Here is a 114,119-nt window from a genome sequence, read left to right on the forward strand (position 1 = left end):
GAGCCGAGACGCACCGCGTGATCCTAGCGACACGGGAGCCAACTGGTGTGGATTCGCGCAGAGTCGCGCTGGCAGGACTCCGGCGGTGATGTCCCGCCGGCCATGCCCTAGCTGGACTCGGCAGGGGTCTGCTGCACGGCTAGGATTGTTCGGTCGCCGCCCCCCCAGCGATCCTTCCGATGTGACTATCGATGCGATTATCCGCAGCGCACCGCGACGTATCTGGGCGTCACACTATGCGATTTCGAAGCGGCCGTCGGCGACCTGATCGGCTCTGACCTGCACGAACATGTATCGGGAAACGCACTGATACGTCAGGGAAAAGCCGGCCGGTCGTCCATGCGGCACGCCAAGCACTGCGTCATCTGTCAGCATGCGAATGTGAGCGATGAATCAGATGCGGAGCAAATGGTCCGAGACATCATGCTGGGCGCTGAGCGCGGGAAGCTCATAGCCGCTGCCCGCCCGACCTGGCCACAACTGGGTGAGGCCCTCTGGGCCTACCACGACGTCGCCCTGAACACGTTCTACCCGGGCGAGACACGCACTTCGCTCGTGGCCCACCGAGAAAGCCTCGTTGAGCCGCGACACAAAGCGCCGGCCGCTAACGACGCACGAGGGTCGGCCGAACAAGATCTCAATCCCAACAACACCCTGCTCATGCGTATCGCGCATATGTATATCGGCGGGATAGTCAACCATTTGGGTGGATTGGCCGCGCTCGTGGAGAACGAAGTTTCCGCCCGGCCCGCGATTGCATCGGCCCGCGTCATTCTCGATGCCAGTGCGCACTGCTGCCACTTGCTCGAACCCGACATCACAACGGCGGATCGAACGCTCAGAGCCGCCAACATCCAAGTCGACATGCTCCGCGCCGAGCGCAATGACCTCACGCAAGCACCCCCGCTCGTCGAGGACCTCCGCACCGCCGAGCTTCAGAGGATCAACGCCGAGATTTCGGACCTTCACCGCGCTGCAGAAGCAGACGGGTTCACGCGGTTGGTCAGTAAGGGCGGGGACGTGCAGGACTACCTAGAGCCCGGGCGCGTGACGATTGAAGAACTACTCAGCCGTCATGGTGATGACGAGTTCTATCGGAGCGAATGGCGACACGGCTCGTCTGTGGTTCACGTCAAGGAGCGGACCATCATCGAGTTCCTCATCGGATCAGGCGACACAAAGCAGGAGGTGCACGGTCGGGCTTATGCCGCGATGAAACTCATGCCAGCTATCCTCATGGCGACTGAGGCGCTTAGTCACGCCAGCAAGTATCTCGATACCGACGGACGTCAGCTCGGCCGGCTCCGGGACCAGCTCCTGAACTACTGGTCGTTCTCGACAGGGATGCGAGACGAAGAGATAGCGACGAAACTCGGACTGACTCATTGACTTCCCGCGGGCGACTCAATCGCCGCGGTCTGCTGCACGCTAGGTGACACCGGTCTGCGGCACCAGGGAATCAACGTCCTGTCGCTGCTCCCCGCGATCACTCCGATGTGACTATCGATGCGACTATCCGTAGCGCACCACGACGAATGCGGGTGTCGCCCTATGCGATATCGGAGTAGCCGTCGCCAACCGCATCGGCTCTGACCTGCAGTTCTCTCGAGTCGTTGCGGCACACGGTGGGCCCGTGGCGTCTCCACCCTAGGTCGAGCCCGATGACGCCCGAACCACGGTCGCGCCGGCTCAGCGCTGCGCGGCCGCCCGGATGACGAGCTTGCGCACCTCGTCGTACCAGAGCACGACGGAAGCCAGTGCCGTGCAGACGCCCCAGTGGACCAGGTCCAGGGAACCGGTCCCGAACGCGACCTGGAGGAAGGGCACTTCCACGACGGCGAACTGGAGCACGATCCCGAGCCCGATCGCGCCCCACAGCCAGCCGTTCCTGAACAGGCCGTGGAAGGCGCTCGTCGTCTCCGACCGGGCGTTGAGCGCGTTGAACAGCTGGGCGAGGACCAAGGTGGTGAACCCGGCCGTCCGGGCGACCTCGAGCGAGTCGTCCCCCTCGACCAGTCCTCCGGGCAGGAACACGTCGATGGCGAACAACGTCACCAGCGCCATCACCAGACCGACGGTGACGATGCCCCGCCACATGCGGGTGTCGATCGCGCGGTCCTCCGGCCGGCGTGGCCGGCGCGCCATCACGTCGTCGATCTCGGGATCGACGCCCATCGCGAGAGCCGGGCCCGAATCGGTGATGAGGTTGATCCAGAGGATCTGGGTCGCCAGCAGCGGCAGCACGATCGTCTCGTCGCTGGCCTCGTTCAACCCGATGACGCCCGCGAACACGACGCCCAGGAAGACCGTGAGGACCTCGCCCATGTTCGACGAGAGCAGATAGCGCAGGAACTTCTTGATGTCGTCGAAGATCACCCGTCCCTGACGGACCGCCATGACGATCGTGGCGAAGTTGTCGTCGCCCAGGATCATCCGGGCGGCCTCCTTCGTGACCTCGGTGCCGGTCACACCCATGGCCACGCCGATGTCGGCGGACTTGAGGGCGGGCGCGTCGTTGACGCCGTCGCCGGTCATCGCCACGATCTGCCCTTCCGACTGGAGGGTGTCGACGAGCAGGAGCTTGTGCTTCGGGGACACACGGGCGTAGACGGACACCTCGTGGACGTTCTCGCGCAGCGTCCGGTCGTCCACGGTGTCGAGTTCGGTCCCCGTGACGGCGCGGCCGCCCGGCTCGATGATGCCCAGATCCGCCGCGATGCGGATCGCGGTGGTCGGGTGGTCGCCGGTGATCATGATGACGCGGATCCCGGCCCGGTGGGCCTCCGCGATCGCGGTTGCCGCCTCGGCGCGCGGCGGATCGATGATGCCGACCACGCCGAGGTAGACGAGCTCGTGCTCGATCGACGCGTCGACGTCATCGCTCCCGGGCGGCACGTCGTCGGCGACCCGGTAGGCGACGCCGAGCGTCCGGAACGCCTCCGCCGACAACGCCTCGACCTCGGCGAGACGCTCACGCCTCAGCGCGTCCGTGAGTGGCGCCGTGCCCTCGCCGACCTGGTACCGCGCGCAGTGCGCGAGGAGCACGTCGGGCGCGCCCTTGCTGAACACCAGAGACGTCCCGTCGTCGCGCTCGCGGTGCAGCGTGGACATCATCTTGCGGTCTGACGTGAACGGGATCTCGGCCACGCGCTCGAACCGCGAGAGCTGCTCGGCCGTGCCCGGGAGCTTGCGCGCCGCCACGAGGAACGCCGCCTCGGTCGGATCTCCCTGGATGGTCCATTCACCGTCGCGCTCGGTCAGCTGGGCGTTGTTCGCGAGCGATCCGGCGCCCAGGAGGAGTTGGGTCTCCAGGCGCTGCGGCCCGGCCAGGTCCTCTCCCCCGGCCGTCAGCGTCCCGTCGGGGCGGTACCCGACACCCGTGACGTCGGCGCTGCCCGAAGCCGTGACCACCCGCTCGATCGTCATCTCGTTGCGCGTCAGGGTGCCGGTCTTGTCGGTGCAGATCACCGATGCGGATCCGAGTGCCTCGACGGAGTTGAGCTGCTTCACCACCGCGTTGCGTCGTGCCAACCGCTGCACGCCGATCGCCAGAACAACGGAGAGGATCGCCGGCATCCCCTCGGGCACCGCGGCGACCGCCAGTGAGACGCCCAGCAGCAGGACGACGACGAAGTCCGCCGGCTCGGTGACCCCGTCGACCACGACGATCGTGATCATCACGACCAGGGCGATGATGACCACTGCGGTGCCGAGCATCCTGCTGATGTGGGAGACCTCGGTCTGCAGCGGCGTGGGCTCCTCCTCCGTCGCGTCGAGCATCTCGGCGATCGCGCCGACCTCCGTCGACATGCCCACGGCGGTCACGACGGCGCGACCGACCCCCTGCACGACGGCGGTGCCCTTGTGAACCATGTCGTGGCGCTCCGCCAGGGGCGCCGGCGCGGCCAACGTCGCCGCATTCTTGGTGACGGCCTCGCTCTCACCGGTCAGCGACGCCTCCTGGATGCGCAGCGCACTCGCACTCAGCAGCCGGGCGTCGGCGCCGACGGCGTCGCCCTCGTTGAGGACCAGCACGTCGCCGACCACGAGATCGGCCGACGGGACGGTCTTGAGCTCACCGCCGCGCAGCACCGTCGACGTGGCGGCGGTCATGGAGCCGAGCGCAGCCACCGCGTCCTCCGCCCGGGCCTCCTGGGTGTAGCCGAGCACCGCGTTGAGGATCACGACGATCGCGATCACGACAGCATCGACCGGCAGGCCTTCGGCGCCCTCGATCGCCCACGAGACCAGCGAGATGACGACCGCCGCCAGCAGCAGGTAGATCAGTGGATCCTGGAACTGCGCCAGGATCTTGCGCCACGTCGGAACCGCAGGCTTGCCCCGGAGCTCATTGGGGCCGTTCTCCTCGAGCCTGCGCGCGGCCTCAGCGTCGGCGAGTCCGGTCGCCGGGTCGACCTGCAACCGCTCCGCCACCGTCGCCGCGTCGACGCATGACGCGTCCTGGATGTCGTGATCGATCATGTCTCGACCCCATGACCGATCCTCCCCCAGGACCACCTCGGCCGCGACGGCAGCGGCGCAACCCTGCCGTCGGGGGCGGGACGCGGACGCCCGGTGAGCATCATCACTCCCCCGCCCGGAACAAGCCGCCGCGCCCGCGCGTTGGGACCACTGGTGTCCCTCGGGGCACACTCGACTCGCCATTCCCCACCGCGCAGGAGCACAGTGACCACCACCGCCGCCACCTCGGCACCCTCGAGCAACGACCGTTCGGGCCGCCTGATCGCCCTGCTGGTCGGCTCGGCGTTCGTCGTGATCCTCAACGAGACGATCATGAGCGTCGCCCTGCCCGAGCTGATGCGCGAGTTCGACGTCCCGGCGACGACGGCCCAGTGGCTCACGACCGTGTTCCTGCTGACGATGGCCGTGGTCATCCCCATCACCGGGTTCCTGCTGACGCGCTATCCCCTGCGCCGGGTCTTCATGGCCGCGATGATCTCGTTCACGGCCGGCACGTTGCTGGCCGCCGTGGCGCCGACCTTCGCCGTGCTGGTCGCCGCTCGCGCCGTCCAGGCCGTCGGCACCGCGCTGATGATGCCGCTGCTGATCACGACGATCCTCAACCTGGTCCCCGCGGAGCGCCGCGGCCGCATGATGGGCACCGTCTCGATCGTCATCTCGGTGGCCCCCGCCGTCGGGCCCACGATCTCGGGCCTCATCCTCGACCAGCTCGACTGGCGATGGATGTTCTGGCTCGTGCTGCCGATCGCCCTGCTCTCCCTCGGGCTCGGTGCCGCGTGGGTGCGTAACGTCACCGAGCCGGTCGACGTCCCGATCGACGTGCTCTCGGTGGTGTTGTCGGCGCTGGCCTTCGGTGGGCTGATCTACGGACTCAGCAGCATCGGCGCGGCCGCCGCGGGCGAGACCCCCGTCGATCCCTGGATCCCGGTGGCCGTCGGCGCCGTCGCACTCGTCGTCTTCGTCCTGCGCCAGCTCTCGCTCCAGGACCGGGCACTGTTGGACCTGCGCACCTTCGCCCACCGGACCTTCACCATCGCGGCCGGCCTCGTCGCCGTCAGCATGATGGCACTGTTCGGCACCTTGATCCTGCTGCCGATCTACCTGCAGACCGTGCTGGGGCTGTCGACGTTGAAGACCGGCCTCGTGCTGCTGCCCGGTGGCGTGGTCATGGGCCTGCTCGCACCGATCGTGGGTCGCCTGTTCGACCAGTACGGACCGCGGCCCCTCGTCGCGCCCGGCGCCGCCGTCACCTCCGTCGCACTGTGGTCGATGTCGATGTTCGACACGAGCACGACGCAGGGCACCGTCATCGCCGTGCACGTGCTGATGAGCATCGGGCTCGCGCTCATGTTCACGCCGCTGATGACGTCGGCGCTGGGCTCGCTGCCGCATCATCTGTACTCCCACGGCAGCGCGACGGTCTCCACGTTGCAGCAGGTCGCCGGCGCCGCGGGCACGGCGCTGTTCGTCACCGTGATGACGCGTCGGTCCGTCAGTGACCTCGAGTCCGGCGCCACGGTGGTCGACGCGACCGCGGCCGGCGTCCACGCCGCGCTCTTCTACGGCGGGCTGATCTCCGCGGTGGCCGTGCTGGTCGCCCTGCTGGTCAAGGGCCCGAAGTCCGAGACCTCCGTCGTCGTGACCGACGGGACGCAGACCCCCGCGCGTTGACCCGGACCCGTTCCACCGGCGTTCGTGAGGCGCCCGACACACCCGGTCTCACACCGCGGCGATCGAGTTTCGCGTCGCGCGGACTGACGTATGCTCGGGGAACAGTTCGGATCCTTCCCGAGGCCCAGGCGAGCCCGCCGCCGGCTGGAGGGTCCCAGCAGCCACCGCTGTCACACCGCTGAGGACTTTCACCCATGACCGAGTTCGTTCCACAGTTCCGTCCCGACGCCACCGCCGCGCTCACCGAGGCGATGTCGCAACGGATCCTCGTGCTCGACGGCGCCATGGGAACCGCGATCCAGCGAGACCGTCCCGACGAGGCCGGCTACCGCGGTGAGCGGTTCGCCCAGTGGTCCTGCGACGTCCAGGGCAACAACGACCTGCTCACGCTGACGCAGCCCGACATCATCGCCTCGATCCATCGCGAGTATCTCGAGGCCGGCGCCGACATCATCGAGAGCAACACGTTCAACGCGAACGCGATCTCGTTGCGCGACTACGACATGGTCGACCTCGCCTACGAGCTCAACTACACCTCGGCCCAGCTGGCGCGCTCCGCCGCGGACGCGGTCGGCACCCCCGACCGCCCCCGGTACGTCGCCGGCGCCCTCGGTCCGACCACCCGCACCGCGTCCATCTCCCCCGACGTCAACGACCCCGCGGCCCGCAACGTCACCTGGGACGAGCTGGTCGACGCCTACCTCACCGCCGCTCGCGGCCTGGTCGACGGCGGCGCCGACCTACTGATGATCGAGACGATCTTCGACACGCTCAACGCCAAGGCCGCGATCTTCGCGGTCGAGACCCTCTTCGAGGAGACGGGACGTCGCTGGCCGGTCGTCATCTCGGGCACCATCACCGACGCCTCCGGCCGCACGCTCTCGGGCCAGACGGTCGAGGCGTTCTGGAACTCGGTCCGGCACGTCAAGCCGCTGCTCGTGGGCCTGAACTGTGCCCTGGGCGCCGACGAGATGCGCCCCTACATCGCCGAGCTGTCGCGCATCGCCGACTGCCACATCTCCTGCTACCCCAACGCGGGCCTGCCCAACGCCTTCGGCGAGTACGACGAGGCGCCCGACCAGACCGCAGCCACGCTGCACGAGTTCGCCGAGAGTGGCTTCATCAACGTCGTCGGTGGCTGCTGTGGCACCACGCCCGCGCACATCGCCGCCATCGCCGAGACGGTCGAGGGCCTGAACCCGCGCGAGGTGCCCGAGATCGCCCCCGCACTGCGGCTGTCCGGGCTCGAGCCGCTGACGGTCACCGAGGACTCGCTGTTCGTCAACGTCGGCGAGCGGACCAACATCACGGGCTCGGCCCGCTTCCGCAACCTCATCAAGGCCGAGGACTACACCTCCGCCCTCGCGGTGGCCCTGCAGCAGGTCGAGAACGGCGCGCAGGTCATCGACATCAACATGGACGAGGGCATGATCGACGGCGTCGCCGCGATGGACCGGTTCTGCAAGCTGATCGCCGCCGAGCCCGACATCAGCCGCGTGCCCGTCATGGTCGACTCCTCCAAGTTCGAGGTCATCGAGACCGGCCTCAAGGCGATCCAGGGCAAGTGCATCGTCAACTCCATCTCCCTCAAGGAGGGCGAGGAGCGCTTCGTCGAGCACGCGCGGCTGTGCCGCAAGTACGGCGCCGCGATCGTCGTCATGGGCTTCGACGAGGACGGCCAGGCCGACAACCTCGAGCGCCGCCAACAGATCGCCAAGCGCGCCTACCGGATCCTGACCGAGCAGGTCGGCTTCCCCGCCGAGGACATCATCTTCGACCCGAACGTATTCGCCGTCGCCACGGGCATCGAGGAGCACGCCCGCTACGGTCTGGACTTCATCGAGGCCACCGCCTGGATCAAGCAGAACCTGCCCGGCGCGCTCGTCTCGGGTGGCGTCTCGAACGTCTCGTTCTCGTTCCGAGGCAACAACACGGTCCGCGAGGCGATCCACGCCGTCTTCCTGTTCCACGCCATCAAGGCGGGCATGGACATGGGCATCGTCAACGCTGGCGCCCTGGTCCCCTACGACGCCGTCCCGACCGAGCTGCGCGAGCGCATCGAGGACGTCATCCTCAACCGGCGCGAGGACGCCGCCGAGCGCCTGCTCGAGATCGCGTCCGAGTACGCCGGCACCACCGAGAGGACCGAGGCCGCGGCCGAGGAGTGGCGCTCGCTGCCCGTGGGCGAGCGGATCACCCACGCCCTCGTCAAGGGCATCGACGCCCAGGTCGAGGAGGACACCGAGGAGCTGCGCCAGCTGATCTCCGAGCGTGGCGGCAAGCCCATCGAGGTCATCGAGGGCCCGCTGATGGACGGCATGAACGTCGTCGGCGACCGGTTCGGTGCCGGCAAGATGTTCCTGCCCCAGGTGGTCAAGTCGGCGCGGGTCATGAAGAAGGCCGTCGCCTACCTGATCCCGTTCATCGAGGCCGAGAAGTCCCCCGACGACGTCAGAACCTCCAACGGCACGGTCATCATGGCCACCGTCAAGGGCGACGTCCACGACATCGGCAAGAACATCGTCGGCGTCGTGCTGCAGTGCAACAACTACGACGTCATCGACCTCGGCGTCATGGTGCCGGCCCAGAAGATCCTCGACGCGGCGCGTCAGCACAACGCCGACGTCATCGGGCTGTCCGGCCTCATCACCCCGTCGCTGGACGAGATGGAGAACTTCGCCGCCGAGATGGCGCGCCAGGAGTTCGACATCCCGCTGCTGATCGGCGGCGCCACCACTTCGCGAGCCCACACCGCCGTCAAGGTCGACCGCAAGTACCCCGGGCCGGTCGTCTGGGTGAAGGACGCCTCGCGCTCGGTCCCGGTCGTGGCCGCGCTGCTGTCCGACGAGCAGCGGCCGAAGCTCATGGCCGATCTCAAGACCGACTACGACGCGCTGCGTGAGCGCCACGCCGCCCGCGGCGACTCCCGTTCCCTCCTGCCGCTGGAGGCCGCCCGCGCCGACGCCACGGCGATCGACTGGAGCGACTACAAGCCGCCGGTCCCGGCCTCCCCCGGCATCCACGAGTTCGGGCCGTTCCCGCTGGGCGAGCTGCGCGAGTACATCGACTGGCAGCCGTTCTTCAACGCGTGGGAGATGAAGGGCTCGTTCCCCGACATCCTCAACTCGCCCACGCACGGCGATGCCGCGCGCAAGCTGTACGACGACGCGAACGAGATGCTCGACCGCATCATCGCCGAGGACTGGCTGACCGCCCGTGGGGTCGCCGGCCTGTTCCCGGCCGCCCGCGACGGTGACAGCACGATCGTCTTCACCGACGAGTCCCGCACGACCGAGCTGACCCGGTTCCACCACCTGCGCCAGCAGACCGCGCACCGTGAGGGCGTCCCGCACCGCTCCCTGGCCGACTTCGTCGCGCCGGTCGACACGGGCCTGCCCGACTACGTCGGCGCGTTCGCCGTGACGGCCGGACTCGGCAGCACCGAGCGGGTGGCGGCCTTCAAGGCCGAGCTCGACGACTACTCCGCGATCATGGTCGAGGCCCTGGCCGACCGGCTGGCCGAGGCGTTCGCCGAGCGCCTGCACGAACTGGTCCGCACCGACCTGTGGGGCTACGCCCCCGACGAGAAGCTCAGCAACACCGAGCTGATCAAGGAGAAGTACGACGGCATCCGCCCGGCGCCGGGTTACCCCGCGTGCCCGGAGCACACCGAGAAGAGCACGATCTGGTCGTTGCTCGAGGTCGAGGCGCGCACGGGCATCGAGCTGACCGAGTCGATGGCCATGTGGCCGGGCGCCTCCGTCAGCGGCCTGTACTTCTCGCACCCGCAGTCGCAGTACTTCGTCGTCGGCCGGATCGGCCGCGACCAGGTGCAGGACTACGCGGAACGCAAGGGTTGGACGATCGCGGAGGCCGAACGGTGGCTGTCGCCGAACCTCGGTTATCGGACCGAGGATGAGTAGGCTGGCAGGGTGACCGACGCCCAGATCCCCGTCCTGCGGAATCCGTGGATGATCGCCGCGTTCGAGGGCTGGAACGACGCAGCCGACGCGGCCACCAGCACGGTCGACCACCTGCTCGAGGAGTGGGACGCCGAGATCTTCGCCGAGCTCGATCCGGAGGAGTTCTACGACTTCCAGGCGGTCCGCCCGGTCATCGCTCCGTCCGAGAACGGTGTCCGCGACATCGTGTGGCCCACCCCCACGCTGTACTTCGCCCGTCCGCCGCGCCTGGACCGCGACGTCCTACTGCTGCGCGCGGTCGAGCCGAACTACCGCTGGCAGACCTTCTGCGCCTCGGTGGTCGAGATCGCCCAGCGCGCCGGTGTCCAGGAGCTCCTCACGCTCGGGGCCCTGCTGGCGGACAGTCCGCACTCCCGTCCGGTTCCCGTGACCGGCACGACGAACGACCCGGTCATGCTGGAGCGGCTGTCCCTCGAGCAGTCCCGCTACGCCGGCCCCATCGGCATCACGACCGTTCTCGGCGACGTCGCCGCGCGGGCGGGCATGGCGACGGCCGCCATCTGGGCGGCCGTGCCGCACTACGTGGCCGAGCCGCCCTGCTACAAGGCCACGCTCGCGTTGCTCGGAGCCGTCGAGGACGCCGTGGGCGTCGGACTGCCCCAGGGGGTCCTGCAGGAGATGTCCGAGGCGTGGCAGCGCGGGGCCGACGAGCTGATGGAACAGGACGAGGACCTGCGCGACTACGTCCAGTCACTCGAGACCGACCGCGACACCGACGACCTGCCCGAGGCCTCGGGCGACGCCATCGCGCGCGAGTTCGAGCGCTACCTGCGTCGGCGCCCCACCGAGGAGACCTGAGGCCCGCAGGCCCGGCGCCGGCGCACCGGGGTCAGAGCGCGATGCCGAGCAGCGCGTCGACCGCCGCGCGCATCTGGGCCGGCGCCTGGGCGTCGTTGCCCGTCGAAGCCGTCCACGCGTCGACCGCCGCCAGCGCGGCGGGCGCGTCGAGGTCGTTCGTCAGAGCGGCCCTGAGCTGATCCACCAGCTCCTGGCCGGACGGTCCGGCCGAGCGATCGGCCGCGGCCCGCCAGCGGGCCAGGCGCGCCTCGGCGACCTCGATCTCGTCGCCGAACCACTCCCAGTCCTCGCGGTAGTGGTGCGCAAGCAACGCCAGCCGGATCGCCATCGGGTCGCAGCCCTCGACACGCAGCTTGGAGACCAGGACGAGGTTGCCCTTGGACTTGCTCATCTTCTCGCCCTCGTAGCCCACCATCCCGGCGTGCACGTACGAGCGGGCGAACGGCTCGCCCGTGGCGCGCTCGGCCTCGGCGGCCGACATCTCGTGGTGCGGGAAGACCAGGTCCGATCCCCCGCCCTGCACGTCGAACGCCGAGCCCAGGTGGTGCAGGGCGATGGCCGAGCACTCGATGTGCCAGCCGGGCCGACCGCGGCCGAGCTCGGTGTCCCAGGCGGGCTCGCCCGGGCGCTCGGCCTGCCAGAGCAGACAGTCGAGGGGATCGCGCTTGCCGGGACGCTGCGGGTCGCCGCCACGCTCGGCGAAGAACTTCAGCATCGCGTCGGTGTCCAGACCGGAGACCTCGCCGAAGCTCGGCGCGGAGCGCACCTCGAAGTACAGGTCGTCGTCGACCCGGTAGACCGCGCCGGTCTTGTCCAGCCGCTGGATCAGATCGATGACGAGCGGGATCGACTCGACGGCGCCGATGTAGTGCTCCGGGGGCAGGACACGCAGTGCGGTCATGTCGTCGCGGAACAGCTGGGTCTCGCGCTCGGCGAGCGCCACCCAGTCCATGCCGGTCGCCGTGGCCCGCTCGAGCAGCGGGTCGTCGACATCGGTCACGTTCTGCGTGTAGTGCACGTCCAGGCCGCGGTCGAGCCAGACCCGCTGCAGCAGGTCGAAGGTCAGGTACGTGTTGGCGTGTCCCATGTGCGTGGCGTCGTACGGCGTGATGCCGCAGACGTAGAGGCGCGCGGCACCCTCGGGGTCGACCGGGACGACCTTCCCGGCGGCGGTGTCGTACACCTGGACGGGTGGTCCGTCACCGAGCCCGGAGTCCGAGAGTCGTGGGATCGGTGGGCGGGACCAACTCTGCATGTCGCCGAGCCTATCGGGAGACCGGAAGCCACAATGGGCAGGTGATGATCGACTGCGCCGTCTACGTCGACGGGGTGCGCCGCGACACCGACCACGACCCCGACGACCTCGCCGAACGGTTGGCCGGCCTGACGGGCAACGACTTCATCTGGGTCGGCATCAACAACCCGACGCACGACGAGATGGAGCGTCTCGGCAAGGCCTTGCGGATGCACCCGTTGGCGGTGGAGGACACGATCGGCGCGCACCAGCGGCCGAAGATCGAGCGGTACAGCGATCACGTGTTCATCTCGATGCGCGCCGTGTCGTACAACGACGACGACATCACCACCAACGAGGTGAACATCTGCCTGGGTGCGCACTACCTGCTGACCGTGCGCCACGGTGGGGCGTCGCTCGTCGACGCGCGGCACCGGGCCGAGGTCTCCCCCGAGCGGCTGAGCCACGGGCCGATCGTCGGGCTGCACGCCGTCGTCGACTCGATCGTGGACCACTACGAGTCGGTCGCCGCCGAGCTCGAGACGGACGTCGGCGAGGTCGAGGCCTCGGTCTTCTCGCCCGACCGCACCGAGGACTCCCGTCGCATCTACCGGCTCAAGCGCGAGACGCTGGAGTTCCGGCACGCCGTCGCACCGCTGCGCGACCCGATGAGCCGCTTCGCGACCGTCGCCGACCCGGAGGCCCTGCGGCCCTACTTCCGCGACATCGCCGACCACCTGCAACGTGCGGTGGACGCCATCGACTCGATCGACAGCCTGCTGTCCAACGCGCTCAACGCCTACCTCGCGCAGCTGAGCGTCCAACAGAACGAGGACATGCGCAAGCTCGCCGCGGGTGCCGCGCTGTTCGCGATCCCGACCGCCGTGGCCGGGGTCTACGGGATGAATTTCGAGCACATGCCCGAGCTCTCGTGGACCTTCGGCTATCCCGCCTGCCTGGCCGCCATGGGTGGCACCTGCTGGTACGTGTACCGCCGCTTCAAGAAGTCCGGCTGGCTCTGAGTGCCCGTCAGCCGGCGACGGCGCCGGTGATGACGCCGGCCCAGAGCAGGCCGAGGACGAGTGCGCCGAGCGCGACGCGGTAGATCACGAACGGCTTGTACGAGTGGTTGCTGACGTACTGCAGCAGCCAGTGGATGACCGCGAGGCCCACGACGAACGCCACGGCGGTTCCGACGATGGTCGGGACCGTGCCGTAGGCGTTCTCACCGCCGGGGATGTCCTTGAGCTTGTAGACACCGGCGCCGACGACGGCGGGGATGGCCAGCAGGAAGGCATAGCGGGTGGCGGCCTGGCGCTCGTAGCCCAGGAACAGGCCCATCGAGATCGTGGCGCCCGACCGGGAGACACCCGGGACGAGGGCGCAGGCCTGGGCCAGACCCAGCAGGATCGCGTCGCGGGACCTGAGGTCGGCGATCGGCTTGGTCTTGCGTCCGAGCCGCTCGGCGAGACCCAGGACCAGGCCCATGCCGATCAGCATCGAGGCGATGAACCACAGGTTCCGGAACTCGCGGTCGATCGCGTCCTCGAGTGCGAGGCCCAGCACGACGATCGGCAGTGAGCCGACGATGATGAACCAGCCCATCCGCCACTCCGGTGCCTGCCGCGCCTCGGCGTTGAACACGCCGCGGACCCAGCCCGAGCCGATGGTCCAGATGTCACGCCAGAAGTAGAGGATGACCGCCAGCTCGGTGCCGATCTGGACGACCGCCGTGTACGCCGCGCCGGGGTCTTCCCAGCCCAGCAATTGCGGCACGATCGCCAGGTGAGCACTGCTGGAGATGGGCAGGAATTCGGTGAGTCCCTGGACGATGCCCAGGATCACGGAGCGCAGCAGATCCACCGTGCGAGCCTACACACGAAGTTCCGAGCCACCGACTAGCCTCGTCGCATGCACGCGCGTCGGCTCGGGGGTTCGGGTCTCCAGGTGTCGCGGCTGGGCCTCGGGACGATGTCCTGGGGTGCGGCCGTCGACGAATACGTCGCTGACGAGCAGTTGCGCGTCTTCCTCGACGCCGGCGGGACCCTGCTCGACACCGCGCCCATCTACGGCGACGGCGGATGCGAGCAGGTCATCGGGTCCCTGCTGGCCAAGCACGGCGTCCGCGACCGGGTCGTCCTGGCCGGCAAGGCCGGCGTGATCCGTCGCGACGGACATGCCGTGGTCGACGGCTCCCTGCGGTCGCTGATGCGCCAACTGGACCAGTCGCTCGCCGATCTCGGCACCGACCACCTCGACCTGTGGCAGATCCACCGCTGGGACGACGCCGTCCCGGTCGACGAGACGATGGCCGCGCTCGATCAGGCGGTGCGCTCGGGCCGGGTCCGTTACGCGGGCATCAGCAACTTCACCGGGTGGCAGACGGTCGCGGCCCAGCACGCGTTCACGCGCCTGGGCGGCGGCGTCCCGCTGGTCAGCACGCAGATCGAGTACTCGTTGGTGCGCCGCGACCCCGAGATCGAGACGATCCCGGCCGCCGAGCACGCCGGCATGAGCGTCCTGGCGTGGTCTCCCCTGGGCCGAGGCGTCCTCACCGGCAAGTACCGCGCCGGTGTACCCGGCGACTCACGCGCCGCCGACGCACGATGGGAGGCGTTCGTGGCGCCGCACCTCACGTCCTCGAAGGCCCGCGTCGTCGATGCGCTCGCGGCCGCCGCCCAGGGTCTGGGCGTCCCGGTCTCCCACGTCGCCCTGGCGTGGCTGCGCGACCGGCCCCAGGTCGGCTCGGCGGTCGTGGGAGCCCGCACCACCGCTCAGCTCCAGGAATCCCTCGAATCGGAGACACTGGAACTGCCGCCCGAGATCCACGCTGCGCTCAGTGATGTGTCAGAAGGAGCACGATGATCGACTACGAGTTCTGGGATGTCTCCATCTCGCGGACGAAGTCGCGGAACGCCGTGTGCCAGTGGCTGACGCAGGCGGCCGAGTTCCAAGGATGGGAACTCGACCGCCTCCGCAAGGATCCGACCGGTCATCGCACGGTGCGGCTGCGGCGCAAGATCATCCGCATGCGCGCGACCGTCTGACCGTCGGTCAGTCGTCCTTCGGCTCGCCTCGCGAGCGTCGCAGCGCCCGGCCTCGGGCGATGTCCTTCTCGGTCTTCTTCTTGGCCTTCTCGATCTGGCGGGTGTCGCGCGGAGGCAACTGGATCTCCTCCTCGGCCGGCAGGCCCGCCTGCAGCTCACGACCGCGCTCCAGCTCGGCATCGAGCTCGGCGCCGAAGAGCAGGGCCAGGTTCGTGATCCACAACCACAGCAGGAACACGATGACGCCGGCCAACGAGCCGTACGTCTTGTTGTAGTTCGAGAAGTTCGAGACGTAGAGCCCGAACAGCGCCGAGGCCACGACCAACACCACGATCGCGACCACCGCACCGAGGCTGATCCAGCGGAACCGCGGCTGCTTCACGTTCGGCGTGACGTAGTAGAGCAGCGCCACGATGAAGACGACGACGATCAGCAGGACCGGCCACTTGGCGATGTTCCACACCGTCACGGCCGTGTCGCCGAGACCGACGGCGTCGCCGACCGCCTGCGCGGCAGGACCGGTCAGGACGAGCCCCAGGGCCACGACCGCGGTCAGCGCCACGAGGACGACCGTCAGCAGCAGCATCACCGGACGCAGCTTCCAGATCGGCCGGCCTTCACCGATCTCGTAGATGCGGTTCATGCCGCGGCTGAACGCGTTCACGTAGCCCGACGCCGACCACAAGGCCGCGACGAGACCGATGATGAGGCCCAGTCCCGAGTTCTGGCTCTGGCCCAGCTCGCGCAGGGTCGGCTCCAGGGTGTCGGCCGCACCGGAGGCGCCGAGGTCACGCAGGATCTGCACGAGCGCGTCGACGGTCTCGTCGCTGCGCCCGACCAGGCCGACGAGCGACAGCACCGCGACCGCGGCCGGGAACAGCGCCAGGATCGAGTAGTACGTCAGCGCCGCGGCGAGGTCGGTGCACTGGTCCTCGGAGAATTCACGCGCCGTCTTGCGCAGCACGTAGAACCACGAGGGCTTGGTGAGCTCCTTCGGGGAGTCCGGGCCGCTGTCCTTGCCAGGTTCAGCCATCAACGCCCCCGCCGCAGCGACCGCAGCACCAGGAACGCCAGGCACAGCGACGTGATGCCGGCGGCCAACGCCAACACCTCCGGTCGCGGCTTGCCGTCCTGGTCGGTCAGGGACTCGCGGGTGGAGTCCTTGAAGTCGTTCAGGGACTCGCGGGTGGAGTCCTTGAAGTCGTTCGCGGAATCCTTGACGCGGCTCTTCACGTCGAACTTGGCGGCGAGTTCGTCGACGGTGTCGGCGAGCTCCTCACGCGTCCGTTCCACCTCGTCACGCAACTCGTGGATGTTCTCGTCACTCATGGCACTCCTCGGGATCAGTGGTCTCGGGCATGTCGGACGGCGTCCACGTCGGCCTTGACGCTGTCCATCGTGCCAGTGGGAACCGGCGGACCGGCTTCCTGCACCCGGCTCTTGCCCAGCAGGGCCGCGATGCCGGCGATGACCAGCAGGACGACCGCGACGATGAGCGCCGCCAACCACGCGTCCATGACCAGCGCCAGAGCCAGGATGATGGCGGCGAGCAGGACACCGACCCCATACAGCGCGAGCAAGCCGCCCACGCCGATGAAGCCGGCCCCGATGCCTGCCTTCTTGGCCCGCCCGGTCACCTCGGCTTGCGCGAGCCGCATCTCGTCACGGACGAGCGTCTTCATCTCGGTTGTCAGTTTGGAGATGAGCTCACCGGTGGTGGCCGACGAGTGATCCGACTGCTCTTGGCTCATTGCCCGGAGACTCCCGTGGAACGGGTGCCGAATTCGGTCGAGCCCGTGCTGGTGCCGGTCGAGCCGGTGCTGGTGCCGGTCGAGCCGGTGCTCGAGCTGCTCGAATCGGTGCTGGACTTGCTCGCACCGGGCACGTGCTCCTGGGCCACGTCCTGGACCTTGTGCGTCGCGTCCTGGACCTTCGGGTTCTTCCAGAGGCTCTGGGCCTTCTCGACGATCTGGTCGTAGCGCTCGCGACCCGAACGGGCCCCGAGGACGTAACCCGCGCCGAGTCCGACGAGGAACTTCAACTTTCCGGCCATGGTGATCCCCTGTGTGTCTCGCGACCGCCCGAATGACGGTCTGTGCCGAGGGGGTACCCAGGTGTCGACCGGGTATGCGCCTCTCAGGCCAGATCGAGGAATTCGTCGAAGACCCGGCAGCCGAACTGGAGCGCGTCGATCGGGACGCGCTCGTCGACGCCGTGGAACAGTGCGGTGAAGTCCAGGTCGGCCGGCAGCCGCAGCGGCACGAAGCCGTACGACCTCATCCCCAGCTTGTGCCACGCCTTGGCGTCGGTCCCCGCGGACATGAGGAACGGCGCCACGTGGGCCTGCGGGTCGTGCTTGAGCAGCGAGACGGTCATCGCGTCGACGAGGTCGCCCTCGAACGGGTACTCCAGCGGGATGTCGAGGTGGTACGGCTCGACCGTGACGGTGTCCCCCGCGATCTGCTGCACGCGGTCGACGAAGCCGTCGTCGTGCCCGGGCAGCGGACGGCCGTCCACGTACGCGACGGCCTCGCCGGGCACGACGTTGTGCTTGTAGCCGCCCTGGACCATCGTCGCGTTGGTCGAGTTGCGCAGGCCCGAGCCGATCATCCGGGCCGCCGGCCCGAAGTGCTCGAAGAGCTCGTCGGGCGTGCCCTCGGCGCCGGTCAGCTCGCGCACCTTGTCCAGCAGGATCCGCATGGAGGGGCCCGGCTCGGACGGCCACTCGTGCTCGCCGAGGTTGACCAGTGCGCGCGCCAGGTGGGTGACGGCGTTGTCCGGGTTGCGCATCGAGCCGTGGCCCGCGGTTCCGGCCGCCTTGAGCCGCAGCCACGCGATGCCCTTCTCACCCGACTCGATCAGGTAGAGGCGCTGTCCCGCGACCTGCGTCGAGAAGCCGCCGACCTCACCGACCGCCTCGGTGCAGCCCTCGAACCACTCGGGATGCTCGGCGACGAGCCAGTGCGCGCCGAGCTGACCTCCGGCCTCCTCGTCGGCCGTGAAGACCAACAGGATCGGGCGGTCGGGGATCCGGCCGGTCCGCTGCCGGTCGCGCACGACGGCGAGCATGATCGCGTCGAAGTCCTTCATGTCCACGGCGCCGCGGCCCACGACGTAGTCGTCGACGATCTCGGCGGCGAACGGGTCGACCGACCAGTCGGCCGCCTGGGCCGGCACGACGTCCAGGTGTCCGTGCACGACCAGTCCCGGGCGGGTGGAGGTCTGGTCGCCCCAGCGAGCGACCACGCTGGCGCGGCCTCGCTCGGACTCGAGGATCGTGGACTCGATGCCGACCTCGGCCAGGCTGGCGGCGACGTACTCCGCCGCGGCGCGCTCACCCGGGCCGGACGAGTCGCCGAAGTTGGACGTGTCGATCCGGATCAGGTCACGGCAGAGGTCGACGACCTCGGTCTCGGCAGCGGACATGCCACCCACCCTAGCCACGGAGCAGACGGCTCAGCACGGACGAGACCATGAGTCCGAGGAGCCGCCGCACGACCGGGTCGAGGAACCCCGGGACGCCGATCACCGAGACCTCTTCGTCCCACGTGACGATCGACCCGGGCCCGTCGGGCTCGACCGTGATCGTGGCGCTCCCCCGGACGACCCGGCCCCGCTTCACCAGGTGGACGCGGCGCGGCGGGTCCCAGTGCGTGACCTCCATCGGGTCGTCGAACCCCAACGGGCCGAGGCCGGTCCGGGCCGCGAACCCGTCCGAGGTGGCCGTGATCGTCGTGAGGGGCACCCGATGCTGCTCCCAGTCCGTCACGCGGGCGAAGGCTGCAGGAGCAGCCAACTGTGATCTACGCCTCACCCGAGTCATCGCCGCCATACTGTCAGCGTAGACTTGAATCCATGTTCAACAAGGGCACGATGCCGTTCACGTCGGTCGCCGACGTCAAGGCCCGCCTCGCCACGGCCGGGTATCTCGCGTCGGACGCCGTCGCCACGACGGTGTTCCTCGCCAGCGAGCTGGGCAAGCCGCTGCTCGTCGAGGGCCCCGCCGGGGTCGGCAAGACCGAGCTCTCGCGGGCCATCGCCCAGGCGTGCAGCGCCGAGCTGGTGCGCCTGCAGTGCTACGAGGGCGTCGACGAGTCCCGCGCGATCTACGAGTGGAACCACGCCAAGCAGCTGCTGCGGATCTCGGCCGGCCAGGACGAGACGTGGAGCGAGGCGAAGTCGGACATCTTCTCCGAGGAGTTCCTGCTCCCCCGCCCGCTGCTGTCGGCGATCCGCAACGACGGCCCCACCGTGCTGCTGATCGACGAGACCGACAAGGCCGACGTCGAGATCGAGGGCCTGCTGCTCGAGGTGCTCGGCGACTTCCAGATCACGATCCCCGAGCTGGGCACGGTGACGGCGACCCAACGGCCCTTCGTCGTGCTGACCTCGAACGCGACGCGCGAGCTGTCCGAGGCGCTGCGCCGCCGCTGCCTGTTCCTGCACATCGAGTTCCCCGACGCCGAGCTCGAGCGCGACATCGTCGCCATGAAGGTGCCCGACCTCGACCAGGCACTGGTCGACTCGGTGATCCGTGTGGTCAACGCGCTGCGTGCCATGCCGCTGCGCAAGGCCCCCTCGGTGTCCGAGACGCTCGACTGGGCCCGCACCCTCGTGGCGCTGGGCGCCGACGCGCTCACCTCCGAGGTCGTCTCCGAGAGCCTCGGTGTCGTGCTGAAGCACCAGGACGACATCGACAAGGCGCGCACGAAGCTGGATCTGGACGCCGTCCTGTCATGAGCGCCCAGGTCGCGACCCGGCTGGTCGAGTTCGTCGAGGCGCTGCGCAACAAGGGCGTCAACGCCGGTCCGAGCGAGACGATCGACGCCGCGGACGTGATGCGCGTCCTGGGTCTCGACGACCGTGAGCTGCTGCGCGAGGGCCTGGCCGCGGCGCTCGTGCGCCGCGGCGGCCAGCGCGACGTGTTCGACCAGACCTTCGACCTGTTCTTCCCGGTCGGCGTCGGCCGCCCCGAGGCCGCCCGCGACGCCGGCGAGGACATGGACGTCGAGCAGATCCGCGAGCTGCTGCTCATGGCGCTGATGGACCGCGACCCGCGCACGCTGGCCCAGATCGCCGAGATCGCGGTGGACGTGCTGGGCGAGGTGGGACAGCCCGGCAGCGAGACCGCCGGCTGGTCCGCCTACCAGACCATCGACCGACTCCAGCCCCAGACGCTGATCGCCGCGGCCCTGGCCATGCGCCCCGGCGGCGGCAGCGGCCAGGGCGGCCAGGGACTGGGCACCCAGTTCACCGACCGGCTGGCCCGCGACGAGGTGCGCCAGGGCGTCGAGGCGTTCCGCGAGATGGTCCAGGCCGAGGCCCGCCGCCGGTCGGCCGAGCTGCGTGGTCGTGAGCTCGTGGCCCGGCACGCCGTGCGGTCGTCGCGTGAGCACGTCGACTTCCTCAGCGCCAACCGCCAGCAGCTGGAGGAGCTGCGCCGGTCGGTGAAGCCGCTCGCCCGCGTGCTGGCGACCCGCCTCTCGGCCCGCCGCCGACGCCGGCGCCGCGGCAAGATCGACATGCGGCGCACCCTGCGACGCGCCATGGGCACCGGCGGCGTGCCGATGCGGCCCGTCTACGAGAAGCCGCGACCGAACCGCCCCGAGCTCGTCCTGCTGTGCGACGTCTCGGGGTCCGTGGCCGGGTTCTCCAACTTCACGATGCTGCTCACCCAGGCCCTCAGCGCCCAGTTCAGCAAGGTGCGGGTCTTCGCCTTCGTCAACGCGATGGCCGAGGTCACCGACATCGTGCGCGACGGCGCCGTCTCCGGCGGCGCGGACATCGAGACGCGCATTCGTGCCGAGGCCCGGATCACGAAGTGGCACACCAGCAGCGACTACGGCGAGGCGCTGCTGGACTTCCGCGAGTTCTTCCTCGACGCGGTCGGACCCCGGACCGCCGTGCTGATCCTCGGCGACGCCCGCAACAACAACCAGAACCCGCGGTTCGACGCGCTCCACGAGATCGCGATGCGGTCCCGGCGGACGTACTGGCTCAACCCCGAGCACCACACCCGGTGGGGCCTGGGCGACTCCGAGGCGCTGGCGTACGCCGAGGTCGTGCCGATGTACGAGTGCGCCAACGTCGATCAGCTGACCCACTTCGTGACACGATTGCTGCCTGTCTGAGCGAAGGAGCGCGATGCGCACCCTGATCCGTCTCGCGGTGGTGGCCGCAGTCGCCCTCGTCCTGGCCGCCTGCGGCGGCTCCGAGGAGGCGCCCGACGCTCCGACGACGCCCACGATCACGCCCGCCCCCTCGCGTGGCGTGCCCGCGGGCGTCAAGGAGAGCATCGACACCCCCGCCGGGGTCGTCGTGGGCGAGGGCGGCCAGATCCACGTGGTCACGTACGGCAGCAGCTCCAACCCCGCGGTCGTCCGGGACGTCAGCGCCGAGGGCCAGACCGTCACGGTCGACGTCGGCGCCGTCCCGGGCCGCGCCGCCACCATGGACTACGTCCCCACCACGTCGACGTTCCCGGTGCCCGAGGGCGTGGACACCGGCGAGCCCATCGTCTTCCGGCTCGGCGAGTTCGGTGCGGTGACGATCAAGTCCTTTGCTCCCGGCGCCCAGGCCTGGATCACGAGGCCCGAGTGAGCACCACGATCAGCGCCGTCCAGGCCGACATCACGACCCTCGAGGTCGATGCCATCGTCAACGCCGCGAACAACGCGATGCGCGGCGGCGGCGGCGTCGACGGGGCGATCCATGCGGCCGGCGGTCCCGCCGTCCTGGCCGACTGCATCGCTCGGTTCCCCGACGGGCTGGCCACGGGCGACGCGGGCTGGACGACCGCCGGCGACCTCCCGGCCCGATGGATCATCCACACGGTCGGACCGAACCGCCACGCGGGCCAGACGGACCCCGATCTGCTCGAGTCCTGCTATCGCCGGTCCCTCGAGGTCGCCGACGAGCTCGGTGCGCGCGAGGTGGCGTTCCCGCTGATCGGGGCCGGCGTCTACGGCTGGTCGAAGGCCGAATCCGTGGCTGCCGCCGTCCGTGCGGTCCACGGCACAGCGACCTCGGTCGAGCGCGTGCTGCTCGTGGGCTACGACGCGGCGGCCCGCGCCGAGATCGAGTCGGCGCTGCGCTGACGGGCGCGGTTGACTGTCCCCATGGCGTCTCGGCTGCTGATCCTCGCGGACACCCATCTGCCCAAGCGGGCGAAAGACCTCCCGGAGCAGGTGTGGGACGAGGTGGACGCCGCTGACGTGGTGATCCACGCCGGCGACTGGGTGTCGGTCGATCACCTGAACGACCTCGAGCAGCGCTCGCGACGCCTCGTCGCGGTGTACGGGAACAACGACCACGGCGAGCTGCGCGAGCGGCTGCCGCTGGTCGCCCGCGCCGAGATCGACGGCGTCCGGTTCGCCGTCGTGCACGAGACGGGCCCGGCGAAGGGCCGCGAGGACCGGTGCAGCGCCGAGTACGGCGACGTCGACGTCCTCGTGTTCGGGCACAGCCACATCCCGTGGGACACGACGGCCGAGAGCGGCCTGCGGCTGCTGAACCCCGGCTCCCCCACCGACCGCCGCCGTCAGCCGTTCTGCACCTACCTGACGGCGATTGCCGACGCGGGTGCCCTGCGGGACGTGACGCTGCACCGACTCCCGCCCCGAACCCCGGCGCCAAGATCTGGCTCCCGCTAGGGTCCGGCACATGACTGAGCGTCCGAGGGCCGTCGTCGCGGGGTGGAACGGATTCATCGGACACCGGCTGGTCGACGACCTCCGGTCACGGGACTACGAGGTCGTACGAGTCGGCCGCGCGGGACCGGACGCGACCTGGTCGGACCCCTCCTCCCTCCGTCGCGCGGTCGACGGAGCCGACCTCGTCGTCAACCTGGCGGGCAAGAGCGTCGGCTGCCGGTACACCGACGCCAACCGCGACGAGATCCTGCGGTCCCGCGTGGCGACCACGCGTCAGCTGCGTGAGGCCATCGAGCAGGCGGGCCACCCGCCACGGCTCTGGATGAACGCCAGCACGGCGACGATCTACCGCTACGCCCTGGACCGTCCGCAGACCGAGTCCGACGGCGAGTTGGGCTCCGGCTTCTCGGTGGACGTGGCGCGGGCGTGGGAGGACGAGTTCTTCGCCGGCGACCTGCCGGGCACCCGCCGCGTCGCCCTGCGGATGGCGATCGTGCTCGGCGGGCCGGCGTCCGACCTGCTGGCCCGCGTGGCGCGGCTCGGACTGGGCGGCCCGCAGTACGACGGGTGGTGGCGCCAGCACCGCCGCTACCGCGGGATCGGCGACCGTCCCTCCGGCGGTCCCGTTCCGATCCACCACTCGCGCGGTCGCCAGAAGTTCTCGTGGATCCACATCGACGACGTGCTCGCCGCCACGCGGTACATCGATGAGCACCCCGGGATCGACGGCCCGGTCAACCTCTCGTCGCCCCGGCCCAGCGACAACCGCACCCTCATGGCCGAGTTGCGCCGGGTCGTGCGGATGCCACTCGGCCTGCCCGCCCCCCGCTGGATGCTCGAACCCGCCCTGTGGGTGCTGCGCAACGAGTCGGAGCTGTTGCTCAAGAGCCGCTGGGTGCTGCCCGAGCGGCTCGAAGCGGCAGGTTTCGACTTCGCCTGGCCCGAGCTGGGACCTGCACTGGACGATGCGGTGCGAAGCCGGAGAAGTCAGCCCGCACGGGCCGTGTAGCCCGCCATCGCAGGCCTTTCGGGGCGTCACGACCGCGTGGATCCCGTGAGATATCTCACGAGGAGGGATTTCTCCGGTTAACGGATATTCACTGGAACCGCAGTGCGATCGTCGCCTCGAGCCGGACGGCTCCCTACACCGTGGGTTCGTGATCGCCTGAATTTCCGACGTAGATTCGCTGTGGCCACAAGGGGCCAGGCCGTGAACACGCTGAACTCGCCGAGGTTCACGGGACCAGTCAAGACGAACACAATCGGCGAGCCGGGGAAACCAGCATTCCGTCGCGACAGCGCGACTTGGGGCTAACCACCACGCGTGGGGCACACCTTCACTGCCAGCCCGACAGGTCTCTCTCCGTAGGCGTTGAAGGAGACTCCCATGCGACACGTCGCACGAATCCTTGCTGCCACGATGGCGGCTTCCGTCCTCGGCGTCGTTGCTCCCGCAACCGCCCATGCCTCGGGCAGCACGACGCCCACCACGACCAGCACGACCAGCACGACCGCCGCTCCCGCACCGACTGCAGCGCAGTTGGCAGCGAAGAAGAAGGCCGCCGAGAAGAAGAAGCGTGCGGCCATCGCGAAGAAGAAGCGCCTGCTGAAGAAGAAGCGGGCGATCATCGCCAAGAAGAAGGCGCTCGCGAAGAAGCGTGCCGCCGCCGCGCGCGGCAAGAAGATCGTCCGCCACGCCGCGAAGTACAAGGGCACGCCCTACCGCTGGGGCGGCACCAGCCCCCGCGGCTTCGACTGCTCCGGGTACGTCCAGTACGTGGTGAAGAAGGCGATCAAGAAGAAGCTCCCCCGCGTTGCGGGTGCCCAGATGAAGAAGGGCAAGAAGGTCTCCAAGAGCAACAAGAAGAAGGGCGACCTGATCGGCTTCTACAGCGGCTCGCGCGTCTACCACATCGGGATCTACGCCGGTGACGGCAAGATCTGGCACTCGCCCCGTCCGGGCAAGTCGGTCAAGAAGGAGAAGATCTGGACCAGCAAGTACAAGGTCCGTCGTCTCTGATCTGACGCATTCGTCGCCGAGGGCGAGCCACCGTCACGGTGGCTCGCCCTTGGTGTCTCTTCGAGTGCTGATGCCTGCTCGTCTGACCGCGGTCAGACGCCGAGGTAGGCCCGCTGCACCCGCGCGTCGTTCTGGAGCTCCTTGGCGCTTCCCGACAGCACGACCCGGCCCTCGGCCAGGACGTAGCCGGAGGTGGCGATCTGCAGGGCCGAGTTGGCGTTCTGCTCCGCGAGCAGCACGCCGATGCCCTCGTTGTTGATCTCGACGATCGTCTCGAAGACCTGCTGGGTGATCAGGGGCGCCAGTCCCATCGACGGCTCGTCGAGGATCAGCATCGACGGGTCCGACATCAACGAGCGGCCGATCGCGACCATCTGCTGCTGGCCGCCCGACAACGACCCGGCCGCCTGCTTGCGCTTCTCACGCAGGACCGGGAACAGGTCGTACGACCGCTCCAACAGCGTCTTGACCCGGGACTTGTCGCCGCGCCGGACGTAGGCGCCCAGCATGAGGTTCTTCTCGACCGACATCCGCGGGAACAGGTGGCGTCCCTCGGGGCAGTGCGCGAGGCCCTTCTTGACGATCGCCGCCGGGCTGCTGCGCGTGATGTCCTCCCCGTTGAACTCGACCGAGCCGCTGTTCGGCCGGAGCACGCCGCTCATCGCCTTGAACAGCGTCGACTTCCCGGACCCGTTCGCACCGAGGATGACCGTCAGCTCGCCGTCGTTGGCGGTGATGTCGATCCCGTGGAGGACGTCGACAGCCTCGTAGCTCGCGTTCAATCCGCTGATCTTGATCATGATCGCGCTCCTGCTTGGTCGTTGTTGGCGCCGAGATAGGCCTCGATGACGAGCGGGTCCTTCTTGATCTGCTCGGGCGACCCGGTCGCGATGCGCTGCCCGTGGTCGAGCACGACGATCTGGTCGGCCAGGTTCATGACCATCGACATCTTGTGCTCGACGAGACACACGGTGATGCCACGCGACACCATCTGGCGGATGAGGTCGCCGAAGGCCTCGGTCTCCTCGTCGTTGGTGCCCGCTGCCGGCTCGTCCAGCAGCAGCAATCGGGGCTCCGTGGCCAGGGCGAGTGCCATCGACACGCGCTTCTGCGCCTCCTGGGGGAGCTTCGACGCCACCTCGTCACACAGGTGCGCCGCCCCGACGAACTCGAGCTCCTCCATCGCCTTGGCCCGACTGGCGCGCTCGTCGCGCCGGTGCCGAGGCGTGTGGAAGACCGCGTCGAGCGCATTGGACTTCGAGCGGACGACGCAGCCGGCCAGCACGTTGTCGAGCACCGTGGAGTCCTCGAACAGCTGCGTCGTCTGGAACGTCCGGGCGATGCCTTCGCGCACCGTGCGGTGCGGCTTCATGCCGGTGATGTCCTTACCTTCGAACGTCACCGTGCCGGAGGTCGGCGTGTAGAACCCCGCCAGGAGGTTGAACAGCGTCGACTTGCCCGCACCGTTCGGACCGATGATCGCCGTGATCTGACCTTCCGGGACATCGATGTCCACGTCCTTGACCGCAGCAATGCCGCCGAACGTCTTGCCGAGACCGCGTACCTGCAGAAGCATCAGTGCACCTCGTCCTTCGTGGTGGAGCCGGCCGGCACGGTGGCGGGCTCGGTGGCCGGCTCGCCGGGCATCGTGGTGGCGCGGCGTTTGAAGCGCGCGGGGACCAGGTCGTTGAGGTACCCGATCATCCCGCGCGGGGCGAAGATGACCAGCAGCACGATGATCGGTCCCAGCACGATGAAGCGATAGGTCTCCAGGTCCTGCAGCATCTCGAACAAGAACGCGACCAGGAGGCTGCCCAGCAGCGGCCCCATGACCGTGCCGAGGCCGCCGATGAGCAGGAACAGCAACATCTCGAACGTGCGGTCGATGCCCGCCGAGTCCGGGCCGATGAAGCCGTTCAACGAGGCGAACAGGCCGCCGGCGAGTCCGGCGATGGTGGCCGACGCGGTGAAGGCCAGCTGCTTGCTGACGGCGACGTTCACGCCGATGGACTTCGCCAGGTCCTCCGAGGTGCGGATGGCCACGAGCGACCGTCCCGCGTTGGAGTGCAGCAGCGCGTGGGTCGTGTACGCGGCGGCGGCCAGGAAGATCAGGACGAAGTAGTACATCGTCGCCGGCTCCGTGAAGTCGATCGGTCCGATGTTCTCGGGGAACTTCACCCCGCTGACGCCCGAGTGCGCGTGCGTCAGCGACTCCCACCGCACGATGACGATGAAGATGAGGAACCCCAGCGCCATCGTGAAGATCGCGAAGTAGGCACCCTGCGTCCGCAGTGCGATGAGCCCCGAGACGTAGCCCAGCACCGTGGTGGCGAGAATCGCGACGAGGAAAGCCGACCAGAACGGCCAGTCACGGTCGGTCGTCAGCAGGCCCACCGTGTAGGCGCCCACGCCGAAGAAGGCACCGTGGGCCAGGGACAGCTGCCCCGTGAGGCCCAGGATGATGTTCAGTCCGTAGGCCGCGATGGCGTAGATGGCGGCCGTCGTCACGACGCGCAGCAGGTACTGCTGCTCGCTGAAGACGACCGGTGCGAGGAGCAGGGCGATCGCGACGAGGGCGACGCCGAGCAGGCGGGGGTTGAGTCGGTCGATCATCGCTGTGCCACCGTTCCGAAGATGCCCGTGGGCTTGATCGCCAGGACGGCGATGAGGATGACGAAGATCGCCGCCTCCCCCGCCGCGACGGAGATGTAGGTCGAGGCCATGACCTCGGCGATGGCGATCGAGAAGCCACCGACGATCGCTCCGGGCAATGAGCCCAGGCCGCCGAGGATGATGATGGCGAACACGGTCAGGCCGAGGGCGTCGCCCATGCCGGGCGAGAGCAGGTTGATCGGGGCGACCAGACCGGCCGCGATGGCGACCAGCGCCAACGAGACCGCGAACGTCACCATCGAGACCATGCTCGGGTTGATGCCCACGAGCGCGGCGCCCGTGCGGTCCTGCTCGATCGCCTCGATGGCCTGCCCGTGCGGCGAGCGCTTGAGGAACCAGGTCAGGAGCAGCAGCACGACGACCGCCGTGACGATGATGATGATGCGCTGCCACGAGACCTGGGCGCCCAGGACGCTCACCTGGCCGCCGACCGGCGACTGCATCCGCAGGAATCCGGTGCCCCAGACCTCCTGGACGAGAGCGACGAGGAAGAACATCACGCCCACCGTCGCGATCATGTGATGGGTGTGTGGCGCATTCCGCAAGGGGTGGAACACGAGTCGCTCGAGCACGACGCCGAGGAAGGCCAGGACCGCTGCGGCGGCCAGGATCGCCACGACATAGGGCATGCCGGCGTCGGTGAGGAAGAAGTACGTGAGGTAGGCGCCGAGCATGTACAGCGCGCCGTGCGCCAGGTTCGGGAAGCCCAGGACGCCGAACACGAGCGTCAGCCCGATGGCGGCGAGACAGTAGATCCCGCCCAGGGCCAGGCCGTTGGCCAACTGCTGGATGAAGAGGGTCATCAGTCACCTTCTGATGGGAGGTCGATGGATCAGGGCGTGGCGGGGCCCCGGCCGCCCGGAGGACGGACGGTGGGGCCCCGCTGGCTCACTCCTGCGGCTGCTCGATCGCGAAGGGCTCGTACTCGCCGTCCGCGTTGCGGTAGGCGGCCTGGAGGCCGTCCGCCTGCAGGTGGCCCTTCGCGCTGACCTTGTTCGGCACGAAGAAGACACCCTCGACCGACTTGACGGCCTCACCCATCGCCTCACGGATGGCCTTCGGGTCGTCGGTCGTACCAGCGATCTTCATGGCCTCGATGAAGATGGGCAGCGCCTGGTAGTTCAGCGCGATGTCGGCGTTGACCGGCTTCTCGGAGGAGTACTTCTCCTTGTAGTCGGCGATGAACTTCTCGGTGCCCTCGAACAGCGGCAGCGGCATGATGCCGACCGAGTTGTTGAGGTTCTTCGGGTCGGTGAACTCCTCGAGCTCCTCGAACTTCGCCTGGTCGATGATCAGGAAGGCGCCCTTGAAGCCCTGCTTGCGCGCCTCCTCGATGAGCAGCGCCGTGGGCTGCGAGGGGCCGCCGACGAGGATCACGTCGGGCTTGCCCGCGAGCGTCTTGGCCACCGGGCCGGCGAAGTCCGAGACGGTGCCGTAGTCGATGTTGTTCTTCGGCAGGACCTCGCCGCCGGAGGCCTCCCACTTCTCGATCGTCGTCTTGGTCCACTCCTGGCCGAACTCGCTGGCCGTGGCCATCAGGCCGAGCTTGGCGTTCTCCTTGGTCTTGACCTTGTCGATGAACGGCTGGACGTAACTGTCGAAGCTCGGGGGGATCATGACCGTGAGGTCGTTCCCGCTCTCGAGGATCGCCGGGTCGGACGAGTAGGCGCCCACGAGGAACTCGGTGCGGCCGGAGTTCAGCTCCTGCGCGGCCTTGATGCCGCCGGCGTGCGGAACGAAGACGACCGAGGCGCCTTCCTTCTCGACGAGGCGCTGGACGTTCGTTCCGGTCGTGCCGGGCTGGTACTGGTCGTCGAGGGACTCGAGCTTGACGGTGTACTTCTTGCCGTCGATCTCGACGCCTTCCTCGTTGACCTCGTCGATGGCCATCTTCAGGCCGTTCTGGACGTTCACGCCGTACTCGGCGGCACCTCCACTGAGTCCGGCCGAGTACCCGATGACGATCGTGCCGTCACCGGAGTCGCTCGAGCCGCCGCACGCGGCGACGGCCGCGAGCATGCCGACGCTGGCGACCGCGGCCGCGGTCCTGAACGTGCGCTGTGACAATCGATGAGTCATTCCAGTCCCCCCATGTGATCTGCTTCATACTGAACGTGAACTCAACTTAAGTGCCCGGCGGGACTCCGTCAATCCGAGAGTGATCCACGACACAGATTTTTTCCGCCATGGGCCCCCGCAGAATCTGGTAGCTCCATTCCGGCTCGTAGGCGAAGTGAGCCACAGTCCGGGAAGGACCGACCAGCGAGCGAACGACCGGACACCACCACGGTGCGCGGCGCCCGCGTCCACCACCTCGAGGACGTCGACGTCACGGTGGCCGTGGACCTCGGCCCCGGAGGAGGCGTGAACGGCGGGCGGATCGTCGCCACCGGCACCGCCGAGCAGGTCGCAGAGAACCCCGACAGCGTCACCGGCCGATACCTCCGAGCGGCGATGTCTTGACCCCAGGCTTCACGACGCGCCATGCTCGCGCATCACCGACCACTCGTTCGGTGCACGAGACAGGATGTCGAGCCCATGACGACACGAGCACTGCGCATCGGCGGACGGGCCGCCCTCGCGGCCGGCCTTCTCGCGGCGGCGGCCGCGGTGACGGTGGCCGTCATCGGGATCCTCGCGTCGGCAGGCAAGGTGACCCACCCCGTGGACCTCGCCTGGGGCCCGTTCTACCTCGAGCACCGGGTGTCGCTGCCCGTCGCGTGGGGCGCGGACGTCTGCCAGTCGGCCGATGTCGGGGACCAGACTTCTCCGAGCGAGTGCCTGAGGTTCTTCGTCCATGACGCGGACGGGTCAGGTGCGCGTGGGCCGGTGCGCGAGCAGGACGCGGATGTCCGCCCTGAATCGGCGACCCTGACGGGAGCGGTGGAACTCACCTCCGCGGGTCGGCCGAGTGCCTTCGTCGCGACGTCGGCGGTGCGCGACGCGATCGGTCTGGCGGTCGTCAGTGCCGCGCTCCTCGTGCTGTGGCGCCTGCTCGCGGGCGCGGCCGGGCCTGTGGCCGAGCGCCGCACCGCACCGCTCGTACGGGCCCTCGGCTGCCTGTTGATCGCCGGGAGCCTCGTCGACGCGGCGCTGGGACTGTTCATCGCCACCCAGCTCCGGTACTCGTACGAGGCCTTCGGACCCGGACCGCTGCTGTCACCGGCCGACGGCCGCGGGTTCGACCTCGGCCAGCTCGCTCTCGGCGGATTGGTCCTGCTCATCGGCGAGCTGTTCCGCCGCGATGCCACCGCCGAGGCCGACGACCGACTGACCGTGTGAAGGCCGACCCGCCAGGGTCAGGACCTCGCAGCCAACGCGTCGGTGAGCATCGAGACGAGGGTCTCGAGCTGGATGTCCGCCGACTCGACGATCTCCTCGTCGGAGCCGTCGAGCGCACGGGCGGCGAGACCGGCCTTGCTGTCGATGAGCTCGACGATCCGGTTCTCGATCGTGCGCGAGGCGATGATCCGCCACGCCGTCACCGGCTCCTCCTGACCGATGCGGTGGACCCGGTCGATGGCCTGGGTCTGTTCCGCGTCGGTCCAGGACAGCTCGGCCAGCACCATGTCGGAGGCGACCTGCAGGTTGACGCCCACGCCGGCCGCAGACAGCGAGCAGACCACGACGGAGACGTCGGGATCGTTGACGAAGGCGTCGATGTTCTTCTGCCGCGCCGACGGCGTCTGGTTGCCGCGGATCGACGAGTACCGGATGCCCCGCTTCTCGAAGGTCTGCTCGGCGACGTCCATGACGTCGACGTGCTTGGCGAAGAAGACGACCTTGCCGACGCTGTGGGCCAGTTGAGCGGCGTAGTCGGCCGCGAGGCCCGCCTTCGCCTGGCCGATGCGCCGCATCATGGCGAAGACGTTCTCCTCCGTCTTCGCGGACTCCTCACGCTCCCACGCCGCGATCCGGCGCACGAGGTCGTGGTCGATGCCCTCGACCGGCACACCGGGCGCACGGGTCTCGAGCGCCGCCTCGTAACGGGCGACCAGCCGCTGCTGGAGCTCGCGCTCGGCCGCGTGGATCGAGCGTCCCGCCTCGTCGTCGAGCTCGACCCGCAGGTCGGCGATGCGGCGGGCGGGGATGTCGGCGGCCACGTCGACCTTGCGCCGGCGCACGATGCCCATGTCGATGACGCGGGCGCGGGCGGCCGAGAAGAACCCGGGGTCGATCGGGGTCAGGCCCGTGTCCTCGAGCGCCTGGAGCAGCTCGGCGCGCGGCTTCTTCTCGTCGATCCACCCCAGGTACTGCCAGATGGCCCGGAAGTCCTCGATCTCGTTGATCAACGGGGTGCCGGTCAACGCCATCAGCAGCGGCCGGGAGGTGCGGGAACGGATGCGCTCGGACAGCTGCAGGACGTGCTGGGAGCGCTGGGACGACTTGTTCTTGATGAAGTGCGCCTCGTCGAGGACCATCCCACGGAAGCCCAGGTCGCCGAGCCAGCCGACGTGCCGGTCGAGCACCTCGTAGTTGACGATGACGATGTCGGCGAATCCGTCGATCGTGTGGCCGTCGCCCTGGATCACGGTGGCCTTGTGCTTCGGGGTCCACATGTTCGCCTCACGCGCCCAGTTGGACTTGACGACGTTCGGGACCACGACCAGCAGCGGATAGGCGTCCGCGGCCTGCGCCGCCAGGAGGGCCTGGGCGGTCTTGCCCAGGCCGGGCTCGTCGGCCAGCAGGAAGGTCCGGTGCCCCTCCGCGGCGGCTGCCACCAGTTGCGCCTGGTGGCGCATCAGCTCTTTACCCTCGGGAAGGGGCACGGAGATCGGCTCGGGCAGGGCCATGCACGCCGGGGAGCTGCTGGACGCCCGCTCGAACGACGACAGCAGCGGTCCGATGAGCTCCCAGTTGGCCAGCCGCCGCCCCTGGGGCTTGCGGGTCTCGGCGGTCTCGAACTGCGGAGCGAGGAACGGGTCGGCCAACCGGCGCGAGATGACCGACTGGGGAACCACCTGACGCGTGGGAGCCGCGGGCGTGGGGTCCTCGTCGACCTCCGCCTCGGGCTCGGCCGGGGACTCGAGGCCCGCGGCGATCAGCATGTCGCGCTTGAGGGCCTTGGAGGCGTCGGACACCTCGGCGTCCTCGGCGAGCAGGGACAGCAAGGAGGTGTCGCGGGTGGCGGTCTTCGCCAGAATGGTGCCGATGCCGTCGAGTCGCTTGAGCTGCTCGGCCCGTTGGGACTCGCTCATCGAGGCCGTCTTGACCCGCGTGCGCTCCTCGCGCGCCAGCAACGCGACGGTCTGGAACTTCGTCCGAACCGTCGGGGTCGCCCGGCCGCGCTGGACGCCCGCCTCGACGTCGCGCACGGCGCGCGCGAGCACCGGGATGATGCCCTCGTTGTCCGTGGCGCGCCCACCCCGCTGGTTCCGCGGGCGTGCCCCGGTGGAGCTTCCCTGACTGCGGCCTCGTCTGGCCAAACTCGTCTCCTCTGACTGGCGCTCTGTCCGTACCGAGACGGCAGCGCACTCGGACCCTGCAAGGCCCGGGCTCGCCGACTTCGCCGACGACGAACGCGTGGCCGCCCTGCGGGCAGCCGCGGACCTGGTGACCAGATGAGGACCGACGACGCGATCCGCGGTCGGCCGACACTCACTGGTGTTCTTTTCCGTCCCCATTCCAGCGCAGTTCTGCTGCGAGCGCGTGGAGACGACGTCCTGACACTCAGAGTTTACCCCGACGAGGGCGCACGGATCGCACAGGACACGAGCGGTCTCGTCCATGGCATGACAGCGTCATCGCGTTCGTCCCGTCGATCACGCTCGGATGCAGGATCGACGACGAGATCCGGCGGATCCAGGAGCGCGGGGATGCGGGGCCCCGAGGCACAGGTGTCGACTGAGTGGCTCGCCGATGGGTACCCCTCAGTCCCAGCTTCGGCGCACGGGGGCGCCGCGGCGCAATGCAGAGGAGTGGTCATGGCTTCAACGAGGAAGACCCAGGGCAACGGTGGTGTCCAGATGACGGACGACAGCCTGCGCGTACGGCAGCTCACGCACTACCAGTTCAGCTGGACCGCGGGCGAGGGTGGCGGGTCCGGTGTCTGGACGCTGCAGCTCGTGCTCGACCAAGGCGCGTGGGAAGAGGTGCTCACGGTCAGCGCCGAGGACGCCGACGCCCTGCAGGACATCCTGACGAACACGAGCAAGGTGTTCTACGACATCGACCGCCGCGTGCTCATGTTCGGGGTCACCAAGACGGGCGACTGACCCGCCCCAGCAACACCATTCGCAACGAGGAGTGCGGCGGCATCGCATGTTCGCGGTGCCGCCCTGCCCCTACCGCCTCCGGCACGATCAGCTGACACGTGACCCGCCCACGGCCCCGTCACGGTCGAGGTCCACGCGGATCGTCAGCAGACTCGTCCCCAGGGCGCGAACGGCTGCGCTGTTCCCGCGGGGAAGGGCGCGCAGTCGTGCCTGAGGATCGTCGTCCGGCAGCACGTGCGCGATGCCGGTGTGCCACCGTCCCCGCATCAGCAGCCGAACCCTCGGCTCGGCCACCAGGTTCTTGACGTACTGCGAACGCAGACCGTGCTCGGAGACCAACCAGAACGAGTCGCCCACCAGTCGCCCACCCACCGGATTGCGGCGGGGCTGTCCGGACGTGCGACCCGTGGTCTCGAGCAGGACGGGTGCTCCTGGGATCCGGCCGGCGATCCGCCTCACGACCGGGTTCGCCACGTACCGCTGGAACACGTTGACGACTGCCTGCTTGCGCCGCTGGCCTGGTACCGACTTCTCGGTCATCGACCGACCTCCACCCTCGTGTTCCGGAACCGTGCCTGCGACCTTGGCGGGCGTCGAGCGCCCGGCGACGCGCGTCGGGTCAGTTTGTCAGAACCGGAGGGCCAACCGGCGACGACCGCGGCGGCCACGAGGAAGTCCGTCGGCTCGACGCCGCCGTTCGGGGTGTAGTCGAGCAGGCCCGTCAGACTGCCGCCCCGGCGACGTGGCCCCGCACATCCCGGGACGACGAGTTCATGCCGTGGCGTGATGATCGTCGCGCCGGCCGGAGGCCACCACGCGACTCTGGGCCTGAGCGACAACACTGAGCCCACGCCACAAAGACAAAACCCCCTCACCGGCGAGAGTGAGAGGGTCTTGCATGTCCGAGGCTACATGCCCGGTCTCGAAGCTCTCGCGGCGGCCGTGACGCCCGGGGCCTGTCTCGGTACTCGTCCGCGACAGGGACGCGGCCGGGGACGTTCCCCCGACCATCTGGGTCGTCTCCACCGTCGACGGGCCCGGAGGTGTGGCTCAGCGCTCCAACGCCGCCCGAAGCTGCGCTCGGGAGGTGATCCCCACCTTCAAGAACACCTTGTTCAGGTGGTACTCGACGGTCCGGGAACTGATGAAGAGCTGCTTCCCGATGGCGGGGTTGGAGTACCCCTCGATGGCGAGCGCGACGACTTGGGACTCACGCTCGGTGAGCGCGCCGAGCGTCTTCGGCGTTCGACGGCGAGCCTGCTCACCCGATGCGCGCAACTCGAGCCAGGCTCGCTTCGCGAACGCGGTGGCACCGGCCGCGTCGAACACCTCGAGCGCTTGTCGCAACGGTGTCCGCGAATCCACCCGCCGCGTCTGCCGACGCAACCATTCCCCGTACAGCAAGTGAGTCCGGGCGAGGTCCAGGCTCATGCCGGACAGCTCCAGCTGCCGCACGGACTCACGGAAGTGCTCCTCCGTCGAGTGGTCCTCGGCGAGGAGGGCCAGACAGCGCTGCTCGATCCCGAGGGCCCAGGCCGATCCGGTCGCGCGGCCGATGGAGCGGATCAGCGCGATCGCCGTCGCTGCCTGCTCGGGGTGGCCGAGCCGCACCGCCGCCTCGACCACCTGGGGCGCGGCCCACGACGAGACGAACGGCTCGTCGGCGTCGAGTGCCCGCTGCGCGTCGCGCAGCGCCGGCTCGTACTGGCCCGAGGCGATGTGGACGAGGGACCGGCCGAGGTCCACGAGGGGCGTCGCGCCCACATCGTCACAGTCCGGGTGGTCACCGCCGGATCCCTGCCAGCTCCGGAGCAGGGTCGGCGTCAACGCGGGCGCAGCCGCGCCGATCCGGTGGGCGAGGTGTGCCGACTCCTCCGTTGCGGCCTCCGCACCGTCCATCTCTCCCCGCCACAGGCGCAGGCAGGCCAGCAGGTCGAGCGCTCGTGGCAGGCCCGCCAACGCACCGGTCTGCCGAGCATGGTCGACAGCTCGCCGGGCGAGCGTCACCCACGCCTTCTCGTCCAGCAGGTCCATGGCGATCCGGGTCGCAAACGGGTGCGCGGCTGATTCATCGGCGCACCACGCGTCGATCGCGCGAGCGAGGGTGACGCGATCGGGCACCGCACCGCTCCCCCACCGAGACGACACGAAACGTGACAAGAAGTTACACCTGTTAAACACTGGGATTCCCCCGGAAGTCCAATCGCGTCCGGCCGACTCCCGGTTGTGCTCATACTTGCGCTATGAGTCAGCAATTGGTCATGGTTCTCGCAATCGCGGTGATGGTCGCCGTCTTCGTCTGGTGGCTGGTGATCTTGCTCGAGGCGCTCCGAGTGCCTCGGGAACGCTGGGAGGTGGCCGGCCAGAGCCAGTTGATCTACGTCCTTCTGATGGTCTTCCTGGGAATCGTCGGGTCGATCGCGTACGTCGCTGTGGCACGGCCACGTCTGCGGGCGGCATCCGTGCCCGCCGCAGGCGTGTGACGGTCGGGGCAACACGAGGGCGTGTGACGGCCGCGGCAACACGAGGGCGACACTGATGCACGAGACTGCCAGGCGAACTTGCGGTTGTAGCGGGTGTGGCGCGAGTCGTGGAAGCGGAACGGCGCGATGCCGGACTCTTTCAGATCGAGACTGAAGGGCTGCCACACGCGCTCGTAGAAGTCGTGGATGGCGAGTCCAGTCGGGGACGTGAACACGATGTCGTCCGCGAGGCGGCCCTCCACGAGGGGTCGTAGGAGCTCGACCAGCGCCGGGGCGATGGTGATGGCGCGGCGTGACTTCGGGGTCTTGGGGTTGCCGAGGTGATTGCCCGCGAATGGCGTGCTTGGGTCGCAGGCCGTGGTAGTTCGCCTTGGTCTTGATGGACCGGTCCCAGCTGATCAGCCAGGCCTTGATGTCCTTCTCTGTGATCGCGTCGATGCGTCGGTTGAAGGATCCGCGTACCGCGGATCTCGGTGCGCGCCAAGACCTTCACCTGCGACAGGTAGCGCTTGCGCTGCCCCGGCGACGGGTCGACAATCTGTCGCACGTACTCCTCGGCCACCTCGGCGAAGTACGGCGGTGGCACGTAGTGGTCGTCGCGCGAGCGGACGAACCCCTGCCCTTGACCCAGCCGTCGGGCCAGTTGCCACCCGCGGCCTCGACCGCCTTCTTGAAGCCTCCGGCGCGAGCGAGGTTCTGCGCGTCGGTGCCGGCGCTGAAGGTTTCGTCTTGGCGGACGCCGGTGCGGCCTCCGCCCATTCGCCATTCGACGCGCACCGAGAGTCCGCCATCGGTTCTGCGTCGCTCCTGAATCCATGCCATGTCGGGCGCTCCTCTGACCCTCGTTAGGTGTCATCGGTGCGCCCTGCGAGGGCCCATGTGCCGCCATGGTGCCGCCATGACCGCAAATGCAAAGTGGCCCCTGCTGCGTTTCCGCAGATCAGGGGCCACTTCGCAGGTGTGTCCGAGGGGGGACTTGAACCCCCATGCCCCTAACAGGGCACTAGCACCTCAAGCTAGCGCGTCTACCAATTCCGCCACCCGGACGAGGTGTTTGTGGTGCAGCACTGAACTCTAGCAAACGCCTTCACGGCCCATGCAGAAGGCCCCGGGTAAGTATGAGTTACCCGGGGCCTTCGCATCGAGAACGCGTGATGAATGCTCTCGGATCCGGTCGCCCGGGCGGATCTCCTCGACACCTGCACCACCAGGAGTCTGCGTCCGGCGCGAGCCGTCTGCGTGAGGTGAATCGGGCTTCCTTCTCGCTCTTCTGGGGAGAAGTGCGTGAGACCTGTCTACGCCTCATGTGACAGCGAACACAAGGGGTTTCGCGCATCATTGCAGGGAAATTCTCGCGTCCACAGGTTCTCCACACCGGACACACGCTTGCGTCCACACACTGTCCACAGCGGTTGTCCACAGCTGTGGATCCAGCACGGTGTGGATTCAGCAGGGCATCACCAGAGTTGCGAGACCGCGTGGATCACCAGGCCGGCCAGACCGCCGACCACCGTGCCGTTGATCCGGATGAACTGCAGGTCCCGCCCGACGTGCAGCTCGATCCGGTCGGAGGTCTCCTTGCCGTCCCACCGCTCGACCGTCGCGGAGATGACCGTCGCGATCTCGCCGCCGTAGTGCTCGACCACGTAGGCCGCCGCATCGCCGGCCCACCCGTCGACCTTCGCCGCGAGGACCGGGTCGGACTTCAGCCGCTCCCCCAGGCCCTCGATCTCCTCGACGATCCGCCGGCGCAGAACGCCGTCCCGGTCGCCCAGCGCCTCGAGCAGACCCCGGCGGAAGGAGTCCCAGAGCCGGACCGTCGTCACCGCGGCCTTCGGCTGGGTCAGCAGCCGCTGCTTCAACCGCTCGGCGCGCTCCATCGTGTCGGCGTCGTGCTGCAGGTCGTGCGCCAGCTCGACCAGCCAGTGGTCCAGCGCGACCCGCGCGTCGTGCCGGGGGTCGTCGCGGATGTCCTCGACCCACGTGAGCACCTCGCGGAACAAGCGGTCCGCGATCATCGTGTTCGCCCAGCGAGGCGCCCACTCCGGCGCCCGCGCGATGATCAGGTCCGTGATGCGGTCCGGGTGGGCCGCGAGCCAACCGTGCAACTCGTCCAGGCCCAGGTCCACCAGGCCGGCGTGCGCCCCCTCGTCGAGGATCTCGGTCAACAGCTGGCCGACGGCAGGGCTGAGCGGCTCCTGCATCATCCGCGGGATGATCAGCTCGGTGATGACCGCCTGGACGTCCTCCTCCTTGACCCGGCCGAGCAGGTCCGAGGTGACGCGGGCGCCCTCGTCGACGATCCGGTGCACGCGCCCCGGGGCAGCGACCCAGGCCCCGACCCGCTCGGCAGGTCCGGCCGCCGCGATGCGGTCGCGGATCACGTCCTCGCGCAGGAAGTTCTCGGACACGAAGTCCTGCAGGCTCGCGGCCAGCTGGTCCTTCTTCTTCGGGATCAGCGCCGTGTGCGGGATCGGCAGACCCATCGGATGCCGGAACAACGCCGTGACCGCGAACCAGTCCGCGATCGCGCCCACCATCGCCGCCTCCGCCGTAGCGTTGACGTACCCCCAGGCGCCGCCGTGGCCGTGTGTCAACGCGAAGACGATCGCGGCGACCACCAACAGCGAGGTGGCCAGGGCGCGCATTCGGCGCAGAGCGGTTCGCCGTGCCTCGTCGTCACCCGACAGGGGCAGCACCGGGCTCATCACTTCGGTCATGGCGCAACCCTAGGAGTCCCCCGCCCCGCTGACACGGTGGAGAGCACGGCCGCCACCTAGAATCGCGCCATGACGTTCAACGAGGGCGCGAACCTCGACACCAGTCAGGTCATCGGTGGCAAGTCCGGCGCGGTGGTCGGCGGTGGCGTCGGCGGCCTGCTGCTGGTGCTGCTGTTCGCCTTCCTCGGTGGCAACCCGCTCGGCGGCGGCTCGTCGTCGGCCTTCGACGTCAACCAGGTCCTGACCGGTGGCAGCAACTCCTCGTCGATCGACGTCACCCAGTGCAAGACCGGCGCCGACGCCAACGAGAACGACGTGTGCCGGATCGTCGGCACCGTCAACAGCACCCAGGACTACTGGACCGACGCCCTGCCGGCCGACGTCAACCGCCAGTACCGCGAGGCCCAGACCGTCATCTACTCCGGCTCCACCCAGTCGGCGTGTGGAACCGCGTCGAACCAGACCGGCCCCTTCTACTGCCCCTCGGACGAGCGGGTCTACATGGACGCGTCCTTCTTCGACCAGCTCAGCAGTCAGTACGGCGCCGACGGCGGCAACCTCGCGCAGATGTACGTCGTCGCCCACGAGTACGGCCACCACGTCCAGAACATCCTCGGCATCCTCGCCAAGGCCCAGGACGGCAAGACCGGCCCGCGCAGCAACGGCGTCCGGGTCGAGCTCATGGCCGACTGCTTCGCCGGCGTGTGGGCCCACCACGCCGCCTCCACCCAGGACGACCAGGGCAACACGCTCATCCAGCCGCTGACGCGCAAGGACATCGACTCGGCCCTGTCCGCCGCGGCGGCCGTCGGCGACGACCACATCCAGGCCGAGCTCGGCGGCGGTCGCGTCAACCAGGACTCCTGGACCCACGGCTCGAGCGAGTCGCGTCAGCGGTGGTTCACGACCGGCTACGAGACCGGCAACCCGAACAGCTGCGACACGTTCGCGACGAACGAGCTGTGATGACATGACCCGGCGCCTGCGCGCCGAGGTCTGGATCGTCCTCGGCCTCTCCCTGGGCCAGTCGGCGGTCTATGCCGTCGTCAGCCTCATCCGCAAGCTGAGTCAAGGTCCGCTGCGCGACTCGACCGCGACCCTCAACCAGTCACGCGACGAGGTCCCGTGGCTCGACCTGACCTACCAGCTGCTGTCGATCGGGTTCGCCCTCGTCCCAGTGGCGCTCGTGCTCTACCTGTTGAGCCTCGACGAGGCTCCCCCGGTGCTCAAGCGCCTCGGCCTCGACGGCAGCCGTCCGCTGCGCGACACCCTCGCCGGCGCCGGCCTGGCCGCCGTGATCGGCATCCCCGGGCTGGGGCTTTACTTCGCCGGCCGCGAGCTGGGGATCACCGCCGAGATCGTCACGAGCCCCGAGAAGCTCTACTGGTGGTCCGTGCTGGTGCTGATCCTGTCGGCGATCCAGAACGCCGTGCTGGAGGAGGTCATCGTCGTCGGCTACCTGATGACCCGGCTGAAGCAGTTCGGCTGGGGCCTGCCTGCGGCAATCGCCGCCTCTGCGGTGCTGCGCGGCAGCTACCACCTCTACCAGGGCTTCGGACCGTTCCTGGGCAACGCCGTGATGGGCGTCGTGTTCGCCTGGTGGTTCCACCGCACCGGTCGCGTCATGCCGCTCGTGATCGCGCACACCATCTTGGACGTCGTGGCCTTCGTCGGGTATGCCCTCTGGGCCGATCAATTGGGCCTGCGGTGATGATGGGAGCGATGAAACTCGAGTTCGATCCCGCTCTGCCGATCACCGCACGTCACGACGAGATCCGTGACGCGCTGCGCGATCACCAGGTCGTGGTCGTGGCCGGCGAGACGGGCTCGGGCAAGACCACGCAGCTGCCCAAGATCGCCGCCGAGCTCGGTCGCACCAAGATCGCTCACACCCAGCCGCGCCGCATCGCGGCCCGGTCGGTCGCCGCCCGCATCGCGCAGGAGTGCGACGTCGAATTGGGTGCCGAGGTCGGCTACGCGGTGCGCTTCGACGACAAGTCCGGTCCCGACACCGTCGTCCGACTCGTCACCGACGGTCTGCTGCTGACCGAGCTGCAGCACGACCGCCGGCTCGAGCGGTACGACACGATCATCATCGACGAGGCCCACGAGCGATCGCTGTCGATCGACTTCCTGCTGGGCTACCTGCGCGAGCTGCTCCCCCGTCGTCCCGAACTGAAGGTCGTCGTCACCTCGGCCACGATCGACGTCGAGCGGTTCGCGGCGCTGTTCTCGACGCCCGAGCGACCCGTCCCGATCATCGAGGTCAGCGGCCGCACCTACCCGGTCGAGGTCCGCTACCGGCCCCTCGACCGTGAGGACGACGTCATCGACGGGATCGTCAGCGCGATCCGCGAGCTGCCCCGCGACGGCGACGTGCTGGTGTTCCTGCCCGGCGAGCGCGACATCCGCGACACCGCCGAGGTGCTCGAGGGTCAGTCCCTCGGCGACGTCGTGCCGCTCTACGGCCGACTGGCCGCGCACGAGCAGCAGCGGGTCTTCCAGACCGGCCCGCGCCGACGCATCGTGCTGGCGACCAACGTCGCCGAGACCTCGATCACCGTGCCGGGCATCCGGTACGTCGTCGATCCCGGGTTGGCGCGCATCTCGCGCTTCAGCGCCCGGCTCAAGGTCCAGCGCCTCCCGATCGAGCGGATCTCGCAGGCCAGTGCCGCGCAGCGTGCCGGCCGGTGTGGCCGCGTCGCCGACGGCATCTGCATCCGCCTGTACGACGAGGAGGACTTCGAGTCCCGTCCGGAGTTCACCGACCCCGAGATCCAGCGCACGAACCTGGCCAGCGTCGTCTTGCAGATGGCATCGCTGGACCTGGGCGACATCAGCGACTTCGGGTTCCTGGACGCCCCCGACCACCGCGCGGTCGCCGACGGCCTCGCGCTTCTGCGCGAGCTGGACGCCCTGGCGCCCCGACGGGACGGCAGTGACCGGCTGACGAAGCTCGGCCGCACGATGTCGCGGCTCCCCCTCGACCCCCGTCACGCCCGCATGGTGCTGGCGGCGGACCGACTCGGGGTCCTGCCCGAGGTCCTGGTCATCGTCGCGGGCCTGTCGATCCAGGACGTCCGCGAACGCCCGCTCGACAAGCAGCAGGCCGCTGACACCCAGCACGCACGCTTCCGCCAGCCCGACTCGGACTTCCTGTCCCTGCTCAAGCTGTGGGAATACCTGCAGGAGCGCCGCGACGAGCTCTCGCACACGAAGTTCCGCCGGATGTGCCACGACGAGTTCCTGCACTACCTGCGCGTGCGCGAGTGGGCTGACGTGAACTCGCAGCTGCGCCGCACGGTGCGCGAGCTGGGACTCAAGCCCGGCAAGGTCCGCAAGGAGCCGGACGCCGATGCGATCCACCGCGCGCTGCTGCACGGTCTGCTGTCCCACGTCGGCCTGCGCGACGCCGAGACCCGCGAGTACCTCGGTGCGCGCGGCGCCCGCTTCACGATCTTCCCGGGCTCCGGCCTGTCCAAGAAGCCCCCGCGATGGATCATGGCCGGCGAACTGGTCGAGACGTCGCGGCTGTTCGCCCGCGACAACGCCCGGATCGATCCGGCCTGGGTCGAGCAGGCTGCGGGCCATCTGCTGAAGCACCAGTACTCAGAGCCGCGGTGGTCGGCGAAGCGCGGAGCCGCCGTGGCGACGCAACGGTCCACGCTCTACGGACTGCCCGTGGTCGTGGACCGCACGGTCATGCTGGCGCAGCACGACGCGCCGCTGGCCCGCGAGCTGTTCATCCGGCACGCACTGGTGGGCGGCGAGTGGCGCACCCACCACAAGTTCTGGCTGCGCAACCAGGACCGGCTGGCCGAGATCGAGAACCTCGAGGAGCGCGTCCGCACACGCGGCATCCGCGTCGACGACGAGACGCTCGTCGACTTCTACGACGCCCGGGTCCCAGCCGACGTCGTGTCGGTGCGTCACTTCGACTCGTGGTGGAAGAAGCAGCCCGACAAGCACCTTCTGGACTTCACCGACGACCTGTTCCGCGCCGACGTCGACGCCGACGCCTTCCCGACCTCGTGGACGTCGCAGAGCACCGACTTCGACGCCGTCTACGACGTCTCGTACCGGTTCGACCCCCAGGCCGCGGACGACGGCATCACGATCACCGTGCCGGTCGACGACCTGCTCACGGTGGATGCCGACGAGTTCGCCTGGGGAGTGCCCGGACGCCGGCTGGAGCTGGTCACCGAGCTCATCCGCGGCCTGCCGAAGGCCGAGCGTCGCCGCTTCGCGCCGGCCGCCCAGTCCGCCGAGCGGGTCCTGCCGGGCCTCGACACGTCGAAGGACCTGCGCACCGAGCTGGGCCGCGCCCTCGACGTGGACCCGTCCCTGATCGACCCGACCTCACTGCCGTCGCACCTGCGCCCGACGTTCCGCGTGGTCGACGGTGAGCGTGAGCTGGCCTCCGGCAAGGACATCGACGCCCTGCGCCGCGAGCTCGAGCCCCGCCTGCGGCGCGACCTGCAGCGCAAGGCGCAGAGCGAGGAGCGCACGGGAATCACCGACTGGGACGTCGGCGACCTCCAGCGCAGCATCACCGCCGGCCAGGTCACCGGATACCCGGCCCTGGTCGACGAGGGCAAGAGCGTCGCGTTGCGGGTGCTGCGCACGCAGGCCGAGCAGCAGGTCGCCATGGTGCGCGGCCAGGCGCGCCTCATCGCGTTGTCGACCGGCTCGCCCGTCGGCACGGTCGGGCGCACGCTCTCGCTGCAGGACAAGCTGCTGCTGGCCACCTCGCCGCAGGGCGACGCCGCGGCGGTCATCGAGGAGTCCTGGCTGACCGCGCTCGACCACCTCGTGGTCCAGCACGGCGGCCCCGTCTGGGACGAGGCCGCCTACCGCCGGCTGCGCGATCTCGTGCGCGCCGACGCCGTGCCACTGACCGAGCGCATCGTGCGCCAGGTGATCAGCGCACTGCAGGCGCTCGGCGACGTGAACCCCGGCACCGACGAGGCGGGCGAGGACGTCCGGGTGCAGGTCTCCTGGCTGATCCACCCGGGCTTCATCCGCGACATGGGCGCCGACCAGATCGGGCGCCTCCCGGTCTACCTGCGCGCCGCGGCGAGGCGCCTGACCTCGACGAAGGACCCGAGCGAGATCTGGGACCTGGAGGCTCGCTTCCACGAGCGCACCAAGGAGCTGCGTCCCTGGCAGCGCCTCACGCCTCCGGTCCGTCGCGTGCGCTGGATGCTGGAGGAGCTGCGGGTCAGCGTCTTCGCGCAGGAGCTGCGGGCCGTCGGGCCGATCTCGGCCCAACGCGTGGCCAAGGCACTCACCGAACTCTGACGTACCGTGGCCAGATGGAGCGTGCGACGAATGCGCAGGACGGCACTCGGATCGCCTTCGACGTGGTTGGGACAGGTGAGCCGATGCTCCTGGTCCACGGCACGGGGATGTCGTCGGCGATGTGGCGGGACGAGGGCTACGTCGAGCCGCTGGCGACCCGTCACCGACTGATCCTCGTCGATCTGCGTGGCCACGGCGACAGCGACAAGCCGCACCACGAGGCCGCCTACACGATGGATCGGCTCTGCGCCGATCTCGTCGCCGTGCTCGACGCGGTCGAGGCCGAACGGGCGCATCTCCTCGGCTACTCCGCCGGGGCGCGGATCGGCTTCAACCTCGCCGCCCGGGACCAGGATCGGCTGATCAGCCTCCTGTTGGGCGGCGGCACTGCCAGGTCCCAGCACGACGAGTTCGACGAGGTCTTCTTCCCCGGCAGCATCGACGTGCTCGACACCGGGGACACGGCCGAGTTCCTGCGCCGCCTGGCCGAGGCGAAGGGGCCCGCGGTCGAGACCGCGGCCCGGGAGTTCCTCGACGCCGACCCGCAGGCGATGGCCGCGTGGTTCCGCGCGTCCAGGGACGCACCCGGGCTCACCGACGAGCAGCTGGCCGGCATCGTCGTGCCGACGCTGCTGTTCGCCGGGTCGCAGGACGCCGCCCGTCTGCGCGACTCACGCGCCGCGCAGCAGGTGATGCCTCACGCCCGGCTCGTCGAGATCGCCGGACGCGATCACATCACCACGCTGGCGGCGACGCACGACGTGGTGTCGAGCGTCGAGGGCTTCCTCGACGAGCTCGACTGAGGTCAGGGGTGCGTGCTCAGCCGACGCCGAGCAGGTCGATCACGAAGACCAGCGTGCGACCCGAGAGACGGTGTCCGCCACCGGCCGGACCGTAGGCCAGCTCCGGCGGGGCGATGAGCTTGCGACGGCCGCCGACCTTCATGCCGGGGATGCCCTGCTGCCAGGCTCCGATGAGCTGCGGCAACGGGAAGCGCGCCGACTGGCCGCGGTCCCAGGAGGAGTCGAACTGCTCGCCGGTCTCGAAGTCCACGCCCACGTAGTGGACGTCGACGACGCCGCCGTTGACCGCTTCGTCGCCCTCGCCGATGGTGATGTCCTCGATGACGAGGTCGGTCGGGGCCGGGCCGGGGGTGAAATCGACTTCAGGCTTTTCACTCATGTCTGCCATCCTTGCACGCATGCGCGCGACCGTCCTTCACTCCCCCGGCGACATCCGACTCGACACCGTTCCCGATCCCGTGATCGAGGCCGACACCGACGCCATCGTGCGCGTCGTGGCTTCGTGCGTGTGCGGTAGCGACCTGTGGCCCTACCGCGGCCTCAACAAGCCCCAGACCGAACCGCACCAGATCGGACACGAGCAGGTGGGCATCGTCGAGAGCGTCGGCACGGACGTCTCCGGCATCGCCGTGGGCGACTTCGTGATCGCTCCCTTCATGTACAGCGACAACACGTGCGTGCACTGCCGCAACGGCGTGCAGACCTCGTGCGTCAACGGTGGCGGCTACGTCGGCTGCCAGGCCGAGCTGGTCCGCGTCCCCCAGGCCGACGGCACCCTCGTCACCGTTCCCGGTGATGTCGACGACGCACTGCTGCCGCACCTGCTCGCGCTGACCGACGTCTTCCCCACGGGCCACCACGCCGCCTTCGGCGCAGGGGTGACCGCCGGATCGACCGTCGCCGTGGTCGGGGACGGCGCCGTCGGCCTCAGTGCCGTCCTGGCGGCCAAGCGGCTCGGGGCCGCGACCGTCGTGGCCATGTCCCGGCACGAGGACCGCCAGCAGCTGGCCCGGCGCTTCGGCGCCGACCACATCGTCGAGACCCGTGGCAAGGAGGGAGCCGCCGAGGTGCGCGAGATCCTCGACGGCATCGGCGCGGACGCGGTGCTGGAGTGCGTCGGCACCGGCGAGTCGATGAAGCAGGCGTTCTTGTCGCTCCGCCCGGGCGGCACCGTCGGCTACGTCGGCGTGCCCCACGGTGTCGAGCTCAACGTGCCGGCGATGTTCGGCCGCAACCAGGCGTTGGCGGGCGGCGTGGCGCCCGTGCGCCGTTACCTCGACGAGCTGCTGCCCGAGGTCCTCTCGGGCGCGCTGACGCCCGGCGACGTCTTCGACCTGACCGTCCCGCTGGACCAAGTCGCCGACGCCTACCGGGCGATGGACGAGCGGACCGCGATCAAGGCGCTGCTGAAGCCCTGATCGCGGCCCGCCGCGGTCACTTCAGCTGCGAGCTGTTCAGACCCAGCAGCCGTCGCGCGACGATGAGCTGCTGGATCTGCTGCGTGCCCTCGAAGATGTCGAGGATCTTGGAGTCGCGAGCCCACTTCTCGAGGAACTCGGTCTCGCTGTAGCCCAGCGAGCCCGCGAGCTCGACGCACTTGAGCGTGATCTCGTTGCCCGAGCGGCCGGCCTTCGCCTTGGCCATCGACGCCTGCAGGGAGTTGGCCTGGCGGTTGTCGGCCATCCATGCGGCTTCGAGCGTCAGCAGCAGCGCGGCCTCCCAGTCGGCCTCCATCTGCAGGAACGTCGCCACGACGTGCGGCTGCAGCGCGGGCGAGCGATCGTAGTCGATCGTCAACCCGGCCTTCTCGATGAGCTCGCGCATGACCTCCAACGACGCCCGGGCGCAGCCGACGGCCATGCCCGCGACGAGCGGGCGGGTGTTGTCGAACGTGGCCATCGCACCGGCGAAGCCCTTGGACGTGTCGATCTCGGGATCGCCGAGCAGGTTCTCGGCCGGGACCCGGCAGTTGTCCAGGACGATCACCGCGGTGTCGGACGCGCGGATGCCGAGCTTGTGCTCGAGCCGCTCGACCCGGATGCCCGGCAACGACTTCGGGACGACGAACGACTTCACCGCGGCACGGCCGAGGCTCTTGTCGAGGGTGGCCCACACGACGACGGAGTCCGAGCGCTCGCCGGAGGTGACGAAGATCTTCTCACCGTTGAGGATGTAGTGGTCGCCGTCCTTGATGGCCGTCGTCTTGATGGCCGCCGAGTCCGAGCCGAAGCTGGGCTCGGTGATGGCCATCGACGCCCAGGTGCCCTTGAACTTCTCGAGCTGCTCGTCGGTGGCGACCGATGCGATGGCCGAGTTGCCCAGGCCCTGACGCGGCATCGACAGCAGCAGGCCGACGTCGCCCCAACACATCTCGATCACGGACAGGACCGACGCCATGTTGGTGGCGTTGCGGACGCCCTGGTCCTTCTTGGTGCTGCTCTTGACGCGCACGCCTGCAGCGCCGGCGCCGGTGCTGTTGCCCGACTCGTTCAGGCCGTCGATCAGCGAGGCCAGGAGGTCGAGCTCCTTGGGGTAGCTGTGCTCGGCGAGGTCGTACTTGCGCGAGTTGGCACGCAGGAACTCGTTGGCGACGTCGTGCGCCTGCTGGACGAAGGCACGGAACTTCTTGGGGGTCTCGAGGTAGATCATGATCTGTCCCGTCCTCAGATGAGGACTGCTCCTTCCATCACGCCGACGGCACGCAGATCGCGGTACCACCGTTCCACCGGGTGCTCCTTGACGAAGCCGTGACCACCGAGCATCTGGACGCCGTCGGTGCCGATCTTCATGCCGTACTCGGTCGCGAGGCGGCGAGCCAACGCGGTCTCGCGGGCGAAGTCGCTGCCCCGCTCGGCACGCGAGGCGGCCTTCAGCGTGACCAGGCGCATGCCCTCCAGCTCGATCGCCATGTCGGCGACGGTGAAGGCCACGGCCTGGCGGTACGCGATCGGCTCACCGAAGGCCTCGCGGGTGACGACGTACTCCTTGACGTACTCGAGCACCGACTTCGCGGTGCCCAGTGCCAGCCCGGCCCACGCAAGGCGCGAGAGGCGGATCATCGTCCGGTAGTCCTCGGGGCTGCCCAGGATCGCGTCCTCGCCGACGCGGACGTCGGTGAGCTGGATCCGCGAGAGCCCGGCCGCCCGCAGGCCCATGCCGGGATCGGCCGCGACGGCGACGCCGTCGGTGTTGGCCTCGACGATCACCATCGACGGGCCGCGGCCCTCGACGTCGGCGGCGACGACCAGCAGCTCGGCCTCGGCCCCGCGGACGGCACCGGACTTGAGGCCGTTGAGGACGTAGCCGCCGTCCGTGCGGCGGGCGACGGTGCCGAGCGTCAGCGGGTCGAACATCGGCACCGGCTCGGCCACGACCAGGGCGGCCGCCGGGACGTCGCCCTCGGTGAACGGCGGCAGGTAGGTCTGCTGCTGGCCCTCGGTGCCCCACAGCGAGATCGCGGTGGCGACGGCGGACGGCGCGAGACAGGCGACGGCCTGGCCCATGTCGCCGTGCGCCAGTGCCTCGGCGACGAGCACGCCCGTGACGGCGGAGCGCTCCTCGGCCAGGCCGCCCAGCGACTCGGGGATGTTGATCAGCGACAGGCCGAACTCGGCGGTCTGGGCCAGCACCTCCTTGGGAGTGTCGTCGGCGTGCTCGGCCTGCTCGGCACCGGGGCGCAGCACCTCGGCGGCGAACTCGGAGATGACCTCGACCATCATCTGCTGGTCCTCGGTCGGCGTCAGGTCGAAGACTCCGGACGGCTGGGCCGCAGCGGGCCGGTCGCCCTGGGCGTGGCCCGAGACCTTCGTGAAGGTGCGCTGGGCGGCCCCGATAGCCTGAAAGCTGGTCTTGGTGGTGCCGTGGACCGCGCGCTCGGCGAACTTGCGGAGCCCGAAACGGTCGAGCGTCTCTGACGCGGCCAGTTTGTTCAGCACGCGTAGCCCGTAGGCCATGGGGTCTGTGCCCGCCACATTCACTCCCTCGGTGAGATGTTGAAACTGTTGTTTACAGTTTCACATACCGAGAGTATCTGAATCCAACTCCAGTTACCACTGAATCCGCGTGTCGCTGCACTCGATATGGTGAGACGTGCCCGAAACGCCCTCCGCCGACCAGTCCCGTCCCCTGCCCACGGGCGGTTCCGTCCGTCCGATCACGCGCTGGGGAACTCCCGTGATGCACCACGAGTTGCGCGACGTCACCGAGTTCGATGACGAGCTCGCCACGCTGGTGGCCGACATGGTCGCCACCATGTACGCGGCCGAGGGCGTGGGCCTGGCCGCGAACCAGGTCGGCGTCGACCTGAAGGTCTTCGTCTTCGACTGCCCCGACGACGACATGCAGCGGATCACCGGCGTGGTCTGCAACCCGGTGCTGCGTCTGCCCGACGGCGCCGATCGCAAGCTCGACGTCCACGACGAAGGGTGCCTGTCGCTGCCGGGCGCGTTCACCGAGTGCGCGCGTCCCGACCACGCCTGGGTCACCGGTGTGGACCAGCACGGCGAGCCGGTCGAGTTCGAGGGCACCGGCCTGTTGGCGCGATGCCTGCAGCACGAGACCGACCACCTGTTCGGCACCGTCTTCGGCGACCGCGTGCCCGAGAAGGCCCGCAAGAAGCTCTACAAGCAGCACCAGGCCCTCGCCGACGAGTACGCCGAGGACTGGCCGGTCGGCGAAGAGCCGGAGTGACCCGGCGCGTCAGCGCGATCTCGGTCTGAACTCCCAGCAGGCGATCGCCGTCGAGGCGGCCACGTTGAGCGAGTCGATCCCGGCCGCCATGGGGATGATGACCCGGTGGTCGGCCTCGCGCTGCCAGTGCTCGCTCAGGCCCGGTCCCTCCGAGCCGACGATCACGGCCGCCCGCTCGGCCGGCTCGATGTCGTCGATCGCGACGGCGTCGTCGGCCAAGGTCATGGCGTACGACGTGAACCCGTGCTCACGCAGCAGTTGCGGGGCGCCGTACCAGTCCTCGATCCGCGCCCAGGGCAGCGAGAACACCGCGCCCATGGCGACCTTGATCGAGCGCCGGTAGAGCGGGTCGGCACACCGCGGCGACAGCAGGACGCCGTCGAACCCGAGAGCCGCGACGTTGCGCATGATCGCGCCGATATTGGTGTGGTCGACGAGGTCCTCGGCCACGAGCACCCGCTTCGCCGTGGCCAGCACGTCGGCGACGCTGCGCTCGGTCGGCCGGTGCATCGCCGCCAGCGCTCCGCGGTGCACGTGGAAGCCCGTCACACGCTCGATCGCCTTCTCGTCGAGCACGTAGGCGGGCGCGTCCGTCTGCTCGAGGACCTCGGCGAGGTTGTCGAGCCAGCGCGGCGCCAGCAGGAAGGACTTCGGCTCGTGGCCGGCGGCGACGGCGCGGTGGATGACCTTCTCGCCCTCGGCGATGTAGATCCCGCGCTCGTGCTCGACCGTGGTGCGCAGCTGCACGTCCCTCAGGTCGGTGTAGTCCCGGAGCCGCTCGTCGCGGGGATCGTCGAGTGCGATGAGGTCGGCCACCGCACTAGGTTAGGACCCATGAGCCTCGACCGACCCGTGACTCCCGATCCGTACCCGCTGCTGCCCGCGGCCGAGACCTTCACCGTCGTCAGCGACGACGTCACCGACGGCGAACGACTCAAGCCCGACCAGGTCAACGCGCACGGCGACACCTCACCGCACCTGTCCTGGAGCGGCGCCCCCGAGGGGACGAAGTCGTACGTCGTGACCTGCTTCGACCCGGACGCCCCGATCGTGTCGGGCTTCTGGCACTGGGTCGCCGTCGACATCCCCGCCGACGTCACCGAGCTGGCCGTGGGCGCCGGCGCCGACGACGCCTCGCTGCCGGGGAACGCCTTCCACGTGCGCAACGACGGCGGCGGCATGAACTTCATGGGCGCCGCTCCCCCGGAGGGCGACCAGGTGCACCGCTACTTCTTCGTGGTCCACGCCGTCGGCGAGGAGACCCTGGGCGTCGACTCGTCCGTCTCCCCCGCCGTCGTCGGCTTCAACCTGGCGTTCAAGACGCTGGGCCGCGCGATCATCCACGGCACCTGGCAGTCCTGACGGCGCGCCGGCGCTACTTCGCGTAGCTGTCGGCGATGCTGCGGACCTTGTCGACGTACGCCATCGAGTTGTTGTAGGCGAAGACGGCCTTCACCCAGCCGTCGCCGGACAGGTCGCGCTCGTGGGCGCACAGGTGGTTGGCGGCACCGAGTGCCGCGTCGTCGATGTCGTGCGGGTTGGCCTCGCCGTCACCGTCGGCATCGGCGCCGTACTGGTCCCACGACGTCGTCAGGAACTGGAACGGGCCCACCGCCCGGTCCCACGTCTCGTCACCGTGCAGGGCGGTGGACTCCCGGGTGGCCTTGATCGCCCGGGTGCCGTCCTTGCCGTTCAGCGGCGGGCCGATGATCCGCTTGCTGGGCACGCCCGCGGCGTCGAGACCGGCGCCGCCCAGCGTGCCGTGGGCCGACTCGACCGAGCCGACGCCGGCGAGCGTGTTCCAGCGGAGCCGGCACTCGGGCTGCTCCTCGCGCTGGCTGATCTCCGTGCGGGCGTACGCCTGCATCGCGCGGACCGGGATCTGCCGGTCGGCCGCCGTCCTGGTGACCCAGTCCTCGTCGGGCTCGGTGGTCGAGCCGTCGGCGAGCGGGACCTCCTCGGCCAGCTGGGCCGCGGGTCCGCTGATCGGATCGTCGTCCGTGCGGTCGATGACGAGCCAGGCCACGACGATCGCCACCGTCGCCAGGACGGCAGCGCCGAGGAGCATCATCCGGGGGCGGGTCATGCCTCCACTGTGCCAAGACGGACCAACAGCGTGGGTCCGCGTTCCGACGGCGCGACCGATACGCCACCGGCCCCTCATCCCGGTACGGGAGTGAGAGGCCGGTGAGGAAATGCTCCGGATCGAGCGCCGTCAGGCGGGCGGCTGGTCCGTGGGCGGATCGTCCTGCGTGGAGACCGGGGACTCGGCCTGCTTGGCCGCGCGGATGGCCTCCTCGACGGCGCTGCTCGTGCCAGCCGGCTCCGACGACGACTCGGTCACGACCGGCTCGTCGAGATCCACCCGCTTGTGCGATCCGCCGCCGTCGACCGGGATGGACCCGACGACGTTGCCGATCGAGCTCAGCGCGGCCGTGACCTCGGCCGGGATGATCCAGGTCGAGGCGTTGTGGCCCTGCGCGATCTTCGGGAGCGTCTGCAGGTACTGGTACGAGAGCAGCTTCTGGTCGGGGTTGCCGTCGTGAATCGCCTGGAAGACGGTCTCGATGGCGCGGCCCTCGCCCTGCGCGGTCAGGATCGCCGCGGTCTTCTCGCCCTCCGCGTTCAGGATCGCCGCGGTCTTCTGACCCTCGGCGGTGAGGATCGCTGCCTGCTTCTGGCCCTCGGCACTGAGGATCGCCGACTGACGCTCACCCTCGGCGGTGAGGATGGCCGCGCGCTTGTCGCGCTCGGCACGCATCTGCTTCTCCATCGCGTCGATGATGGTCGGCGGCGGATCGATGCTCTTGAGCTCGACCCGGCTGACCTTGATGCCCCACCGGCCGGTGGCCGCGTCCAGCTCGGCGCCCAGGCTGCGGTTGATCTGGTCGCGGCTGGTCAGCGCGTGCTCGAGCGTCATGCCGCCGATGATGTTGCGCAACGTGGTCGTCGTGAGCTGGTGGATGCCCTCGATGTAGTTGACGATCTCGTAGGTCGCGGCGACCGGGTTGTTGACCGTGTACAGGATGACCGTGTCGATCTCGACGGTCAGGTTGTCCTCGGTGATGACGCCCTGCGGCGGGAACGAGACGACCTGCTCACGCTGGTCGACCCGGTACTTGACGCGGTCGATGAACGGGATGATCAGGTGCGGCCCGGGCGTCAGCGTCGTGCGGTACTTGCCGAGTCGCTCGACGATCCCGGCGAAGTTCTGCGGGATGATCTTCAGACTCATCGCTGCGGTGGCGATCAGCAGCACCACCAGCAGGATGAAGAAGACCACGATTGCGGATTCCATTCAGCTCTCCTTCCGGACGACGCGGGCGATCGCACCGTCGATGGCGGCGACGAGCAACTCGTCGCCAGGTTCGTAGACGGCCTCGGGGTCCACGGGACGCGCGGTCCAGAGCACGTCGCCGATGAGGACGCGGCCGGCGAGCCGGTTGACCTCCTCGTCGACGATCGCCGAGTGACCGACCAGGCCGTGCTGACCCGAGGGCAGCGACGGTCCGTCATAGAGCCGCGCGACGATGCGGGGACGCACCAGCGCCAGCAGGGCGACCGAGACGACTCCGAAGAGTCCCAACGGGATGGCCAACGGCGCTCCGGCGGCGGCGGCCACCGCGGCGCTGAACGCCGCGATGCCGAACATGAGGAAGATGAGCTCGCCGCTGGCCAGCTCGATGAGGCACAGGATCACGCCGAGCGCGGTCCACGTGACCCAGATGTCGTCCCCGAACCAATCCATGGCCCCTCCTAGTTCGCTCGGTGCCGCGCGGGTGGACGGCGGGCCGAGAAGCGTCCGGCGACGTGACTGACCTCGAGCCGCTGCCGGAAGGCGGTCGAGAGGTTCTGCGAGGTGAGGGTCTCCTCGATGGGCCCGGCCGCGACGACGCGGCCGGCCGAGAGCAGCAGCGCGTGCGTGAAGCCCGGGGCGATCTCCTCGAGGTGGTGCGACACCATCACGAGCGAGGGGCCGCTGGAGTCGGACGCCAGCGCCTCGAGGCTCTCGACGAGGTCCTCGCGGGCCCCCACGTCCAGGCCGGCGGCGGGCTCGTCCAGCAGGACGACCTCCGGGTCGGTCATGAGGGAGCGCGCCAGCAGGACCCGCTTCTTCTCGCCCTCGGAGAGGGTTCCGAAGGTCCGGTCGGCCAGGCCCGCGATCCCCAGCTCGGCCAGCATCGCCATCGCGCGGCGGTGGTCCTCGTCGTCGTACTCCTCGTTCCAGCGGCCCAGGACGGCGTAGGCGGCGGAGAGGATGAGGTTGCGGACCGTCTCGGTGGGCGGCACGCGCTCGGCGATCGCCGCGCTCGTGTGGCCGATGCGCGGCCGGAGCTCGAACACGTCGACGGCGCCCAGGCGCTCGCCGAGGATCTCGGCACTGCCGGAGGTCGGGTGCATGTTGGCCGACGCCACCTGCAACAAGGTCGTCTTGCCGGCTCCGTTGGGGCCCACGATCACCCAGTGCTCCCCCGGCTCGACGCGCCAGGAGACATGGTCCAGCAGCAGCTTGCCCGATCGCATGATCGTGACGTCGGTCAGGTCGAACACGGCGGTCACAGGCCCAACCTATCCGGTTCGTCGCAACCAACTGGCGATACCCTCGACACGATGAGCACGCCGGCTGCCGAACACGTCCCCACCCTGCACCTGACCGCCCCCACGGTCCTGGTCACCTTCAGCGGTCCCGACCGCTCCGGCGTGTCCACGCGGGTCTTCTCCGCGCTGGACGATCACGGCGTCGAGGTGATCGACGTCGAGCAGCTCGTGGTGCGTGGCCGGCTCGTCCTCAGCGTGCTGGTCACGACTCCCGACGACCTGCCCCGGTTCGAGTCGGACGTGACCCGCGTCGGCGCGGAGCTCGGCCTCGAGGTCGAGTCCGTCCACGGCACCGGCGACAACCGCCCTCGCCGCGTGGGTCGCTCGCAGGTGGTCGTGCTGGGCGCACCGCTCATGCCCGACGCGCTGGCGGCGCTGACCGAGGGCATCAACCAGCTCGGCGGCAACATCGACCGCATCGTGCGGATGGCCCGCTACCCGGTCACCGCGATCCGGATGGAGGTCTCGGGCGCCGATCCCGACGCCCTGCAGTCCGATCTCGCCGCGATCGGGCACCGGTACGGCACCGACGTGGCCGTGCAGGAGCACGGAATCCTGCGCCATGCCCAGCGCCTGGTGGTGATGGACGTCGACTCGACCCTCATTCAGGGCGAGGTCATCGAGATGCTCGCGGCGCACGCCGGCTGCCAGGAGGCCGTCGCCGAGGTCACCGAGCGCGCGATGCGCGGCGAGCTGGACTTCTCCGAGTCCCTCCACGAGCGCGTCGCCCAGCTGCGCGGCGTGCCCGAGTCGGCCCTGGACGAGGTCTATGCCGGCCTCGAGTACACCCCCGGCGCGCGCACGATGATCCGCACCCTGAAGCGCCTGGGGTACCGCTTCGCGCTCGTCAGCGGCGGCTTCACGCAGATCATCGAGCGGATCGCCGACGACCTCGGCATCGACTACTTCGCGGCCAACGAGCTGGAGGTGCGCGACGGTGAGCTGACCGGCCGCGTCGTCGGGCGGGTCGTCGACCGGGCGGGCAAGGCCGACGCACTGCGCGCCTTCGCGGGTCAGGCCGGCATCAACGTGCGCAACACCGTGGCCATCGGCGACGGCGCCAACGACTTGGACATGCTGGCCGCGGCCGGGCTGGGGATCGCGTTCAACGCCAAGCCCCTCGTGCGCGACCAGGCACAGACATCCGTGAACGTGCCGTACCTCGACGCGATCGTCTACCTCATGGGCATCACGCGCGAGGAGGTCGAGGCGGCCGACGCCGCCGACGGCACCCCCTCGCCGTGATGCGCGGTTCCTACTCGTCGTCCTCGAGGCGGAAGCCCAGCTTCATCGTGACCTGGTAGTGCTCGACCTCGCTGTCGACGATCTGGCCACGGATCCCGACGACCTCGAACCAGTCGAGGTGGCGCAGGGTCTGGGCGGCACGGGCGATGCCGCTGTCGATGGCCTCGCTGACCCCGGCCGGGGACGTTCCGACGATTTCGGTGACACGGTAGGTGCGGTTGCTCATGAAGCCATCGTCCCACCGCCGGGCGGCTGGCGGGCAGGAGCCACGGCGTAGAGTGGTCACATGGCACGCGGCGACTCCGAAGAGGTCCACTCGATCACGAGTGCGCGCGCGCCCCACAGCGCCGAGGTCGACCATCGCGAGCGCAACTACCTCATCTCGATGGCGATCCGCGTGGCGTGCTTCCTGGCCTTCGTGGCCGTCGACCACTGGATCCGATGGGTCCTGCTCCTCGGCGCGGTCGTCCTGCCGTACATCGCCGTCGTGATCGGCAACTCCGCCATCCGCAATCCGGGCGACGGTCCGTCCCCGTTCGGCGTGGACCGCAAGGAACTGGACGGCTAGGTGTTGCGCTTCCTCCTGAGCCCGCGCTGGATCGGGCTCGCGATCTTCGTCGTGGCGATGGCGGTCACGTGTTACGTCCTCGGCGGCTGGCAGTACGACCGCTGGGAGCAGCGCAAGGCCGACAACGCGGTCGTCGAGGCCAACCTCGAGGCCAAGCCCGCCCCCGTCTCCGACGTGCTGGCCGACGGCTGGGACCCCGACCTCGAGTACCGCACGGTCTCCGCGACCGGAACGTTCGACTCCGCGCACGAGGTCACGGTGCGATTCGCCCACCGCGACAGCCAGCCGGGCGTCCAGGTCATCACTCCCCTACGGCTCACCGACGGCCGGGTCGTGCTGGTCGACCGTGGCTGGATCCAGGGCCCGCGCAACGGCGAGGCCCCCGAGGACGTCCCCGCGGCCCCGACGGGTCCCATCACGATCACCGGCTGGCTGCAGCCGGCCAGCACCGCCGACACGGCCGCCACCACCCCGCGCGACGGCCAGGTCCGCGCCGTCAACAGCGCCCGCTGGACGAAGTTCCTCGGCAGTGAGCCGCTGCCGGGCTACATCGAGATGACCGAGCCGAAGCAGGACGGGCTGAAGGCGCCCGAGGATCCTGACCTCGGCACCGGACCGCACCTGTTCTACGCGCTCCAGTGGTACTTCTTCATGGGCCTCGCCCTGCTGGGGTACGTCTGGTTCGCTCGCGACGAGGTCCGCAACCAGCGTCAGGCCAAGCTGACCAGGTCGGCGTAGGAGTCGGACCAGAGGTCCTCCTCGCCATCGGGCAGCAGCAGCACCCGATCGGGCTCCAGCGCGTGCACGGCGCCCTCGTCGTGGGTCACCAGCACGATCGCGCCCTCGTAGGAGCGGATCGCCGCCAGCACCTCCTCGCGTGACGCGGGGTCGAGGTTGTTGGTCGGCTCGTCCAGCAGCAGCACGTTGGCCGAGGACACGATGAGGCTGGCCAGGGCCAGTCGGGTCTTCTCGCCACCGGACAGCACGCCGGCCGGCTTGGCCGTGTCGTCGCCGGTGAACAGGAACGAGCCCAGGACGCTGCGCGCCTCGGTGTCGGTCAGGTGCGGCGCGGCGCTCTGCATGTTCTCCAGCACCGAGCGTGAGGTGTCGAGCGTCTCGTGCTCCTGGGCGTAGTAGCCGATCTTGAGCCCGTGCCCCGGGATGATCTCGCCGGTGTCGGACTGGTCGACCCCGCCCAGCAGGCGCAGCAGCGTGGTCTTGCCCGCGCCGTTGAGTCCGAGGATGACGACACGGCTGCCCCGGTCGATCGCCAGGTCGACGTCGGTGAAGATCTCCAGCGAGCCGTAGGACTTCGACAGGCCCGTGGCCATGAGCGGCGTCTTGCCGCAGGGCGCCGGCTTGGGGAACGCGATCTTGGCGACCTTGTCGACGACGCGCACGTCCTCGAGTCCGGCCATCATCTTCTCGGCGCGCTTGAGCATCTGCTGCGCGGCCGTGGCCTTGGACGCCTTGGCGCGCATGCGGTTGCCCTGGTCGATGAGTCGCTCGGCCTGCTTCATGGCCGTGGCGCGCTCGCGCTTGCGACGGGCCTCGTCGGCCTCGCGCTGCTTGAGGTACGGGCGCCAGCCCATGTTGTAGATGTCGATCTGGCCGCGGTTGGCGTCGAGGTAGAAGACCTTGTTGACCGTCTCCTCGACCAGGTCGACGTCGTGGCTGATGACCACGAAGCCGCCGGAGAAGTTCTTGAGGAAGTTGCGCAACCACACGATCGAGTCGGCGTCGAGGTGGTTGGTCGGCTCGTCCAACAGCAGGATGTCGGCGTCCGAGAACAGGATGCGGGCCAGCTCGATGCGGCGGCGCTGACCACCGGACAGCGTGCTGAGCGGCTGCTCGAGCACGCGCTCGGGCAGACCGAGCGCCAGCGCGATCGTGGCCGCCTCGGACTCGGCCGCATAGCCGCCACCGGCACCGAACTCGGCGTCGGCGCGCGAGTAGCGACGCATCGCGTCCTCGGCCACGGCGCCGTCCTCGGACGCCATGTCCTTCTCGGCCTGACGCATCCGGCGCAGCGCCTCGTCGAGGCCACGGGCGGCCAGGATGCGGTCGCGGGCGGTGACGCTGGGGTCGCCGACGCGCGGGTCCTGCGGCAGGTAGCCGACCGTGCCGGTGCGGGTGATGCTGCCCTCGGCGGGCTCGCCGCCGGCACCGGCGAGCATCTTGGTCAGCGTGGTCTTGCCGGCGCCGTTGCGCCCGACGAGACCGATCTTGTCGCCACGGGCGACCTGGAAGGAGACGTCTGACATCAGGACGCGCGCGCCGAAGCGCAGCTCCACGTGGGAAGCGGTGATCATGGAAGAGCCTTCGTGAGGGTGGACGGGCGAGGACGCAGGGGTCGAGCAGAGGCTCGCGCGTCACTCCAGCCGGATCATGTCCACCGAGCCAGTCTACGGAGCCATCCCCCGCGGCGCGAAATCGTCCTCACTGCGCACTTTTGGAAACGGATCCACGTTCTGATCGCTCAGTAACGTGGATCCGTTTCCAAAAGTGGAGATTGGGGTGACGGTGGCGGGTCGCGGGGCGACTCAGCCGATGTTGAAGCCGAGGGCGCGCAGCATCTCGCGGCCGTCGTCGGTGATCTTGTCCGGGCCCCACGGCGGCATCCAGACCCACTCGATCCGGAAGTCGTTCACCAGGCCGTCGAGGGCAGCGCGGGTCTGGTCCTCGATGACGTCGGTCAGCGGGCAGGCCGCCGACGTGAGGGTCATCTGGAGGATCGTGTTGCTGTGCTCGTCGGTGTGGACGCCGTAGACGAGGCCCAGGTCGACGACGTTGATGCCGAGCTCGGGGTCGACGACGTCCTTCATCGCCTCCCAGATGTCCTCGTCGCTCGTGGCGCCGGGCTGCACGGTGACGTCGGGCAGATCGCTGTGGTCAGTGGTCATGAATCCTCCTTGGCCGAAGCTTGGGCGACGGCGTCCTTCCAGGCCATCCAGGACAGCAGGGCGCACTTCACGCGCGCCGGGAACTGCGCGACGCCCGCGAAGGCGATGCCGTCCTCGAGCACGTCCTCGTCAGGTTCGACCTGACCGCGGCCCTGCATGAGCTCCTGGAAGGCATCGAGTGTGGTCAATGCATCGCCGACGGTCTTTCCGACGACCAGGTCGTTCAGCACCGAGGCGGACGCCTGGCTGATGGAGCAGCCGACGGCGTCGTACGAGACGTCCGCCACCTGCTCCCCCTCCAGGTGCACGCGCAGGGTGATCTCGTCACCGCACGTGGGGTTCACGTGGTGGACCTCGGCCTCGTAGGGGTCGCGAAGTCCGGCCCCGTGCGGGCGCTTGTAGTGGTCCAGGATGATCTCCTGGTACATCGCATCGACGTTTGACGCGTTCATCTCACGCTCCGAAGTACGACTGGGTGTGGCGGATCCCCGCGACGAGCGCGTCGATCTCGGCCTCGGTCGTGTACAGGTAGAACGACGCACGCGTCGTGGACTGGACGCCGAAGTGCTGGTGCAACGGCTTGGCACAGTGGTGACCCGCGCGAACGGCGACGCCCTGCGAATCGAGCAGCTGCGCGACGTCGTGGGGGTGCACCCCGTCGACGGTGAAGCTGATCGCTCCCCCGCGATCGACCGGCTCCTTGGGGCCGACGATCGTGACGCCCGGCAACTCGTTCATCGCGCTCAGTGCGTACGCGGTGATCTGCTGCTCGTGCGCCGCGACGTTCTCCATGCCCAGACCGGTCAGGTAGTCGACCGCCGCGCCCAGCCCGACGGACTGCGCGATCGGCGGCGTGCCCGCCTCGAACCGGTGCGGCGGCGCGGCGAACGTCGTGCGCTCCATCGACACCGTCTCGATCATCTCGCCGCCCCCGAGGAACGGCGGCAGCTCGGCGAGCAGGTCGTAGCGGCCCCACAGGACACCGATGCCGGTCGGGCCGACCATCTTGTGTCCGGTGAACGCGACGAAGTCGGCGCCCAGGGCGGCGACGTCGACCGGCAGCTGCGGCACGGCCTGCGACGCGTCGATCACGACGAGCGCACCGACCTCGCGGGCGCGACGGACGATCTCGGCCACGGGGTTGATCGTGCCGAGCATGTTCGACACCCACGTCACCGCAACGACCTTGGTGCGCTCGGTCAGCGTGTGCGAGTCGAGGTCGAGACGACCCTCGGGCGTCACGCCGTACCAGCGCAGGTCGGCGCCGGTGCGCTGCGTCAGCAGCTGCCACGGCACGAGGTTGGAGTGGTGCTCCATCTGGGTCACCACGACCTCGTCCCCCGCGCCGACGCGCCCGCCGTCACCCAGGACGCGCGCCACCAGGTTGAGCGCCTCAGAGGCGTTCTTGGTGAACACGACCTCCTCGCGGCGGGGCGCGTTGATGAACCCCGCCACCTTGTCGCGGCCCGACTCGAAGGCCTCACTGGCCTCCGCGCCGAGCTGGTGCATCGCGCGGGCGACGTTGGCGTTGTGCTCGAGGTAGTGACGCTCGATCGCCTCGACGACCTGACGCGGCTTCTGCGACGTGTTGGCGCTGTCCAGGTACACCAGAGGGCGGTCCCCCGCCATCGTCCTGGACAAGATGGGGAAGTCCTTGCGGATCGCCTCGACGTCGAAGCCGGCCATGATCAGAGAGCCGCCTTGAGGAACTTGTCGTAACCCGAGACCTCGAGCTCCTCGGCCAGCTCACGGCCGCCGGTCTCGGCCAGACGGCCGGCGACGAAGACGTGAACGAAGTCGGGGTTGATGTAGTTCAGGATGCGCGTGTAGTGCGTGATCAGCAGCACGCCGCGGTCACCCTGCGCCGAGTAGCGGTTGACGCCGTCGGAGACGACGCGCAGGGCGTCGATGTCCAGGCCGGAGTCGGTCTCGTCGAGGATCGCGAACTTCGGGTTCAGCAGCTCGAGCTGGGCGATCTCGTGGCGCTTCTTCTCGCCACCGGAGAAGCCCTCGTTCACCGAGCGCTGGGCGAAGGTCGGGTCGAGCGTCATGCGCTCGAGCGCCGCGTTGACGTCCTTGACCCACGTGCGCAGCTTGGGGGCCTCGCCGTCGATGGCGGTCTTGGCGGTGCGCAGGAAGTTCGCGACCGAGACGCCGGGAACCTCGACGGGGTACTGCATCGCCAGGAACAGGCCGGCGCGGGCGCGCTCGTCGACGCTCATCTCGAGGATGTTCTCGCCGTCGAGGAGGACCTCGCCGTCGGTGACCGTGTACTTGGGGTGTCCGGCGATCGAGTACGCGAGGGTCGACTTGCCGGAGCCGTTCGGGCCCATGATGGCGTGGACCTCGCCGGAGTTGATGGTCAGATCGACGCCGCGGAGGATCTCCTTGGCGCCGTCCTCGGTGTCGACGGACACGTGGAGGTTCTTGATCTCCAGGGTGCTCATACGTTTTCTCCTTGGTTGGGGAGGTCGACCCACACGGTCTCTCCCTCGATCTTGGTCTGGTAGACGGGAACCGGTTCGGTGGCCGGGAGGCCCAGCGCCTTGCCGGTGCGCAGGTCGAAGCGCGACCCGTGCAGGAAGCACTCGATCTCACAGCCCTCGACGTCGCCGTCGGACAGCGGGATCTCGGCGTGCGAGCACCAGTCCTGAATGCAGTAGACGGTGTCGCCGTCGCGCACGAGTGCCAGGTCATGGCCCTCGAACTCGATCCCGAGGGCGGCGCCCTCGGGGACGTCAGCGAGCTTCGCGACCTCCTGGAAGGTCATGCACCCACCGCCCCGGGAGTGCCGACCACGGTGGACAGCTCCTCCTCGATGGCGGCCAACAGGCGATCCTGCAGGTCCTGGACGCCGACGCGGCGGATGATGTCGTTGAAGAAGCCGTGGATCACGAGGCGCTTGGCCTCGCTCGGGTCGATGCCGCGGCTCTGCAGGTAGAACAGGTGCTGGTCGTCGAAACGACCCGTCGTCGAGGCGTGCCCCGCGCCGGCGATGTCGCCGGTCTCGATCTCGAGGTTCGGCACCGAGTCGGCGCGGGCACCGTCGGTCAGGACGAGGTTGTCGTTCTGCTCGAACGTCTCGATGCCCTCGGCGATCTTGCGGATCAGGACGTTGCCGATCCACACGGTGTGCGCGTCCTGACCCTGCAGCGCGCCCTTGTACTCGACGTTGCTGCGGGTCTTGGGCGCCGTGTGGTCGACGAACTGACGGTGCTCGAGGTGCTGGCCGGCGTCGGCGAAGTACACGCCGAGCAGGTCCACGCTGCCACCGGTGCCCCGGTAGTCGACGTTCGTGGACGAGCGGACGAGGTCGCCACCGAGCGTGAACTCGAAGAAGCGGACCGCCGCGTCACGGCCGACGCTGATGCCGTTCTGCACGGCGTGGACGGCATCGTCGTCCCAGTCGGCCAGGTTGATGACGTCCAGCTGGGCACCGTCGCCGACGACGTACGTGACGGTCGAGGCGTAGGTGGCCGAGCCGACGTGGTCGAAGGTGATCGTGGCCTTCGAGAAGGGCGCGACCTTGACCACGATGTGGCCCCACACGGTCCGCTCGGTCGAGGTGCCGCTGAGCGTGATGCGCGCGGGGGCGTCGAGCTCGCCGTCGATCGACAGCAGCGTGGCCCCTCCGGCGTTCTGCACGGCCAACGCGGACAGCCGGTCCAGCGGCGCGATGCCGCCGATCGCCTTGGCCTCGTCGGTGGTGATCGTGGTCAGCGTCGCGCCGGCGGGAAGCTCGTCCTTCCACTCCAGGTGCGCGTCCGACGGGTCGCCGTCGAGCAGTCCGCGCAGCCGCTTGAGCGGCGTGAAGCGCCAGATCTCCTCCAGGCCGGTCGGCTTGGGGTGGGCCTCGACGTCGTAGGACGGCTCGGGATGCAGGTGGCTCTGGACGTGGTCCAGCTCCAACGCGGCGGCCATCTGATCGGTGTGTTCGATGGTGGTCATCCGACAGCACCCTCCATTTGCAGCTCGATGAGTCGGTTCAGCTCCAGCGCGTACTCCATGGGCAGCTCACGAGCGATGGGCTCGACGAAACCGCGGACGATCATCGCCATGGCCTCGTCCTCCTCCATGCCGCGCTGCATGAAGTAGAAGAGCTGGTCGTCGTTGATCTTGGAGACGGTCGCCTCGTGGCCGAGGGTCACGTCGTCCTCGCGGACGTCGACGTACGGGTACGTGTCGGAGCGGCTGATCTGGTCGACCAGCAGGGCGTCGCACTTGACGGTGCTGGCCGAGCCGTAGGCGCCCTCGTTGACCTGCAACAGGCCGCGGTAGGACGTGCGGCCGCCGCCACGGGCGACGGACTTGCTCAGGATCGAGCTCGACGTGTTCGGTGCGACGTGCACCATCTTGGCGCCGGTGTCCTGGTACTGGCCCTCGCCGGCGAAGGCGATCGACAGCGTCTCGCCGCGCGCCTGCTCGCCCATCAGGTAGACGGCCGGGTACTTCATGGTGACCTTGGAGCCGATGTTGCCGTCGACCCACTCCATGGTGGCGCCGGCCTCGCAGGTGGCGCGCTTGGTGACCAGGTTGTACACGTTGTTCGACCAGTTCTGGATCGTCGTGTAGCGGACGCGGGCGCCCTTCTTCACGATGATCTCGACGACCGCGGAGTGCAGCGAGTCGGTCTTGTAGATCGGCGCCGTGCAGCCCTCGACGTAGTGGATGTAGGAATCCTCGTCGGCGATGATCAGCGTGCGCTCGAACTGACCCATGTTCTCGGTGTTGATCCGGAAGTAGGCCTGCAGCGGGATGTCGACGTGGACGCCCTTGGGCACGTAGATGAACGAGCCGCCGGACCACACGGACGTGTTGAGCGCGGCGAACTTGTTGTCGCCGACGGGGATCACGGTGCCGAAGTACTCCTCGAAGAGCTCGGGGTGCTCCTTCAGCGCGGTGTCGGTGTCGAGGAAGATGACGCCCTGCTGCTCCAGGTCCTCACGGATCTGGTGGTAGACGACCTCGGACTCGTACTGGGCCGCGACGCCGGAGACCAGGCGCTGCTTCTCGGCCTCGGGGATGCCGAGGCGGTCGTAGGTGTTCTTGATGTCCTCGGGGAGCTCGTCCCACGTGGTCGCCTGCTTCTCGGTCGACCGGACGAAGTACTTGATGTTGTCGAAGTCGATCTGGTCCAGATCGGCGCCCCACGTCGGCATCGGCTTGCGGTTGAAGAGCTTGAGGCCCTTCAGGCGCAGGTCGAGCATCCACTGGGGCTCGTTCTTCTTGGCCGAGATGTCGCGCACGACGGCCTCGCTGAGGCCGCGCTGCGCGCTGGCTCCGGCGATGTCGGCGTCGTGCCAACCGAACTCGTAGTTTCCGACATCCTTCAGACCCGGGTTCAGGTCTTCGATCGAGGTCGTGTCGTTCGTGGTCGTCATGGCGACTCCCCTTCGTGGTGGGACACAGTGCTGGTGGTCTGGGCGGCGCGCGGCAGGTGCGTGGTGCACACGCCGTCACCGTGGGCGATGGTGGCGAGTCGCTGGACATGGGAGCCCAGCAGGTCCGCGAAGACCTCGGTCTCGGCCTCGCACAATTGGGGGAACTCCTCGGCGACGTGGGCCACCGGGCAGTGGTGCTGGCAGATCTGCTCGCCCAGCGGGGTCGAGCTGGCCGAGGCGGCGAAGCCGTCGGCGGTGAGGGCCTGGGCCAGCACCGACGCCTGCTCCTCGATCGGCACGCCGGACAGCAGTCGCTCGTAGCGGCTGCGGAAGTCGGCGAGCCGGTGCCGGGCGAAGTCCATGACGGCCGTGTCGCCACCGGTGGCGCGCAGGAAGCGCAGCGCCTCGGCGGCGAGGTCGTCGTAGGAGTGGGCGAACGTGTCGCGACCGGCGGCGGTCAGGGCGAAGACCCGGGCCGGACGGCCGCGGCGGCGCTGTCCGCGGATGCGCTCCTCGTGCGACTCGACGAGACCCTGCTCGACGAGGTGCTCGAGGTGGCGGCGCACGGCCGCGGGCGTGAGCCCGAGGCGGCTGGCCAGGCTCGTGGCAGTGCTCGGGCCGTTCTCGAGGATGCTCTCGGCCACGCGATCGCGCGTCGAGAGGTCGTCGACGTGCGACACCTCTTGATCCGCGTTCACGTATTTCACAACACCATTGTTGCGTTATTGATTCCGCCCGTTCAACGAAGGCTGCCCTCAGTGAGCCGGGCCTCATCGAGGACTGTCCCCGAAACAGGACGCGCTGAAGCGCGTCACATCACTACGCTCACGACCATGCTGACTCCGAGGATGCGCACCGCGGCCGGCTCCCTGGCACTGGCGACCACGCTCCTCATGAGCGGGTGCGGCACCGAGGAGGGCGACTCCGAGACGCCGGCGCCCACCACCGCACCGACCGCCGTGACCGAGAATGAGGTCGTCACCGTCCTCGAGGCGTTCTGGGCCGAGCGGGTACGCGTGGAGTCTTCGGGTCGCTACGACACCGCCGACTTCTCCGGGATCCTGAGCCGCCGGATGATCGAGCCCCAGAGCCAGCAGTACCGGCAGTTCGACGAGATGGGCTTCCGCCGGGTGGGCCAGCCCCAGTTGCGTGACTTCACCGCCGAGGTCGACGGTGACACGGCGATCGCCACGGTGTGTGTACAGGAGGACGAGTGGGGTGCCGAGGCTGACGTCCAGATCGCCGAGCCCGAGCCCCAGGGCTGGTACGCCAGCAGCCATCGCCTCGAGCGAGCCGACGACGCGTGGCTGATCGTCGACACCGCCAAGCCCCCAGCCGGAGTGTCGTGCTGAGATCGGCGGCGCCCAGGATCTCCTCACGCCGACCACCACCGCCAGCACCGACGTTCCGGTGCTCAAAGTCCAATCGATCGTCACCAAGGTCGACTGACCCTTAGGGTCGGGCCATGGGGGCATCAGCAGTCGAGGTCGAGGCCGGCGGGCGCGCCGTGCGCGTCTCGAGCCCGGACCGGGTCATCTACGAGAAGACCGACCGCACGCCGGACATCACCAAACTCGAGGTCGTCGAGTACTTCGTCGCCGTCCAGGACGGGCTCATGCGCGCACTGCGCGAGCGTCCGACGACGCTCGAGCGGTGGCCCAAGGGCGTCCGTGAGGACATGGTCATGGCGACCCGGGCCGACAGCCACGGGGATGCGTTCTACCAGAAGCGGGTGCCCAAGGGCGCTCCCCCGTACCTCGAGACGGTGCGTATCCACTTCCCCTCGGGACGGCGGGCCGACGAGATCTGTCCCACCGAGATCGCGGTGGCCGCATGGGCGGCGCACATGGGCACGGTCACCTTCCACCCGTGGCCCGTGCGGCGCGCCGACGTCGACCATCCCGACGAGATCCGCATCGACCTCGATCCCCAGCCGGGCACCGACTTCACCGACGCCCAGCGCGTGGCCAAGGCCGCCAAGGAGCTGTTGGAGGAGATCGACATCCGGGGCTTCGTCAAGACGAGCGGCAATCGTGGGGTGCACATCTTCGCCCGGATCGAGCCGCGGTGGACCTTCACGGACGTGCGCCACGCGGCCCTGGCCTTCGGCCGCGAGCTCGAGCGCCGCGACGACGGCGTGACCACCGCCTGGTGGAAGGAGGAGCGCGGCGAGTCGATCTTCGTCGACTTCAACCAGAACGCCCGGGACCGCACGATCGCGAGCGCGTACAGCCTGCGGCCGAAGCCGGGCGCCCCGGTCTCGACGCCGATGACGTGGGACGAGCTGTTCGCCGTGGAGGACCCGCGCGACTTCAACCTCACGACCGTTCCGGCGCTGCTCGAGCAGCGTCCGGACCCGTGGCGCGAGATCGACGACGTCCAGCACTCGTTGCAGACCCTGCTCGACTGGTACGACCGCGACGAGGAGAACGGCCTGGGCGAGATGCCCTATCCGCCGGACTACCCGAAGATGCCCGGCGAGCCCCGGCGCGTCCAGCCATCGCGCAAGAAGCAGGACGGCTAGGGCCCGGCGGACTCCGGGCGGAGACCCGGGTGGCCCGTCAGCGAGCGGGTGCGCAACAGCTCCTGGGCCACCTCGATCAGCCGCACGTTCTCGGTCTGGGAGATCCGCCGCAGGTAGGCGAAGGCCGTCTCGGCGTCCAGGTCGTACACCTGCATCAGCACGCCCTGGGCCTGCCCGATGACGTTGCGACTGTCCAGCGCGACCCGCAGGTTGACGTTCGTCTCGGCGTTGGCGTAGGCCACCGCCGCATGCGAGGCGAGCAGCTCCAGCACCTCGAGGTCGGCGCGGGTGAACGCCACCTCGCGAGTGTCGTAGACGTTCAGGGAGCCGAACCGCCGTCCTGCCGCCTCCATCCGCGCGCTGATGGTGGAGCGGTATCCCAGGTCTCGCGCCCGCAGGGACCAGCGCGGCCATCGGGCGTCCGGCAGCTTCACGACCAAGTAGGAGCTGGCCCCGGTGCGGATCGCATCGAGGCACGGGCCCTCGTCCAGCTCGGCCTGCAGGTCATGGGCGATCTCGACCGGCGCCGAGGTGCCGGCGAACGTCTCGACGCGGCCCTTGGCCTTGGCGAGCATGATGCCGGAGTCCTCGCCCTTGACGGCGGTACGGGCGTACTCGGTGATGTGCCGGACTGCCTGCTCCGGCGCCTCGTGGACCTCGGCCGCCATGTCGATCAGCAGCCGGTGGAAGTCCTGATCCATGCCGCCCTCCCCCCGGTGCGCGACCTCGCGCGAGGCGCGGGACTCATCGTCGCACGAGTGGAGGCCATCGCGACCGCCCCGCCGAGTGATCGGCGGGGCGGCCCGGCGGCGGGACGATCAGCGGCGGACCGTGATCTTCCCCTTCTTCGTGGCGGCCTTCAGGTGGGCGTTGCCCAGGTAGGAGACCGTCACCCGCTTCGTGCCCCGACTCAGACGGGGCAGCTTGACCGAGCCCTTGCCCTTCGCATTGATCGCGATCACGTACGAGCGCGAGCCGACCCGCACGAGGGCCTTGCCGCGGGCGTTCACGCCCGCCGGGGCCTTGACCCTGACCGTGACCCGGGCGCGGGTCGTCGTCCTGACCTTCTTCGGCGTGACCTTGAGCGCCACCTTGGCCGTGGCCTTGGTGACCCGCAGGACGATCGGGCCCGCCGAGCTGGCGGGGACGCCGCCGGCGCCTCGGTAGGTCGCCGTGACGAGGCGTGCGCCTGTCGTGGCGAACGCGCCCAGCGCGACCGACGCGCGACCGTTGCGGTCGAGCGTGGCCGTGCGGAGTCGCTTGCCGTCGACGAACACGTCGACCACGCCTTCGCCCGCCGTGACATCACCGTCGCGGTCGACCGTGACCGTGACGGACGCCTTGGCACGCTTCTGACCGGCGACGACGCTCGTCGGAGACACCATGAGGTCGACGACTGCACTCGGCACGCCCGGGGAGGCCTGCACCTTCAGCGCCACGGGCTGCGAGGTGCTCCCTGCGAGCTCGGCGCTGCCGCCGAACTGCGCGGTGACCAGGCGCTGACCGGCCGAGGGGATCGCCGGGAGGGCGATCTCCGCCGTGCCGTCAGCGCGCAGATCGGCCGAGCCGACGGCCTCGTCGTCCACGAACACCGTGACGACGCCCTCGGGGTCGGGCTGGTCACCCGCACCGGTGGCGGCCACCTTGATGGAGGCGGTGACGCCGGTCTTCCCGGCACCGATCGTGTACCGATCGAGCGTCAGCGACGTCGACGTGGCCGGCAGCGGCGCCTCGTACCCGACTCGGGCGATCCACGTGCGGTAGTTGCCCTCGCGCCCCGGGACGAAGTTCCGCTCGACGTTGCCCCGGCTGTCGACGGCGATCCACCGGATCTCGGCGCCCTCGTCGACCTTGAGGCGCTCGCCACCCTCACGCAGACCGGCGGCCGCGTACATCGTCGAGTGCAGGTTCGGGACCGTGCCGTCGGTCGTGTAGAAGATGCTCGCCGGCTCGTTCGTCGTGAACTCGACGTTCACCTTGCCCTCGGCGGCGCTCGCGGTGACCTTCACCTCGCTGGCGGGCGACACCGTGTCGGTGTCGTGGTCCCGGGCGATGCGCAGCATCTCGATGAGGCCGTTGGAGAACTCCATGGCCTCCTGGTGGGCACCCGGTCCCTTCGGGTCCGTCGCCTCGAACGGCGGCTGGAAGGTCGAGCCGACCTCGAAGTCCCACGCGTAGATCCCGTACTTGTACCAGAGCATGTCGCCGGAGTTGCCCGCCGCCGAGTAGAGGGTGTCCACCACGCGACCGGTGCGCGCCGGGGTCACCGACAGGCCACGATGGCGCTTGATGGCGGTCAGGATCCGCGAGGACGAGCCCTGGAACAGCGACTCCTCGGCCAGCGTCGGCTCGGGCGCGGTCTCGCGGCCGGGGACCTTGTAGGCCGCCGGCGACCACATGAAGTAGTTGCCCGAGCTGTGGACGTTCATCGACCACTTCATATTCGGGCGCGCGGCGACCCAGTCGACGTTCTGGGACTCGGGCTCGCTCAGCTCGGCCGGACCCGCGAAGGTGCCGCTCGTGCACACGTCGTTCGCGCCCGAGTAGCCGTCGAAGAAGCTGTACTCGTCGTAGTTGCGGTTGACGTCCACTCCCCACTGGTCGCGGCCGTTCGCGTCGGTGGCGCCGCCGTCGGCGCAGTGACGCGTCATGTTCTTGCGCTGCGAGTTGTAGTCGTAGAACGAGTAGTGGCCGCCGTCGGGGTTGACCGACGGGAGCACCCAGATCTCCAGGTTGTCCACGAGCTCGCGCGTCGGCGCGTGCGTCGCGTAGTTGCGCAGGAGCCGCTCGGCGGTCTCGAGCGTCACCAACGGCGGGACCCACTCACGCGCGTGCTCCTGCGCGTAGAAGAAGACGCCCGGCTTGGAGCCGTCGCGAACCTTGCCGATCTTGATGGCGTAGACCTCGTGCGGGTTGCGCGAGACGTACTCGGGCGCCTTGAGGTTGTCGCTCAGCGTCGTCTCCCGCGTCGCCGGGACGACACCGGTCCCCGCGTTGCCGCGGTAGGTGGAGGCCGAGACGAGCGCGCTCGCCTCGGGGCTCGCCGCGACGGCGGCCGCGACCTCCGAGGCCGTGCTCGTGGCGATGCCCGTGCCGTCGGTGGCCGAGGAGATGGTGATCGCGCGGTCCGCGACCGTCACGCTCAGGGCCTGGTCCGCTGCGGTCGGGTGCACGACGCGCACCGTGATCCCGTTGCCTCCCTCGTGCCCCAGCTGCTTCGAGTCGAACGCCACCCGACGCGGGTCGTCCGCCGACGTCGTCCCGGCCGGAACGACCGCCTGGGCCAGGCGACGGTAGCCGTTGGTCTTGTTGGGCAGCTCGACGATCTCGGCCAGCTGCGGGTAGTCGGTCGCCAACTGGTGGATGCGGTCGTAGAGCTGCGTCGGATCGAGGTAGGACGTGATGAAGTCCTGCTGGTAGCCGTCGCCCTTGAACGGGTCGGGTTCGTCGCCGGTGGGCAGCCAGTCCGTCACCTTGGCGATCGCGACGTCCCCGCCGGGGCTGGTGATCCTGATCCGGTCCGGGCGGCTCGTCAGCGCCTGCTCGCCCGTCGTGGGGCTGGCGCCGCGGTGGTAGAGGTAGACGTTCGCGTCGACGAAGCGGTTGATCGTCTGGGTCCCGCCGCTGCCGAACGCCGTACCGGGACCGCTGTCGCGCTCCACCGTCAGCGCCGTGTTGGCGTCCTGCCCGTTCGCCCACTTCGCCTCCACCGACAGCACGGGCGTGCCGAACACGGTGTAGTACTCGGCCCGGGTGATCTTCACGTCGGAGACGTCGGGATGCGTCGCCTCGTCCACGAAGGCCGCGTTGGCGGCCTTCGCGGCGCGGATCGTCGCGTCCCGCTGGTCGAGCGCCGCGTCGGTGTCCTGCTGCGTGTAGAGGGTCTCTCCGGTCTCGAAGCCCGCTGTGCGCAACGCCTTGGCCTCGTTCCCCGTGATGATCGCGCGCACCTCGAGACCGCCCGGACGCTGTTCCACGCCATGATCGAGATCGACACCCGTCGCGACGAGCCGGTCGAGCTCGGCCGTGCCGGGCACCGTGATCGACACGACGGACGGCACCTCGTCCGGGAGGCGCTCGAGGGACACCGCGGCCGGGCCCGGAGGCGCGGCGGAGGCGACGGGAACGATGCTGGCCGCGGCGAGGGCGGGCAGCGCCAACGCCAGGACGGCCGCGGAGGCCTTCCTGCGCAGCGGGAGGAATGAGGCCATCAGCGTGGGTCCTGTCCATGGGCGACATGGGGGGTGCCCACACCCTAGATGTAACGCAGATCACACCGCCACCATCAGTTTCCCGAGAGCCTGCCCGGCCGCCCCGGTCCCGGCCGTATCCTCAACGCGTGAACCAGAAGGCGCCTGCGGGCTGGTACGACGATCCGGCCGGCAGCGGAGGCCAGCGGTTCTGGAACGGTCAGGCCTGGACCGAGCGGGTCGAGCCCACCGGGTCCACCACGCGAGCCACGCCCCGGCCCTCGCGCGGATCGCGCGAGCGGCTCCCTGACGGATACATGCTGTTGAACGGTGAGCGGGTGCCCTTGGGCCAGCTGACGCCGCCTCCGTCGACGCCACCGCGCCAGTTCGGCCCCGTCGGCGCGAAGAACCGCGGCGTCGTCGTCGCCGCGGCCGTCGCGATCGGCGTCGTGGTGCTGTTCCTCGTGTCGTCGCTGGTCCCGACGGAGGACCCGGGGATCGACCTGGGCGACTGGTCCGGTGGCGATGGCGACTTCGCCGCCCGGTACACGCTCGAGGTCGACTCACGCGACGGCACGGGCGTGGACGTGATCTGGTCCGACGGCACCGACGAGTACACCGAGACTGCGGTCGACCCGGGCTGGAGCACCGACATCGGCGCCGTGGACGGTGGGGTCCGCCTGGACGCGACGGCGAACGACGGCCGGGACATCCCCACGTGCCGCATCCTCGACGCGGACGGGTCCGTCATCATCAAGGCCACGGCGGCCTACCCCGGCGGGACGGCGACCTGCCGCTGGAACGACTAGAGCAAGACGTTGTCGAGGTCGTAGCGGGCGACCTCCTCCAGCTGCGCGTACGTGCACGACTCGGGCTCGCGGTCGGGGCGCCAGCGCTGGAACCGCGCGGTGTGGCGGAAGCGTGCCTGGTCGCCCTCGCCCTCCATGTGCTCGTAGGCGACCTCGACGACACGCTCGGGCCGCAGCGGCACGAACGACAGGTCCTTGGTGCCGGTCCACCGGCTCTGCCCGCCCGGCAGCCGTCCGGACGCCTGCGCCTCGTCGTCGCGCCACCGGTCCCAGGGGTGCGACTCACCCGGCGCCACCTCCAGCGGCGCGAGCTCCTCGATCAGCTCGGCGCGCCGACTCTCGGTGAACGACGCCGCGACCCCGACGTGCTGCAGGCGCCCGTCGTCGGCATGCAGGCCCAGCAGCAGGGAGCCGAGCAGCGGCCGCTCCGGCGTGGAGTTCTTGTGGAGGCGGTAGCCGGCCACGATGACGTCGGCGGTGCGGGCGTGCTTGACCTTCACCATCGTGCGCCCATTCGGCGCGTACGGGCCGTCGAGGCGCTTCGCGATCACGCCGTCCAGTCCGGCGCCCTCGAAGGTCGTGAACCAGCGCTGCGCCTCGTCGGGGTCCTCGGTGACCCGGGTGACGTGGATCGGCGCGGTCGCCGCGGAGAGCGCGTCGACGAGCGCCGCCCGCCGGACGGCCAACGGCTCGTCGAGGAAGGACCGGTCACCGAGGGCGAGCAGGTCGAAGGCCACGAAGGACGCGGGCGTATCTCGGCTGAGCATCGTCACGCGCGAGGCGGCCGGGTGGATGCGGTTGCTCAGTGCGTCGAAGCTCAGCCGACCGTCCATCGCGATCACGATCTCGCCGTCGAGGACGCACCGCTCGGGCGTGTGCGCGCGGACCGCCTCCACGACGTCCGGGAAGTACCGGGTCAACGGCTTCGTCGAGCGGCTGGTGATCTCGACCTCATCGCCGTCGCGGAAGATCAGGGCCCGGAAGCCGTCCCACTTCGGCTCGTAGAGCCACTCGTCGCCGCGAGGCACCTGCTTGGCGGACTTGGCGAGCATCGGCGCGACCGGCGGCATCACGGGCAGGTCCATGGCTTCAACCTGCCACAACTAGAATGTTCTGGTGCCCTCGACGACGTCTGTTCCCGCCGTGGAGGTTCGCGACCTCGTCATGCACTACGGCCGCGGCGACGCGGTCGTCCGAGCGGTCGACGGAGTGAATCTGACGGTCCAGCCCGGCACGGTCACCGCGATCCTCGGACCGAACGGTGCGGGCAAGACCACGACCATCGAGACGTGTGAGGGCTTCCGCCGTCCCCAGTCCGGCACGGTGCGCGTACTGGGACTCGATCCCGTCGCCGACGCCGAGGCACTGCGCCCCCGCGTCGGGGTCATGCTGCAGTCCGGCGGCGCCTGGCTCGGCGTTCGCGCCGGCGAGATGCTGCGCCACATGGCCTCGCTCCACGCCACTCCCCTGCCGGTCGAGCCCCTCGTCGAGCGGCTGGGCATGGAGTCGTTCGTCCGGACGCCGTACCGACGACTGTCCGGCGGTCAGAAGCAGCGGCTCTCGCTGGCGATGGCGATCATCGGCCGGCCCGAGCTGGTCTTCCTCGACGAGCCCACCGCGGGCCTCGACCCGCAGTCCCGCCGCGCGACGTGGGACCTCGTCGACGAGCTGCGCTCCCACGGGGTCACGACCGTCCTCACGACGCACTACATGGACGAGGCCCAGGAGCTGTCCGACCACGTCCACATCATCGACGCCGGCCGGGTCATCGCGTCCGGCACGCCGGACGAGCTCGTCGCCGTCGGCGCCCAGAACACGATCCGGCTGCGCGCCCGCGCGAGCCTGGACCGTGCCTCGCTGGCCGCCGAGCTGCCGCCGGGAGCGACGGTGACCGAGCCCGAGCCGGGCCTCTACGTGCTCACCACCGAGGTGGACCCGTCCGTGCTGCACCGGGTGACCGGGTGGTGCGCCGCCCACGGCGTGCTGATCGACTCGGTCCTCGTCGAACACCAGACCCTCGAGGACCGGTTCCTCGAGTTGACCGGGCGGGACCTGCGATGACCTCACTCGACCTCTCCCCCGCCCCCGGCGCCGCCTCGCGCGGACGCCGGCTGGCAGCGCAGACCGCGATGGAGCTGCGGCTGACCCTGCGCAACGGCGAACAGCTGCTGTTGACGTTCGTCATCCCGATCCTGCTGCTCGTCGCCGGCTCGCGGTCGGAGCGCCTCGTCGGCGGGGACCGCCCCATCGACGTCGTCGCGCCCGGCGTGCTGGCGCTCGCGATCCTCTCGACCTCCTTCACCTCGCTGGCCATCGCGACGGCCTTCGAGCGCCGCTACGGGGTGCTCAAGCGCCTCGGCGCCACGCCGCTGTCGCGCAGCGGGCTCCTGGGCGGCAAGGTCGCCGCGGTCGTCGTCCTGCAGCTCGGCCAGTTCGTCGTCCTCGGCGCACTCGCCGTCGCGCTGGGCTGGCGTCCGTCCGGTGGCGTCTCCGGCTGGCTCTGGCTGGTCGTGCTCGCCCTGCTGGCCACCGTCGCCTTCGGCGGCCTGGGCCTGCTCATGGCCGGCACCCTGCGCGCCGAGGCGACCCTGGCCGGGGCGAACCTCGTGTACGTGCTCCTCCTGGTCGGCGGCGGTGTCCTGCTGCCGCTCGACCGCTACCCGGACGCCGTGGCCGAAGCGCTGAGGCTGCTGCCGTCCGGGGCACTGGGCGAGGGCTTGCGTGACGCCTTCGCCACCGGATCGCCCGGTACGTTCGTCGTGGTGGTGCTCGCCGCGTGGGCCCTCGTGGCCGCGGCCGCCGCCGGAAGGTGGTTTCGATGGGAATGAACACAGTCTCGCGACGCACGGTGTCGCAGTCGACGGTCGAGAAGTGGGCGTGGGCCAACCTCGTCGCCAACACCCTGATCATCCTGACCGGCGGCCTCGTCCGGCTGACCGGCTCCGGCCTGGGCTGCCCGACGTGGCCGCGCTGCACGGACGAGTCGTTCGTGCCGCACGGAGCGCTCGGCTGGCACGGTGTCATCGAGTTCGGCAACCGCACCCTGACCTACGTGCTCATCGTCATCGCGATCGGCACCGTGCTCGCAACGTGGCGCTGGACCGGAGCCACGCGCAACCAGCTGCGTCTCGTGCTCGGCATCGCCATCGGGATCCCGTTCCAGGGCGTCATCGGCGGCATCACCGTGCTGACCGAACTGAACCCGTGGATCGTGTCGCTGCACCTGATCCTCTCGATGGCGCTGGTCGTCGCCGCGACGATCTTCCTGGTCACCCTGCGCCCGGACGAAGGCACCGTCGGGCGCGTCCCGGCGTGGATCGTCCAGGGTGCCTACGTCGTCCTGCTGGCCGTGATCTACATCGGCACGATCGTGACCGGCAGCGGACCGCACGCCGGTGACGCCAGCGCGCCGCGCAACGAGCTCGACCCCGCCTGGTGGAGCCGGATCCACGCCATCAGCGTGTGGCTCTTCCTGATCCTGACCGTCGCCGCGATCGTCCTCACCCGGGGTCGTGCACGCAAGGCCGGCGCGTGGGTGCTCGTGGCCGGACTGGCCCAGGGCCTCATCGGCTACGTGCAGTACTTCACTGATCTGCCGATCGTCCTGGTCGCGGCGCACCTGGTCGGGGCGGCCGTTCTGTTGGCGCTGGCCACGCGGTGGCTGCTGACGGCGCGTCCCGTCGCATCGTGAGGGTGCCCTCGTCGTCCGGCTCGCGTCCGACGAGCTCGAACCCGCAGCCGGCGTAGAACGCGATCCCCGCGGCGTTGTCGGCCATCACCCGCAGGGACAGCGGCCGGCGGCCCGCGCGAGCGACCACGGCGTCCACCAGCGCGTGGCCGACCCCGTGCCGGCGCGCCTGCGGTGCGACCCACATCGAGATCAGCTCAGGGGCGTCGGCCGTCGACAGCCCCACCATCCCGACGTCCTCACCGGCATCGTCGACGGCCAGGAAGATGCCCTCAGCCGAGGCGATGCGCTCGCGCCACTGATCCTCCGGGGTCCGAGGGCCGAGCCGGTGGGCCGAGCACGCGAACGCCGTGGGGTCCAGGGCCAGGGCGCGCGAGCGCACGTCACGCCAGCGGCGCCAGTCGTCAGGCTCGAGCTGCTCGATCCGCACGGTCACGCAGCCGGTCGGCCCTTGACGTCGACCCGGCGACGCACCGCCCACGAGCCCACGATCACCACGGTGGCGGCGATCGCCGCCCCGGCGGTGACCATCAGCCAGCCGATGGCGAACATGCCGCTGTCGTCGTCGGACCAGCTGGACCAGCAGCCCGCCGAGATCCCGACCACGGCCGAGACCACGAGGGGCAGCAGGTCCATCGTGCGCGCGAGCCAGCCGGCGGCCACCGCGATGACGAGCAGGACGACGACGAGCCCGGCCACCTGGCCGACCGTGTACTGGTCGTCGGAGTCGGTACCGAGGAAGATCCACCACGCGGCGAAGGCAGCGGCGGCGGGCAGGATCCAGACGAGGAAAGCGCGCATGACGCGAGCCTACGGCGTCGTCAGCCGATGAAGGGATCGACCGCCGCAGCGACGAACAGCAGCGCGAGGTACGCGTTGGAGAAGTGGAACAGGCGCATCGGCTTGATGATCGACAGTTCCTCGGTCTCGCGGGCACGGGCGCGCAGGTCGTAGGCCTCGATGAGGAACACGATGCCCAGCAGGATCGCCATCGACGGGAAGAACCAGCCCGTGTCGGCGACCGGCCAGACCACCAGCGAGGTCAGGACCGTCGCCCACGTGTAGCGGACGATCTGCCGGCCGACCTCGGCCGACGGCACGACCGACGGGAGCATCGGCACGTTCGCCGCCGAGTAGTCCTCGCGGTAGCGCATCGCCAGCGCCCAGAAGTGCGGCGGGGTCCAGAAGAAGACGACGAGGAAGAGCAGGAACGGCGTCCAGGCCAGCTCGTTGGTGACGGCCGTCCAGCCGATCAGCGGCGGGAAGCAGCCCGCGGCGCCGCCCCAGACGATGTTCTGCGTCGTACGGCGCTTGAGGATCATCGTGTATCCGACGACGTAGAAGACGTTGGCGGCCAGCGCCAGCGCCGAGGACAGCCAGTTGACCGTCAGTCCCAACCAGGCGGTCGAGAGCACGCCCAGCACCAGACCGAAGACCAGCGCCTCCCGCGTGCCCACGTGGTGGCGCGGCAGCGGCCGGCGGGCGGTGCGGCGCATCTTCTGGTCGATGTCGGCGTCCACGACGCAGTTCAGAGCGTTCGCGGAGCCGGCCGACAGGGAGCCACCGATCAGCGTGGCCACGACGAGCCACAGGTCGGGGACGCCCTTCTGGGCGAGGAACATCACCGGAACCGTGGTCAGCAGGAGCAGTTCGATGATGCGGGGCTTGGTCAGCGCCACGTACGCGAGCACCACATCGCGGCGCCCGGGCCGATCGATACGGGTGTGCTCGTCGGCGGCGTGCGGAGTGACGGTCACATGGCAGAGTCTAATGCCCGGCGGATAGGCTCAGGAGGCAGACCTTGTTCGACCGACCTCGTGACGACCCAGGAGTTCCGCGGTGACCCACAGCCCCCACGCATCTGAACCGACGCTCGACTGGTCGGAGTTGGACGACCGCGCCGTCAACACCGCGCGGTTGCTGGCGGCCGACGCCGTCCAGAAGGCCGGTCACGGCCACCCCGGAACCGCGATGAGCCTGGCGCCTGCCGCCTACCTGATCTACCAGAAGCTGATGCGGCACGATCCCGCCGATCCGTCGTGGATCGGGCGCGACCGCTTCGTGCTGTCATGCGGCCACTCGAGCCTCACCCAGTACATCCAGCTGTACCTGGCGGGCTACCCGATGACGCTCGAGGACCTCCAGTCCCTGCGCACCTGGGGCAGTCAGACGCCGGGTCACCCCGAGTACGGCCACACCCCCGGCGTCGAGGTCACCACCGGCCCGCTCGGCCAGGGCGTCGCCAACGCGGTCGGCATGGCCATGGCCGCCCGCCGCGAGCGCGGCCTCTTCGACCCGTTCGCCGGTCCGGGCGAGAGCCCGTTCGACCACGACATCTACGCCATCTGCTCCGACGGCGACCTGCAGGAGGGCGTCTCGGCCGAGGCCTCCTCGCTCGCCGGCCTGCAGCAGCTGGGCAACCTCACCGTCCTGTACGACGACAACAAGATCTCCATCGAGGACGACACCGACGTCGCGTTCACCGAGGACGTCGCGCTGCGCTACGAGGCCTACGGCTGGCACGTCCAGACCGTCGACTGGACCCACGGCGGCGGCGAGTACCGCGAGGACGTCCACGCCCTCGCCGACGCGTTCGCGGCCGCGAAGCGCGTCACCGACCGCCCGAGCCTCATCGTCCTGCGCACGATCATCGCCTGGCCCGCACCGAACGCCCAGAACACCGGCGCCTCGCACGGCTCGGCCCTGGGCGCCGACGAGATCAAGGCCACCAAGAAGCTGCTCGGCTTCGATCCCGAGGTCGACTTCGCCGTCGCCGACGAGGTCCTCGAGCACACCCGCCAGGCCCTGGAGCGCGGCGAGGCGGCGCACGAGGAGTGGCAGACCCGCTTCGACCTCTGGGTCACGGCCAACGGCGAGCGCAAGGCACTGCTCGACCGGATGACCCGCCACGAGCTGCCCGAGGGCTGGGACGCGAACCTCCCGGTCTACGAGCCCAGCGAGAAGGGTGTCGCCACCCGCGTCGCCTCGGGCGACTTCCTCACCGCCGCCGCCGCGACCCTGCCGGAGCTGTGGGGCGGCTCGGCCGACCTGGCCGGCTCGAACAACACGACCCCCAAGGACCAGCCCTCCTTCCTGCCGCCGCAGAACTCGACCAAGAAGTTCACCGGCGACTGGTACGGCCGGGTGCTGCACTTCGGCATCCGCGAGCACGCGATGGGCTCGATCATGAACGGCATCGCGCTGCACGGGCCCACCCGCCCGTACGGCGGCACGTTCCTGGTCTTCAGCGACTACATGCGCCCCGCCGTCCGGCTGGCCGCGCTGCAGGAGCTGCCCGTCACCTACGTCTGGACGCACGACTCGATCGGCCTGGGCGAGGACGGACCGACGCACCAGCCGGTCGAGCACCTCGCCGCCCTGCGCACGATCCCCGGCCTCGACGTCGTCCGCCCCGCGGACGCCAACGAGACCGTGGCCGTCTGGTCGACGATCCTGCAGCGCCACCACCGACCCGCCGCCCTGGCGCTGAGCCGGCAGAACCTGCCGGTCTTCCCCCGCGACGGCGAGTACGCCCCGGCGTCCGACGCCGCCAAGGGCGCCTACATCCTGCTCGACTCCCCCGCCGACCTGCACCACGCGACGCCCGACGTCATCCTCGTGGCCACGGGCTCGGAAGTGCAGCTGGCCGTGGCCGCGCGAGCAGCCCTGGCCGAGGAGGGCATCGCGGCGCGCGTCGTCTCGATGCCGTGTCGCGAATGGTTCGAGGAGCAGGACCAGGCGTACCGCGACAGCGTGATCCCGCCGCACGTGCGCGCTCGCGTCGCCATCGAGGCGGCCGTGGCGTTCGGCTGGCGCGACATCGTCGGCGATGCCGGACGCATCGTCTCGCTGGAGCACTTCGGCGCCTCGGCGTCGTACTCCGAGCTGTACGACCGCTTCGGCATCACCGCCGTCGCGGCGGTCGAGGCGGCCCGCGAGTCCATCCAGGCGGCGCAGCACGAGGGCGGAGTCCCCGTGTTCGCCCGGCCCACGGGACCGGTGCTCCCCGACACCACCCACTGAACCCCATCACCAGGAGTGATCGACATGACCGAACGACTGAAGGCTCTCAGCGACGCGGGGGTGTCGATCTGGCTCGACGACCTCTCGCGCGAGCGGATCGAGACCGGCAACCTGGCCGAGCTGGTGACGGATCGTTCCGTCGTCGGGGTCACCACGAACCCGACGATCTTCGCCTCGGCCCTCTCCAAGGGCGAGCGCTACGAGAAGCAGGTCGCCGAGCTGAAGGCGGCCGGCGCCGACGTCGACGCCACGGTCTTCGCCCTGACCACCACGGACGTCCGTGACGCGTGCGACGTCCTGCGCCCCGTCTACGACGCCACGGACGGCTTCGACGGCCGGGTCTCGATCGAGGTGGAGCCGGGCCTGGCCCGGGACACGGACGGCACGGTCGCGATGGCCGAGAAGCTGTGGAACGAGATCGACCGCCCCAACGTGATGATCAAGATCCCCGCCACGCGCGAGGGTCTGCCCGCGATCGCCGCGGCCATCGCCAAGGGCATCAGCGTGAACGTGACGCTGATCTTCTCCCTGGAGCGCTACCGCGGCGTCATGGACGCCTACCTCTACGGCCTCGAGCAGGCGGCGGCCGAGGGTCGCGACCTGTCGAAGATCCACTCGGTCGCGTCGTTCTTCATCAGCCGCGTCGATGCCGAGGTCGACGGGCGACTCCCCGAGGACAGCCCGCTGCGCGGCAAGGCCGCCCTGGCGAACGCCCAGTTGGCCTACGCGACCTTCCAGGAGATCTTCGGCTCGGACCGGGCGCAGGCCCTGCTGGCGAAGGGCGCCCACCCGCAGCGGCCGCTGTGGGCCTCCACCGGAGTCAAGGACCCGGCCTACTCCGACACCCTCTACGTCACCGAGCTGGTCGTGGACGGCACCGTGAACACGATGCCCGAGAAGACGCTCGAGGCGTTCGCCGACCACGGCGAGGTCAAGGGCGACACGGTCACCGGCCGCGGCGACGAGGCGCAGCGCGTCTGGGACGAGCTGGAGGCGCAAGGCATCACCTACGACCAGGTCGTCGAGGGTCTCGAGACCGAAGGGCTCAAGAAGTTCGACGACTCGTGGACCGAGTTGCTCGAGACCGTCCGCGCCGAGCTCGACAAGGCCTGACATGACGTACCGGCTCCGCATCCACGTACCCCAGGACGAGTCGGTCGACGCGGCCGTCGAGGGACTCGTCGAGGAACGCTTCGCCTCCCGGCTCTTCGACGAGGACGGGACCCTGTGGGGTCCCGAGGCCGAGTCGGAGGCCTCGATCCGGCTGTCCTGGGTGACCCTGCACGAGTCCTCGCGGGCCCTCGTGCCGGACATCGTCGCGCTGCGCGACGACCTGCGGTCCCGGGGCATCACCCGTGTCGTGCTGTGCGGCATGGGCGGGTCGTCGCTCGCACCGGAGGTCATCTGTGCGGCCGCGGGGGTTCCGCTCGACGTGTTGGACTCCTCCAACCCGGACATGGTCCGGTCGGCGATCCGCGACCTGGAGTCGACGGTCGTCGTCGTGTCCAGCAAGTCCGGCGGCACGGTCGAGACCGACAGCCAGCGCCGGATCTTCGAGCAGGCCTTCACCGACGCGGGGCTCGACCCCCGTGACCACCTGGTGATCGTGACGGACCCGGGCTCGCCCCTGGACGAGGAGGCGACGGCGGCGGGGTACCGCGTGTTCCGGGCCGACCCTCACGTGGGCGGCCGCTACTCGGCGCTCACCGCGTTCGGGCTCGTCCCCAGCGGCATCGCCGGCGCCGACATCGCGACGCTGCTCGACCAGGCCGGCGAGCTCGTCCCCGAGCTCAGCGCCAATGAGACCGGCAACCCCGGTCTGCGCCTGGGCACCGCGCTCGGCGTCGCCGCCCAGCAGGGCGTCGACAAGGTCGTCCTGTACGACCACGACCAGCACGGGCTCGGCGACTGGATCGAGCAGCTGGTGGCCGAGTCCACGGGCAAGGAGGACACCGGCATCCTGCCGGTCGTCGCCCAGTCCCCCGACGACCCGATCACTGCCGACGAGTTCGTCGCCCACCTCGGCACGAGTGAGGCCCCGGATCGTCCGTGGGCCGCGGGCGTGGAGGCCTCGCTCGGCGCCCAGTTCATGATCTGGGAGGTCGCCACCGCGGTCGCCGGCCGACTGCTGTCGATCGACCCGTTCGACCAACCGGACGTCGAGAGCGCCAAGGCCGCGGCGCGCGAGCTGCTCGGCGGCAACGCCTCGCTGCCCGAGCCGGACCACGTGGGTGAGGTCGCCGACATCTACGGCTCGTCCGCAGCCACGATCGAGGACGCGATCTCCGCGCTGCTCGAGCAGGTGGGCGAGCACGACTACCTCGCGCTGCAGTTCTACCTCGACCGCTGGGCCCTGGCCGGGCTGGAGTCCCTCGCCCCGGCGGTGTCGGGCCGGATCTCGCGACCGGTGACCTTCGGATGGGGCCCGCGGTTCCTGCACTCGACGGGTCAGTACCACAAGGGCGGGACGCCACGCGGCGTCTTCCTGCAGGTGACCGCCGACCCCGTGCAGGACGTGCCCGTGCCGGGGCGCGACTTCACCCTCGGTCAGTTCATCGTCTCCCAGGCCGCCGGCGACGCCAGCGTGCTGCGCGACAAGGGCCGCCCGGTGCTGCGACTGCACCTGCACGACGTCGAGGCGGGTCTGGCCGCGATCAAGGACGCCCTGGCATGAACCCCAACCCCCTGCGCGACCCACGCGACCGGCGGCTGCCGCGGATCGCGGGGCCCTGCACGGTCGTGATGTTCGGGGTCACAGGCGACCTCGCCCGCAAGAAGCTGATCCCGGCGATCTACGACCTCGCCAACCGCGGCCTCCTGCCCCCGGGCTTCGGCCTCGTGGGGTTCGCCCGGCGCGACTGGGGGGACGGCACCTTCGCCTCCCTGCTGAAGAAGGCCGCCAAGGCCGGAGCCCGCACCGAGTGGAGCGAGACCGTCTGGAAGCAGCTCGCCGCCGGGATCCGCTTCGTCCCGGGCCAGTTCGACGACGACGATGCCTGGGAGGAGCTCGCCAAGACGCTCACCAAACTCGACGAGCGCCAGGGCACCGGCGGCAACCACGCGTTCTACCTCTCGATCCCGCCCGGCCTCTTCCCCACGGTCGTGTCCAAGATCGACGAGCACGGGCTGGCCAAGCCCGGCGAGGGCTGGCGCCGGGTCGTCATCGAGAAGCCGTTCGGCCACGACCTCGAGTCGGCCAAGGAGCTCAACCACCTCATCGGCAACGTCTTCGAGGCCGAGTCGGTGTTCCGCATCGACCACTACCTCGGCAAGGAGACGGTCCAGAACATCCTGGCGCTGCGCTTCGCGAACCAGATGTTCGAGCCGGTCTGGAACGCCAACTACGTCGACCACGTCCAGATCACCATGGCCGAGGACATCGGCATCGGTTCGCGCGCCGGCTACTACGACGCCATCGGCGCCGCGCGGGACGTCATCCAGAACCACCTGCTGCAGCTGCTGGCACTCGTGGCGATGGAGGAGCCCGTCGCCTTCGACGCGTCCAGCCTGCGAGCCGAGAAGCAGAAGGTGCTCCGCAGCGTGCGGCTGCCCGACGACCTCGACAAGCACACGGCGCGCGCCCAGTACGTCGAAGGCTGGGCCGGCGGCCAGCCCGTCGTCGGGTACCGCGGCGAGGACGGCATCGACGACGGCTCGTTGACCGAGACCTACGCCGCGCTGCGACTCGACATCCACACCCGCCGCTGGGCCGGTGTCCCCTTCTACCTGCGCACCGGCAAGCGACTGGGCCGGCGCGTCACCGAGGTGGCCGTCATCTTCAAGAAGGCACCGCACCTGCCCTTCGAGAACATCGACGTGACCGAGCTGGGCCACAACGCGCTGGTGATGCGGATCCAGCCCGACGAGGGCGTCACGATGCGCTTCGGCGCCAAGGTGCCCGGCACGACGATGGAGATCCGCGACGTCAACATGGACTTCGTCTACGGCGGATCCTTCGTCGAGAGCAGCCCCGAGGCGTACGAGCGGCTCATCCTGGACGTGCTCCTCGGCGACCCGCCGCTGTTCCCGCAGCACCGCGAGGTCGAGCTCTCCTGGGAGATCCTCGACCCCGTGATGGACCACTGGGCGCGCAAGCGCACGATCGACACCTACGAGGCCGGCACGTGGGGGCCCCAGTCGGCCGACGAGATGCTGGCCCGCGACGGACGCGTCTGGAGGCGACCCTGACATGGACATGGTCCTGGAGGACACCAACGCCTCGGCGGTCGCCAAGGCACTGACCAAGGGTCGCGCCCTCGCGGGCAGCCCGGCGATGGACATGGTCCTGACGCTGCTCATCGTCACCGACGAGGACAACGTGGCCGAGGCCATGAAGGCCGCCAACGTCCTGCAGCACGAGCACCCGTCCCGCGTCCTGGGCGTCATCCTCGGCGACGGGCGCGGCAAGCCCCGCCTGGACGCCCGCGTGCGGGTCGGCGCGGGATCGCCCGGCGAGTCGGTGTTGCTGCGCATGTCCGGCCCGCTGGTCAAGCACTCCGAGTCCGCCGTCCTGCCGCTGCTGCTGCCCGACTCCCCCGTCGTCGCGTGGTGGCCGGGCATCGGCCCGCAGGAGCCGTCGAAGGACCCGATCGGTCGTCTCGCCCGGCGGCGTCTGACCGACTCCGAGCGCACCCCCTCCCCCGTCAAGTGGCTGCACCAGCTCGCTCCGGGATACAGCCCCGGCGACAACGACCTGGCGTGGACGCGGCTGACCCTGTGGCGTGCCCTGCTGGCCGCCGCGCTGGACCAGACCACGGGAACCGTGTCGGGCGGCCGGATCCAGGCCGACGACATCAACCCGGTCGCGGTCCTGCTGCGCGCCTGGCTCGAGTGCCGACTGAAGGTGCCCATCGAGTTCGTCGACGACGACTCCGGACCACAGATCCAGCGCGTCACGCTCTTCACCGACGTCGGTGACATCGACATCCGGCGGGTCGACACGATGAGCTGTGAATTCAGCGTGCCGGGCTCGGCGTCGCGCATCGTGCCGATCCGGCGCCGCACGATCCCCGAGTTGCTGGCCGAGGACCTCCGACGCCTGGACGCCGACGAGGTGTACGGCGAGACCCTGGCGCACCTCGACGGCAACACGACGAAGGGATGAGCGATGACCATTCGCATCTTCGACAGCGGTGACGACCTCGCGCTGGCGGTCTCGCGGCAACTGGCCTCCCGGGTGCAGTCCATCCAGCTCACGGACCGCACGCCGCGACTGGTGCTGACCGGCGGCTCGATCGCGACCAAGATCTACGGACGCCTCTCGGCCGAGAGCGGCGCCCGGTGGTCGGCGGCGCACTACTGGTGGGGCGACGAGCGCTTCGTCCCCGAGGGCCACGAGGATCGCAACGACCGCCAGGCCCGCGAGGGCTTCCTGGACCGGCTCGCCGTTCCCGACGAGCACATCCATGCGATGCCGGCCCTCGATGGAGGGCTGGAGATCGCCGAGGCGGCCGACGCGTATGCCGCACAACTGCCGGAGGAGCCGTTCGACGTCGTGCTGCTCGGGGTGGGCCCCGATGCCCACATCGCATCGCTCTTCCCGGGGCACCCGCAGGTGCACGAGCTCGAGCGGCTGGCGGTCGAGGTGCTGGACTCCCCCAAGCCGCCGCCGGAGCGGATCACGCTGACCTATCCGGCCCTGAACCACACGCGTGCGACGTGGTTCGTCGTGTCGGGCGCCGACAAGGCCGAGGCGGTCGCGAAGGCTCTGGCCGGCACGCCGATCGACGAGGCGCCGGCCGCGGGCGCCCGCGGGATCGAGGAGACCATGTGGTTCCTCGACACCGCGGCCGCGTCGAAGCTGCCGCGCTGAGCGCGGCGGCCCCGATCAGAAGATGATCTCGCCCGCCTTGCGCTTGCTGCGCAGGGTGTCGAGGGCTTCCTTGAGGATGTCGGCGGCCTCGGTCTCGGAGCGACGCTCCTTCACGTAGGCCAGGTGCGTCTTGTACGGCTCGGTCTTCGGCGCATCCGGCCGGTTGTCCGAGTCCATGCTGGCGGGCATGCCGCACTTGGGGCAGTCCCACTCGACGGGCACCTCGGCCTCGATCGCGAACTGCAGCGTGATCGAGTGGTCGTTGGTGCAGAAGTACGAGATGAACTGACGGGGGGCCGCCTCGCCGCGCTCGGCCTCGCCCATGGGGCCGGAGCCGATGCGGCTGCCGCGAATCGCGCCGGCGGCCATCAGTTGCTCACCTTCAGCAGCAGGCCGAGCGCGAAGACGCACACGACCCACACCGCCGCGGTGCCGACCGTGATGCGGTCGAGGTTGCGCTCGGCGACGGACGAGCCGCTGAGCGAGCTCGACACACCTCCGCCGAACATGTCGGACAGGCCGCCACCTCGGCCCTTGTGCATCAGCACGAGGACAATCATGAGCAGGCTGCTCAGGGTAAGCAGCAGGGAGAACGCGATGACCACGTCTCTCCTTTCGTCAGGACCCCGCGAGGTCGGGCATGTCGTAGAACCGGACGATCCCGGCGAACTCCTCCGCGACCAGACTGGCCCCGCCGACGAGCGCGCCGTCGACGTCGGGCTTAGCCATGATAGCGGCCACGTTCGCGGCCTTGACCGATCCACCGTACAGAATACGTGTCTGGTCGGCCACGTCCGCACCCCAGGTCTCGGCCAGGCGGCCGCGGATGGCCGCGCACACCTCCTGGGCGTCCTCCGGAGTGGCGACCTCGCCCGTGCCGATGGCCCAGACCGGCTCGTACGCGACGACCAGTCCGGCGACCTGCTCGGCCGTGAAACCGGCCAGCGAACCGTCGAGCTGGCCCAGCGTGTAGGCGACGTGCTCGCCGGCCTGGCGGACCTCGAGGCCCTCGCCGACACACACGATCGGGGTCATGCCGGCGGCGAGCGCCTTGGCGGCCTTCTCGTTGACGAGCTGGTCGGACTCGTGGTGGTACTCACGTCGCTCGGAGTGACCGACGACGACGTAGGAGCAGCCCAGCTTGGCCAACATCGCCGCCGAGATCTCGCCGGTGTACGCCCCGCCGTCGTGCGACGAGACGTCCTGCGCGCCGTAGCCGATCGGCAGCTTGTCGCCGTCGATCAGCGTCTGGACGCTGCGCAGGTCGGTGAACGGCGGGATGACGACGACCTCGCTCTTGGCGTAGTCGTGCTTCTTGTCCGACAGGGTCCACGCCAGCTTCTGGACCAGGACCACCGCCTCCTGATGGTTCAGGTTGGACTTCCAGTTGCCCGCCATCAACGGGGTACGCGTCATGCCTTCTCCTCCAGAACAGCCAGACCCGGGAGCGTCTTGCCCTCGAGGTACTCCAGGCTGGCGCCACCACCGGTCGAGATGTGACCGAACTGGTCGTCGGTGAAGCCCAGCTGCCGCACGGCGGCCGCGGAGTCGCCACCACCCACGACGGACAGGCCGTCGACCTCGGTCAGCGCCTGTGCGACCGTGCGGGTGCCGGCGGCGAACGGCGCCATCTCGAACACGCCCATCGGGCCGTTCCAGAAGACCGTCTTCGCGCCACGGATCACGTCGGCGAACGCCTCGGCGGACTCCGGTCCGATGTCGAGCCCCATCTGGTCGTCGGGGATCTGGTCGACCGTGACGGTGGTGGCCGGCGCATCGGCCTTGAACTCCGGCGCCACGACGACGTCGGTCGGCAGGACGATCGAGACGCCCAGCTCCTGGGCCCGGGAGAGGTACTCGCGGGCGACCGGGATCTGGTCCTCCTCCAGCAGCGACGAGCCGACGCCGTGGCCCTGGGCCGCGAGGAAGGTGAAGACCATCCCGCCGCCGATGACCAGGGTGTCCGCCTTCGTGAGCAGGTGGTCGATGACCCCGAGCTTGTCGGAGACCTTCGACCCGCCCAACACGACCGCGTACGGCCGCTCGGGCGACTCCGTGAGCCGCTTGAGCACCTCGACCTCGGCCTGGACGAGCCCGCCGACGGCGGACGGCAGACGCTTGGCGATGTCGTAGACGCTGGCCTGCTTGCGGTGCACGACGCCGAAGCCGTCGGACACGAACACGTCGCCCAGCGCCGCGAGCTCGTCGGCGAACGCGCCGCGCTCGGCATCGTCCTTGCTGGTCTCGCCCGGGTTGAACCGGACGTTCTCGAGCAGGGCGACCTGACCGTTCTGGAGCTCCTCGACCGTGCGCTGCGCATCGACACCCACGGTGTCGGACGCGAAGCGCACGGTCTCGCCGAGGAGCTCGCTCAGTCGCGAGGCGACCGGCGCCAGGGAGTACTGCGGGTCCGGCTGGCCCTTGGGCCGGCCCAGGTGCGCCATCACGATGACGCGCGCACCCTCGTCGACCAGCTTCTGGATCGTCGGGACGCTCGCGCGGACGCGACCGTCGTCGGTGATCGTCGTGCCGTCGAGCGGCACGTTCAGGTCACTGCGGACCAGGACTCGTTTGCCCTTGAGCTTTCCCAGGTCGTCGATCGTCTTCACGACGAGCTCCTCAGAGGGAGGAGCCGACGAGGGACGTCAGGTCGACGAGGCGGTTGGAGTAGCCCCACTCGTTGTCGTACCAGCCGACGACCTTGACCTGATCGCCGATGACCTTGGTCAGCGGCGCGTCGAAGATGCACGAGTGCGGATCGGTGACGATGTCGCTCGAGACGATCGGGTCCTCGTTGTACTTGAGGAACCGCGAGCCCTCGGCGGCCTTGCGGACGATCTCGTTGATCTCCTCGACCGACGTCTCACGGCTGGCCGTGAACGTCAGGTCGGTGGCCGAGCCGGTCGGGACCGGGACGCGCAGCGCGTAGCCGTCGAGCTTGCCCTTGAGCTCGGGCAGGACGAGCGACACGGCCTTGGCGGCACCCGTCGACGTCGGCACGATGTTGAGAGCGGCGGCGCGGGCGCGACGCAGGTCCTTGTGCGGGGCGTCCTGCAGGTTCTGGTCCTGCGTGTAGGCGTGGATCGTGGTCATCAGACCGCGCTCGATGCCGATGCCGTCGTTGAGGGCCTTGGCCATCGGGGCGAGGCAGTTCGTCGTGCACGACGCGTTGGAGATGATCGTGTGCGATCCCGCGTCGTAGAGGCCGTCGTTGACGCCCATGACGATCGTGATGTCCTCGTTCTTGGCCGGGGCCGAGATGATGACCTTCTTCGCACCGCCGTCGATGTGCGCCTTCGCCTTGGTGGCGTCGGTGAAGAAGCCCGTGGACTCGACGACGATGTCGGCGCCGACCGAGGCCCAGTCGAGGTTCGCGGGATCGCGGTCCTCGAAGGCGACGATCTTCTGATCGCCGACGTAGATCGCCGTGTCGTCGAAGTTCACGTCGGCATCCAGGCGACCCAGGATCGAGTCGTACTTGAGCAGGGTGGCCAGCGTCTTGTTGTCGGTCAGGTCGTTGACGGCCACGATCTCGACGTCGGCTCCGGCGGCACGGGCCGCCCGGAAGAAGTTACGGCCGATGCGGCCGAATCCGTTGATACCTACGCGAACAGTCACGGGATGCTCCTGGAGTTGCCGGGTGAGAGATGCGTTACCTCTTCACCCTACCGAGACCTCCGCTCACGGCACACCGGGTACCGGGCCGCGGACCCCTCAGCCGTCCCCGAGCTGGTCCGGATGCAGACCGGCCTCCGTGTCGGGGATGCCCAGATCGTGGGCCCGCTTGTCCGCCATCGCGAGCAATCGCCGGATCCGCCCGGCGATCGCGTCCTTCGTCAGCGGCGGATCGTGCAGCTGTCCGAGCTCCTCGAGGCTGGCCTCGCGGTGCTGGACGCGCAGGTCGCCGGCCATCCGCAGGTGGTCGGGCACGTCCTCACCGAGGATGTCCAGCGCGCGCTGGGCGCGGGCCCCCGCGGCGACCGCCGCGCGGGCGGACCGGCGCTGGTTGGCGTCGTCGAAGTTCGCCAGCCGGTTCGCGGTCGCGCGGACCTCGCGCCGCATCCGGCGCTCCTCCCACGCGAGCAGCGTCTCGTGGGCCCCCAGGCGGGTCAGCAGCGCACCGATCGCCTCACCGTCGCGGATCACGACCCGGTCGCCACCACGGACCTCGCGGGCCTTGGCCGAGACGCCGATCCGGCGGGCGGCGCCCACCATCGCGAGCGCGGCCTCGGGGCCGGGACAGCCGATCTCCAGCGCGGAGGAGCGGCCCGGCTCGGTCAGGGAGCCACGGGCCAGGAAGGCACCGCGCCACGCGGCGACGGCATCACAGGACGGACCGGAGACGACCTGGGGCGGCAGGCCACGGACGGGGCGGCCGCCACCGTCGACCAGGCCGGTCTGGCGCGCGAGGAGCTCTCCGCCGCGGGCGATCCGGACCACGTACAGCGTGGTCTTCCGGACGCCGGCACCCTGCTGGACGATGATCTCGCTGTCGTGACCGTAGACGTCGGCGATCTCCTGACGGAGGCGCCGGGCGGCGGCGGCGGTGTCGAGCTCGGCCTCGATCACGATGCGGCCCGAGACGATGTGCAGGCCTCCGGAGAACCTGAGTGTGGTCGACACCTCGGCCTTGCGGCAGCATGCCTTCGTCACCGGGATCCGGGCCACTTCCGCCTTGACCTGTGCCGTCATCGCCATCGACCAACCCACCTCCAGTTCAGCGGTCCCGAGAAGCCCGCTGGCCCACTCTATGCCTGCGTTGGTGACCCTGGGGCGAACGTGGTGGCAAAGACCTCGGCGAGGGCCTGTGGATCGTGCTGATCGGGCCGGGTGGACGACCGCACGTCCGCCATCACGAGCTCGGCGCCCAGCGCCCGGGCGGCGTGCTGAAGCGAAGGAACGTCGACCGTGGTGTGCGCGTCGGCGACCACGACGTCCAGGTGCAGATCCGGCGCATGGGCGGCGAGCACCTCCAGGTGCTCCGCCGGGCTCAGGTGCTCGGTCTCGCCCGGTTGCCCGACGAGATTCAGCACCAGGGCCCGCTTGGCCGGCGTGCGCAGCAGCGCCTGGCGCAGCTGCGGGACCAGCAGGGTGGGCATCACGCTGGTGAACCACGACCCCGGCCCGATCGTCACCCACTCCGCGCTGTCCAGTGCCGCAACGGCCTGGGGGCACGCCGGCGGATTCGCCGGGTCGAGGCGCACGCCCAGGATCCGACCGGAGGTCGTCGCGACCTCGACCTGCCCGCGGACGAGCTCGACGTGCTCGGGCGAGCCGAACTCGACGTCGGCCTCGATGTCGAGCGGCACGTTGGCCATCGGCAGGACACGACCGCGCGCGCCGAGCAGCTCGGCGACGAGGTCCAGGCCGGACACCTGGTCGCCCTCCATGTCCCACAGCGCCGCCAGCAGCAGATTGCCGACGGGGTGGCCCGCCAGGGGCCCGTCTCCCCCGAAGCGGTGCTGCAGGATCTCGGCCCAGGCCCGGCCCCAGTCGTCGTCGCCGCACAACGCCGCGAGCGCCATCCGCAGGTCACCGGGCGGCAGGATGCCGAACTCGGTGCGGAGCCGCCCCGACGAGCCCCCGTTGTCCGCGACGGTGACGATGCCGGTGAGGTGGTGCGTGACCCGACGCAGGGCCGACAGCGTCGCCGCCAGCCCGTGTCCCCCGCCCAGCGCGACGACCGCGGGGCCGCCGTCGCGTGCGGGGCTCATTCCCGGCCCAGGTCGCGGTGGACCACCAGGGTGCGCACCTGCTGCGCGCGCAGTCGCTCGTCGAGGGCCTCGGCCATGGCGACACTGCGATGGCGCCCACCCGTGCAGCCGATGCCGACGGTGAGGAACAGCTTGTCCTCACGCAGGAACCCGTTCGTGATCATCGACAGCAACTCGACGTACCGGTCGAGGAAGTCCTGGGCGCGGTCCTGGACGTAGACGTACTCGCGCACCGGATCGTCCTGGCCGCTGAGCGGGCGGAGCTCCTCGATCCAGTAGGGGTTCGGCAGGAACCGCATGTCGGCGACCATGTCGGCGTCGATCGGGATCCCGTACTTGAAGCCGAAGGAGACGATCGTGACGTGCAGGCCGCGTTCGTCCTCGACCTCGAAGGTCTGGCGGACCCGGTGGGCCAGCTGGTGGACATTGAGCCGGCTCGTGTCGATGACGAGGTCGGCCCGTCCCCGGATGGCACGCAACAGCTCACGCTCGCGGACGAATCCGTCCATGAGCCGGCCCTGACGGCTGAGCGGGTGGGGACGGCGGGCGGCCTCCTGGCGGCGCACGAGCACCTCGTCGGCGGCCTCGAGGTAGAGGGTCCGGACGTTGATCCCCGCGTCCAGCACGGCCTCGATGGCGTCGACCAGCCCGAAGAAGAACGTGCGGGACCTCGAGTCGACCACGACGGCGAGGCGGTCGATGTCCTCGGCGGCGTCGACCGAGGCGACGAGCTCCTCGAGCATGCCCGGGGGCAGGTTGTCGACCACGTAGTAGCCGAGCTTCTCCAGCGCCTTGGCGGCGGTGCTGCGGCCCGCGCCGGTCATGCCGGTGACGAGGACGAACTCGGTCAGCTTGGTCATGGTCGGTCTCAGTCCTCCAGGATCTCGCCGGTGGCCATGTTGACCGCCGGGGCCGGCGACTCTCCCTCGTGGAGTGCCGCCACGATGGATTCTGCCGTAGCCGGGCCGATCCCGGGGACGACCGTGATCTCCTCCACACTCGCCGCCCGCAGTTTCTTCAGTGAACCGAAGTGACGCATGAGGGCACGACGCCGCGTCTCGCCCAGTCCGGGCACCGGATCGAGCAGGCTCTCGACCATGGACTTGCTGCGCCGTTGGCGGTGGTGGGTGATGGCGAAGCGGTGCGCCTCGTCGCGCACGCGCTGCAGCAGGTAGAGGCCCTCGCTGGTGCGCGGCAGGATCACCGGGTCCTCCTCGCCGGGCAGCCACACCTCCTCGAGGCGCTTGGCCAGACCGCACAGCGCCACGCCGGTCACACCGAGGGCCTCCATCGCCTGCCGGGCGGCCTCGACCTGGGGCGGTCCACCGTCGACCACGACGAGGGACGGCGCGTAGGCGAAGCGGCGCGGCTTGCCGGTCTCGGGATCGATCCCGGGCTCGGTCTCGCCCTGGCGCTCGACCGCCCGCAGGTGGTGCGTGAACCGGCGCGTGATGACCTCGTGCATCGCGGCGACGTCGCTCTGGCCCTCGTGACGGACGGTGAACCGGCGGTACTCGGACTTGCGCGGCAGTCCGTCCTCGAAGACCACCATCGACGCGACGATCTCGGTGCCCTGCAGGTTCGAGACGTCGAAGCACTCGATGCGCAGAGGCGGAGCCGGCAGCTCGAGCGCCACCTGGATCTCCTCCAGGGCCCGGCTCCGTGTCGTGAGGTCGCCGGACCGCTTGAGCTTGTGACGGGCCATGGACTGCTTGGCGTTCTGCTCGACGGTCTCGAGCAGCGCCCGCTTGTCACCGCGGCGAGGCACCCGCAGCGTGACCTTGCCGCCGCGGCGCTCGGTGAGCAGCTCGGCGACGGCGTCGTGATCGGCCGGCAGCTCGGGGACGAGCACCTCACGCGGGATCGCCGAGGGCGCCACGTCGGAGTACAGCGTCATCAGGGCGCTCTGGACCAGCTCCGGCAGACCGGCGTCGTCGCCCTTGTCGGCCACCCAGCCGCGCTGACCGCGGATGCGGCCGCCGCGGACGTTGAAGATCTGGACGGCGACCTCGAGCGGGTCGTCGACGAAGCCGAGCACGTCGGCATCGGTGCCGTCGCCGAGCACGACGGACTGCTTCTCCAGGACACGCCGCATCGCCATCAGGTCGTCGCGGTACTTGGCCGCGAGCTCGTACTCCTGGGCCGCGGCGGCGTCGCGCATGCGCTGCTCGATCCCCCGCTCGAACCCGGCGGTCTGACCGCCCATGAACGCCAGGAAGTCGTCGACGATCTTGCGGTGCTCCTCGGGCGAGACCCGGCCGACGCACGGCGCCGAGCACTTGCCGATGTCACCGAGCAGGCACGGACGTCCGGCCGCCTTGGCCCGCTTGAACACGCCGGCGCTGCACGAGCGCATCGGGAAGACCCGCAGCAACGTGTCGACGGTGTCGCGGATGGCCCAGGCGTGACCGTAGGGCCCGAAGTAGCGCACGCCCTTGCGCTGGGCGCCGCGCATGACGAGCACGCGCGGGATCTCCTCCCCCACCGTCACCGCCAGCCACGGGTACGACTTGTCGTCGCGGTACTTGACGTTGAAGCGCGGGTCGAACTCCTTGATCCAGGAGTATTCCAGCGCCAGCGCCTCGACCTCGGTGTTGACCACCGTCCAGTCGACCGACGCGGCCGTGGTGACCATCTGGTGCGTGCGGGGATGCAGGTTGCCGAGGTCCTGGAAGTACGAGCTCAGCCGCGGCCGCAGGCTCTTGGCCTTGCCGACGTAGATGACCCGTCCCTGCTCGTCACGGAACCGGTAGACCCCCGGACTCGTCGGGATCTCACCCGGCCGCGGGCGGTAGGTCGACGGATCAGCCACGGTCCCACCCTAGGTGCCCGGTCACCGCGACCGGGCTCATGACAGCAGGGGCTTGAGGAACCGGCCGGTGTGGGACTCCGGATGCGCCGCCACGTCCTCGGGGGTGCCCTCGGCGACGACCATGCCGCCGCCGCTGCCGCCCTCGGGACCCATGTCGATGATCCAGTCCGAGGCCTTGATGACGTCGAGGTTGTGCTCGATGACGATCACGGAGTTGCCGGTGTCGACGAGGCGCTGCAGCACGATCAGCAGCTTGCGGATGTCCTCGAAGTGCAGACCCGTGGTCGGCTCGTCGAGCACGTACACCGTGCGGCCGGTGGACCGCTTCTGCAGCTCGGACGCGAGCTTGACGCGCTGCGCCTCGCCGCCGGACAGCGTCGGGGCGGGCTGGCCCAGGCGGACGTAGCCCAGACCGACGTCGACCAGGGTGCGCAGGTGGCGGGCGATGGCCGGGATGGCCTCGAAGAAGTCGACGGCCTCCTCGATCGGCATGTCCAGGACCTCGGCGATCGTGCGTCCCTTGTAGCGGACCTCGAGCGTCTCGCGGTTGTACCGCGCACCGTGGCAGACCTCGCACGGGACGTAGACGTCCGGCAGGAAGTTCATCTCGATCTTGATCGTGCCGTCGCCGCGGCACGCCTCGCACCGGCCGCCCTTGATGTTGAACGAGAACCGGCCCTGCTGGTACCCGCGCATCTTGGCCTCGGGCGTCTGCGCGAAGAGCTTGCGCACGTGGTCGAAGACGCCGGTGTACGTGGCCGGGTTCGACCGCGGGGTGCGGCCGATCGGCGACTGGTCGACGTGAATCACCTTGTCGACATTCTCGGTGCCCTCGATCGTGCGGTGCCGACCGGGGATCGTGCGCGCCTTGTAGATCTGGCGGGCGAGCGAGGTGTAGAGGATGTCGTTGACCAAGGTCGACTTGCCCGAGCCGGACACGCCGGTGACCGAGACCAGCTGACCCAGCGGGAACGAGACGTCGACGTTGCGCAGGTTGTTCTCGCGGGCGCCCTTGACCGTGAGCTGGCGGGACTTGTCGCGCGGGCGACGCGTCTCGGGCACCGGGATCGAGGCGCGGCCAGACAGGTACGCGCCCGTCATGGAGTCGGGGTTGGCCAGCAGCTCGTCGACGGTGCCCGAGACGATGACCTGTCCCCCGTGCTCGCCGGCGCCGGGACCGATGTCGACGACCCAGTCCGACGCGCGGATCGTGTCCTCGTCGTGCTCGACGACGATGAGCGTGTTGCCGAGCTTCTTGAGTCGCACGAGCGTCTCGATCAACCGGTGGTTGTCGCGCTGGTGCAGGCCGATGGACGGCTCGTCCAGCACGTACAGAACGCCGACCAGTCCGGCACCGATCTGGGTGGCGAGCCGGATGCGCTGAGCCTCGCCACCGGACAGCGAGCCCGCCGCACGGTCGAGGGCCAGGTAGTCCAGGCCCACGTCGAGCAGGAAGCGCAGGCGCTCGTGGATCTCCTTGAGCACCCGCTCGCCGATCTGGCGCTCGCGGTCGGTCATGACCAGGGTCTGCAGGTACTCGGCCGCCTCGGCGATCGACAGGTGGCAGACCTCGGCGATGTTCTTCTCGCCGAACTTCTCGGACTCGAGCGTGACCGCGAGGATCACCGGCTTGAGCCGAGTGCCCTTGCAGGTCGGGCACGGGACCTCGCGCATGAAGCCCTCGAGCCGCTCGCGGCTGGTGTCGGAGTCGGTCTCGGAGTGGCGCCGCTCGACGAACGCGCGGGCGCCCTCGAACTCGGCCCAGTAGGAGCGCTGGCGGCCGTACCGGTTCTTGTACTGGACGTGGACCTTGGTGGAGTGCCCGTTCATGAGGGCGTCCTGGACCTCGGGCGACAGGTCGCGCCACGGAGTGTCGACGTCGAAGCCCATCTCGTCGCCCAGGGAGCGCATGAGCCGCAGGAAGTAGTCCGACACCTGGGTGTAGCTCCACGCCGTGATCGCGCCTTCGGCCAGCGTCTTCTCGGGGTCGGGCACGAGCAGCTCGGCGTCGACCTCCTTGCGCGAGCCCAGACCGTGGCACTCGGGGCACGCGCCGTAGGGCGCGTTGAACGAGAACGAGCGGGGCTCGAGCTCGTCGACCTGGAGCGGGTGGTCGTTCGGGCACGCGAGCTTCTCGGAGAAGCGGCGGCGCCGGTTCGGGTCGTCCTCGTCCAGCCCCACGTAGTCGATGATGACCAGGCCGTCGGCCAGACCCAGCGCCGTCTCGACGGACTCGGTCAGGCGCTGCTTGGACGAGGGCTTGACGGTGAGGCGGTCGACCACGACCTCGATCGTGTGCTTCTTCTGCTTGGCCAGCTTCGGCGGCTCGTCGGCGAGCATGTGCATCTCGCCGTTGACGATGGCGCGGCTGAAGCCGCCCTGCTGGAGCTGGCGGAACAGCTCGACGTACTCGCCCTTGCGACCGCGGATGACCGGCGCGAGCACCTGGAACTTGGTGCCCTCCTCGCCGGACTGGATGCGGTCGACGATCTGCTGGGGGGTCTGGCGGGCGATCGGCTCGCCGCAGGTCGGGCAGTGGGCCCGGCCGGCGCGCGCGTAGAGCAGGCGCAGGTAGTCGTAGACCTCGGTGATCGTGCCGACCGTCGAGCGCGGGTTGCGCGACGTCGACTTCTGGTCGATCGAGACCGCGGGCGACAGACCCTCGATGAAGTCGACGTCCGGCTTGTCCATCTGCCCCAGGAACTGGCGTGCATACGCCGAGAGCGACTCGACGTAACGGCGCTGGCCCTCGGCGAAGATGGTGTCGAACGCCAGGGACGACTTGCCGGAACCGGACAGGCCGGTGAAGACGATGAGGGAGTCCCGGGGTAGATCGACGGAGACATCCTTCAGGTTGTGCTCGCGGGCACCCCGGACTACGAGACGATCAGCCACCTATCCAGCGTACTGACCGAGCCTGACAGAAACCTCTCGACGGATAGGCTCGGAACCATGACGTACACCGGAGAGGTCACCGTCGGCGGTCCGCCCGACACCCGCGAGGCCGGCGACCTGCAGATCACCAAGATCGCCGTGGGTCCGATGGCCAACAACGCCTATCTCCTGCGCTGCGCCCTCACGGGTGAGCAGGTGCTGATCGACGCCGCCGACGAGGCTCCGAGACTGCTCGAGCTGATCGGCGACGGTGGCCTCGCCCGCGTCGTCACGACCCATCGCCACGGCGACCACTGGCAGGCCCTCTCCGCGGTGGTCGAGGCCACCGGCGCCGAGACCGTCGCCGGTGAGGACGACGCCGACGAGCTGCCGGTCCCGGTCGACGTGCGGGTCCGGACCGGCGCCCGCGTACGGGTCGGCTCGTGCGAGCTGGAGGTGATCGAGATCGTCGGCCACACGCCGGGCTCCATCGTGCTGGCCTACGACGACCCCGACGGCATCACCCACCTCTTCACCGGGGACTCCCTGTTCCCCGGGGGCGTCGGGCGGACCTGGTCCCCCGACGACTTCATCCGTCTCGTCAACGACGTCGAGACGAAGATCTTCGACCGGTTCGACGACGACACGTGGTTCTACCCGGGCCACGGCGACGACTCGACGCTCGGCGCCGAGCGCGCGAGCGTGCCGGACTGGCGCGCCCGCGGATGGTAGCGTTCCGCTGCTCCGCCATGGTTGCGTCGCAGTGAACCCTCGAGCCTAGAAGGTGACGGGAAGGGACTCGATCCCGAAGACGAAGCTGAGCTGACGGAACTCGAGGTCGGACTCCGGCACGGCCAGGGCGAGATCGGGGAATCGGTTCAGCAGCTTCGGCAGCGCGATCCGCAGCTCCATCCGGGCCAGCTCGGCCCCGATGCACCGGTGGATGCCGTGGCCGAACGCGAGGTGCCCGCTCGCCGGGACCCGCGCCGGGTCGAACACGTCGGGCTGGTCCCCGGCACTGACCCCGTCGCGGTTGGCGCCGCTGAGCGAGACCAGCAGGACGTCGCCGGCCTTGATCGACTCGCCGAAGAGCTCCATGTCCTGCTTGGCGAAGCGCGGGAACGCCACCTGCACGACCGAGAAGTAGCGCAGCAGCTCTTCGATGACCCGGTCGAGGGTCTTGCGGTCGCCGCTGCGGACCAGCTCGGCGTAGGCGGGGTCACGGGTCAGCACGATCGTGCTGAGGGCGATCATGCCCGCGGTCGTCTCGTACCCGCCGGTGAAGACACCGTCGGCCAGCCCGGCGAGGTCGTGATCGGTGATCGTGTCGCCCTCGTTGCGGATGATCTGGCCGATCAGGCCGGGCCCGGGCTCCTTGCGCTGGCGTGCCACCGCGTCGAACAGGAACTCGCGCTGCTCCGAGACGGCGCCGAAGGCGGCCGCTCCCCCGTTGGTCGCGTCGAACCGCGCGCTACCCAGTTTGGCGAAGGCCTGCCGGTCCTCGTAGTCCAGGCCCAGCAGGGCGCAGATCGTGTTGAACGGGATGGGGAACGCCAGCACCTTCGCCAGATCCGCCCCGGGGCCGGCGGCCTCGAGGTCGTCCAGGGCACGGTCGACGAACTGCTCGATCAACGGCTCCAGCCGGGCGAGGCGGCGCATCGTGAACTCGGGCGTGATGATCTTGCGCAGGCGCGTGTGGACCGGCGGATCGGTGAAGCCCAGTCCCCCGATGTCGTCCGAGGTCGCCGGCCCGTCGCCGGAGAACAGGTGACGGATGTCCGTCGAGTAGATGTCGCGGGCCGTGAGGACCTCGCGCGCCTGCTCGTGACCGGTGACGAGGTACGCCGTGAAGTCGAACGGCAGATCCAGGCGGTGCAGGGGTCCGGAGTCGCGGATCTGCGCCAGTCGCGGCACCGGGTCCAGACCCACCCGTTGCAGCGGCGTCTTCGTCGGCTCGGGGATGAACGTGAAGCTCGCGAGGTCGATGCCGCGCTTGGCCACATGGCGTCGGGCCACCGACGTCACCACCCGCGCGCGGACTTCCCGCAACCATCTCACCCGACACACGATATCGGTCGGGGTTGCCGGATCGGACACGCGGCGCGACTCTGTAGGCACAACCTGAGGGGGATCCATGGCGTCGACGACCGATCAACCCGAACAGCCCACGGAACTGCGGCGTGTCCTGGGCCCGAAACTCTTGTTGCTCTTCATCATCGGCGACATCCTCGGCACCGGCGTCTACGCGTTGACCGGGCAGGTGGCCGCCGAGGTCGGCGGAGCGGCCTGGCTGCCCTTCGCGGTCGCGTTCGCGGTGGCGCTGCTGACGGCGCTGTCCTACCTCGAGCTCGTCACGAAGTATCCGCAGGCGGCCGGTGCGGCGCTCTACGTGCACAAGGCGTTCGGCATCCACTTCCTGACGTTCATCGTCGCCTTCACCGTCATGTGCTCGGGCATCACGTCGGCGTCGACCGCCTCGCGCGCCTTCGCCGCGAACCTCGCCGTGGGGATCGACTGGGAGGCCTCGAACCTGCAGGTCATGGCGATCGCCCTGGCTTTCATGCTGCTGATCGCCGCGATCAACCTGCGTGGCGTCAGTGAGGGCGTCAAGACCAATGTCGTGCTGACCCTCATCGAGCTGTCAGGCCTGCTGCTGGTGATCCTGGTCGGGCTCTACGCCGTCGCCGGCGGCGACGCCGACTGGGGCGCGGTCGTCGCGTTCGACACCCCGGACGACAAGAGCGTCTTCCTCGCCGTGACCACCGCCACCTCGTTGGCGTTCTTCGCGATGGTCGGCTTCGAGGACGCCGTCAACATGGCCGAGGAGTGCCACGAGCCGAACCGGATCTTCCCCAAGATCATGCTGACCGGACTGGGCGTCACCGGAACGATCTACATCCTGGTCTCGATCTGCGCGGTCGCGCTCGTACCGGTCGGCGAGCTCGCCGGGAACGACACCCCGCTGGTCACGGTGGTCGAGCGGGGCGCCCCCGGTATGCCGATCGACGACATCCTGCCCTTCATCTCGATGTTCGCCGTGGCCAACTCGGCCCTGATCAACATGCTGATGGCCAGCCGCCTGCTCTACGGCATGGCCAAGCAGGGGGTCATCCCCCACAGCCTCGCCCGAGTGAGCCGACGCCAGACGCCGTGGCTGGCGATCGCATTCACCACCGTGCTCTCCCTGGGCCTGATCGCCTACGTGTCGAACGCGAGCGACGAGGCGGTCCAGGTGCTCGGCGGCACGACCAGCCTCCTGCTGCTGGCGGTCTTCGCCGTGGTGAACACGGCCGTCCTGATCCTGCGCAAGGACCGGGTCGAGCACTCCCACTTCAGGACCCGGGCCCCGATCGCCCTACTCGGCGTGGTGACGTGCGTCTACCTCGTGACGCCGTTGTCAGGACGGCCGGGCTCGCAGTACGAGATCGCCGGGATCCTGCTGGCGATCGGCCTGGTGCTGTCCGTGCCGATGTACCTGCTCAGCCGACGCCGGGGCGAGCGGCTGCAGGTCGGCGCACCCGACGACCTGCCGCCGCACGACATCCCTTGAGCGGCCGTCCCGCGGTCAGTGTCCGATGCGGTCCGGGTACTTCTTGGAGTACCAGAGACTGGCCACGGCCGTGATGGTCAGCGTCGCGATGATGACGCCCAGACTCAGCAGCGTCGGCACCTCGGGGATCGGGACCGGCCCGATGTGGTGCACCGGATGGCCGCCGTTGATGAACGGCAGCTCGTTCTCGTGCAGGGCGTGGAGCACGAGCTTGATGCCGATGTAGAACAGCAGGAACGCCAGGCCGTACGACAGGAACACCAGGCGCTGCAGCAGGTCGCCGAGCAGGAAGTACAGCTGGCGCAGGCCCATCAGCGCGAACACGTTCGCGGTGAAGACGATGTACGGCTCCTTGGTCAGGCCGAAGATCGCCGGGATCGAGTCGAGCGCGAACAGGATGTCGGTGGTGCCCAGGGCGATGATGACCAGCGCCATGGGGGTGATGGCGCGACGGCCGTTCTCGCGGACGACGAGCTTGAGGCCGTCCCACGTGTCACTCATGTTGAAGCGGTTGCGGGCGAACCGGACGACGGCGTTCTCGGCGTCGTCCTCCTCGTCCTTGTCCGCGGCCAGCTTGACGGCCGTGTAGAGCAGGAACGCACCGAAGATGTAGAAGACCCACGAGAACTCGTTGATCGCCACCGCGCCGAGCGCGATGAAGATGCCGCGGAACACCAGCGCCAGGATGATGCCGACGAGCAGCGCCTCCTGCTGGTACTTCCGCGGGACGGCGAAGCTGCTCATGATGATGATGAAGATGAACAGGTTGTCGATCGAGAGGCTGTACTCGGTCAACCATCCGGCGTAGAACTCGATGCCGAACTGCTGGCCGTGGAAGGCCCAGACCCAGGCACCGAAGGCGACGGCCAGGCCGATGTAGATCGACAGGTAGACCGCGCACTCCTTCGTCGAGGGCTCGTGCGGTTTACGGGCGATCACGACGATGTCGAACAGCAGGATGGCGATGGTCACCGCGAGGGTGACTCCCCATTCGAGCATGCTGACGTTCACAGGCGGTCCTCTGCTTCTCTCTCCGGGTCATGTGGACTCGGAGGTCTCTTCCACCGGGCTGCAGACGATGACCGGTCCGGCGCCCCGGGTGGCCCGCGAGGACCTCCGTGCTGACGACACGCCGATGATGGGAATACTCCCCTCCACGGTCAAGTCTGACAGCCGAACGCAGGCCGCGCGAACTCAGGTCCCGGCGCTGATCATCCCGCGCAGTTCGCGCTTGAGATCGCTGATCTCGTCGCGGAGTCGCGCCGCGACCTCGAACTGCAGGTCCGCGGCCGCCTGGTGCATCTGTTCGGACAGTTGGTCGATGAGCGAGGCCAACTCCCCCGACGGCAGGTCGGCGAGATCCTTCGTGTGCTGGCCCAACGGCACCGCGGCGCCCCGGCGCTTGTGATCGCCCGTCGCGGCCAACAGCGCCCGCGTGTCCTCGTCCTCACGGGCGAGCATGTCGGTGATGTCGCCGATCTTCTTGCGCAGCGGCTGCGGATCGATGCCCCGCTCGGTGTTGTACGCGACCTGCTTGATCCGGCGACGGTTGGTCTCGTCGATCGCCATCGCCATCGAGTCGGTGATCCGGTCGGCGTACATGATGACCTGGCCCGACACGTTGCGCGCCGCGCGACCGATCGTCTGGATGAGCGAGCGGCCCGAGCGCAAGAACCCCTCCTTGTCGGCGTCGAGGATCGCCACGAGGCTGACCTCGGGCAGGTCGAGACCCTCGCGCAGCAGGTTGATGCCGACCAGGACGTCGTACTCGCCCATGCGCAACTCACGGAGCAGCTCGACGCGACGCAGCGTGTCGACCTCGCTGTGCAGGTAGCGGGTGCGGATGCCGGCCTCGAGCAGGTAGTCCGTGAGGTCCTCGGACATCTTCTTGGTGAGCGTGGTGACCAGGACGCGCTCGTTCTTGGCGACGCGGTCGTTGATCTCGCCGATGAGGTCGTCGATCTGGCCCTTCGTCGGCTTGACGATGACCTCGGGGTCGATCAGACCGGTCGGGCGGATGACCTGCTCGACGACGTCGCCGCCGACCTTCTCCATCTCGTAGTTGCCCGGGGTGGCCGACAGGTAGACCGTCTGGCCGATCCGCTCGAGGAACTCGGGCCACTTCAGCGGCCGGTTGTCCATGGCGCTGGGCAGCCGGAAGCCGTGCTCGACGAGGGACCGCTTGCGGCTCATGTCGCCCTCGTACATCGCGCCGATCTGCGGGATCGTCACGTGGGACTCATCGACGACGAGCACGAAGTCCTGGGGGAAGTAGTCGAGCAGGCAGTTGGGGGCCGAGCCCGGCGGGCGGCCATCCATGTGGAGCGAGTAGTTCTCGATGCCCGAGCAGGTGCCGACCTGCTCCATCATCTCGAGGTCGTAGGTGGTGCGCATGCGCAGTCGCTGGGCCTCGAGCAGCTTGTTCTCGCGCTCGAGCACCTCGAGGCGCTCCTCGAGCTCGATCTTGATCCGCTCGATCGCGCGCGCCATCGTCTCGGGGCCGGCCGCGTAGTGCGTGGCGGCGCCGACGTAGAGCTCCTGGTCGTCGCTGAGGATCTCGCCCGTCAGCGGGTGGAGCGTCATGAGGCGCTCGATCTCGTCCCCGAAGAACTCGACCCGCACCGCCATCTCCTGGTAGACGGGGAAGATCTCGACGGTGTCGCCCTTGACCCGGAAGGTGCCGCGCGTGGAGCTGACGTCGTTGCGGACGTACTGGGCCTGCACGAGCGTGCGCAGCAGGTGGTCGCGCCCCATCTCGTCACCGACCTTGAAGCCGATCCGGCGCTCGAGGTACTCCTGAGCCGAGCCGAGGCCGTAGATGCACGACACGGTGGCCACGACGATGACGTCGCGGCGGGTGAGCAGGGACCACGTGGCCGAGTGCCGCAGCCGCTCGACCTCCTCGTTGATCGAGGAGTCCTTCTCGATGTACGTGTCGCTCTGGGCGATGTACGCCTCGGGTTGGTAGTAGTCGTAGTACGAGACGAAGTACTCGACCGCGTTGTTCGGCAGCAGTTCGCGCAGCTCGTTGGCGAACTGCGCAGCAAGCGTCTTGTTGGGGAGCATGACGAGCATGGGGCGCTGCAGCTGCTCGGCCAACCACGCGGTGGTGGCCGTCTTGCCGGTACCGGTCGCGCCCATGAGCACGACGTCGTTCGTGCCGCCCTGGATCCGCTTCGTGATCTCGGCGATCGCGGCGGGCTGATCGCCGGCGGGCTGGTACTCGGAGACGACCTCGAACGGCGCCACCTGCCGCCTGAGCTCGGAGACTGGTCTCATGGTTCCAGCCTACGGACCCGCACCGACAGTTACGCCTCCGAAGACGGCTCAGCGGTCGGGCGCGATCCCCAGCACCCGGATCGTGGCGGCCAGGCCGCGGTACTGCCCGACCAACAGGCAGAACTCGATCGCCTGACGCTCGTCCCAGTACGCCCGCAAGCGACGCCATGCGGCGTCGTCGAGGTCGTCCGTGGCCATCAGCAGGTCGGTCGCCTCGAGCAGGACGGCGTCGGCGGGCCTCCACCCGGTCAGGTCGTCCACGGCGGTGCGCTCCAGTTCGGTCGCCGTCAGGCCGGCCCGGTGCCCCAGGCGCACGTGGTGACGACGCTCGTAGTCGCTGTCACAGCGATGCGCGACCCGCAGGATGACCAGCTCGGTCTCGCGCCGCGGCAGCCGACCGCCCAGCATGAGAGCCCCGGAGTACGCCAGCCAGAACCGGAACAGCGACCGGTTGCGGCCCAGCGTCGTGAAGAGGTGAGCCTCGCGCACCCCCGCGCCGCGCGAGAGCAGTCCCGAGAGCAGGTGGTTCACCGGACCGAGCTGGCGGAGCCGACCGGGCCGGACCCGCGGCGTCCTCATCGCGCCGCCGCCCTCACGGCGCGGGCCTCGGCACGGGTCAACTTGCGGTTCAGCAGCCGCATCGCGACCACGTACCCCCAGGGGAACCAGCGTTGGGCGTAGTGGCCGATCGCGATGTCGCGCGAGGTGTAGACCCAGTACCGGCGGCGCACGATGCCCTTGACGATCGCGGCGGCCGCCTCGTCCGGCGTGATCGCGTGGCGCAGGAACTCCTGCTCCACCTTCTGCATCGCCGGCGCGGAGCGATCGACCCCGACGACCTCCAGCCCCTGCACCAGCGGAGTGGCGACCGCTCCGGGGCAGACCAGGCTGACACCGATGCGGTGGCGGCGCAGGTCGAAGCGCAGCACCTCGGAGATCCCGCGGAGTCCGAACTTGCTCGCACTGTAGGCCGCGTGCCACGGCAGGCCGAAGATGCCGGCGGCGCTGGACACGTTCACCACGTGGCCGCCCCGACCCGCGTCGATCATGGCCGGCAGGAAGGCCGACAGGACATGCACCGGCCCCATCAGGTTGATGTCGATCAATCGCCGCCAGTGCTCCTCGGTGAGACGGTCGATCGTGCCCCAGATCGAGATCCCGGCGATGTTCAGCAGCACGTCCATGGGACCGAAGCGGACGTGGACCGCCTCGGCGAAGGACCTCACCGACGCGGCGTCGGTGAGGTCCAGCGCCGTGGCGACGAGGACCTCGCCACCGGCCGCACGCAACTCCTCGGCCACGGCGTCCAACGCACCCTGGTCCAGATCGGTCAGCACGAGGCGGGCTCCCTCCCGAGTGAGCGCCCGTGCTGTCGCAGCACCGATCCCGCCGGTCGCACCCGTCACCAGACACGTTTTCGTACGGATGTCCAACTTCGCCATGCCGGACACACTAGGCCCCCGGACGGTCGACCTCAAGAGGTATGCCGCCACGGGGCACGCGACGCGCGCGCGGCGACCGTTGACCCAGCCGATAGGGTCGAGGTCATGGCCATCGTGGAGCGCCGGGCGCAGCGTACGCGCGAAATCCTTGACGCGACTCGCACGCTCTTCGACGAGCGCCGCATGCGAGATGCCCAGATCGAGGACATCGCCCGCGCCGTCGGCATCAACCGAGCGATCATCTACCGGCACTTCACCACGAAGGAAGAACTCTTCGCGATGACGCTGGTCGACTACCTCAACGAGCTCGAGCAGCGCCTGGCCAAGTCCCAGGAGTCCGACCTCACCCCGGCCCAGCGGATCGACGTCATCACGGTCGAGTTCCTCGACTACGGCAGCGAGTTCCCGGCGTTCGTGGACTGCGCCCAGTCACTGTTGCGCCACCGCGGCTCGGAGCTGCTGGAGCAGATCAGCCTCGATCGCCTCACCGAGCTGGGTGCCGCGATCAACCGCTGCTTCGACCACATCACCTCGGCCATCGAGGCCGGCAACGCGTCGGGCGCCTTCGACGTCAAGGACCCCGAGCTCGTCGCCAACATGATGTACACGCAGGGCCTGGGCATCTTGAACCTCGTGACCTTCCAGCGGTCGATCCGTGAGATGAACTCCGGGTTGCCCGCCATGGAGCACCTGCCGATGCCCGAGGTCGTCGAGCTGGCGAAGCGCTCGGTGCGGGCCATCGTCGAGGCCGAGGCCTGATCCTCCCCCAGACGTGAAGCGGGGCCGGTGGCTGTTGCCACCGGCCCCGCTGCTGCGTGCTGAGCGTCAGCGCTCGAGGATCGCGACGACTCCCTGGCCGCCGGCGGCGCAGATCGAGATCAGGCCACGGCCCGAGCCCTTCTCCTCCAGCAGCTTCGCCAGGTTCGCGATGATGCGTCCACCGGTCGCGGCGAACGGGTGGGCGGCCGCGAGCGACGAGCCCTTGACGTTGAGCTTGCTGCGATCGATCGCACCCAGCGGCGCGTCCAGGCCGAGGCGCTGCTTGCAGAAGTCCGCGTCCTCCCACGCCGCGAGCGTCGACAGCACCTGGCCGGCGAACGCCTCGTGGATCTCGTAGAAGTCGAAGTCCTGCAGTGTCAGGCCGTTGCGCTCGAGCATCCGCGGCACCGCGTACGCCGGAGCCATCAGCAGGCCCTCGCCGCCGTTGACGTAGTCCACGGCCGCCGTCTCGTAGTCGACCAGGAACGCCTTGACGTCCCAGCCGCGGCGGGCGGCCTCCTCCTCCGAGGCGAGCAGCGCCACCGAGGCGCCGTCCGACAGCGGGGTGGAGTTGCCGGCCGTCATGGTGGCGGCGTCGCCGAGCTGCTTGCCGAAGACCGGCTTGAGCTTGGCCAGCTTCTCGACCGTGGAGTCCGGACGCAGGTGCGTGTCGCGCTCGACGCCGTTGAAGGACGTGACGAGGTCGTCCTGCCAGCCCGCCTCCCACGAGGCCGCGAGGTTCTGGTGCGAGCGGGCGGCCAGCTCGTCCTGGGCCTCGCGGGTGATGCCCCACTCGTGGGTGGTGAGGGCCTGGTGGTCGCCCATCGACAGGCCGGTACGCGGCTCGGCGTTGCGCGGCTGGTCGGGAGCCAGGTGGCCGGGACGGATCTTCGTCAGCAGCTTGACGAGGGCCTTCTTGTCGCCCTTGGCGTTCGCCTGGTTGGCCTGCAGCAGGATCTTGCGCAGCTTGTCGTTGACCGCGAGCGGGGCGTCGGAGGTGGTGTCCGTGCCACCGGCGATGCCGAAGTCGATCTTGCCCAGCGCGATCTTGTTCGCGACCTGGAACGCGGCCTGCAGGCCCGTGCCACAGGCCTGCTGGATGTCGGTGGCGGGCGTGGTCGGCGAGAGCTTGGAGCCGAGGACGACCTCGCGGGTGAGGTTGAAGTCGCGGGCGTGCTTGAGCACGGCGCCGGCGACGACCTCTCCGGCGCGCTCGCCCTCGAGGCCGAAGCGGTCGACGAGACCGTCGAGGGCCGCGGTCAGCATCTCCTGGTTGGAGACGCCGGCGTAGACGGTGTTCGAGCGCGCGAACGGGATGCGGTTGCCACCGATGACCGCGACGCGACGGATGGTGTCGGCGTCCGACGACGCGGCCTTCGCGGCCTTCTTTGAGGGCTGGTTCGCCATGAGAAACCTTTCGTCTGCGACGTTCGTCGCTTTCCTTTGCCGTGGCCCTGGGGTGCAGGCTAGAGTCACCTTAACGCGTTCAGATACCGATGGTATCCGAGAGATCCGAGAGATAGGACACATCCTGCGATGAGCGACCGTTACAAGTCGATGATCCAGAACCCGATCGGTCAGTTCCTGGTCAAGAACCTGGGCCTGCCGAACCCGCCGGAACTCCAGCGATACCGCGGTGGCGCCCTCGTGGACGGTCCCGTCCTGGTCGGCGGGAACGGCCTGCTGGCCGACTCCCTGCCGGGCCTGTTGAAGGCCTCGGGGATCGAGACCACGACCGTCCGCGCCGAGGGACGCCGCTACCAGGGCCTGGTCCTGGACGCGTCCGGCATCGACTCCCCCGCCGGCACCGTCGCGATCCAGGAGTTCTTCACGCCGGTCCTGCGCAGCCTGGCCAGCAACGCCAAGATCGTCGTGATCGGCCTGTTGCCCGAGCGCACCGAGACCGTCAGCGCCGCGATCGCGCAGCGCGGCCTCGAGGGCTTCGTGCGCTCGCTGGCCAAGGAGATCGGCGCGAACGGCAGCACCGCGAACCTCGTCTACGTCACGCCCGAGTCCAAGGACGCCGTCGGCTCGACGCTGGCCTTCCTGCTGTCGCCGAAGTCCGCCTTCGTCGACGGCCAGGTCGTGCGCCTGGGCACCACGGGGCTCGTCGAGGCCGACTCCCCCGCCGATCCGGCCAAGCCGCTCGCCGGCAAGGTCGCTCTGGTCACCGGCGCCTCGCGTGGCCTCGGTGCCGCCATGGCCCGCACCCTGCACCGCGACGGCGCCCAGATCATCGGTCTGGACGTCCCGCCGCTGGCCGAGGACCTCGAGCACCTCATGGCCGAGCTCGGCGGCTCGTCGATCATCTGCGACATCACCGCCGACGACGCGCCCGAGAAGATCGCCGAGGGCCTCGGCGACGGTGTGGACTTCGTGGTGCACAACGCGGGCATCACCCGCGACAAGCGCCTCAAGAACATGAAGTCCGAGAACTGGGCCAAGGTCGTCGACATCAGCGTCGGCGCCCCGGAGCGGATCACCGCCCACCTGCTCGACAACAAGCTGATCCGTCCCGGCGGACGGATCATCGGCATCTCGTCGATCGCGGGCATCGCCGGCAACAACGGCCAGACCAACTACGGCACGGCCAAGGCGGGCGTCATCGGCTTCGTCCAGGCGCTCGCACCGCGCACGGTCGACGCGGGCATCACCGTCAACGCCATCGCCCCGGGCTTCATCGAGACCGACATGGTCAAGACGATGCCGCTGGGCATCCGCGAGGCCGGACGCCGACTCAGCTCGCTGTCCCAGGGCGGCCAGCCGGTCGACGTCGCCGAGGCCATCGCCTGGTACTGCCACCCGGGGTCCTCGGCGATCTCCGGCAACGTGGTCCGGGTCTGCGGCCAGGGCTTCCTCGGTGCCTGAGGTGACGACACGCACGTTCGACAAGGCGCCCGCGGGGCTGCCCCTGATGCTCAAGGCGGCCTTGCCGGCGATCCCCGTCGTCGGCAACCTGCCGGGGATCAAGCACCAGAAGGGCGGGCTGCCCGAGACGACGCTGCGGCGCAACCGCGTCACGACGGACCTGGCCCACCTGGATCGCTACAACGAGGTGTGCGGGTTCTCGCGCTCGGAGACGCTGCCGGCGACGTACCCGCACATCGCGGCGCACACGCTGCACCTGAGCCTCATGACGGACACGGCGTTCCCGTTCCCGCCCATGGGCGCGGTGCACCTGCGCAACCGCATCACCCAGTACCGCCCGATCGGCCGGGAGGAGATCTACGACCTCTCCCTGCACGCGGCGTCGGACGAGCCGCACCCGAAGGGTCGCCTCATCTCGCTGGTCAGCGAGGCACGGGTCGGCGGCGAGCTGGTGTGGGACGAGACCATGACGGTCCTGTTCCGCAGCCGCGCTGGCGGCGACGAGCCCCTCGCGCCGCCCCTGGCGGGAGTGGAGGCCCCCGAGGGTGTCGTCCACTGGAAGCTCGGCAGCGACCTCGGCCGCCGGTACGGAGCCGTCTCGGGCGACCGCAACCCGATCCACCTCTACCCGTGGACGGCCAAGGCGTTCGGGTTCCCGCGCCAGATCGCGCACGGCATGTGGACGAAGGCGCACAGCCTCGCCACGCTGCAGAACCGTCTGCCGGACTCCTACACGGTCGACGTGGAGTTCAAGAAGCCGGTGCTGCTGCCCTCGACGGTGGTGTTCGGCACCGACAGCGAGGGCGAGGTCACGACGTTCGGCGTCCGTGACTCGCGCAAGTCCGTCCCGCACCTCGTGGGGCGCATCACACCGGTCTGACCGACCCGCTGGGTCCCCGCTCGCCGCACCCGAGCGTGGGACTCAGCGGTCCTCGGGGCGCTTGGCGGGGCGGATGAGCCCCTCCTGCGCCACCGTGGCGACCAGCGTGCCGTCCTGCTTGAAGACCCGGGCCGTGCTGAGTCCACGCGCACCCGAGGCCGAGGGCGACGTCTGGTCGTAGAGCAGCCACTCGTCGGCCCGGAACGGCCGGTGGAACCACACCACGTGGTCGAGCGACGCGGGCTGGACCTTGGGCGAGCTGATCAGCACGCCGTGCGGCACGAGCGCCGCGCCCAGCAGGCTGAAGTCGCTGTAGTACGTGAACGCCGCGCGGTGCAGCTGCGGGTCGTCGGGCAGCTGCTCGGCCGCGCGGAACCACATCCGCTGCACGACGGGCTGGAGCTGGCGGCTCGGGTCGTCCTCGGGGCGCGGGTCGCCCACGTACCGCATGTCGAAGCCGCCCCACTCCTGCTGCCACTGCTCGGTGCCGTCGGGGCTGATGAACTGCACCAGGTCGAGCATCGACGTGGCCTCGTCGGGCCCCGGCGTCGGAGGGAGCACGTCCTGGTGGTCCCAGCCCGCCTCGTCCTTCTGGAACGAGGCGGTCATGTAGAAGATGACCTCACCGTGCTGACGTGCCGACACCCGGCGCGTGGCGAACGACCGACCGTCGCGGACGCTCTCGACGTCGTAGATGATCGGGATGCTCGGGTCGCCGCCCAGGATGAAGTAGACGTGCAGCGAGTGCAGCTGCTTGCCGTCCGTCACCGTGCGCTGGGCCGCGCTGACCGCCTGGCCCGCCACCTGCCCACCGAAGACGCGCTTGAGTCGGGAGTTCTCCGGCTGACCGCCCCGGAACAGATTGACCTCGAGTTGTTCGACATCCAGTAGATCGACCAGTTCGTTCACGGAGGCAGGCACGACCGCGATCCTATCGAACCCGGACCGTCCCACCGGCCGCTACGGTGCCGGGCTACGGTGATCTCGGTCCCACCGGCAGCGGGCTCTCAGCCCTGATCGTCCTTGCGCTGCCGCGCCAGACTAGCCCTGATCGTCCTTGCGCTGGCGCGCAAGGAACTGCTCCAACTGGCTGGCGAGCTCATCGCCGGTCGGCAGGCTCGCGTCGTCGGCCAGGAGGGACTCGGCCGCACCACGACTGAAGATGTCGTACTGCTCCTCGAGCCCGGCCAGCACCTGCTCGCCGTCCTGGTCGGAGATCTGCTGCTCGATCTCGTGGATCGAGTCGGGCTGGCGGGCCCGCAGGTCCTCCAGGTCCAGATCCAGGTCCAGGCGAAGTGCGACCGCCTCCAGCAGCGCGAGCGCGGCCGTCGGGTACTCGACCTGCGTCAGGTAGTGCGGGACGTGCACCACGTAGCCGATCGCGTCCAGGCGCTGCTCGCGCATCCGGTACTCCAGCAGCGACTGCGCCGAGGACGGCACCGTCACCTCGGCGTTCCAGAAGTTCTGGCGATCGACCAGCTCGCTGCGCGTGCCGTGCATCGTGAGCAGCGGGGGCCGGGTGTGCGGGACCCCCATGGGGATGCCGCCGAGAGCGACCGTCAGTGGGACGCCGAGCTCGGTGATGACGTCGATCGTCTCGGCGACGAAGGACTCCCAGCCGAAGTCGGGCTCGGGACCGGCCAGCAACAGGTACGGCTTGCCGGAGCGGTCGACGTGACGGGTGATCTGCAGGACCGGCTCGACGTAGTCGACGTAGTGGTCGCGTCGGAACGTGATCGGGGGCCGGCGGGCCCGGTAGTCGTAGTACGAGTCCAGGTCGAACTCGTGCACGACCTCGCCATCGGGCGTGCGCAGTTGCTCGGCCGCCAGCACGGAGGAGGAGCCCGCACTGAGGAAGCCGTCGAGGGCGACGATCAGGGGGATCGGGTCGCGCTCGTAGTCATCGGAACGTCGTCGTGAAAACCACTTCGGAGTCAACGCAGGTCACCCTCGGGACATTCCTTCAGCCGATCGAGCGCGTCGGCCGCGATCGCGTCGGGCGTCAGGCCGAGTCGGTCGAGGATGACGTCGCGCTTCGCGTGGTCGAGGAACTCCTGGGCCACGGCGTGGATCCGGACGGGCATGACCAGGCCCCGGTCGCAGATCTCGTTCAGGATCGTGGAGCCGACGCCGCCCTGGCGGCCGTTGTCCTCGATGGTCACGACGAGCCGGTGCTCGGCGGCCAGGTCGAGCAGCGCGGGGTCCAGCGGCTTGATCCAGCGCGGGTCGACGACGGTCGAGCCGACGCCGGAGTCCTCGAGCAGGCGAGCGACCTCGACGGCCATCGCGGCCATCGTGCCCACGCCCACCACGAGCACCTCGGGATCGGCTCCGCGGTGCAGCACGTCCATCGAGCCGACGCGATCGATCGCCTCCAAATCGGCCGGCACGGCGCCCTTGGCGAAGCGGACCACGCTGGGGGCGTCGGCGACCTCGACGGCCTCACGCAGCAACTCGCGCAGACGGCTGCCGTCGCGCGGGGCCGCCAGGTGCAGACCGGGGACGATCTGCATGAGGGACATGTCCCACATGCCGTTGTGGCTCGCGCCGTCGTCGCCGGTGACCCCGGCACGGTCGAGCACGAAGGTGACGCCCTGCTGGTGCAGGGCGACGTCCATCAGCACCTGGTCGAAGGCCCGGTTGAGGAACGTGGCGTAGACCGCGACGACCGGGTGGAGGCCGCCCATGGCCATGCCGGCGGCACTGGTGACCGCGTGCTGCTCGGCGATCCCGACATCGAGGACCCGGTCGGGGAACTTGTCCGCGAACGCGTCCAGGCCGGTCGGGTAGAGCATGGCGGCGGTGATGCCCACGACGTCAGGACGATCGTCGGCGATGCGGACGATCTCGTCGCGGAACACGGAGGTCCAGCCCGCGGGCGCGATGCTCACCGCCTCACCCGTCAGGCGGTCGAACGGGTGCGACTGGTGCATCTGGTCGTTCTCGTTGGAGACGGCGATGTCGTAGCCGTGGCCCTTCGTGGTGATCGCGTGCACCAGCACGGGGCCGCCGAAGTGGCGGGCCGCGGAGAGCGCCTGCTCCAGCGCCCGCCGGTCGTGACCGTCGATGGGACCGAGGTACTTGATCCCCAGGTCCTCGAACAAGCCCTGGGGCGCCAGCGCGTCCTTGAAGCCCTTCTTGATCGCGTGCAGCGCCTCGTAGGCGACACCGACGACCTTGGGCCCCGTCGTCATCCGCTCACGGACGGCACTGAGCGCAGGCTCGTACCGCGGGTTCGTGCGGATCTGCGTGAGGCGGTTCGCGAGGCCCCCGACGGTCGGGGTGTAGGAGCGCCCGTTGTCGTTGACGACGATGACCACCCGGCGCGAGTTGTCGGCGCAGATGTTGTTGATGGCCTCCCACGCCATGCCGCCGGTCAGCGCACCGTCGCCGATGACCGCCACGACGTGGTCGTCCTTGCCCTGCACCGCGTTCGCGCGAGCGAGTCCGTCGGCGTAGGACAGCGAGGTGGAGGCGTGCGAGTTCTCGACCCAGTCGTGCGGCGACTCGGCCTGGGACGGGTAGCCGGACAGGCCGCCCTCCTTGCGCAGGCGCCCCTGGGCGAACTGGTCGGCGCGGCCCGTCAGCATCTTGTGGACGTACGACTGGTGACCGGTGTCCCAGACGATCTTGTCGTTCGGCGAGTCGAAGACCCGGTGCAGCGCGATCGTCAGCTCGACCACGCCCAGGTTCGGGCCGAGGTGACCGCCGTTGGCGGCCACCGACTCGATCAGCAGCTCACGGACCTCGGCGGCGAGTTGGGTCAGCGCCTCATCGTCCAGTCCTCGCAGGTCTGCGGGACCGGACACGGAACTGAGGACAGATGCCATTGCTCCATCGTAACGACGCCCCACCAGCGCGCCCCCTCGACTGGCCGCCACCGGTCCGGCAGCAGGTGTCAGTCCAGGTCGTGGAACCGGCCGCGGGCGTGGGCGACGCCGGTCGAGGACTCCACACCGACCTCGTCCACCACCCCGGAGAGCCGCAGCGACCAGCCCGTCTCCGTGACTCCGTCGACGGTGGCACCCCACCAGGAGCGGCCGTCGAGCCGGGGTCCCCACGGGGACTGGACCCACTCCCCCACGGTGAACATCCCGCCCGGCGCCGGCGCGAGTCCCGCGAACACCTCGGCCAGGTAGGCGTCGCCGGCGCGCAGGACGCTGACGGCGACGCGGGACCCGACCTCGACCGACTCCCCCAAGGTGGCGTCGGGATCGACGAACGCCTCGAACCGGGCCGGATCCCCGTCGACCAGCACGATCGCCGACACGGTCAGGCCGGCGCGGTCACGCCCGGAGCCGGTGGCCACGACCGTGACGGGCGCGGGCAAACGGCCGCGCAGGCGCCGGAAGGCGTCCTTGTCGCGGTCCGGGGGTACGAAGGGGTGCTCCGAGTGGATCGTCACGAACCCATCCCATCATCGAACGT

At 69.5% G+C, this 114,119-nt stretch carries 108 protein-coding genes and 1 tRNA gene (1 of these 109 only partly in view); 45 read left to right on the forward strand and 64 right to left on the reverse strand.

Annotated elements, in window-relative coordinates; genetic code table 11:
- Positions 1-14, reverse strand: the start of a protein-coding gene (locus H9L21_RS08210) for a hypothetical protein (protein WP_154594931.1). 1,246 nt of this gene lie to the left of the window's left edge; only the first 14 of its 1,260 coding nucleotides appear in the window; the start codon lies at positions 12-14; the stop codon falls past the left edge of the window.
- A gap of 367 nt (positions 15-381) precedes the next feature.
- Here H9L21_RS08210 and H9L21_RS08215 point away from each other — a divergent pair, with 367 nt between their 5' ends.
- Positions 382-1,389: a hypothetical protein gene (locus tag H9L21_RS08215; RefSeq protein WP_154594930.1), complete on the forward strand. Its 1,008-nt coding sequence runs from the start codon at positions 382-384 to the stop codon at positions 1,387-1,389.
- A 300-nt stretch (positions 1,390-1,689) separates the two neighbouring features.
- On the opposite strand, the gene H9L21_RS08220 is transcribed toward H9L21_RS08215, so the two are convergent.
- Positions 1,690-4,482, reverse strand: coding sequence for a cation-translocating P-type ATPase (locus tag H9L21_RS08220; protein ID WP_154594929.1), 2,793 nt, complete (start codon positions 4,480-4,482; stop codon positions 1,690-1,692).
- A 204-nt stretch (positions 4,483-4,686) separates the two neighbouring features.
- On the opposite strand from H9L21_RS08220, the gene H9L21_RS08225 reads away from it, so the two are divergent.
- From H9L21_RS08225 to H9L21_RS08235, 3 genes are all read left to right on the forward strand, one after another.
- Entirely contained in the window at positions 4,687-6,153 is a 1,467-nt protein-coding gene (locus tag H9L21_RS08225; RefSeq protein ID WP_187411364.1) for an MDR family MFS transporter, read from the forward strand.
- Positions 6,154-6,347: 194 nt separating this feature from the next.
- Entirely contained in the window at positions 6,348-10,076 is a 3,729-nt protein-coding gene (gene metH, locus H9L21_RS08230) for a methionine synthase (RefSeq protein ID WP_154594928.1), read from the forward strand.
- Between the two features lie 9 nt (positions 10,077-10,085).
- Positions 10,086-10,934, forward strand: a complete 849-nt coding sequence (locus H9L21_RS08235) for a PAC2 family protein (protein ID WP_255467011.1) — start codon at positions 10,086-10,088, stop codon at positions 10,932-10,934.
- Positions 10,935-10,965: 31 nt separating this feature from the next.
- Here the strand turns inward: H9L21_RS08235 and mshC are convergent, their stop codons facing one another.
- A complete protein-coding gene (mshC, locus tag H9L21_RS08240) occupies positions 10,966-12,189 on the reverse strand; it encodes a cysteine--1-D-myo-inosityl 2-amino-2-deoxy-alpha-D-glucopyranoside ligase (protein WP_154594927.1) in 1,224 nt (407 codons plus the stop codon).
- A gap of 44 nt (positions 12,190-12,233) precedes the next feature.
- Between mshC and corA the strand changes: the two genes are divergently transcribed.
- A complete protein-coding gene (gene corA, locus H9L21_RS08245) occupies positions 12,234-13,190 on the forward strand; it encodes a magnesium/cobalt transporter CorA (RefSeq protein WP_154596158.1) in 957 nt (318 codons plus the stop codon).
- A gap of 7 nt (positions 13,191-13,197) precedes the next feature.
- Here corA and H9L21_RS08250 read toward each other — a convergent pair whose 3' ends face one another.
- A complete protein-coding gene (locus H9L21_RS08250; RefSeq protein WP_187411366.1) occupies positions 13,198-14,031 on the reverse strand; it encodes an undecaprenyl-diphosphate phosphatase in 834 nt (277 codons plus the stop codon).
- Positions 14,032-14,079: 48 nt separating this feature from the next.
- On the opposite strand from H9L21_RS08250, the gene H9L21_RS08255 reads away from it, so the two are divergent.
- On the forward strand, positions 14,080-15,033 hold the full coding sequence (locus tag H9L21_RS08255; RefSeq protein ID WP_154594926.1) for an aldo/keto reductase: 954 nt from the start codon (positions 14,080-14,082) through the stop codon (positions 15,031-15,033).
- Complete coding sequence (locus tag H9L21_RS08260) at positions 15,030-15,215, forward strand: DUF5703 family protein (RefSeq protein WP_154594925.1); 186 nt, start codon at positions 15,030-15,032, stop codon at positions 15,213-15,215. The genes H9L21_RS08255 and H9L21_RS08260 overlap by 4 nt, the downstream gene beginning before the upstream one ends.
- A gap of 7 nt (positions 15,216-15,222) precedes the next feature.
- On the opposite strand, the gene H9L21_RS08265 is transcribed toward H9L21_RS08260, so the two are convergent.
- The 6 genes from H9L21_RS08265 to H9L21_RS08290 form a co-directional block, all read right to left on the reverse strand.
- Entirely contained in the window at positions 15,223-16,248 is a 1,026-nt protein-coding gene (locus tag H9L21_RS08265) for a YihY/virulence factor BrkB family protein (RefSeq protein WP_154594924.1), read from the reverse strand.
- Entirely contained in the window at positions 16,248-16,544 is a 297-nt protein-coding gene (locus H9L21_RS08270; RefSeq protein ID WP_154594923.1) for a DUF3618 domain-containing protein, read from the reverse strand. The genes H9L21_RS08265 and H9L21_RS08270 overlap by 1 nt, the downstream gene beginning before the upstream one ends.
- Before the next feature lie 14 nt (positions 16,545-16,558).
- Positions 16,559-16,966: a phage holin family protein gene (locus tag H9L21_RS08275; protein ID WP_154594922.1), complete on the reverse strand. Its 408-nt coding sequence runs from the start codon at positions 16,964-16,966 to the stop codon at positions 16,559-16,561.
- Positions 16,963-17,268, reverse strand: a complete 306-nt coding sequence (locus H9L21_RS08280; RefSeq protein WP_154594921.1) for a hypothetical protein — start codon at positions 17,266-17,268, stop codon at positions 16,963-16,965. The genes H9L21_RS08275 and H9L21_RS08280 overlap by 4 nt, the downstream gene beginning before the upstream one ends.
- 83 nt (positions 17,269-17,351) lie before the next feature.
- The gene (locus H9L21_RS08285) at positions 17,352-18,641 is read right to left on the reverse strand and encodes a M20/M25/M40 family metallo-hydrolase (RefSeq protein ID WP_154594920.1); all 1,290 of its coding nucleotides are present in this window, start codon (positions 18,639-18,641) and stop codon (positions 17,352-17,354) included.
- 10 nt (positions 18,642-18,651) lie between these two features.
- Positions 18,652-18,984: an SRPBCC family protein gene (locus H9L21_RS08290; protein ID WP_222865742.1), complete on the reverse strand. Its 333-nt coding sequence runs from the start codon at positions 18,982-18,984 to the stop codon at positions 18,652-18,654.
- Positions 18,985-19,070: 86 nt separating this feature from the next.
- Between H9L21_RS08290 and H9L21_RS08295 the strand changes: the two genes are divergently transcribed.
- The 7 genes from H9L21_RS08295 to H9L21_RS08325 all read left to right on the forward strand — a co-directional run bounded on the left by H9L21_RS08295 (position 19,071) and on the right by H9L21_RS08325 (position 24,887).
- On the forward strand, positions 19,071-19,955 hold the full coding sequence (locus tag H9L21_RS08295; protein WP_222865743.1) for an AAA family ATPase: 885 nt from the start codon (positions 19,071-19,073) through the stop codon (positions 19,953-19,955).
- A complete protein-coding gene (locus H9L21_RS08300) occupies positions 19,952-21,346 on the forward strand; it encodes a vWA domain-containing protein (protein ID WP_154594919.1) in 1,395 nt (464 codons plus the stop codon). The genes H9L21_RS08295 and H9L21_RS08300 overlap by 4 nt, the downstream gene beginning before the upstream one ends.
- A 13-nt stretch (positions 21,347-21,359) precedes the next feature.
- Entirely contained in the window at positions 21,360-21,815 is a 456-nt protein-coding gene (locus H9L21_RS08305) for a hypothetical protein (RefSeq protein WP_154594918.1), read from the forward strand.
- Positions 21,812-22,312, forward strand: coding sequence for a macro domain-containing protein (locus H9L21_RS08310; protein WP_187411367.1), 501 nt, complete (start codon positions 21,812-21,814; stop codon positions 22,310-22,312). The genes H9L21_RS08305 and H9L21_RS08310 overlap by 4 nt, the downstream gene beginning before the upstream one ends.
- A gap of 21 nt (positions 22,313-22,333) precedes the next feature.
- Positions 22,334-22,867: a metallophosphoesterase family protein gene (locus H9L21_RS08315; protein WP_154594916.1), complete on the forward strand. Its 534-nt coding sequence runs from the start codon at positions 22,334-22,336 to the stop codon at positions 22,865-22,867.
- 10 nt (positions 22,868-22,877) lie between these two features.
- Positions 22,878-23,876: an epimerase gene (locus H9L21_RS08320; RefSeq protein ID WP_154594915.1), complete on the forward strand. Its 999-nt coding sequence runs from the start codon at positions 22,878-22,880 to the stop codon at positions 23,874-23,876.
- A 378-nt stretch (positions 23,877-24,254) separates the two neighbouring features.
- Positions 24,255-24,887: a C40 family peptidase gene (locus H9L21_RS08325; protein WP_154594914.1), complete on the forward strand. Its 633-nt coding sequence runs from the start codon at positions 24,255-24,257 to the stop codon at positions 24,885-24,887.
- Positions 24,888-24,979: 92 nt separating this feature from the next.
- On the opposite strand, the gene H9L21_RS08330 is transcribed toward H9L21_RS08325, so the two are convergent.
- From H9L21_RS08330 to H9L21_RS08350, 5 genes are all read right to left on the reverse strand, one after another.
- Positions 24,980-25,687, reverse strand: coding sequence for an ABC transporter ATP-binding protein (locus H9L21_RS08330; RefSeq protein ID WP_154594913.1), 708 nt, complete (start codon positions 25,685-25,687; stop codon positions 24,980-24,982).
- The gene (locus H9L21_RS08335) at positions 25,684-26,463 is read right to left on the reverse strand and encodes an ABC transporter ATP-binding protein (RefSeq protein WP_154594912.1); all 780 of its coding nucleotides are present in this window, start codon (positions 26,461-26,463) and stop codon (positions 25,684-25,686) included. The genes H9L21_RS08330 and H9L21_RS08335 overlap by 4 nt, the downstream gene beginning before the upstream one ends.
- The gene (locus H9L21_RS08340) at positions 26,463-27,500 is read right to left on the reverse strand and encodes a branched-chain amino acid ABC transporter permease (protein WP_154594911.1); all 1,038 of its coding nucleotides are present in this window, start codon (positions 27,498-27,500) and stop codon (positions 26,463-26,465) included. The genes H9L21_RS08335 and H9L21_RS08340 overlap by 1 nt, the downstream gene beginning before the upstream one ends.
- Entirely contained in the window at positions 27,497-28,363 is an 867-nt protein-coding gene (locus H9L21_RS08345; protein WP_154594910.1) for a branched-chain amino acid ABC transporter permease, read from the reverse strand. Before H9L21_RS08345 ends, H9L21_RS08340 begins: the two co-directional genes overlap by 4 nt.
- 85 nt (positions 28,364-28,448) lie before the next feature.
- A complete protein-coding gene (locus H9L21_RS08350) occupies positions 28,449-29,639 on the reverse strand; it encodes an ABC transporter substrate-binding protein (RefSeq protein WP_154594909.1) in 1,191 nt (396 codons plus the stop codon).
- A gap of 210 nt (positions 29,640-29,849) precedes the next feature.
- Between H9L21_RS08350 and H9L21_RS08355 the strand changes: the two genes are divergently transcribed.
- Together H9L21_RS08355 and H9L21_RS08360 are read left to right on the forward strand one after the other, a co-directional pair.
- Positions 29,850-30,023: a hypothetical protein gene (locus H9L21_RS08355; RefSeq protein ID WP_154594908.1), complete on the forward strand. Its 174-nt coding sequence runs from the start codon at positions 29,850-29,852 to the stop codon at positions 30,021-30,023.
- 75 nt (positions 30,024-30,098) lie between these two features.
- On the forward strand, positions 30,099-30,842 hold the full coding sequence (locus H9L21_RS08360; protein WP_154594907.1) for a hypothetical protein: 744 nt from the start codon (positions 30,099-30,101) through the stop codon (positions 30,840-30,842).
- Between the two features lie 17 nt (positions 30,843-30,859).
- On the opposite strand, the gene H9L21_RS08365 is transcribed toward H9L21_RS08360, so the two are convergent.
- The gene (locus tag H9L21_RS08365; protein WP_222865744.1) at positions 30,860-32,986 is read right to left on the reverse strand and encodes a DEAD/DEAH box helicase; all 2,127 of its coding nucleotides are present in this window, start codon (positions 32,984-32,986) and stop codon (positions 30,860-30,862) included.
- 498 nt (positions 32,987-33,484) lie between these two features.
- On the opposite strand from H9L21_RS08365, the gene H9L21_RS08370 reads away from it, so the two are divergent.
- Entirely contained in the window at positions 33,485-33,775 is a 291-nt protein-coding gene (locus H9L21_RS08370) for a hypothetical protein (RefSeq protein ID WP_222865745.1), read from the forward strand.
- An 87-nt stretch (positions 33,776-33,862) separates the two neighbouring features.
- Here the strand turns inward: H9L21_RS08370 and H9L21_RS08375 are convergent, their stop codons facing one another.
- Together H9L21_RS08375 and H9L21_RS08380 are read right to left on the reverse strand one after the other, a co-directional pair.
- Positions 33,863-34,315, reverse strand: coding sequence for a nitroreductase/quinone reductase family protein (locus tag H9L21_RS08375; protein WP_154594905.1), 453 nt, complete (start codon positions 34,313-34,315; stop codon positions 33,863-33,865).
- 510 nt (positions 34,316-34,825) lie between these two features.
- Positions 34,826-35,896, reverse strand: coding sequence for a helix-turn-helix transcriptional regulator (locus tag H9L21_RS08380; protein WP_154594904.1), 1,071 nt, complete (start codon positions 35,894-35,896; stop codon positions 34,826-34,828).
- A 140-nt stretch (positions 35,897-36,036) separates the two neighbouring features.
- Between H9L21_RS08380 and H9L21_RS08385 the strand changes: the two genes are divergently transcribed.
- Positions 36,037-36,258, forward strand: coding sequence for a hypothetical protein (locus tag H9L21_RS08385; RefSeq protein WP_187411368.1), 222 nt, complete (start codon positions 36,037-36,039; stop codon positions 36,256-36,258).
- A gap of 961 nt (positions 36,259-37,219) precedes the next feature.
- Here the strand turns inward: H9L21_RS08385 and H9L21_RS08390 are convergent.
- Positions 37,220-37,305: transfer RNA gene (locus H9L21_RS08390), tRNA-Leu, on the reverse strand.
- 410 nt (positions 37,306-37,715) lie between these two features.
- The gene (locus H9L21_RS08395) at positions 37,716-38,978 is read right to left on the reverse strand and encodes a DUF445 domain-containing protein (protein WP_154594902.1); all 1,263 of its coding nucleotides are present in this window, start codon (positions 38,976-38,978) and stop codon (positions 37,716-37,718) included.
- 69 nt (positions 38,979-39,047) lie between these two features.
- Here H9L21_RS08395 and ypfJ point away from each other — a divergent pair, with 69 nt between their 5' ends.
- The 4 genes from ypfJ to H9L21_RS08415 are packed head-to-tail and all read left to right on the forward strand — an operon-like array spanning position 39,048 to position 45,082.
- Positions 39,048-39,944, forward strand: coding sequence for a KPN_02809 family neutral zinc metallopeptidase (ypfJ, locus tag H9L21_RS08400; protein WP_154594901.1), 897 nt, complete (start codon positions 39,048-39,050; stop codon positions 39,942-39,944).
- 4 nt (positions 39,945-39,948) lie between these two features.
- Positions 39,949-40,689, forward strand: coding sequence for a CPBP family intramembrane glutamic endopeptidase (locus H9L21_RS08405; protein ID WP_154594900.1), 741 nt, complete (start codon positions 39,949-39,951; stop codon positions 40,687-40,689).
- Between the two features lie 11 nt (positions 40,690-40,700).
- Positions 40,701-44,279, forward strand: a complete 3,579-nt coding sequence (hrpA, locus tag H9L21_RS08410) for an ATP-dependent RNA helicase HrpA (RefSeq protein ID WP_154594899.1) — start codon at positions 40,701-40,703, stop codon at positions 44,277-44,279.
- Positions 44,280-44,293: 14 nt separating this feature from the next.
- Positions 44,294-45,082: an alpha/beta fold hydrolase gene (locus tag H9L21_RS08415; protein WP_154594898.1), complete on the forward strand. Its 789-nt coding sequence runs from the start codon at positions 44,294-44,296 to the stop codon at positions 45,080-45,082.
- A gap of 16 nt (positions 45,083-45,098) precedes the next feature.
- Here H9L21_RS08415 and H9L21_RS08420 read toward each other — a convergent pair whose 3' ends face one another.
- Complete coding sequence (locus H9L21_RS08420) at positions 45,099-45,461, reverse strand: FKBP-type peptidyl-prolyl cis-trans isomerase (protein ID WP_154594897.1); 363 nt, start codon at positions 45,459-45,461, stop codon at positions 45,099-45,101.
- A gap of 19 nt (positions 45,462-45,480) precedes the next feature.
- On the opposite strand from H9L21_RS08420, the gene H9L21_RS08425 reads away from it, so the two are divergent.
- On the forward strand, positions 45,481-46,500 hold the full coding sequence (locus H9L21_RS08425) for a zinc-dependent alcohol dehydrogenase family protein (RefSeq protein WP_154594896.1): 1,020 nt from the start codon (positions 45,481-45,483) through the stop codon (positions 46,498-46,500).
- A gap of 16 nt (positions 46,501-46,516) precedes the next feature.
- Here H9L21_RS08425 and H9L21_RS08430 read toward each other — a convergent pair whose 3' ends face one another.
- Both H9L21_RS08430 and H9L21_RS08435 read right to left on the reverse strand, forming a co-directional pair.
- Positions 46,517-47,731: an acyl-CoA dehydrogenase family protein gene (locus tag H9L21_RS08430; RefSeq protein WP_154594895.1), complete on the reverse strand. Its 1,215-nt coding sequence runs from the start codon at positions 47,729-47,731 to the stop codon at positions 46,517-46,519.
- A gap of 14 nt (positions 47,732-47,745) precedes the next feature.
- Positions 47,746-49,017 (reverse strand): acyl-CoA dehydrogenase family protein, encoded by a 1,272-nt coding sequence (locus H9L21_RS08435; RefSeq protein ID WP_255467013.1) that lies wholly within the window; start codon positions 49,015-49,017, stop codon positions 47,746-47,748.
- 154 nt (positions 49,018-49,171) lie between these two features.
- Here H9L21_RS08435 and def point away from each other — a divergent pair, with 154 nt between their 5' ends.
- A complete protein-coding gene (def, locus tag H9L21_RS08440) occupies positions 49,172-49,771 on the forward strand; it encodes a peptide deformylase (protein WP_255467014.1) in 600 nt (199 codons plus the stop codon).
- Positions 49,772-49,780: 9 nt separating this feature from the next.
- On the opposite strand, the gene H9L21_RS08445 is transcribed toward def, so the two are convergent.
- The gene (locus tag H9L21_RS08445; protein WP_187411369.1) at positions 49,781-50,587 is read right to left on the reverse strand and encodes a TrmH family RNA methyltransferase; all 807 of its coding nucleotides are present in this window, start codon (positions 50,585-50,587) and stop codon (positions 49,781-49,783) included.
- 18 nt (positions 50,588-50,605) lie between these two features.
- On the opposite strand from H9L21_RS08445, the gene H9L21_RS08450 reads away from it, so the two are divergent.
- Positions 50,606-51,133 carry a YbhB/YbcL family Raf kinase inhibitor-like protein gene (locus tag H9L21_RS08450; RefSeq protein ID WP_154594894.1) on the forward strand — a complete coding sequence of 176 codons (528 nt, stop codon included), beginning with the start codon at positions 50,606-50,608 and terminating at the stop codon, positions 51,131-51,133.
- 13 nt (positions 51,134-51,146) lie between these two features.
- Here H9L21_RS08450 and H9L21_RS08455 read toward each other — a convergent pair whose 3' ends face one another.
- The 4 genes from H9L21_RS08455 to H9L21_RS08470 all read right to left on the reverse strand — a co-directional run bounded on the left by H9L21_RS08455 (position 51,147) and on the right by H9L21_RS08470 (position 54,331).
- On the reverse strand, positions 51,147-51,857 hold the full coding sequence (locus tag H9L21_RS08455) for a lytic transglycosylase domain-containing protein (protein WP_154594893.1): 711 nt from the start codon (positions 51,855-51,857) through the stop codon (positions 51,147-51,149).
- A gap of 129 nt (positions 51,858-51,986) precedes the next feature.
- On the reverse strand, positions 51,987-53,069 hold the full coding sequence (locus H9L21_RS08460; protein WP_154594892.1) for an SPFH domain-containing protein: 1,083 nt from the start codon (positions 53,067-53,069) through the stop codon (positions 51,987-51,989).
- Positions 53,070-53,519 carry an NfeD family protein gene (locus H9L21_RS08465; RefSeq protein ID WP_154594891.1) on the reverse strand — a complete coding sequence of 150 codons (450 nt, stop codon included), beginning with the start codon at positions 53,517-53,519 and terminating at the stop codon, positions 53,070-53,072.
- Between the two features lie 8 nt (positions 53,520-53,527).
- Positions 53,528-54,331, reverse strand: coding sequence for an ABC transporter ATP-binding protein (locus H9L21_RS08470; RefSeq protein ID WP_187411370.1), 804 nt, complete (start codon positions 54,329-54,331; stop codon positions 53,528-53,530).
- Positions 54,332-54,382: 51 nt separating this feature from the next.
- Between H9L21_RS08470 and serB the strand changes: the two genes are divergently transcribed.
- Positions 54,383-55,615, forward strand: coding sequence for a phosphoserine phosphatase SerB (gene serB / locus H9L21_RS08475; RefSeq protein ID WP_154594890.1), 1,233 nt, complete (start codon positions 54,383-54,385; stop codon positions 55,613-55,615).
- Between the two features lie 10 nt (positions 55,616-55,625).
- Here the strand turns inward: serB and H9L21_RS08480 are convergent, their stop codons facing one another.
- A complete protein-coding gene (locus H9L21_RS08480) occupies positions 55,626-55,841 on the reverse strand; it encodes a dodecin (protein WP_154594889.1) in 216 nt (71 codons plus the stop codon).
- 60 nt (positions 55,842-55,901) lie between these two features.
- On the opposite strand from H9L21_RS08480, the gene H9L21_RS08485 reads away from it, so the two are divergent.
- Entirely contained in the window at positions 55,902-56,183 is a 282-nt protein-coding gene (locus H9L21_RS08485; RefSeq protein WP_154594888.1) for a DUF3099 domain-containing protein, read from the forward strand.
- Positions 56,184-56,921 (forward strand): SURF1 family cytochrome oxidase biogenesis protein, encoded by a 738-nt coding sequence (locus H9L21_RS08490; RefSeq protein ID WP_154594887.1) that lies wholly within the window; start codon positions 56,184-56,186, stop codon positions 56,919-56,921.
- On the opposite strand, the gene H9L21_RS08495 is transcribed toward H9L21_RS08490, so the two are convergent.
- The 9 genes from H9L21_RS08495 to H9L21_RS08535 form a co-directional block, all read right to left on the reverse strand.
- The gene (locus H9L21_RS08495; protein ID WP_154594886.1) at positions 56,894-58,495 is read right to left on the reverse strand and encodes an ABC-F family ATP-binding cassette domain-containing protein; all 1,602 of its coding nucleotides are present in this window, start codon (positions 58,493-58,495) and stop codon (positions 56,894-56,896) included. The genes H9L21_RS08490 and H9L21_RS08495 overlap by 28 nt on opposite strands.
- A gap of 231 nt (positions 58,496-58,726) precedes the next feature.
- Positions 58,727-59,086, reverse strand: coding sequence for a metal-sulfur cluster assembly factor (locus tag H9L21_RS08500; protein WP_146827855.1), 360 nt, complete (start codon positions 59,084-59,086; stop codon positions 58,727-58,729).
- A complete protein-coding gene (gene sufU / locus H9L21_RS08505; protein ID WP_154594885.1) occupies positions 59,083-59,538 on the reverse strand; it encodes a Fe-S cluster assembly sulfur transfer protein SufU in 456 nt (151 codons plus the stop codon). Before sufU ends, H9L21_RS08500 begins: the two co-directional genes overlap by 4 nt.
- A 1-nt stretch (position 59,539) precedes the next feature.
- Positions 59,540-60,772, reverse strand: a complete 1,233-nt coding sequence (locus H9L21_RS08510) for a cysteine desulfurase (RefSeq protein WP_154594884.1) — start codon at positions 60,770-60,772, stop codon at positions 59,540-59,542.
- Positions 60,773-60,774: 2 nt separating this feature from the next.
- The gene (gene sufC, locus H9L21_RS08515) at positions 60,775-61,533 is read right to left on the reverse strand and encodes a Fe-S cluster assembly ATPase SufC (RefSeq protein WP_154594883.1); all 759 of its coding nucleotides are present in this window, start codon (positions 61,531-61,533) and stop codon (positions 60,775-60,777) included.
- Positions 61,530-61,856, reverse strand: a complete 327-nt coding sequence (locus H9L21_RS08520) for a Rieske (2Fe-2S) protein (protein ID WP_154594882.1) — start codon at positions 61,854-61,856, stop codon at positions 61,530-61,532. The genes sufC and H9L21_RS08520 overlap by 4 nt, the downstream gene beginning before the upstream one ends.
- Positions 61,853-63,034, reverse strand: coding sequence for a Fe-S cluster assembly protein SufD (gene sufD, locus H9L21_RS08525; RefSeq protein WP_154594881.1), 1,182 nt, complete (start codon positions 63,032-63,034; stop codon positions 61,853-61,855). The genes H9L21_RS08520 and sufD overlap by 4 nt, the downstream gene beginning before the upstream one ends.
- Entirely contained in the window at positions 63,031-64,467 is a 1,437-nt protein-coding gene (gene sufB, locus H9L21_RS08530; RefSeq protein WP_154594880.1) for a Fe-S cluster assembly protein SufB, read from the reverse strand. Before sufB ends, sufD begins: the two co-directional genes overlap by 4 nt.
- A complete protein-coding gene (locus H9L21_RS08535) occupies positions 64,464-65,174 on the reverse strand; it encodes a helix-turn-helix transcriptional regulator (RefSeq protein WP_187411371.1) in 711 nt (236 codons plus the stop codon). Before H9L21_RS08535 ends, sufB begins: the two co-directional genes overlap by 4 nt.
- A 126-nt stretch (positions 65,175-65,300) precedes the next feature.
- On the opposite strand from H9L21_RS08535, the gene H9L21_RS08540 reads away from it, so the two are divergent.
- Together H9L21_RS08540 and H9L21_RS08545 are read left to right on the forward strand one after the other, a co-directional pair.
- Positions 65,301-65,819, forward strand: a complete 519-nt coding sequence (locus tag H9L21_RS08540; RefSeq protein WP_154594879.1) for a hypothetical protein — start codon at positions 65,301-65,303, stop codon at positions 65,817-65,819.
- Positions 65,820-65,932: 113 nt separating this feature from the next.
- On the forward strand, positions 65,933-66,991 hold the full coding sequence (locus tag H9L21_RS08545; RefSeq protein WP_154594878.1) for a DNA polymerase domain-containing protein: 1,059 nt from the start codon (positions 65,933-65,935) through the stop codon (positions 66,989-66,991).
- Here the strand turns inward: H9L21_RS08545 and H9L21_RS08550 are convergent.
- Both H9L21_RS08550 and H9L21_RS08555 read right to left on the reverse strand, forming a co-directional pair.
- The gene (locus tag H9L21_RS08550) at positions 66,988-67,692 is read right to left on the reverse strand and encodes a GAF and ANTAR domain-containing protein (protein ID WP_154594877.1); all 705 of its coding nucleotides are present in this window, start codon (positions 67,690-67,692) and stop codon (positions 66,988-66,990) included. The genes H9L21_RS08545 and H9L21_RS08550 overlap by 4 nt on opposite strands.
- Positions 67,693-67,809: 117 nt before the next feature.
- Positions 67,810-71,202, reverse strand: coding sequence for a M14 family zinc carboxypeptidase (locus H9L21_RS08555; protein WP_154594876.1), 3,393 nt, complete (start codon positions 71,200-71,202; stop codon positions 67,810-67,812).
- 128 nt (positions 71,203-71,330) lie between these two features.
- Between H9L21_RS08555 and H9L21_RS08560 the strand changes: the two genes are divergently transcribed.
- Positions 71,331-71,990 (forward strand): DUF2510 domain-containing protein, encoded by a 660-nt coding sequence (locus tag H9L21_RS08560; protein WP_187411372.1) that lies wholly within the window; start codon positions 71,331-71,333, stop codon positions 71,988-71,990.
- Here the strand turns inward: H9L21_RS08560 and H9L21_RS08565 are convergent.
- Positions 71,987-73,075 carry an ATP-dependent DNA ligase gene (locus H9L21_RS08565; protein ID WP_154594874.1) on the reverse strand — a complete coding sequence of 363 codons (1,089 nt, stop codon included), beginning with the start codon at positions 73,073-73,075 and terminating at the stop codon, positions 71,987-71,989. The genes H9L21_RS08560 and H9L21_RS08565 overlap by 4 nt on opposite strands.
- A gap of 31 nt (positions 73,076-73,106) precedes the next feature.
- Between H9L21_RS08565 and H9L21_RS08570 the strand changes: the two genes are divergently transcribed.
- The 3 genes from H9L21_RS08570 to H9L21_RS08580 are packed head-to-tail and all read left to right on the forward strand — an operon-like array spanning position 73,107 to position 75,681.
- The gene (locus H9L21_RS08570) at positions 73,107-74,051 is read left to right on the forward strand and encodes an ABC transporter ATP-binding protein (RefSeq protein WP_255467015.1); all 945 of its coding nucleotides are present in this window, start codon (positions 73,107-73,109) and stop codon (positions 74,049-74,051) included.
- On the forward strand, positions 74,048-74,818 hold the full coding sequence (locus H9L21_RS08575) for an ABC transporter permease (RefSeq protein ID WP_154594873.1): 771 nt from the start codon (positions 74,048-74,050) through the stop codon (positions 74,816-74,818). Before H9L21_RS08570 ends, H9L21_RS08575 begins: the two co-directional genes overlap by 4 nt.
- On the forward strand, positions 74,809-75,681 hold the full coding sequence (locus H9L21_RS08580; protein ID WP_230081282.1) for a COX15/CtaA family protein: 873 nt from the start codon (positions 74,809-74,811) through the stop codon (positions 75,679-75,681). Before H9L21_RS08575 ends, H9L21_RS08580 begins: the two co-directional genes overlap by 10 nt.
- Here the strand turns inward: H9L21_RS08580 and H9L21_RS08585 are convergent.
- Genes H9L21_RS08585 through H9L21_RS08595 form a run of 3 tightly spaced genes read right to left on the reverse strand, consistent with a single transcriptional unit; the run spans position 75,575 to position 77,435 of the window.
- Complete coding sequence (locus H9L21_RS08585; RefSeq protein ID WP_187411373.1) at positions 75,575-76,114, reverse strand: GNAT family N-acetyltransferase; 540 nt, start codon at positions 76,112-76,114, stop codon at positions 75,575-75,577. The two genes, H9L21_RS08580 and H9L21_RS08585, sit on opposite strands and share 107 nt — an antisense overlap.
- Positions 76,111-76,479, reverse strand: a complete 369-nt coding sequence (locus tag H9L21_RS08590) for a hypothetical protein (RefSeq protein ID WP_187411374.1) — start codon at positions 76,477-76,479, stop codon at positions 76,111-76,113. Before H9L21_RS08590 ends, H9L21_RS08585 begins: the two co-directional genes overlap by 4 nt.
- A gap of 20 nt (positions 76,480-76,499) precedes the next feature.
- Positions 76,500-77,435 (reverse strand): heme o synthase, encoded by a 936-nt coding sequence (locus H9L21_RS08595; protein ID WP_187411375.1) that lies wholly within the window; start codon positions 77,433-77,435, stop codon positions 76,500-76,502.
- 82 nt (positions 77,436-77,517) lie between these two features.
- On the opposite strand from H9L21_RS08595, the gene tkt reads away from it, so the two are divergent.
- The 6 genes from tkt to pgl are packed head-to-tail and all read left to right on the forward strand — an operon-like array spanning position 77,518 to position 85,513.
- Entirely contained in the window at positions 77,518-79,701 is a 2,184-nt protein-coding gene (gene tkt / locus H9L21_RS08600) for a transketolase (protein ID WP_187411376.1), read from the forward strand.
- Between the two features lie 24 nt (positions 79,702-79,725).
- On the forward strand, positions 79,726-80,814 hold the full coding sequence (gene tal, locus H9L21_RS08605) for a transaldolase (protein WP_154594872.1): 1,089 nt from the start codon (positions 79,726-79,728) through the stop codon (positions 80,812-80,814).
- Position 80,815: 1 nt separating this feature from the next.
- Positions 80,816-82,375 (forward strand): phosphoglucose isomerase-related protein, encoded by a 1,560-nt coding sequence (locus H9L21_RS08610; RefSeq protein WP_154594871.1) that lies wholly within the window; start codon positions 80,816-80,818, stop codon positions 82,373-82,375.
- The gene (zwf, locus tag H9L21_RS08615) at positions 82,372-83,889 is read left to right on the forward strand and encodes a glucose-6-phosphate dehydrogenase (protein ID WP_154594870.1); all 1,518 of its coding nucleotides are present in this window, start codon (positions 82,372-82,374) and stop codon (positions 83,887-83,889) included. Before H9L21_RS08610 ends, zwf begins: the two co-directional genes overlap by 4 nt.
- A 1-nt stretch (position 83,890) precedes the next feature.
- The gene (locus H9L21_RS08620) at positions 83,891-84,805 is read left to right on the forward strand and encodes a glucose-6-phosphate dehydrogenase assembly protein OpcA (RefSeq protein ID WP_154594869.1); all 915 of its coding nucleotides are present in this window, start codon (positions 83,891-83,893) and stop codon (positions 84,803-84,805) included.
- A gap of 3 nt (positions 84,806-84,808) precedes the next feature.
- A complete protein-coding gene (gene pgl / locus H9L21_RS08625; RefSeq protein ID WP_154594868.1) occupies positions 84,809-85,513 on the forward strand; it encodes a 6-phosphogluconolactonase in 705 nt (234 codons plus the stop codon).
- Between the two features lie 15 nt (positions 85,514-85,528).
- Here the strand turns inward: pgl and H9L21_RS08630 are convergent, their stop codons facing one another.
- The 10 genes from H9L21_RS08630 to uvrA form a co-directional block, all read right to left on the reverse strand.
- On the reverse strand, positions 85,529-85,885 hold the full coding sequence (locus H9L21_RS08630) for an RNA polymerase-binding protein RbpA (RefSeq protein ID WP_373681474.1): 357 nt from the start codon (positions 85,883-85,885) through the stop codon (positions 85,529-85,531).
- Entirely contained in the window at positions 85,882-86,118 is a 237-nt protein-coding gene (gene secG / locus H9L21_RS08635; RefSeq protein ID WP_187411377.1) for a preprotein translocase subunit SecG, read from the reverse strand. The genes H9L21_RS08630 and secG overlap by 4 nt, the downstream gene beginning before the upstream one ends.
- A 13-nt stretch (positions 86,119-86,131) precedes the next feature.
- Positions 86,132-86,929 carry a triose-phosphate isomerase gene (tpiA, locus tag H9L21_RS08640; protein ID WP_154594866.1) on the reverse strand — a complete coding sequence of 266 codons (798 nt, stop codon included), beginning with the start codon at positions 86,927-86,929 and terminating at the stop codon, positions 86,132-86,134.
- Positions 86,926-88,122 (reverse strand): phosphoglycerate kinase, encoded by a 1,197-nt coding sequence (locus H9L21_RS08645; RefSeq protein ID WP_187411378.1) that lies wholly within the window; start codon positions 88,120-88,122, stop codon positions 86,926-86,928. Before H9L21_RS08645 ends, tpiA begins: the two co-directional genes overlap by 4 nt.
- 10 nt (positions 88,123-88,132) lie before the next feature.
- Complete coding sequence (gene gap / locus H9L21_RS08650; protein ID WP_187411379.1) at positions 88,133-89,131, reverse strand: type I glyceraldehyde-3-phosphate dehydrogenase; 999 nt, start codon at positions 89,129-89,131, stop codon at positions 88,133-88,135.
- Between the two features lie 96 nt (positions 89,132-89,227).
- Positions 89,228-90,211, reverse strand: coding sequence for a DNA-binding protein WhiA (gene whiA / locus H9L21_RS08655; protein ID WP_154594865.1), 984 nt, complete (start codon positions 90,209-90,211; stop codon positions 89,228-89,230).
- Between the two features lie 50 nt (positions 90,212-90,261).
- Positions 90,262-91,227 (reverse strand): gluconeogenesis factor YvcK family protein, encoded by a 966-nt coding sequence (locus H9L21_RS08660; RefSeq protein ID WP_154594864.1) that lies wholly within the window; start codon positions 91,225-91,227, stop codon positions 90,262-90,264.
- Positions 91,224-92,087: an RNase adapter RapZ gene (rapZ, locus tag H9L21_RS08665; RefSeq protein ID WP_154594863.1), complete on the reverse strand. Its 864-nt coding sequence runs from the start codon at positions 92,085-92,087 to the stop codon at positions 91,224-91,226. The genes H9L21_RS08660 and rapZ overlap by 4 nt, the downstream gene beginning before the upstream one ends.
- An 8-nt stretch (positions 92,088-92,095) precedes the next feature.
- Entirely contained in the window at positions 92,096-94,039 is a 1,944-nt protein-coding gene (gene uvrC / locus H9L21_RS08670) for an excinuclease ABC subunit UvrC (RefSeq protein WP_187411380.1), read from the reverse strand.
- Positions 94,040-94,075: 36 nt separating this feature from the next.
- Positions 94,076-96,934: an excinuclease ABC subunit UvrA gene (gene uvrA, locus H9L21_RS08675; protein ID WP_187411381.1), complete on the reverse strand. Its 2,859-nt coding sequence runs from the start codon at positions 96,932-96,934 to the stop codon at positions 94,076-94,078.
- 57 nt (positions 96,935-96,991) lie between these two features.
- On the opposite strand from uvrA, the gene H9L21_RS08680 reads away from it, so the two are divergent.
- Positions 96,992-97,645, forward strand: a complete 654-nt coding sequence (locus H9L21_RS08680; protein WP_154594862.1) for an MBL fold metallo-hydrolase — start codon at positions 96,992-96,994, stop codon at positions 97,643-97,645.
- A 45-nt stretch (positions 97,646-97,690) separates the two neighbouring features.
- Here H9L21_RS08680 and H9L21_RS08685 read toward each other — a convergent pair whose 3' ends face one another.
- Positions 97,691-98,929 carry a cytochrome P450 gene (locus H9L21_RS08685; protein ID WP_255467016.1) on the reverse strand — a complete coding sequence of 413 codons (1,239 nt, stop codon included), beginning with the start codon at positions 98,927-98,929 and terminating at the stop codon, positions 97,691-97,693.
- A gap of 118 nt (positions 98,930-99,047) precedes the next feature.
- Between H9L21_RS08685 and H9L21_RS08690 the strand changes: the two genes are divergently transcribed.
- A complete protein-coding gene (locus H9L21_RS08690) occupies positions 99,048-100,463 on the forward strand; it encodes an APC family permease (RefSeq protein ID WP_154594861.1) in 1,416 nt (471 codons plus the stop codon).
- 15 nt (positions 100,464-100,478) lie between these two features.
- On the opposite strand, the gene H9L21_RS08695 is transcribed toward H9L21_RS08690, so the two are convergent.
- The 4 genes from H9L21_RS08695 to H9L21_RS08710 all read right to left on the reverse strand — a co-directional run bounded on the left by H9L21_RS08695 (position 100,479) and on the right by H9L21_RS08710 (position 105,184).
- Positions 100,479-101,474: a TerC family protein gene (locus tag H9L21_RS08695; protein WP_187411383.1), complete on the reverse strand. Its 996-nt coding sequence runs from the start codon at positions 101,472-101,474 to the stop codon at positions 100,479-100,481.
- 183 nt (positions 101,475-101,657) lie between these two features.
- Positions 101,658-103,742 (reverse strand): excinuclease ABC subunit UvrB, encoded by a 2,085-nt coding sequence (uvrB, locus tag H9L21_RS08700; protein WP_154594860.1) that lies wholly within the window; start codon positions 103,740-103,742, stop codon positions 101,658-101,660.
- A gap of 48 nt (positions 103,743-103,790) precedes the next feature.
- Positions 103,791-104,321: a carboxymuconolactone decarboxylase family protein gene (locus tag H9L21_RS08705; RefSeq protein ID WP_154594859.1), complete on the reverse strand. Its 531-nt coding sequence runs from the start codon at positions 104,319-104,321 to the stop codon at positions 103,791-103,793.
- Positions 104,318-105,184, reverse strand: coding sequence for an SDR family oxidoreductase (locus H9L21_RS08710; RefSeq protein WP_154594858.1), 867 nt, complete (start codon positions 105,182-105,184; stop codon positions 104,318-104,320). Before H9L21_RS08710 ends, H9L21_RS08705 begins: the two co-directional genes overlap by 4 nt.
- Positions 105,185-105,289: 105 nt before the next feature.
- Here H9L21_RS08710 and H9L21_RS08715 point away from each other — a divergent pair, with 105 nt between their 5' ends.
- Positions 105,290-105,943 (forward strand): TetR/AcrR family transcriptional regulator, encoded by a 654-nt coding sequence (locus H9L21_RS08715; RefSeq protein ID WP_154594857.1) that lies wholly within the window; start codon positions 105,290-105,292, stop codon positions 105,941-105,943.
- 66 nt (positions 105,944-106,009) lie between these two features.
- Here the strand turns inward: H9L21_RS08715 and H9L21_RS08720 are convergent, their stop codons facing one another.
- Entirely contained in the window at positions 106,010-107,350 is a 1,341-nt protein-coding gene (locus tag H9L21_RS08720; protein ID WP_154594856.1) for an acetyl-CoA C-acetyltransferase, read from the reverse strand.
- A gap of 129 nt (positions 107,351-107,479) precedes the next feature.
- Here H9L21_RS08720 and H9L21_RS08725 point away from each other — a divergent pair, with 129 nt between their 5' ends.
- Together H9L21_RS08725 and H9L21_RS08730 are read left to right on the forward strand one after the other, a co-directional pair.
- A complete protein-coding gene (locus tag H9L21_RS08725; protein WP_154594855.1) occupies positions 107,480-108,811 on the forward strand; it encodes a 3-oxoacyl-ACP reductase in 1,332 nt (443 codons plus the stop codon).
- Between the two features lies 1 nt (position 108,812).
- Entirely contained in the window at positions 108,813-109,691 is an 879-nt protein-coding gene (locus tag H9L21_RS08730; RefSeq protein ID WP_222865746.1) for a MaoC/PaaZ C-terminal domain-containing protein, read from the forward strand.
- A 42-nt stretch (positions 109,692-109,733) separates the two neighbouring features.
- Here the strand turns inward: H9L21_RS08730 and H9L21_RS08735 are convergent, their stop codons facing one another.
- From H9L21_RS08735 to H9L21_RS08750, 4 genes are all read right to left on the reverse strand, one after another.
- Positions 109,734-110,612 (reverse strand): acyl-CoA thioesterase, encoded by an 879-nt coding sequence (locus tag H9L21_RS08735; protein ID WP_187411385.1) that lies wholly within the window; start codon positions 110,610-110,612, stop codon positions 109,734-109,736.
- Between the two features lie 120 nt (positions 110,613-110,732).
- Entirely contained in the window at positions 110,733-111,629 is an 897-nt protein-coding gene (locus H9L21_RS08740) for a PAC2 family protein (RefSeq protein WP_154594854.1), read from the reverse strand.
- Complete coding sequence (dxs, locus tag H9L21_RS08745; RefSeq protein WP_154594853.1) at positions 111,626-113,521, reverse strand: 1-deoxy-D-xylulose-5-phosphate synthase; 1,896 nt, start codon at positions 113,519-113,521, stop codon at positions 111,626-111,628. The genes H9L21_RS08740 and dxs overlap by 4 nt, the downstream gene beginning before the upstream one ends.
- Before the next feature lie 68 nt (positions 113,522-113,589).
- Positions 113,590-114,096: a flavin reductase gene (locus H9L21_RS08750; RefSeq protein ID WP_154594852.1), complete on the reverse strand. Its 507-nt coding sequence runs from the start codon at positions 114,094-114,096 to the stop codon at positions 113,590-113,592.
- Positions 114,097-114,119: the final 23 nt, after the last annotated feature.

Origin of the sequence: Aeromicrobium senzhongii (genome assembly GCF_014334735.1) — a bacterium.
GTDB lineage: Bacteria > Actinomycetota > Actinomycetes > Propionibacteriales > Nocardioidaceae > Aeromicrobium > Aeromicrobium senzhongii.

Bases quoted from the DNA above. Each gene is read 5' to 3' on its own strand.
- H9L21_RS08360 (WP_154594907.1), top strand. From the start codon at position 30,099: ATGACGACACGAGCACTGCGCATCGGCGGACGGGCCGCCCTCGCGGCC.
- H9L21_RS08340 (WP_154594911.1), bottom strand. From the start codon at position 27,500: ATGATCGACCGACTCAACCCCCGCCTGCTCGGCGTCGCCCTCGTCGCG.
- H9L21_RS08415 (WP_154594898.1), top strand. From the start codon at position 44,294: ATGGAGCGTGCGACGAATGCGCAGGACGGCACTCGGATCGCCTTCGAC.
- ypfJ (WP_154594901.1), top strand. From the start codon at position 39,048: ATGACGTTCAACGAGGGCGCGAACCTCGACACCAGTCAGGTCATCGGT.
- metH (WP_154594928.1), top strand. From the start codon at position 6,348: ATGACCGAGTTCGTTCCACAGTTCCGTCCCGACGCCACCGCCGCGCTC.
- zwf (WP_154594870.1), top strand. From the start codon at position 82,372: ATGAACCCCAACCCCCTGCGCGACCCACGCGACCGGCGGCTGCCGCGG.
- H9L21_RS08280 (WP_154594921.1), bottom strand. From the start codon at position 17,268: ATGGCCGGAAAGTTGAAGTTCCTCGTCGGACTCGGCGCGGGTTACGTC.
- corA (WP_154596158.1), top strand. From the start codon at position 12,234: ATGATCGACTGCGCCGTCTACGTCGACGGGGTGCGCCGCGACACCGAC.
- H9L21_RS08420 (WP_154594897.1), bottom strand. From the start codon at position 45,461: ATGAGTGAAAAGCCTGAAGTCGATTTCACCCCCGGCCCGGCCCCGACC.
- tpiA (WP_154594866.1), bottom strand. From the start codon at position 86,929: ATGACGCGTACCCCGTTGATGGCGGGCAACTGGAAGTCCAACCTGAAC.
- H9L21_RS08335 (WP_154594912.1), bottom strand. From the start codon at position 26,463: ATGCTTCTGCAGGTACGCGGTCTCGGCAAGACGTTCGGCGGCATTGCT.
- H9L21_RS08550 (WP_154594877.1), bottom strand. From the start codon at position 67,692: ATGGATCAGGACTTCCACCGGCTGCTGATCGACATGGCGGCCGAGGTC.
- H9L21_RS08485 (WP_154594888.1), top strand. From the start codon at position 55,902: ATGGCACGCGGCGACTCCGAAGAGGTCCACTCGATCACGAGTGCGCGC.
- H9L21_RS08405 (WP_154594900.1), top strand. From the start codon at position 39,949: ATGACCCGGCGCCTGCGCGCCGAGGTCTGGATCGTCCTCGGCCTCTCC.
- H9L21_RS08370 (WP_222865745.1), top strand. From the start codon at position 33,485: ATGGCTTCAACGAGGAAGACCCAGGGCAACGGTGGTGTCCAGATGACG.
- H9L21_RS08620 (WP_154594869.1), top strand. From the start codon at position 83,891: ATGGACATGGTCCTGGAGGACACCAACGCCTCGGCGGTCGCCAAGGCA.
- H9L21_RS08500 (WP_146827855.1), bottom strand. From the start codon at position 59,086: ATGACCACTGACCACAGCGATCTGCCCGACGTCACCGTGCAGCCCGGC.
- H9L21_RS08425 (WP_154594896.1), top strand. From the start codon at position 45,481: ATGCGCGCGACCGTCCTTCACTCCCCCGGCGACATCCGACTCGACACC.
- H9L21_RS08315 (WP_154594916.1), top strand. From the start codon at position 22,334: ATGGCGTCTCGGCTGCTGATCCTCGCGGACACCCATCTGCCCAAGCGG.
- hrpA (WP_154594899.1), top strand. From the start codon at position 40,701: ATGAAACTCGAGTTCGATCCCGCTCTGCCGATCACCGCACGTCACGAC.
- H9L21_RS08555 (WP_154594876.1), bottom strand. From the start codon at position 71,202: ATGGCCTCATTCCTCCCGCTGCGCAGGAAGGCCTCCGCGGCCGTCCTG.
- H9L21_RS08350 (WP_154594909.1), bottom strand. From the start codon at position 29,639: ATGACTCATCGATTGTCACAGCGCACGTTCAGGACCGCGGCCGCGGTC.
- uvrB (WP_154594860.1), bottom strand. From the start codon at position 103,742: ATGAGACCAGTCTCCGAGCTCAGGCGGCAGGTGGCGCCGTTCGAGGTC.
- H9L21_RS08465 (WP_154594891.1), bottom strand. From the start codon at position 53,519: ATGGATTGGTTCGGGGACGACATCTGGGTCACGTGGACCGCGCTCGGC.
- H9L21_RS08330 (WP_154594913.1), bottom strand. From the start codon at position 25,687: ATGATCAAGATCAGCGGATTGAACGCGAGCTACGAGGCTGTCGACGTC.
- H9L21_RS08395 (WP_154594902.1), bottom strand. From the start codon at position 38,978: ATGACCGAAGTGATGAGCCCGGTGCTGCCCCTGTCGGGTGACGACGAG.
- H9L21_RS08690 (WP_154594861.1), top strand. From the start codon at position 99,048: ATGGCGTCGACGACCGATCAACCCGAACAGCCCACGGAACTGCGGCGT.
- serB (WP_154594890.1), top strand. From the start codon at position 54,383: ATGAGCACGCCGGCTGCCGAACACGTCCCCACCCTGCACCTGACCGCC.
- H9L21_RS08260 (WP_154594925.1), top strand. From the start codon at position 15,030: ATGATCGACTACGAGTTCTGGGATGTCTCCATCTCGCGGACGAAGTCG.
- H9L21_RS08385 (WP_187411368.1), top strand. From the start codon at position 36,037: ATGGTTCTCGCAATCGCGGTGATGGTCGCCGTCTTCGTCTGGTGGCTG.
- sufU (WP_154594885.1), bottom strand. From the start codon at position 59,538: ATGAACGCGTCAAACGTCGATGCGATGTACCAGGAGATCATCCTGGAC.
- H9L21_RS08705 (WP_154594859.1), bottom strand. From the start codon at position 104,321: ATGAGGACGCCGCGGGTCCGGCCCGGTCGGCTCCGCCAGCTCGGTCCG.
- H9L21_RS08275 (WP_154594922.1), bottom strand. From the start codon at position 16,966: ATGAGCCAAGAGCAGTCGGATCACTCGTCGGCCACCACCGGTGAGCTC.
- H9L21_RS08575 (WP_154594873.1), top strand. From the start codon at position 74,048: ATGACCTCACTCGACCTCTCCCCCGCCCCCGGCGCCGCCTCGCGCGGA.
- H9L21_RS08495 (WP_154594886.1), bottom strand. From the start codon at position 58,495: ATGATCACCGCTTCCCACGTGGAGCTGCGCTTCGGCGCGCGCGTCCTG.
- pgl (WP_154594868.1), top strand. From the start codon at position 84,809: ATGACCATTCGCATCTTCGACAGCGGTGACGACCTCGCGCTGGCGGTC.
- H9L21_RS08320 (WP_154594915.1), top strand. From the start codon at position 22,878: ATGACTGAGCGTCCGAGGGCCGTCGTCGCGGGGTGGAACGGATTCATC.
- sufD (WP_154594881.1), bottom strand. From the start codon at position 63,034: ATGACCACCATCGAACACACCGATCAGATGGCCGCCGCGTTGGAGCTG.
- H9L21_RS08480 (WP_154594889.1), bottom strand. From the start codon at position 55,841: ATGAGCAACCGCACCTACCGTGTCACCGAAATCGTCGGAACGTCCCCG.
- H9L21_RS08545 (WP_154594878.1), top strand. From the start codon at position 65,933: ATGGGGGCATCAGCAGTCGAGGTCGAGGCCGGCGGGCGCGCCGTGCGC.
- H9L21_RS08265 (WP_154594924.1), bottom strand. From the start codon at position 16,248: ATGGCTGAACCTGGCAAGGACAGCGGCCCGGACTCCCCGAAGGAGCTC.
- H9L21_RS08295 (WP_222865743.1), top strand. From the start codon at position 19,071: ATGTTCAACAAGGGCACGATGCCGTTCACGTCGGTCGCCGACGTCAAG.
- H9L21_RS08680 (WP_154594862.1), top strand. From the start codon at position 96,992: ATGACGTACACCGGAGAGGTCACCGTCGGCGGTCCGCCCGACACCCGC.
- H9L21_RS08715 (WP_154594857.1), top strand. From the start codon at position 105,290: ATGGCCATCGTGGAGCGCCGGGCGCAGCGTACGCGCGAAATCCTTGAC.
- H9L21_RS08565 (WP_154594874.1), bottom strand. From the start codon at position 73,075: ATGGACCTGCCCGTGATGCCGCCGGTCGCGCCGATGCTCGCCAAGTCC.
- H9L21_RS08270 (WP_154594923.1), bottom strand. From the start codon at position 16,544: ATGAGTGACGAGAACATCCACGAGTTGCGTGACGAGGTGGAACGGACG.
- H9L21_RS08430 (WP_154594895.1), bottom strand. From the start codon at position 47,731: ATGATCTACCTCGAGACCCCCAAGAAGTTCCGTGCCTTCGTCCAGCAG.
- mshC (WP_154594927.1), bottom strand. From the start codon at position 12,189: ATGCAGAGTTGGTCCCGCCCACCGATCCCACGACTCTCGGACTCCGGG.
- H9L21_RS08345 (WP_154594910.1), bottom strand. From the start codon at position 28,363: ATGACCCTCTTCATCCAGCAGTTGGCCAACGGCCTGGCCCTGGGCGGG.
- H9L21_RS08305 (WP_154594918.1), top strand. From the start codon at position 21,360: ATGCGCACCCTGATCCGTCTCGCGGTGGTGGCCGCAGTCGCCCTCGTC.
- H9L21_RS08325 (WP_154594914.1), top strand. From the start codon at position 24,255: ATGCGACACGTCGCACGAATCCTTGCTGCCACGATGGCGGCTTCCGTC.
- H9L21_RS08610 (WP_154594871.1), top strand. From the start codon at position 80,816: ATGACGTACCGGCTCCGCATCCACGTACCCCAGGACGAGTCGGTCGAC.
- H9L21_RS08450 (WP_154594894.1), top strand. From the start codon at position 50,606: ATGAGCCTCGACCGACCCGTGACTCCCGATCCGTACCCGCTGCTGCCC.
- tal (WP_154594872.1), top strand. From the start codon at position 79,726: ATGACCGAACGACTGAAGGCTCTCAGCGACGCGGGGGTGTCGATCTGG.
- H9L21_RS08540 (WP_154594879.1), top strand. From the start codon at position 65,301: ATGCTGACTCCGAGGATGCGCACCGCGGCCGGCTCCCTGGCACTGGCG.
- dxs (WP_154594853.1), bottom strand. From the start codon at position 113,521: ATGGCATCTGTCCTCAGTTCCGTGTCCGGTCCCGCAGACCTGCGAGGA.
- sufC (WP_154594883.1), bottom strand. From the start codon at position 61,533: ATGAGCACCCTGGAGATCAAGAACCTCCACGTGTCCGTCGACACCGAG.
- H9L21_RS08580 (WP_230081282.1), top strand. From the start codon at position 74,809: ATGGGAATGAACACAGTCTCGCGACGCACGGTGTCGCAGTCGACGGTC.
- H9L21_RS08255 (WP_154594926.1), top strand. From the start codon at position 14,080: ATGCACGCGCGTCGGCTCGGGGGTTCGGGTCTCCAGGTGTCGCGGCTG.
- H9L21_RS08220 (WP_154594929.1), bottom strand. From the start codon at position 4,482: ATGATCGATCACGACATCCAGGACGCGTCATGCGTCGACGCGGCGACG.
- H9L21_RS08285 (WP_154594920.1), bottom strand. From the start codon at position 18,641: ATGTCCGCTGCCGAGACCGAGGTCGTCGACCTCTGCCGTGACCTGATC.
- rapZ (WP_154594863.1), bottom strand. From the start codon at position 92,087: ATGACCAAGCTGACCGAGTTCGTCCTCGTCACCGGCATGACCGGCGCG.
- H9L21_RS08455 (WP_154594893.1), bottom strand. From the start codon at position 51,857: ATGACCCGCCCCCGGATGATGCTCCTCGGCGCTGCCGTCCTGGCGACG.
- whiA (WP_154594865.1), bottom strand. From the start codon at position 90,211: ATGGCGATGACGGCACAGGTCAAGGCGGAAGTGGCCCGGATCCCGGTG.
- H9L21_RS08510 (WP_154594884.1), bottom strand. From the start codon at position 60,772: ATGGCCGGCTTCGACGTCGAGGCGATCCGCAAGGACTTCCCCATCTTG.
- H9L21_RS08660 (WP_154594864.1), bottom strand. From the start codon at position 91,227: ATGAGCCCCGCACGCGACGGCGGCCCCGCGGTCGTCGCGCTGGGCGGG.
- sufB (WP_154594880.1), bottom strand. From the start codon at position 64,467: ATGACGACCACGAACGACACGACCTCGATCGAAGACCTGAACCCGGGT.
- H9L21_RS08720 (WP_154594856.1), bottom strand. From the start codon at position 107,350: ATGGCGAACCAGCCCTCAAAGAAGGCCGCGAAGGCCGCGTCGTCGGAC.
- H9L21_RS08725 (WP_154594855.1), top strand. From the start codon at position 107,480: ATGAGCGACCGTTACAAGTCGATGATCCAGAACCCGATCGGTCAGTTC.
- H9L21_RS08375 (WP_154594905.1), bottom strand. From the start codon at position 34,315: ATGACCGAGAAGTCGGTACCAGGCCAGCGGCGCAAGCAGGCAGTCGTC.
- H9L21_RS08590 (WP_187411374.1), bottom strand. From the start codon at position 76,479: ATGCGCGCTTTCCTCGTCTGGATCCTGCCCGCCGCCGCTGCCTTCGCC.
- H9L21_RS08300 (WP_154594919.1), top strand. From the start codon at position 19,952: ATGAGCGCCCAGGTCGCGACCCGGCTGGTCGAGTTCGTCGAGGCGCTG.
- H9L21_RS08520 (WP_154594882.1), bottom strand. From the start codon at position 61,856: ATGACCTTCCAGGAGGTCGCGAAGCTCGCTGACGTCCCCGAGGGCGCC.
- H9L21_RS08710 (WP_154594858.1), bottom strand. From the start codon at position 105,184: ATGGCGAAGTTGGACATCCGTACGAAAACGTGTCTGGTGACGGGTGCG.
- H9L21_RS08460 (WP_154594892.1), bottom strand. From the start codon at position 53,069: ATGGAATCCGCAATCGTGGTCTTCTTCATCCTGCTGGTGGTGCTGCTG.